Source organism: Microbacterium sp. 10L49 (assembly GCF_056395125.1).
Genome location: NZ_JBFTIW010000004.1, coordinates 505,101 through 618,785 on the forward strand (window position 1 = coordinate 505,101; position 113,685 = coordinate 618,785).

Genomic DNA, 113,685 nt, shown 5'->3' on the forward strand with positions numbered 1-113,685 from the left:
GTCGAGAAGCCCGAGGCGCTCGCCCGCGTCGAGGTCAACCCGCTCGAGGGCATCACGCTCGACAAGGCCCTCGAGATCGCCAAGGCCGGGAACTTCGAGCCGGGCCTGGCCGAGAAGGTCGCCGACGTCTTCGTGAAGCTGTTCGAGGTCTACAAGGGCGAGGACGCGACCCTGGTCGAGGTCAACCCCCTTGTGCAGACCGAGGAGGGCGACATCATCGCCCTGGACGGCAAGGTCACCCTCGACGACAACGCCAGCGAGGTGCGCCACCCCGAGCACGAGGAGCTCGCCGACAAGGCGACCGAGAACCCGCTCGAGGCCAAGGCCAAGGAGTCGGGCCTGAACTACGTCAAGCTCGACGGTCAGGTCGGCATCATCGGCAACGGCGCGGGTCTGGTCATGTCGACCCTCGACGTGGTCGCCTACGCCGGCGAGAACCACGGTGGCGTGAAGCCCGCGAACTTCCTGGACATCGGCGGCGGCGCGAACGCGCAGGTCATGGCCAGCGGTCTGGACGTCATCCTGAACGACGAGCAGGTCAAGAGCGTGTTCGTGAACGTCTTCGGCGGCATCACCAGCTGCGTGGCCGTGGCAGAGGGCATCGTCAAGGCGCTCGAGATCCTCGGCGACGCGGCCACCAAGCCGCTCGTCGTGCGTCTCGACGGCAACCAGGTCGAAGAGGGCCGTGCGATCCTCGCCGCCGCCAACCACCCGCTCGTCACGCTCGCCGCCACCATGGACGAGGGCGCGGACAAGGCCGCCGAGCTGGCGAACGCCTGATCCGGCTTCCGAGACAAGGACAACGAACATGTCGATCTACCTCAACAAGGACTCCAAGGTCATCGTCCAGGGCATCACGGGCGGCGAGGGCACCAAGCACACCGCCCTCATGCTGAAGGCGGGCACGAACGTCGTCGGCGGCGTGAACGCGCGCAAGGCCGGAACCACGGTCTCGCACACCGACAAGGACGGCAACGCCGTGGAGCTGCCGGTGTTCGCCTCCGTCGCCGAGGCCATCGAGAAGACGGGCGCCAACGTGTCGGTCGCCTTCGTGCCGCCGGCGTTCACGAAGGACGCGATGGTCGAGGCCATCGACAGCGAGATCCCGCTGCTCGTGGTCATCACCGAGGGCGTGCCGGTCGGCGACTCCGCCGAGGCGTGGGCGTACGCGACCGAGAAGGGCAACAAGACCCGCATCATCGGTCCGAACTGCCCCGGCATCATCACTCCGGGCGAGGCGCTCGCGGGCATCACCCCGGCGAACATCACGGGCAAGGGCCCGATCGGTCTCGTCTCGAAGTCGGGCACGCTGACCTACCAGATGATGTTCGAGCTGCGCGACCTGGGCTTCTCCACCGCGATCGGCATCGGCGGCGACCCGGTCATCGGCACCACGCACATCGACGCGCTCGCCGCGTTCGAGGCCGACCCCGAGACCAAGGCGATCGTGATGATCGGCGAGATCGGCGGCGACGCCGAGGAGCGCGCGGCCGACTTCATCAAGGCCAACGTCACCAAGCCCGTCGTCGGCTACGTCGCAGGCTTCACCGCGCCCGAGGGCAAGACCATGGGCCACGCCGGCGCCATCGTCTCCGGCTCGGCGGGCACGGCGCAGGCGAAGAAGGAGGCTCTCGAGGCCGCCGGAGTCAAGGTCGGCAAGACGCCGTCCGAGACCGCCGCGCTGCTCCGCGAGGTCTACGCCGCGCTGTAAGCATCACGACGAGGGGCTCCGGGCGATCTGCCCGGGGCCCCTCGTCGATTCCCGTCGCTCCGCCGGGTTCAGACCGGATCCGCGAACGCGCGCCGGTGCGCGCCCGGGGTGGTGCCGAAGCGCGCCCGGAAGTGATGGCGCAGGGTCACCGCACCGCCGAAGCCCGTGCGCGTCGCGACGGCCTCGATCGGCAGACCGGACGTCTCGAGCAGTCGCCGCGCCTCGTCCAGGCGGCGCTGCAGCAGCCAGTCGCCGGGGCTGGTGCCCGTGCGGTCGCGGAAGCGCCGGGTGAACGTGCGCCGGGAGAGGTGCACGGAGCCGGCCCAGGCGTCGATAGGCGGGGGTTCGGCGATCCGTCCCAGAGCCCAGGTGATGGCCCGGTCGATCTCGTCCCCCTCGGGGTCGGCGGCGAGAGGGCGGGACAGGAACTGGGCCTGCGAACCCTCCCGGTGCGGGGCCATCACGAGTGAGCGTGCGAGGTCGGCGGCGACGGCGCTGCCGAGCTCGGTGCGGACGATGTGCAGGCAGCAGTCCAGCGCCGCCGCCACCCCGGCCGAGGTGACCACGTCGCCGAGGTCGGTCCACAGCGCCTCGCAGCGCACGGTGAGCTCGGGATGCCGGGCGGCGAGCTGAGGCCCCGCCGACCAGTGCGTGGACACCTCCCTGCCGTCGGCGATGCCGCTCGCGGCGACGACGAACGTCCCGAGGCACAGGCCCAGGATCCGCGCGCCGCGGGCGTGCGCTTTGCGGACGGCGTCGAGCAGCGCGGCACTGGGCGCGACCTCCGGATCCCAGCTCGGAATCACGACGAGGTCGGCGGACGCGAACGCCTCGAGCCCCTCCGTCACGACGAGGTCCAGCCCCGCAGCGGTGCGCACCGGACCGGGCGTCTCCGCGACGGTCACCGTGCGATAGGCGGCCTCGACCGAACGCACTCCGACGCCGCCGAAGACCATCAGCGGCACGGACAGATGGAACGGGCTGATCCCGGGGAAGGCGAGGACGGCGGCGCGGCGCATGGCCCGATCTTATCGAAGAGTGTCGTCAGGGCCACTCCCGCGGCCGAACGGACGTCGCCACGATGGATCCATGACCGAGAACTCCGTGACCCTGACCCTGGTCGGTGGGCCGACCGCGATCATCGAATACGCCGGCTTGCGCCTGCTGACCGATCCGACTTTCGACGCACCGCGCAGCTACGACGGCGGCATCGCCCTGCACAAGCTGAGCGGGCCCGCGCTCGGGGCTGATGCGGTGGGCGCGATCGATGCCGTGCTGCTCTCGCACGATCAGCACCCCGACAACCTCGACGAGGCCGGGCGGACCTTCCTGCCGCGCGCGGGCGCCGTGCTGTCCACCCCGGAGGCGGCCGGCCGCATCGACGGCGTGACGGGGCTCTCCGCGTGGCAGACTCATCGCTTCGGCGATGTCGAGGTGACCGCGGTGCCGGCGCTGCATGGACCGGAGGGCGCCGAGGCGCTGTCCGGCACCGTGACCGGTTTCGTGCTGCGTGCGCCGGAGCGACCGGTCGTCTACGTTTCGGGCGACAACGCCTCGGTCGAACTCGTCGCAGACATCGCGGCGAGGATCGGACGGATCGACATCGCCGTGCTCTTCGCCGGAGCGGCCAACGTCGGGCGGTTCGGCGACGCCGACCTCACCCTCAACGCGCGCACCGCGGTCGCCGCCGCGCGCGAGCTGGGCGACGCCGTCATCGTGCCCGTGCACGCCGAGGGCTGGCACCACTTCTCCGAGACCCGCGAGCGCCTGGTGCGCGAGTTCGGCTACGCAGGGCTGGCCTATCGCCTGCGCGTGCCGGAGGCCGGGGTGCCGCTCGTGCTCTGACGGCGTGGCGGTGTTCCGACGGCGCGGCGGCGCGAGACCGTCCAACCACATCGAGACCCCCTCTCAGGATCGAGGCCCCCTCCCCGGAGCGTTCCCGGAAGGGGGCCTCGACGCCGCGAGGGGGCCTCGAGCGGATCTGCGGATCTGGCGGATCCGGCGGGTCCAGAGGGTCCGGTCAGGCGCCGAGCAGCGCCTCGATCGGCCCGCGGGCGAAGAACAGCACGAATCCGACACCGACCACCCACAGCAGCGGGTGGATCGTCTTGATCCGGCCGGTGAGCGCGTTGACGACGATCCAGCTGACGAAACCGGCGCCGATGCCGTTGGCGATCGAGTAGGTCATCGGCATGACCGTGACCGTGAGGAACACCGGCAGCAGCACGCGGAAGTCGCCGAGGTCGATGTTCTTGATCTGTGAGAGCATCATGGCGCCGACGAGCACGAGCGCGGCCGCGGCGACAGCGCTGGGCACGAGGGCGGTGAGCGGCGTGAAGAACATCGCGAGCAGGAACAGCGCGCCCGTGATCGTCGTCGCAAGGCCTGTGCGCGCACCTTCGCCGATGCCCGCGCCGGATTCGACGAACACCGTCGCGGACGAGGACGACGTGCCGCCGCCGACGATCGCGCCGACGCCCTCGACCACCAGGGCCGCCTTGATGCGGGGGAAGTCGCCCTTCTCGTCGGCCAGGTCGGCCTCCTTCGCGAGGCCGGTCATCGTGCCCATCGCATCGAAGAAGTTCGAGAACAGCAGGGTGAAGACGAACATGACCAGGGCGACGCCGCCGACCTTGGCGAGGTCGAAGCCGAAGTCGACCCGGCCGATCAGGCTCAGGTCGGGGATGCTCACGATGCTGCCCGTGAAGCCGAAGTCCTGGCCGAACGGCCAGATGAGGTTCACGATCGCGGCGAGCACGGTGCCGCCCACGAGCGCGATGAGGATGGCCCCCTTGACGCGCAGGGCGATGAGCGCCCCTCCGATCAGGAGGGTGAGGACGAACAGCAGCGTGGGGATCGAGGCCACGGATCCGCCGACGCCGAGGTCGACCGGGGGAGAGGCCTGCTTCGTCGAGGTCACGAAGCCGGCGTTCACGAACCCGATGAAGGCGATGAAGAGGCCGATGCCGACCGTGATGGCGAGCTTGAGCTGCACGGGCACGGCGTCGAAGATCAGCTTGCGCAGGCCGGTCGCGGCGAGCAGGACGATGATGACGCCGTTGATCATGACGAGGGCCATGGCCTCGGGCCAGGTGATCGATTTGACCACCGTGAACGCGAGGAAGGCGTTGATGCCGAGCCCGGCCGCGAATGCGAACGGCAGGCGGGCGATCAGTCCGAACAGGATCGTCATGACGCCGGCGGTCAGCGCCGTGGCGGCCGCGACGGCTGCGCCGGGCAGCGTATGGCCCGCGACATCGGCGGTGGACAGGATGATCGGATTGAGGATCACGATGTAGGCCATCGTCACGAACGTGACGATGCCTCCGCGGATCTCGGTGCCGAGGGTGGATCCGCGCTTGGTGATCTCGAAGAAGCGGTCGACGGCGTTCTTCGGCTCGGTTGCGGTCGGGTCGGACACGGGCGGGGGGACTGTTGTCATGAGAGACCTCCGCGGAAGACCGTATCGCGTCGCGGATGCGGTCCGTGCGCCGCGCGGACGATCTCGGCCGCGGCGGCCGTTCACGGCAGGCGTTCGACGCTCCGTTTCCGCGCGCCCGTCAGGGCCGCCGAGGCGGAGCACGTAGGCTCGAAACCGTCATGCAACGCCTCCTCATCGTGCTCCTGGCGGCGGTCGATGCGATCGTCGCCGCGGCCATCGGCCTCGCCGTGCTGCTCGCTCCGCTCACGGTGATCTGGGCGATCGCATTCGGTGCGAGCGCCGACTGGGGAGCGCTCTGGCCGAGTGCCGCGACGCTCTGGCAGTTCGGGCACGGCGTGCCCCTCGCGGTCGCACTGCCTGATGCGCTGGTGCGGGCGGTCGGGCTGGATCCGTCCGCGGCGTCCTTCGCCCTCTCGGTGCCTCCGCTTCTCTTCCTCGGGTTCACCGCGATCTTCGCAGCGCGCTCGGGGCGCCGAGCAGCGCTCGCCGGATCCTGGCTCACCGGCGTGGCGAGCGGCACGGCGGTCTTCGCCGTGGTCTCTGCGTTCGCGGCGCTGACGGGCGGGCTCGGGGTGCTGAAGGCGCCGCTGTGGCTCGCGATCCTGTTCCCGCCGCTGGTGTTCCTGTGCGGCGCTCTCGCCGGGGCGGTCGCCACGGCGTGGGGCGAGGGCGACGGCGGCCTCGTCGACCGTCTGCAGGACGCGCTGGACCGCTGGCCCGACTGGGCGCACGTCCCCGGTGACATCGTGCGCGGCGCCGCGGCGGCCGTGGCCGGCGTGGTCGGTGCGGCGGGGCTCGCCGTCGCCGTCACGGCGCTGTTCCGCGGCGGTCAGATCGTGGCGCTGTTCGAATCACTGCGTGCCGACCCGCTCGGCGTGGTCGTGATCGGGCTCGCTCAGCTGGCCTACCTGCCGACGCTCGTGGCATGGGCCGTGGCATGGATCGCCGGCCCCGGCTTCGCGATCGGTGCCGGAACCGCGGTCTCACCCGCGGGCACCGTACTGGGCGTGGTGCCCGGTGTGCCCGTGCTGGGCCTCGTGCCCGACTCGTCCTCGCCGTGGCTCCTCATCGTCGTGCTCGTGCCGGTGGCCGCGGGTGCTTTCGCGGGGTGGCTGATCCGCTCGCGGCAGGTGTCGGCGGGGGCGGAGGCCGGGATCGGCTCCCGCCTGGCGACCGCGGTCGGGATCGCCGTGCTCGCGGGCGGCTTCGGCGCGCTGCTGGCGGCGCTGTCCTCCGGATCCCTCGGCCCCGGCCGGCTGGCGGTCGCGGGACCGGATCCGGGTCCGGTCGCGCTCGCCCTCGGGCTGGAGGTGCTGGTCGGTGCCGCGATCCTGCTGCTCGCACCCCGTCGGCACGGCGATGTCGACGCCGCGTGGATCGACGACGATCGGGTCTGAACGGCGGGTGCGTCTCGGGGACGGCGCCCTCTTGGCTCCCGGCTAGACTGTCTGGGTGCTGACGGTCGCCGTTCTCATCTCGGGCACCGGCTCGAATCTTCGTGCCCTCCTCGACGCGGCCGCCGACCCCGGATTTCCGGCTCGCATCATCGTGATCGGCGCCGATCGGGAGGCCGACGGTCTCGCCCACGCCGAGGCGTACGGGATCCCCTCCTTCGTCGTGCCCTGGGAGGCATTCGACAGCCGCGAAGCGTGGGGCGCCGAGCTCGATGCCCAGCTCAAGGTCTGGCGACCGGACCTCATCGTGCTCAGCGGGCTCATGCGGCTGCTGCCGCGCGACGTCGTCGCGGCCTGGTCTCCGAACATCATCAACACGCACCCGGCATTCCTGCCCGAGTTCCCCGGAGCGCACGGCGTGCGCGACGCGCTCGCGGCCGGGGTGAGCGAGAGCGGGGCCAGCGTGATCGTGGTCGACGACGGCGTCGACAGCGGGCCGATCCTGGCGCAGGAGCGCGTACCGGTGCACGAGGGCGACACCGAGTCCGCCCTGCATGAGCGCATCAAGCCCGTCGAGCGGCGCCTGCTGATCGACACCGTCCGCCGTATCGCCGAAGGATCCCTGGATCTCGGCGCCCGCCCCCACGATCTCGGATCCTCATCGGCCCAGGCCGCTGACGAGAACTGACGCCTACCCGGAAGGAACCCCGATGGCCGGTCCCGCCCACGACCCGTCCCTCTACCGCCCCCGTGACGCTGTGCGCATCCGTCGCGCACTGGTCTCGGTCAGCGACAAGACCGGCCTGGTGCCGCTCGCGCAGGCTCTCGCGGCAAGCGGTATCGAGATCGTCTCGACCGGATCCACGGCCCAGACCATTCGTGATGCGGGCCTGGAGGTCACCGACGTCGCGACCGTGACGGGCGTCGCCGAGATGCTCGACGGCCGTGTGAAGACGCTGCACCCGTCCATCCACGGCGCGGTGCTCGCGGATCTCCGCCTGGAGGACCACGAGCGCCAGCTGGCCGAACTGGGGATCAGCCCGTTCGAGCTCGTCGTGGTGAACCTGTACCCGTTCGTGCAGACCGTGGCCTCTGGCGCGGTCGGCGACGACGTGGTCGAGCAGATCGACATCGGCGGCCCCGCCATGGTGCGCGCCGCGGCGAAGAACCACGCCAACGTCGCCATCGTGGTCTCGCCCGAGTCCTACCCCTCGCTCATCCGCTCGATCGACGAGGGCGGCACGACGCTCGTGCAGCGCCGCGAGCTGGCTGCACGAGCGTTCGCGCACACGGCGGCCTACGACACCGCCGTCGCGCAGTGGTTCTCGGACGGCACGCTGTCGAGCGATGGCGAACTGCCCGAGCAGCTCACGATCTCGGCCTCCCGCCTCGCAACGCTGCGCTACGGCGAGAACTCGCACCAGCGCGCCGCGATCTACACGCGCGCCGGCGGGCACGGCATCGCCCAGGCGACGCAGCTGCAAGGCAAGGAGATGTCGTACAACAACTACGTCGACGCCGACGCCGCCCTGCGTGCGGCCTATGACATGGTGCACCCGGCGGTCGCGATCATCAAGCACGCCAACCCCTGCGGGATCGCGACGACGGCACCCAACGCTCTGGATCCGATCGCGAGCGCGCACCTGCGCGCCCACGAATGCGACCCCGTCTCGGCCTACGGCGGCGTGATCGCGGCCAACGGCACTGTGACGCTGAAGATGGCGGAGAACCTCAAGGACATCTTCACCGAGGTCATCGTCGCCCCGGCCTTCGAGCCGGCGGCGCTCGAGGTGTTCAAGGCGAAGAAGAACCTGCGTTTGCTGCAGCTGCCGGACGACTGGCAGCAGGAGCGCATGGACGTGCGCCTCGTCTCGGGCGGCCTGCTGCTGCAGGATGCAGACCGGTTCCCCGACGACATCCAGTCCGTCGCGAACGGCTGGGAGCTGGTCTCGGGCGAGCGCCCCGATGAGCTCGAGATGGAGAACCTCATCTTCGCGTGGAAGGCGTGCCGCGCCGTGAAGTCCAACGCTATCGTGCTGTCCAAGGGCAACGCCACGGTCGGCGTCGGCATGGGCCAGGTCAACCGCGTCGACTCGTGTCGTCTTGCGGTCGAGCGTGCGGGCGACCGTGCGGCCGGATCCGTCGCCGCCTCCGACGCGTTCTTCCCGTTCGCCGACGGCGCGCAGGTGCTCATCGACGCGGGCGTCACCGCGATCGTGCAGCCGGGCGGATCCGTGCGCGATGAGGAGGTCGTGGCCGCTGCCCGCAAGGCCGGCGTCGCGATGTTCTTCACGGGGGAGCGCCACTTCTTCCACTGAGCCCGGGCGGGTCCTGCGGGGCCGACAGGCTCCCACTGTCATGTCCGATTTCCGCGAGCCTGCGGGAATCGGACGTGTCAGAGTGGAGGCATGAGCTTCCTCGGTATGACCTTCGACGAGCGGTATCGCGCGATCGATGCGCGCGACACCCGCTTCGATGGGCAGTTCGTCACGGCCGTGCGCTCGACCGGTATCTATTGCCGTCCGAGCTGCCCGGCCCGCACGCCTAAACCCGAGAACGTCACGTTCTTCCCGACCAGCGCCGCCGCGCATGAGGCCGGCTACCGCGCCTGCAAGCGCTGCCTGCCGGAAGCCGCCCCTGGCTCACCCGAGTGGAACCTGCGCGGCGATGTCGCGGCCCGGGCCATGCGCCTCATCGCGGATGGGGTCGTCGAGCGGGAGGGCGTGCCGGGGCTCGCCGCGCGGCTCGGCTACTCCTCGCGCCACCTCACCCGGCTGCTCGCCGGGGAGCTCGGTGCGGGTCCGCTCGCCCTCGCCCGCGCCCACCGTGCGCACACCGCCCGGATGCTCCTGGTCGGCACCGACCTGCCGATCGCCGACGTCGCATTCTCCGCAGGGTTCGCGAGCGTGCGCCAGTTCAACGACACCGTGCGCGAAGTCTTCGGCCTGGCGCCGGGGGAGTTGCGCGCCCGGCGCCCTTCGACAGGCTCTGGGACCGGACGAGATGCGACGGCTGCGGCGACCGCGGTGCCCGGTGAGATCGACCTGCTGCTGCCGTACCGCAGGCCGTTCGACGCGGAGGGCCTGTTCGCGTGGATGCGTGCACGGGCACTCCCCGGGGTCGAGGAGGTGGGCGAGCGCCGTTTCTCCCGCCACCTGCGATTGGACGGCGGGCCGGGCTGGTTCGAGCTGAGTCTCGATGACGCCGACCGGCTGCACCTGCGCGCCCGGCTGGCGCAGCTCGCCGACCTCGCGCCCGTGGTCGCCCGCGCCCGTCGCCTCTTCGACTTGGACGCGGATCCGCTGGCGGTCGATGCCGCCCTGTCCGCGCATGAGCGGCTCGCCCCGTTGGTGGCGCGCGTCCCGGGCATCAGGGTGCCAGGGGCCGCGGATCCGCATGAGATGCTCATCCGCGCCATGATCGGGCAGCAGATCACGGTCGCCGCCGCGCGCACCGCGCTGACACTGCTCGCCCAGGAGCTGGGAGAGCGGGTCGGATCCGCCGATGACGCGCAGGGGGAGGGGATCCTGTTCCCCACCATGGCCGCGATCGCCGAGCACGGGCACGAGGTGCTGCGCGGACCCGCCGCGCGCATCAAGGCCGTCACGGGAGCCGCGGCGGCCCTCGCCGACGGCTCGCTGTGGCTGACGCTCGGCGATGACGGCGAGGCGCAGCGTGCCGCGCTGCTGGCGATGCCCGGGATCGGGCCGTGGACGGCCGACTACGTGCGGATGCGTGTACTCGGCGATCCCGACGTGTTCCTGCCCGGCGACGTCGCGGCCCGCGCGGGAGCGGGTGCAGCCGGCCTGCCCTCGGAGGCGGGGCCCCTGGACGCGTGGGCCGCTCGCACGGCGCCCTGGCGCAGCTACCTCACCGCGCACCTCTGGCGCGCGGTCCCGCCGAAGGCTGTCAAGAACGCCAGGAACGCCACGACGGCTGCGACCGGCGCCGGCGCATCGAGCGCCGTCGACGCCGTCCGCTCCGACACCACCAAGACCACTCAGACCATCTCGATTACGGAAGGCTCGAAATGACCGCCATCATCCAGACCATCGACACCCCCGACGGCCCGTTCACGATTCTCGCCGACGAGCAGGACCGCGTGCTCGCGTCCGGCTGGACCGCCGATCACGAGGCGATCCTGCACCGCCTCGCGGAGAGGAACCGCCCTGCGGAGATCACGGAGGGCGCCACCACGGCGGCCGTCGCCGTCGACGCCTACTACGCGGGCGATCTCGCGGCGATCGACGCCGTCGAGGTGCGCCAGTTCGGCACCGGCATGCAGAGCGCGGGCTGGGAGGCGCTGCGTCGGATCACCCCCGGCGAGCCCCTCACCTACACAGAGTTCGCGGTCGCCCTCGGGAAGCCAGGGGCCGTGCGCCCCGCTGCCTCGATCTGCGCGCGCAACGCGCCCGCCCTCTTCGTGCCCTGCCACCGCGTGCTGCGCACCGACGGCACCCTCGGCGGCTTCGCCTGGGGTGAGGACGTCAAGCGCCGGCTGCTGGACCGGGAGGCCGCGCACGCGATCGCGGCGTGAGCGGTCTGGCCGCCGGGACCATCCGGCGGCCTCGGACTCGTGCCGATCGACGAATCGAGACGCCGAGCCGCGCTCTAGCCTCGACGTGAGTCGACGTCGAGGAGGACCATGCCGCAGCTCGCCACCGTCCAGACCTGGATCGAGGAGCACATCCCCGCGTTGATGGCGCGGCATCGCGTGCCGGCCGTCTCGCTCGCGATCGGCGTCGGCGACGCGACGTTCGCCTACGCCGCGGGGGTCCTCCATCGCGGCACCGGCGTCGCGGCGGACACCGGATCCGTCTTCCAGATCGGATCCGTCACCAAGGTGCTCACCGCGACGCTGGTCATGCAGCTCGTCGAGGAGGGGCTGCTCGACTTGGACGCTCCGGTGCGGCGGGTGCTCCCCGGCTTCCGGGTCGCCGACGAGGAGGCCTCCGCCGCGATCGCGCCCCGGCACCTGCTCAGCCACGCCGCCGGCTTCGAGGGCGACGTCTTCGTCGACACCGGCGACGGGGACGACGCCCTGGAGCGGTACGTCGGGATCCTCGCCGGGACACCGCAGCTCTTCGCGCCCGGAGAGATGTTCTCCTACAACAACGCCGGGTTCTCGACCCTCGGCCGCATCGTCGAGGTGCTCCGCGGCGCCCCCTACGAGAGGGTGCTGCGGGATCGGCTGCTGACCCCGCTCGGACTGCGGCACGCGGCCGTGGACGCGGCGGAGGCGATCCTGCACCGGGCGGCCGTCGGCCACCTCCGGCAGGACGACGGCGAGGTCGTGCCGACGACCGTGTGGGCGATGGAGCGCGCGGGAGGGCCCGCGGGATCACGGCTGGCGATGAGCGCGGGCGATCTGCTCGCGTTCGGCCGGCTCGCCCTCGCCGGCGGTCTCGCCCCCGACGGCTCCCGCCTGATCTCCCGGGCGAGCGTCGAGGCGATGCGCACGGCGCAGGTCGCGCTGCCGGACATCGCCCAGGGCGCCGCCTGGGGCCTCGGCTGGGAGCTGTTCGCCCGCGAGGGGCGCACGATCCCCGGCCACGACGGCAACACGATCGGGCAATCCGCCCTCCTCCGGGTGTTGCCGGAGGAGGGCGTGGCCATCGCCGCTCTCGCGAACGGCGGAGAACCGCACCCGCTCTTCGCCGCGCTCGTCGACGCCGTGCTGGCGGAGTTCGCCGGGTTCGGTCCGGCGCCCGTCCCGGAGCCCACCGGCCCCGCGCCTGCGCAGTCCGACCGCTTCGTCGGCCGCTACGCGTCGAGCACGGCCCTGACCACGATCAGCCGGACCGCCGAGGGGCGGGTCTGGCTCGATCGGGTCCCGCACGGCGTCGTCGCCGACCTGGGCGATCTCCCGTACCGCACCGAGCTCGTCGGCTGGCGCGGGGACGTGCTGCTCCCGGTCGAGGCGGAGGGCGGGATCCGTCAGCCGGTCGCCTTCCTCGGCGACGACGGCGCGGGCAGGGCGCTGTTCCTGCACACCGGTCGTGCGGATCGGCGGGTGGCCTGATGACCGCGCCGCCCTTCGCGGGAGCCCTGCATCGCCGGGCCGTGGTCGCGGACGCCCACAACGACCTGCTCTGCGCGGTCGTGGCGCGCCCGCCTGAGCGCTGGGGGAGCTTCTTCCGGGAGCGGTGGCTGCCGCAGCTCGAGGCGGGCGGGGTGGACCTGCAGGTGCTTCCCGTGTTCATCGAGGATCCGTACCGCCCCGAGAGCGCCCTCCGGCGCACCCTGCGCATGATCGAGGCCGCGCACCGCCTCGCCGAGGAGAACGCCGGCCGCGTGGCGCTCTGCCGTTCCGGGGAGGACGTCGACCGGACGATCGCCGATGGGCGGATCGCCCTCGTTCTGGCGCTCGAGGGCATGCCCGGTCTCGACGCCGACGTCGAGCTGATCACCACGATGCACCGCCTCGGAGTGCGCGTCGGCTCGCTGACCCACATCGGCCGCGGCGCCTTCGCGGACGGATCCGGCGAGGACACCGCCCGCAGCCGGCTCACCGGCGCCGGCGTCGCGGCGGTGCGCGAGATGGAGCGGGTCGGCATGCTCCTCGACCTCAGCCACCTCGGCGCCGTGGGCGTCACGCACGTGCTGGAGATCGCGACCCGCCCCGTGATCGCGACGCACTCCTCGGCGCGGGCGCTGCGCGAGCACCATCGCAATCTCTCGGATGAGCACCTCGCCGCGATCGCCGCGGGCGGCGGCGTGATCTGCGCGAACTTCTTCGCGCCGTTTCTGGACGAGGAGCCGGCCACGATCGACCGGCTCGTGGATCATCTGGAGCACATCGCGGCGATCGCCGGGAGCGAGCATGTGGGTCTCGGGCCCGACTTCGTCCGGGAGGTCATCGCCGAGACCACGCCGCCGTGCTGCACGGTCGCCGAGGTGCAGGGCGTCCCCGCCGATGTGTATCTGCCGGGGCTCGAGGGGCCGGAGGGCCTGCCCCTGGTCACGGAGGCGCTGCTGCGCCGAGGGTGGGCCGAGGCCGATATCCTCGGCGTGCTCGGCGGGAACGTGCAGCGGCTGTTCCGACAGCAGCTCGGACGGCCCTCGCTCGGCTGAGACCGCCTCGGACGGGGCGAATCGTCCCTGAGGACGAACAGCGAGTGCTCCGTTCGATCGAGCGGACGAACCCGGCGGGACCCCGGTGTCGCAGGATCATGGAAGAACAGGGCCGGCCGCGTGGAGCGGCGGGCGCAAGGGAGCGCGCAATGCTGACGATTCGAGACCTCTCGGTCGAGATCCGCGCGGGAGAACGGACCGTGCGTCCGATCACCGGCGTGGATCTCGATCTCGCCCGCGGCGAGACGCTCGGCATCGTCGGCGAGACCGGATCCGGCAAGTCGATGACCGGTCTGTCGATCATGGGGATGCTGCCCGGTGGATCCACGATCACGAGCGGATCCATCCGGTTCGACGGCGAAGAACTGGTCGGGAGGGATCCGCACGCGTACCGGGCGCTGCGGGGACGGCGGATCTCGATGGTGTTCCAGGACTCTCTGACGGCGCTGAACCCGACCAGGCGCGTGGGCGATCAGGTCGCGGAGCCGCTGCTGCTGCACGGGCTGGCGCGCCGGGCCGAAGCGCTGCGCCGGGCCGAGGAGATGCTCGCGCTCGTCGGCATCCCGCGGCCGTCCGAGCGGATGCGGGACTATCCCCACCAGCTCTCCGGAGGCATGCGTCAGCGCGTGATGATCGCGATGGCCCTCATCGCCGAGCCCGATCTGCTCATCGCCGACGAGCCCACCACCGCCCTCGACGTGACGATCCAGGCGGAGATCCTGGAGCTGCTGGGGCGCCTCAAGGAGCAGCTCGGCATGGCGATGATCCTCGTCACCCACGACATGGGCGTGGTCGCCCGGCACGCCGACCGGGTGGGCGTCATGTACGCCGGACGCCTCGTGGAGACCGGACCGACCCGGTCCCTCTTCCGGCAGACGCGGCACCGCTACACCCGCGCGCTGCTCGACTCGATCCCGTCGCTCGAGCAGGACCGCGGCGTGGAGCTGTTCTCGATCCCCGGCTCCCCGCCGGATCCCGCCAAGACCGTCCCGGGGTGCCGGTTCGCGCCGCGCTGCGCGGCCGCCACGGATCGCTGCCGCACGGAGCGTCCGCTGCTCGAGGGCGAGGGCGGGCACGTGTTCGCGTGCTGGAACCCCGTCACGGAGGCGTCGTCCGTCGCTCCGGGCCGCGCGCTTCCCCTCTCGCCCGCCGCGGCGACGTCGGCGGAGCACCGGCTCGAGGTCGTCGACCTCGTGCGGGAGCATCCGGTCTCGGGCTGGACGCCGAAGGGCCGCCGACGCACGGTGAAGGCGGTCTCCGGGGTGAGCTTCGCGGTGCGGGCCGGGGAGACCCTGGGGCTCGTCGGAGAGTCCGGGTGCGGCAAGTCCTCGCTCGGACGCATGCTCGTCGCGATGGACCGGCCCACCGCGGGCGAGGTGCGACTAGAAGGGGCGAAGGTCTCCGGCGTGCGCCGGCGCGAATTCGGCGACCGCAGGGCGAAGCTGCAGATGATGTTCCAGGACTCCGGCGCCGCCCTCGACCCGAAGATGACGATCGGCACGATCTTGCGCGAGCCCCTGGCGATCCAGAGCGTCGGCACCGCCGCCGAGCGCACCGAGCGTGCGATCGCACTGCTCGACAGCGTGGGCCTCAGCCCGTCCATCATGGAACGCTACCCGCACGAGCTCTCCGGTGGGCAGCGCCAGCGCATCGGGCTCGCCAGGGCTCTCGCGCTGGATCCGGACGTCCTCGTCGCGGACGAGCCGGTGAGCGCCCTCGACGTCTCGATCCGCTCGCAGGTGCTCAACCTCATGCGCACGCAGCAGCGCGAGCGAGGGCTCAGCAGCGTCGTGATCTCGCACGACCTGTCCGTCATCCGCTACCTCTCCGACCGGGTCGGGGTCATGTACCTGGGCAAGATCGTCGAGCTCGGCGCGACCGACGACGTCTACGAGCGGCCCGCGCACCCGTACACGGCGGGCCTACTCGCGGCAGTGCCCGTCGCGGATCCGGACGCTCCGGCGCCGGAGGGCGTCGAGCGCGTGCGCGGAGAGCTGCCCAGCCCCCTGGATCCCCCCAGCGGGTGCCGGTTCCGCACGCGGTGCCCGCTCGCGACCGAGCTGTGCGCGACCGTGGAGCCGCTGCTGGAGGCGGTCGGCACCGGCCACGATGTGGCCTGTCACTTCCCCCTGCAGCCCAAGGTCGGCAAGGCAGCCGAAGCGCGGACCACGGACCGGACCGAGACGGAGGCGGCGGCATGATCTCGTACCTGATGCGGCGGATCCTGGTCTCGCTGCTCGTGCTGATCGGCATCTCGATCGTGATCTTCGTGATGCTCCATCTCATCTCCGACAGCCCGGGGCGCGTCGTTCTCGGGGCGCAGGCGTCGGCCGCCGCGGTCGAGGCGTTCAACCGCGAGCACGGCTTCGACCGCCCTCTGTTCGCGCAGTATGTCGACTACGTGGTGCAGCTGCTGCACGGCGACTTCGGGCGCTCCTACAAGCTGAACGAGGAGGTCTCGGTGCTGTTCGCGCAGAACGCGGGGCGCAGCGCCGTGCTCTCCCTGTCCGGCCTCGTGCTCGCGCTGCTCATCGCGATCCCGCTCGGGATCCTGCAGGCGGTCCGGCGGAACACCGTCGTCGACCGGGCCGCCACCGGCATCGCCTACCTGCTGTATGCGACGCCGTCGTTCCTCGTCGCACTGCTGCTGATCGCGCTGCTCAGCCAGCTCGTGCCGCTGTTCCCGGCGGAGGCGTCGCAGTCCACCTCGCCCTGGGTGGTGTTCACCGATCCGCGCGCGATGGCGCTGCCGCTGATCACCCTCGCCCTCACGAACGTCGTTGTCTTCTCGCAATACCAGCGCTCCGCGGCGCTCGAGCAGCTCGGCATGGACTACATCAAGGTCGCCCGTGCCAAGGGCGCGCCGGAGAGGATCGTGCTGATACGGCACCTGCTGCGCAACGCCTGCATCCCGCTGATCACCCTCGTCGGCGTCATGATCCCCACGCTGCTGGCGGGCAACCTCATCGTCGAGTCGGTGTTCAACTACCCCGGTCTCGGCCTCCTGTTCCTGAACAGCCTGCACCGGGAGGACTATCCGGTGCTGCTGGCCTACACGCTCATCGGTGGCGCCCTCACCGTGCTGGGCAACCTCCTCGCCGACCTCGTGGTCGCACGCGCGGACCGACGGATCGAGCTGAGCAGATGACCACCGCACACCCTGAGCTGTCCGAGAAGACCGACGTCATCGTCGCGGCCGCGACAGCGGCGCGCCCTCTCGCGGCGGGCGCCGTCCTGCGTGCGCTGCGGCGCAGCCCGATGGCCGTGGCGGGGGCGTCGATGCTCGCGCTGCTCGTGCTGTTCAGCTTCGTCGGACCGCTGCTGTACCCGACGAACCAGACCGATGTGAACCTGCTCGATGCCCTCCTGCCGCCGGGGGAGGGCTACCCGCTCGGCACCGATCCGAACGGCTTCGACGTGCTCGGCCGGCTCATGCTGGGCGGGCAGGTGTCGCTCGAGATCGGTCTGCTCGCCGCGGTCTTCGCGACGACGCTCGGCACGGTCTACGGCGCCGTCGCGGGGCTCGCCGGCGGCGTCGTGGACGGCATCATGATGCGGTTCGTCGACGTGCTGCTGGCGATCCCGTTCCTGTTCTTCGTGCTCATCATCGCGGCGCGCTTCACCGCGACGCCGCTCACGCTGAGCCTCGTGATCGGCGGCTTCTCCTGGCTCGTATCGGCGCGGCTCATCCGCGGCGAGGTGCTGTCCCTGCGGGTGCGGGAGTTCGTGCAGGCCGCGCGGCTCATGGGCGCGGGGGACCGCCGGATCATCTTCACGCACCTCATCCCGAACACCTTCGGCGTGATCATCGTGAACCTCACGTTCCAGGTCGCCGACGCGATCCTGGTGATCGCGGCGCTGGGATTCCTCGGCTTCGGGCTGAGCTATCCGGTCACCGACTGGGGCAGCCAGCTCTCGAGCGGGGTCGCCTACATCACCGCCGGCAACTGGTGGCTCATCTTCCCCGCGGGGCTGTGCATCGTGCTCGTGGTGCTCGGGCTGAACCTGCTCGGCGACGCGCTGCGCGACGTGATGGACCGGCGCCGATGACCCGGCGCCGAGGTGTGTCCGCCTCCACAGGCGCGCCGCCCCGAAACTGTCCGGATCTCTGAACGGGCGCCTTCCGGCGTCCTGCACTCTCGAAGCACCAGGATCCGCGTCGTGGCGGCCGTTCCGGATCCACACCACCCGACCCGGCCCGCCCGAAGAACCCGAAGAACCCGAAGAACCCGAAGAAGGAGCACAGCATGAACGCGCAGGTTCCCCGGAGGCGACGGCGCCTCCTGATCGCGCTCAGCGTCGCGGCCGCGCTGATCACGACCGGCTGCACCGCCGGCGCCAGCACCGTCGACCCGTCGCAGTACCGCCGCATCCCCGCGGCGAGCGGCAAGGCCGTCGACGGCGGGATCGTCACGATCGCGATGACGCCGGGCCTGGCGCCGAACTACATCTTCCCGTACCCGCCCGCCGCCGCGAACGGCGCCGTGATCGGCAACGACCTGATGTGGCGGACCCTCTACCGGGCCGACGCGGACGGCAAGAGCAACGCCGACACGAGTCTCGCCGCGCCGCCGTCCTACGCCGACGACGGCCGTACCGTCACGATCGCCATGAAGAAGAACAGCTGGTCCAACGGCAAGCCCGTCACCGCCGGCGACGTCGTCTTCTCACTCGACATCCTCAAGGCCGCCGTCGCCCAGAGCGCGGCCAACTGGGCGTTCTACACGCCGGGGCAGTTCCCCGACGGGGTGACCGCGTCCGCGGAGGGATCCGACACCGTCGTCCTCACGCTCGAGAAGGCGTACAACCCCGCGTACCTGGAATCGCTCCTGCAGCAGCTCGTCGTCATGCCGTCCGCGGACTGGAGCGTCGCCGCGACGGGAGGCCCCGTGCTCGACTACACGGATCCGGCGAACGCGAGCGCGATCTACACGTTCCTCACCGGGCAGTCCTCCGATCAGTCCACGTTCGCCACCAACCCGCTGTGGCAGGTCGTGAACGGACCCTACGCGCTGAAGAGCTTCGAACCGACCACCGGATCGTACTCACTCACGCCCAACAAGGCCTACACGGGCCCGGGGAAACTCACGCTCGAGCAGGTGGACTTCAAAGCCTTCACCTCGGCCGCGGCGATCTACAACCAGTACCAGGCGGGCACCATCACGGTCGGGCGTCTTGACTCCAGCTACTCCTCGAAGATCGAGGATCTGCGCAAGAAGGGCTACAACGTCTACGCGGCTCCCGCGCCGGCCCGGTCGGATCCGCTCGTGATCAACTTCACCGACACCACTGACGGATTCGACAAGATCATCGCGCAGCCCTATGTGCGTCAGGCGCTGCAGCATCTGATCGATCAGCCCGGCTACATCAAGAGCCGCGGCGTCTACAACGGCGCCGCGAGCGAGAACTACGCCACGGTCGGCCTCGGTTCGGCGTTCCCGCCCGACTTCGGCGACAAGGCCCCCTATCCCTTCGACCCGAAGACGGCCGAGAAGCTGCTCACCGATCACGGCTGGAAGGTGGACACGGCGGGCACGACCTGCGAGCGGGCGGGCACCGGATCAGACCAGTGCGGTGAGGGCATCGAGAAGGGGCAGAAGATCTCGTTCACCCTGGCCTCCGCGAGTTCTCCGAGCTACGTCGGGGCCCGCGACCTCGCGTTCTCCTCTGAGGCGAAGAAGGTCGGGATCGATGTGAAGGTCGTCTCGAAGTCGCTGAACTACATGTACGAGAACTACTCGAACCCGGGCGCACCGGCGAACACGAACGAGTGGGCCATGCAGGACAGCGGCCCGCTGGTCATGACCTCCTACCCGACCGCGAACGGCGCGTTCAACACCGACGGCAGTTTCAACCTCGGTAGCTACAGCAACGCGGAGGCCGACAAGGCGATCGAGGCGAGCGTGTTCGGATCGGATCCGAAGGCGCTGAGCGCAGAGACGACCCTGCTGTCCAAGGACCTGCCGGTGCTCTTCCTGCCCACCCCAGACAACCTCATCGTCTGGAAGAGCACCCTCTCCGGGCCACCGGACACCTTCGAGGGCCTGCTGAAGTTCATCTACTCCCCGGAGCAGTGGTACTTCACCGAGAAGCAGAAATAGCGGATCCGTGCACGGGGCCGGCCGGATGCGGCCGGTCCCCGTCGTGGTGAGAGGATCATCCCCGATGCGTGAGATCGACCGGACATACGCCCGCCCGCTGGCGGAACCCGGAGAGCCCTGGGACGCTGCGCTGGTGCGTGATCTGGTGGGAGACGCGCGCATCGTGCTGCTCGGCGAGGGCGCGCACGGGGTCGAGGACTTCGCCCGGCTGGCTGACGGGCTGTTCCGTACGCTCGCGACCGAGCTCGGCTTCACGGCGTTCGTGCGGGAGTCGGGCTTCGCGGAGGGGCTGGCCGTGGACGCCTGGGTACAGGGCGGCCCGGGCGAGGTCGCGGAGATCGCCCGCGCCGGCATCACCTACGGTTTCGGCGAGTCCGATGCCGCACGGCGCCAGCTGACCTGGATGCGCGCCGAGAACGTCCGCCGCCGGGGTCCGGATCCCGCTGCGGCGCGAGACGTCGCTGGAACGGAGCGGGCGCCCCTGCACTTCTGGGGCATGGATCTGCCCGGATCCGCGACCTCGCCGGGGCCCGCCGTGCGGGTGTGCCTCGCACGGATCCCCGCGCGCGCAGGCGACGATGAGCTTCTCCGGAGCACCGATCTCGGCGCGCGCACCGAGGCCGCGATCGCCTGGGACTGCCTGGACGGCGCGGCGCGGCGCCGGATCCTCGACGGCATCGCCGGTCTGCGCGCGAGGGTCGGGCGGGACGGCGATGATGTCGCTCGACGCAGCATGGCCACGCTCGACGCCTTCGTCGCGGAGCTCTCCTGGGATGGCGAGCCCGGCGCGTACCCCCGAGAGCAGCTCATGGCCGACACCGTCGGTTGGATCGCCGAGCGGGAGGAGCGGATCCTCGTCCTGGCGCACAACGCACACGTGCGCCGCGAGCCGCTGCACGGCAGGCCCGCCCTGGGCACGCTTCTTCAGGAGAGGTTCGGCGACGCGCTGCGGGTGATCGCCATGACGTACGGGCATGGTCCCGTCGTGTCGTTCGCGGAGCGCTCTGCGCGCCCCTTCGACTGGGAGACGACGCTCGCCGAGCGCGATCCCGCACCGAGTTCCCTCGAGCACGCGCTGGATCCGCTCGGCGACGTGCTCGTCGACCTGCGCACCGCGCCCTCGCACCTGTGGTCGAGTGTCGAGGGCACGCACGCCGGCGTCGGACTCGATCCGCTGGCCGACGCGGCGGTCGCATTCGACGCGATCGCGCACCGGCACCGGGTCGAGCTCGTGCCTGGCCATCTCGACCGGCTGCGGGTCGAGTTCGGCATCGGGCACCAGGGCTCTGGCGGAATCGACGCTGCCCCGTCGGATCCGGGCGATGGCGCGCGGTCCGTCGCGTCGTACGACAGGCAGGAGGGTCTCGAATGAGTGCCGCCCCGACCACCCGCACAGACGACACCGTCGAGCTCGTCGCCGGCATCGCGGTGCCGGATCCCTACCGCTGGCTCGAGGCCGACGCCTCGGTGCCGGGCGAGGTCGCCGACTGGCAGCGCGCGCAGGCTGCCCACGCCGAGGAGACCATCTGGGCCGGCCGAGACCCCGAAGCCGTTCGCGCCGTGATCGAGCGTAGCCACACGGGCGCCCGGCCGGAGCTTCCCCGCAGCGGTGGCGAGCGCTGGTTCCGCACCGAGGGGAGTCAGGTGCTGGTGGCTGACGAACCCTACGGCCCCGGTCGATCCCTCGTGGACCTCACCCGTTTCGACGGACCGGAGAGCACCGCGGTGCTGAGCTGGTTCGACCCGTCGCCCGACGGCACGGTGCTCGCGCTCGGCGTCTGCACCGACGGCAGCGAGCACAACCGGGTCGAACTGATCGACGTGCGCACGGGCATGCTGCGCGACGACGCGCCGCCGGAACTGCTGCACAGCTCTTGGGGCGGCGGGATCTCCTGGTTCCCCGACAGCACGGGCTTCGCCTTCCTCGGTCTCGGCGGCACCGCGCACGACTTCCGCCAGGTCGTGTACCGACGGACGCTCGGTGCGCATGGCCCGTCCGCGATCGAGGACGTGCCAGTGCCGGAGGGCTCCCGGGAGTACACCCGGATCCAGTACTCGTCGGACGGACGCTGGGCGATCGCGAGCCACCGGGTCGGCACTCCGTTCCCCGTCGCGGTGCGCGACCTCGCCGACCCCGATGCTCCCTGGCGTCCCTTCCTCGAGCCGGGAGCGGAGACGGTCGTGGGGCACATCGTGGGGGACCGGTACGTGGCAGTGACGGATCTGGACGCGCCGCGGCGCCGGCTGGTCGCGATCCCGCTGGATGCTGCGGATCCGACGGACGCCTCCGGCTGGACCGAGCTGGTGCCGGAAAGCGACGCAGTGCTGCGTTCGGTTCTGCCCGTGGGCGATGCGCTGTACCTCAGCGAGTTCCACCGCACCGCAGCGCGGGTGCGGATCCTCGATGCGGACGGCGTCGAACGGGGCGTCGTGCCGCTGCCGGGAGAGGGTGCGCTCGCCGCCCCGTTCTTCCCGCTCACGGGGCTCGCCACCGAGAGCCGGGACGGCTCCTTCCTCTTCGCGTTCTCGACGCTCACCTCCTCCTGGGGTGTGTACCGGCATCATCCCGAGCGCTCGCTCGTGGTGCTGCAGGAGCCCCGGATCGTGATCGATGGGACCGTGCAGATGCACGCGGCGACCGCGGCCGACGGCACCGCCATCCCGTACCACGTCGTGCGTCCGAGGGGCGGCGGGGGTCCGGCTCCCGTGCTGATCTCCGCGTACGGTGCGGCGGGCATCCCCACGCTTCCGCAGTATCAGCCGGATCTCGCCGCGGTCCTGGCGTGCGGCGGCACGGTCGTGCAGGCCTATCTGCGCGGGGGCGGGGAGTTCGGCAGTGCCTGGTTCCGGGCCGCGGATCGCGAACGACGCGGCACGCGGGACGGCGACCTGCTCGCGGTCGCCGAGCACGTGCTCGCCGAGGGCATCGCCGCGCCCGGCCGGCTCGCGCTCTCCGGCGGCTCCGACGGCGGGCTCATGTGCGGCAACGCGATCACCGCGCGCCCCGACCTGTGGTGCGCGGTGCTGCCGCGCGCACCGCTGCTCGACCTGGTCGGCGGCTTCCGCAACCCGTACCTGGAGTTCGTGATCCGCAAGGCGTGGGGTGACCCCGACGACCCGGCCGACGTGGCCCGCATGATCGCCCTGTCCCCGTACGAGCGGGTGCGTCCGGCGGAGTATCCGCTGCTCTATGTCGAGGCGGGCGCCAACGATCCGCGCTGCCCGCCGTGGCAGGCGCGCAAGTTCGTGGCGCGCATGCAGGCGGCCCAGCGCGGATCGGCGCCCATCCTGCTGCACGTGTACGAGAACGCCGGGCACGGATCCGGCACGGGTCACGATGTGATCGTCGCGCAGGACGCGGCGTGGCTCGCATGCCTTCTCGGCGCGCTCGTCCTGCCGGACCCCTCTCGGCCGGATCCGCGTCCGTGAGCGGGATCGACCGAGACGAACGCTGACCCGCGGTGCGGGTCAGCGTTCGGGGTTGATGGCCCGCAGCCGCAGCTGCATCATCGCGCCGAAACGGGCGTTCGGGTCGTCGAGGTCGATCCGGCCGACCTCCGCCACGCGTCGCAGGCGGTAGCGGAAGGTGTTGGGGTGGACGAAGCTCGCGGCGGCGGCGACTCCGACGTCTCCGAACGCGTCGAGCCAGGCCGCGAGCGTCTCGGTGAGGCTGCTGCCGTGCGTCTCGTCGTAGGCGAGCAGGCGTGCGAGCGGTCCGGAGGGGATGTCCCGCGCCGGACCGGCCAGCTCCAGCAACAGGGCCTCGGCGTGCACCTCGTCGAGGCGGGCCACCTGCCGGTCCACGATCCCGGCACGCAGCACACGCAGCGCGCGATCCGCGCTCGCACGCGAACGGGGGAGGAGGGCCGTCTCGGCGACCACGATCCCGACGCCGATGAGCGGCCGCAGCGCGGAGCGCATCCGGCCGAGGAACTCCGTCGCCACGCGCACCGCGCTGTCGCCCTCGTCGTCTGTGTCCGCCGCGGACGCGAGTGGCAGCACGCCGTAGGCGACATCGCCGACGAGCCCCGAAACCGAGCGCGGGTGCGCGAACGACAGGTGCACCGCGAACGCGTCCGCCACGCGCTTGCGCTCCGCGGCGAGACGTGCGTGCGGGAGCTGCTCGGCGGCAGGATCGTGCAGGGTCAACGCGAGCACGACGCAGGGTTCCTCGTGCAGACCGAGATTGTGCACGGCCTCGCCCGCGGAGGGACCGCCGCCGAGCGCGGTGCGCAGGAGCTCAGCGCGCAGCCGGCGCTCCACATCCGCGTCCGTGCGCTGCCACACCATGTGCATGGCGACGAGCTTCGCGGCGTCGTGCAGCGACGCGCTCCGCTCGGCGGTGAGCGAGCCCGCCGTCCAGATCGTGCCGAGCACCTCATCCCCTGCACGCACCGCGATCGCGGTGCGCATCTCGTCACCGGCAGAACCCGTGGCGACCTCGACGGGCCATTCGCTCCGGGCGATCTGCGCGAGAGCTCCGCTCTCCTCCAGCGCCCGCACGTCCTGCGGCGGCAGCGGACGTGCACGGATGCCCGGAGCGCGCTGCTGCTCCGGGCCGTTCGAGAAGGCCAGCAGCTGCGCGTTGCGGTCCTCGATCGTGACCGGCGATTCCAGGAGTGCGGCGATCGCATCCGCCACGGCGAACAGATCACCCGCGAGGATTCCCCCGAACGTGACCGGCCGCGCCTCGTCCGGATCACCCGGCGTCATCAGGGAGCGGAGCATGCCGGCCAGGTGCGCCCACGTGGTACCGGTATTCAATGCCAGCACCACGACGCCCGTGGCCTCCGCCTCGGCGCGCAGCGCGTCATCGGCGGTGAACGGCGCGCGCACCACGAGGGCGGTGACCCCGGCCTGCGCGAGCAGCGGGAGCAGATGCCGCACGAGCGCCGGGTCTTCCATACCGACGCCCATTACGAGCGAGTTGCGCGGGGCGTCGGGCTCGTCACGGGGATCGTGGATCACGATCGCCTCGATCGTGCGCTCCGGGGAGGCCATTCCGCAGACGACGGTGAGCAGGGTAGTGTCGAGCGCCTCGAGCACGCGCACCAGGGTGACCTGCGGGCGGTGGTTCATCGACGGCACCTTCGCGACGCTAGCATGCGCCGACGGGGGTCCCGACGGGCCCGGCGCCGGCCTCCGTTCGCTCCCGCACGGGTGCCGACGTCCGCTCCGCCGGTCATGATGCGAGCGGGATCCATGCGCGGGAGACGGTCACCTCGTCGAGCACGGCGGCGTCGGGCGTGACGCCGATGCCGGGTCCCGTGGGCACGGTCATGTGTCCGTCCTCGAGCCGGAACGGCGGCGTCAGATCCGTGGCGTAGTAGCGCTCGGAGGCAGAGGTGTCGCCCGGCAGCGTGAAGCCGGGAAGGGCGGCGAGCGCGAGGTTGGCGGCGCGGCCGATCCCGGTCTCGAGCATTCCGCCGCACCACACCGGCATGCCGTGCGCGGCGCACAGGTCGTGGATCCGGCGGGACTCCAGGTACCCGCCCACGCGACCGGGCTTGATGTTCACGATGCGGCAGGCGCCGAGCTCGATCGCCTGCGCGGCGTGGGCGGCGGACAGGATCGACTCGTCCAGGCAGATCGGCGTGCTGATCCGCTGGGCGAGCATCGCGTGCCCTGCGAGGTCGTCGGCGGCGAGAGGTTGCTCGAGCAGCGACAGGTCGAACGCGTCCAGGTTCGCGAGGTGCTCCAGGTCGGCCCGGCCATAGGCGGCGTTCGCGTCGACCTGCAGCAGGATGTCGCCGAAGCGCTCACGCACGGCGCGCACGGGTTCCAGATCCCAGCCGTGCTCGATCTTGAGTTTGATCCGCACGTACCCGTCGGCGAGGTACCCCTCGACGGCGTCCAGGAGCGCGGGGATGGTCGGAGTGATGCCCACGGAGACGCCGCACGCGACCCGGTCCTTCACCGCGCCGAGGTGATAGGCGAGGGGCACGTCGCGCGCCCGGAGGTCGGCGTCCAGAATCGCCGTCTCGAGTGCGGCCTTGGCCTGACGGTGGCCCTTGAAAGGCGACAGGAGCCCGGCGACGCGATGCGGATCCACGTCGCCGTGCCCGTCGAATGCAGGTGCGAGCACGTCGGACAGCACCGCGGCGGCCGCCTGCGTGTACTCCGAGCTGTACAGCGGCAGCGCGCTCGCGCCGCACTCGCCCCAGCCCTCGGCGTCCGTGCCGACTGCTCGCACGAGCACCGCTTCGCGTACGGTCTCGGTGCCGAACGAGGTGCGGAACGGCGATACCAGCGGCATCCGAACCGTCCGGATCTCCACGCCGTCGAGCTTCATGACCTCTCCTGTCTGTCGATGATGTACCAGCCGGCCCGGTCGAAGCCGCGCACGGTGGCCCCGTCCGCGAGCAGCGCGCCCATGACGTCGCGCACCGCGAGGCGCCAGTCGGCGGCGCACCGCGGATCCGTCTCCCGCATGCCCTCGATGTCGGCTGGGATGCCGACCAGCACCGTGTCGGCCCCGAGTGCGCCGAGGCGAGGGGCGTTCGCGTGATCCGGCTGCACCGCGACGACGGCGCCGGCAGCGCGGGCCGCGGCGGCATCGACCAGGAGCGGGCGGTGCTCCGCCGCAGCGACGACCTGTGGGGAGCGCAGTTCCCAGCGCACCAGGATCCGATCGGTCTCGTCGTCGCGGTTGATGCTGTCGTCCAGGGCGCCGTAGAGGCGCGGCAGATAGGTGCCGACTGACGCGGCGAGCTTGCCGAGGTTGAAATGCGCGTTGCGGCGGATGAGGGGATCGTAGGTCCAAGTGATCGTGTCGACGTCGCGATGCAGGGCCCAGGCGCGCTGGTGCAGCTTCAGGGCGAAACCGAGATGCCGTCCCCGCACATGCGGGAGCGTGCCGGCGATATGGCTGTGCAGGGTGCGCGCGCCGGGCGGGCCGAAGAAGCCGAAGCAGGCGCCGACGAGCTCCGGTCTGTCACTGTGGTCGTCGAATGCGCCGGAGACGTAGTTGCCGGCCTGCACGAGGGCGCGCAGCAGGTCCGCGGTGACCGGAGGGTTGGTCGCGCCCGTGCGCCAGATGCCCTCGTACAGGGCGCGCACGGACGCGAGGTCGCGGACGTCGTCGAGCATCCGGATCCTCACGTCGGCCGAGGCCTCGGCGGCCGTGGCAGCGCGGTCGGCGCTCTCCGTGAGGGTGTCCCGTGCGGCGGTGGCGACGGCGATGGCGTCGTTCATCGGGCGCGAGCGACGATCGGGGCCGCCGCAGACGCGGCGGGGACGGGCCGGCCCGGCGGAGTCATGCGGATGTCGTCGATGAGCCCCGCCAGCAGCCGGACGCGGGGCTCCAGCTCGGCGATCAGCACGTGCTCGTGAGCGGCGTGCGCACCGCCGCCGACCGCGCCGAGGCCATCGAGCGTCGGCGTGCCCACGCCCGCGGTGAAGTTCCCGTCCGACGCCCCGCCGACGCTGATCCCGACGAGCGACGGCAGGGCGAGTCGGTCTGCGACACGCTGCGCCCGCCGGAACAGCTCGGCGGAGGATTCCGCGGCGAGGGGGGAGCGGTTGATTCCGCCATCGATCACGACGCGGGCGCCCTCGATCCGGGGAGCGAGGGCGAGCATCCCGGCGTGCACGCGCTCCTGCTCATCGGCCGAGAGCGCGCGGACGTCCACGGAGAACGACGCCCGTGCCGGCACCGTGTTCGTCGTCGTGCCGGAACTCGTCCGCGTCGGGGTGACGGTGGTCCCGGCGTCGCCATCGCCGAGCAGGGCCACCGCCTGCACCTGATGAGCGAGCTCAAGCGTCGCGTTCACGCCGAGCTCGGGATCGAGTCCGGCGTGCGAGGCTCGTCCCTGCACGGTGACCTCGTAGCGGGAGACCCCTTTGCGCGCGATCTTGAGCGCACCTCCGGGGCCGGCGGCCTCGAGCACGAGGGCCGCGGTCGAGGTGCGCGCCTCCTCCTCGATGAGCGCCCGGGACGTCGCCGATCCCGGTTCCTCGTCCCCCGTCACCAGCAGGGTGATCCCGGCCAGGTCGCCCAGCCGGCCGAGTGCGTGGAACGCGATCACGAGCCCCGCCTTCATGTCGAAGGATCCGGGTCCCGCCAGCGTCTCCTCGTCGGCCTCGGCCGGAAACTCGTCCAGGGAGCCGACGGGCCAGACGGTGTCGTGGTGGCCGAGCACGAGGATCCTCGGCTCGCCGGGGAAGCGCCAGCGCAGGTGGGCACGGCCGTCGATCATGATGCGCTCCGGCGCCGTACCGAGGCGGGTCGTACCCAGTTCGGCCACGGCGTCGGCGCTGCGGGCGACGGCGGCGAGGTCGTCGGACGGCGACTCGCAGCGGACGAGGCGCAGGATCTCCGCGACCATCGTCTCGACGGTTTCCGGCATGGCGGCTCCTTCGGAATCGGATCGTGCTCCCATCCTGCTGAGGCCCGCCGCCCGCCCGACTGTCCGCTCGACCGAAACCCGATGCCCCGGTTGATCCGATCCGACGATCGCTCCCCGGTCGTCCGGCGTACCGGCGCACCGATCGGGCCTCGCCGTGCCGACGGGGGCCAGCCGGATCCGGCGGATCGGGAATGGATGCGGCACTCGGGATGCTGCCCTCAGTACCGGAGAGCCGTGCGAGGGCGACGGCCCGGAATGGGTCCACGGTGACTGTGAGATCGGTTTCGGGAAAACGCTTGCGTTCAGGCGGTTCACAAACATAGGCTGGACGGCTGTCGCGTCAACCGACCGGCGGCCGTCGAACCGAGGAGGACACCATGCCCACGATCACCACTGCATCGTCGATCAGCGCTGTCGCCGGTTCGCCCCTCGCCCCGGCCGAGGACTGACTCGGATCCACCCGCTCACCGCGGTAACTCTGCGTCTTCTCGGACGTCTCGCGGCTCAGAGCCGCTGAAGCGCTCCGACCTCTCCGGCCCACCAGCCGCTCATCGCACGGATGTCTCGCATCCGCTCCTTCTCGTCCCCTGCCGTCCCTCCTGTCACGTAACTGCTGAGAATCATGTCTGAAGAATCCACGTCGTCCTCATCCGCCTCCACACTCTCCACGCCCCGCGCGCTCGCGCGCCTGGCGCCCTTCGTGAAGCCCGTCGCCTGGCGCCTCATCGGCGGTGGGGCCTCCGCCCTGGCCGCCGCCGTGATCGCGCTGTGCGTGCCGCTGCTGCTGCAGGTCGTGCTCGAGGGCCCCATCGCCACCGGCGAGATCAGCGCCATCATCTGGGGTGCGGTCGCCGTCACGGTGCTCGCCCTCGGCGAGGCGCTCATGGTGTGGCTGCGCCGCCAGTTCGTGCTGAACCCCGCCACCCAGGTGGAGTACCGCATGCGCACGCAGCTGTACTCGAATCTGCAGCGCCTGCCTGTCGCATTCCACGACCGCTGGCAGTCGGGCCAGCTGCTCAGCCGGATGATGCAGGACATCGGCCTGATCCGCCGCTGGCTCGCGTTCGGACTGGTGCTTCTCGTCGTCAACCTGCTCACCATCGTGATCGGCGCGGCGCTGCTGTTCCGCTGGCACTGGCTGCTCGGCACGATCTTCCTGATCACCGCCGTGCCGCTGTGGATCTCGGGCTTCCTGTTCGAGAAGCGCTACGGCGTGCTCACGCGGCGCAGCCAGGACCAGGCCGGCGACCTCGCCACCAGCGTCGAGGAGAGCGTGCACGGCATCCGCGTGCTCAAGGCTTTCGGACGCGGCAAGCACGCGCTCGTCAAGTTCGCGCGCCAGGCCGAGTCGCTGCGCGAGACCGAGCTGAGCAAGGCCCGCTCCGTGGGCTGGATCTGGTTCTGGCTCGTGCTCATGCCCGAGATCGCGTTCGCGCTCAACCTCGTGGCCGGCATCTGGCTGATCGCCCAGGGCGCCCTGAACGCGCCGGAGCTGTTCGCCTACTTCGCGATGGCGACCGTCCTGCGCTGGCCGATCGAGTCGATCGGCTTCCTGTTCTCGTTCATGCTCGACGCACGCACGGCCACCGATCGCGTGTTCGAGATCTACGACGAGCAGAACAACATCACGGATCCGGAGAGCCCGGTGAGCATCGCGGAGCCCCGGGGCGAACTCGCGTTCGAGGGGGCCCGCTTCCGCTACCAGGACGCCCGCCCGCACGAGCGCGATCTGCTCGACGGCATCGACCTGGTGCTGCGCCCCGGTGAGACCATGGCCCTGGTCGGCATCACCGGATCCGGCAAGACGACGCTCACGACCCTCCCGACGCGCCTGTACGACGTGACCGGCGGGCGCGTGACGCTCGACGGCGTGGACGTGCGCGACCTCACCCTGGCCGAGCTGCGCACGCACATCGCGATGGCGTTCGAGGACGCGACGCTGTTCTCGGCGACCGTGCGCGAGAACGTGCTGCTCGGCCGGGCGGACCTCGACATCCACAGCCCCGAGGCCGAGCAGGTGCTCCGGGAGGCGCTCGACGTCGCCCAGGCAGGATTCGTCGACACGCTCCCCGAGGGCGTGGAGACGATGATCGGCGAGGAGGGGCTGAGTCTGTCCGGCGGACAGCGTCAGCGCCTCGCGCTCGCCCGTGCCGTCGCGGCCAAGCCCAAGGTGCTCGTGCTGGACGATCCGCTCTCCGCGCTCGACGTCGACACCGAGGCGCTCGTCGAGGAGGCGCTGCGTCACGTGCTCGCCGAGACGACGGCCCTCATCGTCGCGCACCGCCCCTCCACGGTGGCCCTCGCCGATCGCGTCGCGCTGCTGCAGAACGGCAGGGTCACCGCCGTGGGCGCGCACTCGGAGCTGCTGCGAACGAGTGCGCACTACCGGCACGTGATCTCGAGCCTCGAGGCCGAGGAGGCTGCGCGCACGGGGACGATCCCCGTGATCCGGGAAGCAGCCCCGGGGGCTGCGTCCGCGGCCGAGGCGCTCGACGAGATCGCCCCCGATACCCACGCCCAGAACGAGGAGGTGCAGGCATGAGCGTCATCGGAACCCAGGACGAGGACCGCTCCGACCTCACGCATGAGGAGAGCCGCGCGATCCGCCGCCGCTCCCTGCGGCTGTTCGGATCCCTGATCGCGCCGCTCAAGGTGCAGATCACGCTCACCGCGCTGGTGCTGGTGGTCTCGACGGCGGCGCAGGTCGCGGGCCCCGCGCTGATCGCGTACGGGCTCAACACGGCGCTTCCGGCGGTGCTGAAGCATGCGGACTGGATGCCGACCATCGTGGTCGGCATCGCCTTCCTCGTGATCGGCGCGCTCGGATCCGCCCTGATCGGCTGGTACGCGGTGCTCACCGCCCGCATCACGCAGGCGGTGCTGCTGGATCTGCGCAAGCGCATGTTCCTGCACACGCAGCGGCTGAGCCTCGAGTTCCACGAGAGCTACACGTCGGGCCGGATCATCTCGCGCCAGACGAGCGACCTGGACTCCATCCGGGAACTGCTCGACGGCGGCCTCAACCAGCTCGTGTCGGGGCTGCTCTACGGCCTCTTCACGTTCATCGCGCTCGTGCTCGTGGACTGGGAGTCCGGCGTGGTCCTGGTGCTCGCCGGCATCCCGCTGGTGTACCTGATGCGCTGGTTCTACCAGCGCTCGCAGCTGGTGTACCGCGAGTCGCGGGTGATCAGCGCGAAGGTCATCGTGCAGTTCGTCGAGACCATGACCGGCATCCGCGCCGTGAAGGCGTTCCGCAAGGAGCCCCGCAACGACGTGTCCTTCCAGGAGGTCGCCGGTGACTACCGCGATGTGAACCGCCGCTCGATGCTGCTGTTCGGCACGTTCGAGCCGGGACTCATGGCGGTCGCGGCGCTCACCCTCGGCGTGGTCGTGGTGTGGGGCGGCGTCCGGATGGCGACCGGCGAGATCCAGGTCGGCATCCTGCTGGCCGCGGTGCTGTACGTGCGCAACTTCTTCGCGCCCATGCAGGAGATCGCGATGTTCCTGAACTCCTTCCAGTCCGCCACGGCGGCGCTGGAGAAGGTGTCGGGAGTGCTCGACGAGGTGCCCACGGTTCCGGATCCGCTCAAGGCGGTCGACCTCTGGGAGTCGAAGGGGCATGTGCGCTTCGATGATGTCGAGTTCGGGTACGCCCAGGACCGGGTGATCCTTCCCGACTTCTCCCTGGACATCCCGGCCGGGCAGACGATCGCGCTGGTCGGCACGACCGGTGCGGGAAAGTCGACCCTGGCGAAGCTCGTGTCGCGCTTCTACGACCCGACCGCCGGCGCGGTGACCCTCGACGGTGTGGATCTGCGCGATCTGCATCCGAAGGACCTGCGCCGCGCGATCGTCATGGTGACGCAGGAGGCCTACCTGTTCAGCGGCACGGTCGCCGACAACATCGCGCTCGGCAAGCCCGACGCGACGATGGAGGAGATCCGGGCCGCCGCGCGGGCCGTGGGCGCCGATGCGTTCATCGACTCGCTTCCGGACGGGTACGAGACCGACGTGAACAAGCGCGGCGGACGCGTCTCGGCCGGGCAGCGTCAGCTGATCTCGTTCGCGCGGGCCTTCCTCGCAGACCCCGCCGTGCTGATCCTCGATGAGGCGACCGCTTCGCTGGACATCCCGTCGGAGCGGCTGATCCAGGACGCGCTGCAGACGCTGCTCGCCGACCGCACCGCGATCATCATCGCGCACCGCCTGTCGACGGTCGCGATCGCCGATCGAGTGCTGGTCATGGAGCACGGCCGCATCATCGAGGACGACGCTCCCGACGTCCTCATCGCCGGCACGGGCAAGTTCGCGCAGCTGCATGCCGCGTGGCAGCAGACGCTGGTGTAGTCGCTCGAGCGCCGCGACTCTGCAGGACGTCTGCGTCTCTGCAGGACGGATCCGGATGGATTCTCCTGCAGAGACGCAGTCGTCCTTCTTCGTTGTCTGCTGATCGGAGTGCATGGTCGGAGCAATTCGATTCACGCGTGGAACGGGGCGAGATGCGCGCCGCGGGTGATCGCTGCAACGAGGATCCGCTCGACGTTGTGCCAGTCGTACAAGATCTGCGCGTAGGAGAAGCGGAGCACGGTGTAGCCGCGCAGGCGCAGCTCGGCGTCGTGCGCGATGTCGCGTGTGCGGTCCGCCGATGACGAGTGGTACGCCCAGCCATCGACCTGGACCACGAGGTGCGTCCCGATGACGAAGTCCACATCGTGGCCGGCGAGGTGTACTTGGAAGCGCAGGCGTACGCCCCAACCGCTCAGCCGCACGTGGAAGATCGTCTCGAGCGAAGACCCTGTGTCCCCGCGAACGTGCTCGAGGACGCGACGCGCGGCTGAGCTGCGCCAGCCCACCTGTCTCAGCGATTCCAGCGTCATGGCCTCCCTGCGGATCGCCGACTCCCAGATGGCCGTCGCGTGGTCGAGGTCGAAGCACGCCGCGGCGTGGGCGAGTGCGTCTTCGAAGGACGCTTCCAATGATCGAGGCCGGCGGGGGCCGAGTGGCTTCGTCCAGTGGGCCCGCAACCCGACATCCCGGATCGATTCATGTGCGGGAAGGTGCAGATGCAGCATCTCCTCGGTGTCGGGCGGCACCCACCATCCCCGTCGTCGTGCAAGGGACACGCACGTGACCGCGCCTCCGGCCTCGGCCGCTCGCACCAGATCCACCGGAGCCGAGGGGATGGCGATCCACCGGGCGCGGATGCGCTGCACTCCGCCCCGCGGATGGCGGCTCGCACGCGGGGAGGGGCGAATCCCGCGGCCGCGGCATCGTCACGGTGCCCGATGCCATCACGATGAGAGAGCCAGGTGAGCAGGTCCATGCCGACAGCCTGCAATGCGGCTTCAGTGCGGGAGAGCCGGTCTGCGGAACCGGGGTGGAGATCGCGTCCGCACGCAGTTGTGGAGGACGAGCTCCCACTCTGCAGACGGAACGAGATCCGCCACACGTTTTGCAGGACGCCCGCAACTCTGCAGGATGGATCCGGAGGATCTGACCTGTGGAAATGCAAATGCCCTGCGGAGTTGCGAACGCCGCGTTCCCGAGCGGAGAGCTCGGGGCGGCCGGATCCGTGGGCGATGTGCGCGTATCGCGGATCTGTAGGCTCGAGGCGTGGATCCGTTCTGGGCCTTCGCCGCGGAGTTCTGGTGGACCGCACCGGTCGTCGCCGGGGCGGGGGCGGTGAGCGTGCTCGGTGCACGCCGCGGGGCCGCCAGGGGACGCCGGCTGGGCTACGACGCCGCGCGCCTCGACCTGCAGGCCGCGCAGCGGGTCGCGACGGAAGCGCGCCTCCGGGTGCGGGTCGCGCGGGCCGAGCTCGCGGGCCTCGTCGCGGGGCGGGCGGCGGGATCCGCGCACGCGGCCGAGGTGGCCGATGCCCGGCGCGCCCTGCGCGAGGCCGAGACGGGCGCCAGAGCCGCGGCGGCCTCGGTGCGGGCGCGACGAGCGCAGGCCGAGGCGGCGCGGGCGGACCTGGCGCTGAACGCGGATCCGCGGCGTCGTCCGCTGCCGCGCGCGATGGCGGCGCATGACGCGGTCGTGGCGCGCTGGATGGCCTACGAGACGGATCCGGCGAAGCTCATCGCATACCCCACCATCGGCGACGCCCGCGATCCGTCCACCGCCGCGTTCCTGCTCGCGATGGACGAGGCGCGGCAGGCGCGCCCGGATCCTGCCCGCCGCGTCGCCCCGGCCGAGTTCGGCGCCTACCGCGACGCGGTGGCCCGCCTCGAGCGCGCGTTCGACCTCGCCGAGCGCGACGCGCATGCCCGTGCCGAGGGCAGGGACCCGGAGCGCGAGCGCGTATCGCGCGGGACCGGATGGCAGGACACCGCCCAGCACGTGATCGCGCTGTCGGCCGAGGCTCTGGATCGGGCGGCCGATGCGGCGGCCTCGGCGATCGCCGCGTGGAACGCACGCGAGCGCGGACCGAAGCCGCGCAACCAGAACGACTGAGCGCGCGCGAAGCGATGCGTTCGGAGTGCGTTCCCGCTTCCGCAGGATGTGTCGGTCGGATCCGTCCGTCAGAGTCGCGGATGCCCTGCGGAGTCGACGATGACAGGCGATGACAGGCAACGGTCCACAGGGCGGCGACGTCCGGTTCGCCTGCTCATCGGGGAGAGAAGACGACGGGGCTTCGATGGGGGAGGGGATTCGAAACCCCGCCGCCGATCACAGCGTACGCGTGTCGCGGGCGCGCCGGGGTGCAGAACCGGGCGCGCCGGGGTCAGAAGCGGATCTCTGCGATGACTTCGGCGTATTCGGTCTGGCCGACCGGCGTGAAACCGACGCGTTCGAAGAACGCCTCGGGGCCTCCCGTGCCCGCCTCGTAGATCACGTTCAGGTGCTGGAAGCCGCGTGCACGGGCCTCGGCAATGAGGCTCTCCACGGCGAACCGGCCGACGCCGCGCCCCTGGTCGTCGGCGTCCACGTTGATGCGCCACAGCACGGAGCGGAAGTGCTCCTCCGGGGCATCGGGATCGAAGTTGGCGCTGACGAAGCCGACGACCTCGTCGCCGTCCAGCACGACCCGCTGCCAGCTCGTCTGCGGATTCATGACGGTCGCTGCGATCCCGTACGAGACGGGCGCGAGGTACTGCTCCTGCCCGGGCTTGAGGGAGAGGTTGTTGACGGCGACGATCGTCGCCGCGGACAGTTCGACCAGTCGCAGTTCCGTCATGGACAACAGGCTAAACCCTGGATGGGCCTCGTGACGGTCCGAGCCGAAACGTGGGGATAAGTTCATCTGCGCGGCACCGGGCGTGCGGATGGGGCCGGGCGCACGCGCGTGCAGGAACCGACGAACCTCGCTCGGGAACCGACCGAGGGCAGGTATCTTGGTATCGAGACAAATCCGCGCGATACCCCGCGCGCGCATCGCGCGAGGCCGCTGTCTGAAACCCTTCCTGCGTGAAACGGAGACCCCGGTGACCGACGACGCCATCATCTACACCTACACGGACGAGGCGCCGGCACTGGCCACCGCCTCACTGCTGCCGATCGTCCAGGCCTACGCCCACCAGGCGGGCGTCGACATCGAGACCCGCGACATCTCGCTCGCAGGTCGGATCCTCGCGACGTTCCCGGAGCGCCTGAGCGCCGGCCAGGCCGTGGGCGACGCGCTCGCCGAACTCGGCGGGCTCGCTACGACGCCCGAGGCGAACATCATCAAGCTCCCGAACATCTCGGCCTCCATCCCGCAGCTCAAGGCGGCGATCGCCGAGCTGCAGAAGCAGGGCTTCGACGTCCCGGACTACCCGGACGACGCGACGACGGTCGAGGAGAAGGACATCCGCGCCCGGTACGACCGCATCAAGGGCTCCGCCGTGAACCCGGTGCTGCGCGAGGGCAACAGCGACCGCCGCGCCCCGCTCGCGGTGAAGAACTACGCGAAGAAGCACCCGCACCGCAACAAGGCCTTCGCCGCCGGATCCAAGACGCATGTCGCGACGCTCGGACACGACGACTTCAAGGCGAACGAGCGCAGCTGGGTCTCCCCGGGCGATGACGTGCTCACCATCCAGCACGTCTCCGCCGACGGGCAGGTCACCGTCCTCAAGGAGAACCTCAAGGTCCTCCCGGGCGAGATCGTCGATGCGACCTTCCTGAACGCCGCGGCCCTCGACGCCTTCCTCGCCGAGACCCTCGCCGAGGCGAAGGCGGAAGACGTGCTCTACTCGGTGCACCTCAAGGCGACGATGATGAAGGTCTCGGATCCGATCATCTTCGGCCACGTCGTGCGCGCCTACTTCGCGGACGTCTTCGCCCAGTACGGCGACAAGCTCGCCGCGGCGGGCCTGACCGCCAACGACGGGCTCGGTTCCATCCTCGCCGGACTCGCCGGCATCGAGGGCGGCGAGGAGATCGCGGCGGCATTCGCGGCGGCGATGGAGAACGGCCCGCGCCTGAGCTACGTCAACTCGGACAAGGGCATCACCAACCTGCACGTCCCGAGCGACGTGATCGTCGACGCCTCGATGCCCGCCCTCGTCCGCAACGGGGGCAAGCTCTGGGGCAAGGATGGCGGAGAGGACGACACCCTCGCCGTCATCCCGGACTCGTCGTACGCCGGCGTCTACCAGGCCACGATCGAGGATGTCATCGCGAACGGCCCGCTGGACCCGGCGACGATCGGGACCGTGCCGAACGTCGGCCTCATGGCCCAGGCGGCCGAGGAGTACGGCAGCCACGACAAGACCTTCGAGATCGCCGCCGACGGGCGCGTCCAGGTCCTCACCTCGGCGGGCGATGTCGTGCTGGAGCACGAGGTGCACGCGGGCGACATCTGGCGCGCCACGCAGACCAAGGACGTCCCCGTGCGCGACTGGGTCAAGCTCGCCGTCAGCCGAGCCCGCGCCACCGGAGCGCCCGCCGTCTTCTGGCTGAACCCGGAGCGCTCGCACGACGCCGCGCTCATCGCCAAGGTGACCGAGTACCTCAAGGACTACGACACCGACGGCCTGACGATCGAGATCCTCACCCCGGAGGAGGCGACGCGCTATTCGCTCGCCCGGATGCGCAAGGGCGAGGACACCATCTCGGTCACGGGCAACGTGCTGCGCGACTACCTCACCGACCTGTTCCCGATCCTCGAGGTCGGCACCAGCGCGAAGATGCTGAGCATCGTCCCGCTGCTCGCCGGCGGCGGGCTGTTCGAGACCGGTGCGGGTGGATCCGCCCCGAAGCACGTGCAGCAGCTCGTCGAGGAGAACTACCTGCGGTGGGACTCGCTGGGTGAGTTCTTCGCGCTCGCCGCGTCGTTCGAGCACTTCGCCGACCGCACGGGCAACGCCAAGGCCGCGATCCTGGCGAAGACGCTCGACGCCGCGACGGGCACGTTCCTCGAGAACGACCGTTCGCCGGGCCGCGCTCTCGGCACGATCGACAACCGCGGCAGCCACTTCTACCTCGCCCTGTACTGGGCGCAGGAGCTGGCGAAGCAGACCGAGGACGCCGAGCTCGCGGCCGCGTTCGCGCCGGTCGCCGCCGCGCTCGCCGCGGATGAGGAGCGCATCGTCTCCGAGCTCACCGCGGTGCAGGGCAAGCCTGCCGAGATCGGCGGCTACTACCGCCCCGACGGCGCCCTCGTGGCGAAGATCATGCGTCCGTCGGCGACGCTGAACGCGGTCATCGACGGCCTGAGCTGACAGCACGACGAAGGGGGCGGATGCTGCGGCATCCGCCCCCTTCGTCATTCCGTCCGGCGAGCCGTCGCATCGCGTCGCGCCGGGCACGAGAAGGGGCCCGCCGCGCGATGCGACGAGCCCCGTCCGGACGAGAGATCCGGATCCGGATCAGTAGTGCACGTTGACCTCGGTGCCCTGCGGGCTCCAGTCGAACAGCCACTCGGCGCGCCACTCCGGCATGCCGACGCAGCCGTGGCTCATCGGGCTGCCCCAGTTGTCGTGCCAGTACACGCCGTGCAGGGCCTCGTCACCGTTGAAGTACATGATCCACTTGACGTCGGGCTGGTAGTAGTACGGCGCCTTGGTGAGGTCGGTGTTGCCCATGTTCTGGGTCTCGAGCTTCCAGTTCACCGCGAACGACCCGGTGTGCGTCGCGAAGCCCTCGCGGCCCGAGGAGACCAACCAGGAGTCGACCACGTTGCCGTTCTCGGTGACCGTCACGGTCTCGGTGCTGAGGTTGACGTCGATCTTGCGCAGCAGCGTCGTGGAGCTGAAGGGCGTGTCTGTGACCGGGAGAGTGAGGGTGCCGTTGCCCTTCGCGATCTGCGCGGCGAACGTCGCCGCCGCCCCCGACATGTCACCGAGCTGGCGGCCGGTCACACCGGGGGTGATGTCGGCGAGCACCTCGCCCGAGGAGTTCACGACCGTGGTGGCGTTGACAGGCGCGCGGTTGACCGTCGCCGCGAGCGTGTCGATGCTCTTCTGGATGGCGGTACGATCCGCGGTGATCGCGAGCTTGCCGTCGTCGGGCGTGAGGGTGAGCCAGCTGGCGGCTGTGGCCGGGTCCACGGGGACCGTGCGCTCCGTGCCGACGTAGAAGCCGATCGTGGAGAGCAGGGTGTTGAGCTCGGTGACCGTGGCGGCGGCGGTCTTATCGCTGATGGCGGGGGCGACCGGCGCCGCGTTCGCCTCGAACGTGAGCGAGCTGCGCCCCTTCTCGGCGGCTGACGAGATCGCCGCCGTGAGGGCCTTGAGGTCGATGCCGGAACCGTCCTTCGCGGGAGTCGCCGCGTAGCCGGTGCCGTGGAAGGCGACCGTGGCATCGGTGGCGTCCCGATAGACCGTGGGGACCTGCGCGCGCAGCGCGTGTTCGGCGGCGCGCTCGTCGAGGGTGATGGTGCCGGGGATCGGGGCGGACATCCAGCTCGTGATGTTCCACATCGGGCGCTCGGCGAAGGCCTTGTCGGCGAGCTTGGTCGCGTCGACATGCGCGCCCAGGTCGGATCCGCTGACGTGCTTGCCGTCGCCCTCGCCGGTCAGTGTCACCTGCATGGCGCCGATGTGGTTGCTGACGGCCTCTGCCGCGGCGCCGGGCGTCATTCCGCCGACCTGCACACCGGCGATCGCGGTGCCGGGGGCGATGAGGATCGTCGACGCGGCGCCCAGGCCCAGGACGAGCACGCCGAGGCCGATGCCGACCCAGCGGCCGACGTGGCGCTTCTTGCGCGGAGGCTCATCGGCGGGCGCCCACTCCACAGGGCGATCGCCCGCGCCGTCTCCGGCGGCGGCCTCTGCGGTCGCATCCGTGCCGTCGACGATCGTGTTCTCCTCGGTCGGAGCCCCCGCTGCCGTCACCAGATCCGTCACGTGCACACCCCCCTTGCCCTTCAGCGTTGTCAGTCTTTCAAGGATACGGGATGCCATATCACAAAACGGCAACGGAAGCACATGGACGGACGGAGGTGCGCGGGATCAGCGGCCCCGGGGCCTCGTCGTACAGCGCCGCGCGCGGGAAAACTTGGGGTGAACGAGCCAGGATCCGGTAACGTTCGAGGAGACCCGGTTCGCGACGCGCGCGACCGGGCTTGATTTTCACCCGTTCGTAAGGTGTACTAACAAACATGGCCCCACGGATGAGCAGCGTCGCCCGATGAACGCGGAGAGCGGGTCCAGCCCGCATCGCTTCGGGTCCGCGCGCAAGCTGCGCACGAGCACCAAGGTGCTCCCCGAGCACGCGCGCGGACACAATCGCGCCCTGGTGCTGCAGACGCTGTATCACTCCGGCGCCATGAGCCGCGCCGACCTCTCCCGGGAGACCGGCCTCACCCGCGTGACGATCTCCGACCTGGTCGGCGAGTTCATCCACGACGGCATCGTCGTGGAGAAGGGCATCCGCGAGACCACCGGCCCGGGTAAGCCGCCCATCCTCATCGACATCGATCGCGACGGTCATCGCATCGTCGGCCTCGACCTCTCCGGTCCGGGCGCCTTCGAGGGTGCGCTGATGAGCCTGGACGGCGTGGTGCTCGAGCGACGCGAGGTGCCCCGCCCGAACGGCGGCGCGGCCGCGTACGAGGCGGTCCGCTCCCTCGCTGCGGAGTTGGTCGAGCTGTCCACCGTGCCGGTGCTCGGCATCGGCGTCGGTGCTCCGGGAATCGTCCGGCCCGATGGGGTCGTGCTGAACTCGCCCAATCTGGACTGGAGCGATTTCCCGCTCGAGCGGCTGCTCAGCGCGGCCCTGGACCTGCCGGTGCTGGTGCGCAACGACGCGAACGCCGCGGTGCTCGCCGAGTACACCTTCGGCCAGGCTCGTCCGGACATGCTGCTGATCAAGATCGGCCGCGGCGTCGGGGCAGGCCTGATCTCGGACAGCCAGCCCCTCGTGGGCAGCCGCTACGCGGCGGGCGAGATCGGCCACGTCGTCGTCGGCACCGACGGCGGGCCGCGCTGCGCGTGCGGCAAGGAGGGATGCCTGGAGGCCTGGCTGAGCGCATCCCAACTGCGCGCGCGCATCGCCGAGGACCCTGCAGCCGAGGAGCAGGTGCTGCGTGAGGCCGGAACACGGCTCGGCGTCGCCATCGCGCCCATCGTCGCCGCGCTCGACCTCTCCGAGATCGTGCTGTCGGGACCTGCGGATCTGCTCGCCGGCACGCTCATCGACGCAGCCACGCGCACGCTGACCGAGCGCACGCTGGAGGGCGTCTTCGACGACGTCGCGATCCGGCTCACCGCGCAGGACGACATCGTGCTGCGCGGAGCCGCCGTCATGGTCCTGTCGGGCCAGCTGGGCGTCTCGTGAGCGCGATCCGCGTCGGCCTCGACGTCGGCGGAACCAAGATCGACGCGCTCGCTCTCGCCGCCGACGGCGCGATCCTCGCGCGCACCCGCATCCCCACGGGATGGGGCGATCACGCCGTCGTCACCGCCGTGCACGACGCCGTCGACGCGCTCGCCGGCGAGGGCGGCTTCCCGGTTTCGGACGTGGCATCGGTCGGCATCGGCATCCCCGGTCTCATCGATGCCGATGCGGGCCGCGTGCTGCACGCGGTGAACCTCGGCGTGACCGACCTGAATCTCGCCGAGGCCGTGCGCATCCGCCTGCCCGTCCCCGTCTCCGTGGAGAACGACGTGAAGGCGGCGGCCCTCGGCGCCGGGTCACTGCGCGGCGACGCCCACTCGATGGCCTACCTGAACCTGGGCACCGGGGTCGCCGCGGGGATCGTCATCGACGGGGCTCTCTGGCGCGGCGCGCACGGTACGGCCGGGGAGGTCGGGCATCTCTCCGTGGATCCCCGCGGGCGGGTGTGCGGCTGCGGGCAGCGCGGCTGCATCGAGACCTTCTGCGGCGGAGGCGCCGTGACCAAGGCCTGGGCGCGCGGCGGCGATCTTCCGCTCCGCGACATCTTCGACCTTGCGGAGGACGGCGACGCGTTCGCCCTGGAGCTGCGCGAGGGCATCGCGTTCGGCGCGGCCTCCGCGGTCCGCAGCCTCGTGCTCAGCGCCGACGTCGAGACCGTCGTGATCGGCGGCGGGGTCACCGCCCTCGGCGACCGCCTGCTGGACGACCTCGTGCGCCGGCTGCGCCAGGAGGGTGCGGAATCGCCGTTCATCGGCTCGCTGCGGTTGGACCGGAGAGTCGAACTGCTGCCGCTCGGATCCCCTGCGGCAGCGCTCGGGGCCGCGCTCGTCGGGGCCGCCCGCCTGCCCGCCGAACTCGTCTGATCACCGCACCGCCTCGAACCCGCACATCCGAATCCACGCCACCGACACCTAGAGGGAGCACCCCATGGCCGAAGTCGTCATCGTCGAGAACTCCACCGCCGCCGGCGAACTGGTCGCCGCCGAGATCGCCCGACTCATCGCGCGCCGCTCCGATGCGGTGCTCGGACTCGCGACCGGATCCACCCCACTGCCGGTCTACTCGGCACTGCGCACGCGACTCGCCGGCCTCGACGTGTCGCGCGTTCGCGGCTTCGCGCTGGACGAGTATGTGGGCATCGACCCCTCGCACCCGGAGAGCTACCGTTCCGTGATCACGCGCGAGGTCGTTCAGCCGCTCGGCCTGACGCCGGCGCTCGTGCACGTGCCGGACGGATCCGAGGACGGCATCGAGCACGCCGGGGCCGAGTACGACGCCAAGATCCGGGCGGCGGGCGGGGTCGACCTGCAGCTGCTCGGCATCGGCACCGACGGCCACATCGGGTTCAACGAGCCCGGCAGCTCGTTCGCGTCGCGCACCAGGGTGAAGACCCTCACCGAGCAGACCCGGGAGGACAACGCGCGCTTCTTCGACTCCCCGGACGACGTCCCGATGCACTGCATCACCCAGGGGCTCGGCACGATCCTGGAGGCGCGCCACCTCGTGCTGCTCGCTTATGGCGAGGGCAAGGCGCAGGCCATCGCCGACGCCGTCGAAGGGCCGCTGTCGGCCTTGGTGCCGGCCACGGCGATCCAGCTGCACCCGCACGCCACGGTGGTCGTGGACGAGGCCGCGGCGTCGAAGCTCACGCTCGCGGACTACTACCGCTACACCTTCGCGAACAAGCCGGCCTGGCAGGGCATCTGACCGGCGGGCGCGAGTTCAGCGGGCGAGATCCGGCCATGCCAGGGGGAGCAGGTGCTCCTCGCTGAGCGGGGCGAGCGGCAGCGACTCCGCATCGGCCGGGGTGATCCACCGCAACTCGGCGAGCTCGGCCTGCACCTGCACGTCGCCGGGCTCGGCGGTCGTGGCGAATGCGGTCGCGACCACGCGATGACCGGGCTCGTTCGCAGCCGCGGAGACGAACACGCCGAGCGGGCGCAGCGCGTCCTCGTCGATGCGCAGCCCCAGTTCCTCGTGCAGCTCGCGTGCGAGGGTCTGCGCGGCAGTCTCGCCGGCCTCGGGCTTGCCGCCCGGCTGCATGAACCGCTCGGTGCCCTGCTTGCGCACGACCAGCACGCGCCCCGCGGCGTCGGTGATGATCGCGGCCGAGACGTGGATGTCAGGCATGGGGATCCTCCATGTCATGCTGCACCGCGTCGTTCGGCGCTGCGGTGTCGGGCTCGGTGGTGCGGGGCGCGTAGACCCTGCCAGGGGCGAGTATTCCTGTCGGATCGAACGCCCGCACGATCTCGCGCTGCAGCTCCCACTGGTCCTCTCCGAGCTCCTCGGCGAGCCAGCGGCTCTTCAGTATTCCGATGCCGTGTTCGCCGGTGAGCGTGCCGCCCAGGCGCATGGCAGCACGGAACAGGTCGTCGGCGGCCTGCCAGATCCGCTCAGGGATCTCCGGGCTCTGCACGATGAAGTTCGGATGCAGGTTGCCGTCGCCGGCGTGCGCGACCGTGGGGATCTCGATCCCGTACTCCTGCTCGATGCGCGCGATCTCGTCGAACATCGCCGGCAGCGCGCTGCGCGGCACGGAGACGTCTTCGATGAGGGTGGTGCCCAGGGCCGCCATGGCGGCGTGCATCGATCGACGGACCCGCAGCAGCTCCTCGCCCTCGACGGGGTCGTCGGTCACCGTCACGGTGCCGCCGGCCCCGCGCAGCACCGCGGCGATCTGCTCCGCCTCGACCGCGGCCGAGCGTCCGTCGGTCTGGATCGTCAGTTGCGCCACGCCCTCGAGCGGCGGCTCCAGCCCGAGCAGCGCGTGCACGGCGGCGAGGGAGCGCGCGTCCATGAGCTCCATGATCGCGGGCTCGGCGCCCGAGGCGGTGACGGCCGCGGATCCGCGGGCCGCGTCGCGGACGGCGGGGAAGGTCGCGACGATCGTGCACGGGGTGCCGGGCACGACGCGGCGCAGCTTCAGGGTGGCGCCGACGATCACGCCGAGCCGGCCCTCGGACCCGATCACGAGCGACGTGAGGTCGAGGCCCGTCACGCCCTTCACGCTGCGGTGTCCGAGGTGCAGCAGGCGACCGTCGGCGAGCACGAGGTCGAGCGCCAGCACGGCATCGCGCACGACGCCGTACTTCGCGCACAGCAGCCCGCCCGCGCCTGTGGCGATGTTGCCGCCGATCGTGGAGATGTCGCGGCTGGCGGGGTCGGGCGGCCACCACAGGCCGTGTTCGGCGAGGAGCGCATCGAGCTCGGCGTTGAGGATCCCGGGTTCCACCACGGCGAGGAGATCGTCGGGGCGGATCTCGAGCACACGGCGCATGCGCAGAGTGGACAGCACGATCTCGCCGGCGCCGGCGATCGCGGCGCCTGCGAGCCCGGTGCCCGCCCCGCGCACCACGACAGGCGTGCGGGTCTCCTGCGCGATGCGAAGCGTCGCCTGCACGTCGGACGTCGATTCGGCGTGCACCACGGCGAGAGGAACGGACGGCGAGGCATGCCCGGATCGATCGGCGCGGGCGGCGTCGAGCGCGGCATCCGTCGTGTCGACGCGGTCGCCCAGCGCGATGCGGAGCCGGTCCAGGACGGTGACGGGCACCGGCGGCCTCAGGACAGGGCGCGGCGGCCGGCCATGAGTCCCGTGGCGACCGCGACGACGGCGAAGCCGAGTCCGATCCAGGCCTGTCCCATCGTCCACCAGGCGACGGTCACAGCGGCGTAGAGGAGGAGTTCGACGGCGGCGCGCACGAACGGGTGCACGACCAGCACCGGGCGCGGCGAGAGGAACAGCGCCCACAGCAGCAGCGTGATCACCGGCGCGCCGATCGCGGCGACGAGGTTCCACGGCAGGGTCCACGCGGCGAGGCCCCACAGCACGAGCGACGCGAGCGCGGCGACCAGGACGATCACGCGCACGACGTCGAGCGCGGTCGCGCGGGGGAGTACACCCTGCTGCAGGGGAAGCGGGGTGGCCGTTCCGGAGGTCTGGGTGGGGGTGTCGGCGGACATGCCGACAAGTCTACGCGCCGGGCGTAGGGACGACCGCGGCGGGGACGACCGGCTCGGCCGGGGTCGGTGACGTCGGCGACGTCGTGGCCAGTGTTGTCGGAGAAGGCCCTGGCTCGGGGGCTGCTGGCTCTGTCAGTGCCGGACTGATCGAGTCCGCCGTCACGGCGGTCGCTGGCTCAGTCGGCGCGGTCGCGAGATCGGACGGCTCCGAAGCCGGTGCGGTCACCGGCAGGGCATCCCCCGGCGTCGCTGTCGGTGTCTCGACGCCGGACGTCAGGCTCCCCGCTGGGGCGGTCGCGTCCTTGGCGCCGAGAAGGCACTGCGCCCAGCCTTCCAAGTTGTACCGGTCGAACTCGAACGAGGTGGATCCGCCGACTTGAGCACCGAGGACGTACGCGAAGGTGACGGTCTTGCCGCTCACGACCTGGCTGAAAGTCGGGTGCAGCACGACGACGCCATCGCCATTGACGTCGAGGACGGTGGAGTCGATCGGCGACTCGGCGTTGTCGAACGTCGCCTGTACGGTCGCGCCGGGGACACCCTGGACGGGAACCGTGACCGAAATGTCCTTCAAGTACACCAACTGGAACTCGCAGGCAACGGTGGCGTCGCCGAGCACGGGCTTGGAGGCCGGCGGAGTCGAGGGGCCGGGATCCGTTCCGGGGTCGGTGCCCGGATCGGTACCGGGATCCGTTCCGGGGTCGGTGCCCGGATCGGTACCGGGATCCGTTCCGGGGTCGGTGCCCGGGTCCGTTCCGGGGCCGGTTCCAGGTCCTGTGCCCGGATCGGTCCCGGGGTCCGTGCCATCGCTCGGCGGAGTGGGTTCCACGGGGGGAACGACGGGGGCGACGTCGCTGGCGGGCTCGGTCGGAGGAACCTCGACCGGGACGTTCACGACGGTCTTCGGCTTCTCCGGTCGCGGCGCCGGATCCGGAGCCGGGTCTACCGGGGCGGGCGGCGTGACAGGTGCGCTGGACGGCGGGGACACCTGCGCGACGATGCCCGATTGGCCCTGATCGGAGGCGGACGGCGCCGAGGTGGAGGCGGGGTGCGCGGTGAGCCCGGGTACCACGGCCGCAGCGACGATCGCGCCGGCGATCACCAGGGCCGCCGAGCCCGCGCCGACCAGCACGCCGAAGCCCGCGACGGCGCCGCCGGACGAGCCGGATCCGCCGCCCGAGGCCGCCGAGGCCCCGCCTGCCGCGGCCCCTGCGCCGTGCGCGGCCGCGCCGACACCGGCAGACCCGGCGAGGACGGCGCCCTGCACGACGCTCGAGGGCATCGCGGCAAGGGCGACGACCGGAGCGGATCCGCTCTGCAGCGTCGCGAGGTAGGCGCCGGACCCGCCGATGCCGAGCACCAGCGGCAGCAGCACGAACGCGAGGCGGTGCGAGACCTCCTTGGCCTCGGCGGCGACGATCAGGCAGCGTGCGCACTCGCCGAGATGATTCTCCAGCTTGCCGCGGTCGCGTGCCCCGAGATTGCCGCGCGAATAGGCGCCGAGGCGCTCGATGGTCCACTCGCAGACGGAACCGGCCTCGGCGGTGCTCAGATGGGCCTGGATCCATGCCTCGCGCAGACCCTCACGCGCCCGGAAGGCGAGCTGCGCGGTCGCTCCGGCCGTCATGCCGATCAGCGGCGCGATCTCGGCCGGCTTCATCTGCTCGATCTCGGAGTACCAGAGCACCTCCTGCCAGCGCGAAGGGAGGCTGCGGAAGGCCTTGGCGGAGAGGCTGTGGTCGAGGGCGTCGTTCGCGGCCTGCTCGGTCGAGGAGGGATCCGCGACGGTGTCGAGCTCATCGATCGGAGCCTCGCGCCGTGCGCGGCCCCAGCCGGCCGCGGTGTTGCGGATGCTGGTGAACAGATAGGCGCGGAAGGACCCGACGGGGCCTCCGCCCTTCTGGATGGCCTGATAGATCCGGGCGAAGGCCTCCTGCACGAGGTCGTCCGCGTCGAACGTGCTCGTGATGGACCGTGCCACCGAGATGCCCGATGCGTAGTGCCGACGCCACAGCTCGGCGTAGGCGCCGGCATCGCCCGAGCGGCTGCGCAGCACGAGGTCGGCATCGCTGCGCGCCGATTCGGGCGCGGCATCGTTCGGTGAAACGGTGTGGTCGGTCATCTCTCGGTTCTCAGGTCGGAAGCGTTCTCATCAGAAGAGACGCAGACCCCAGGTTCTCATCACGCGGAATATCCATTCTTCACCCTGAAGGGCGAACACGCCAGGGTGCGAACGAAATAGCCGGTCCTCGTCAGGGGCCTCGCGCGTCGGACTCGGTGCCGAGGCGCGTGAGACAGCGTGTCAGAACTTTTCTGAAGAAATCTTGCGAAGTCGCGTAATGGATCCGCGCTATCCCCATCTCTCCAGTCAGAGACAGTCTGAGTGGGCCACCGGGGGGCGGCGAGCACAGGCTCCGGCGGATGGGGATCCGTCGGCGGGGTCGGCCCGGCACCTCGGGGGAGGAGTTCCGGGCCGACCCGCTCTGACACGGGGACCTCTGATCGGGTAACAGAGGATCTGGGGAACACGGGAGGGGGCTGCCGCTGGGGAGCGGCGGCCCCGCCCTGATCGACGGCCTCGCGGTCAGCGCCGCAGCGGCGCGCCGGTCCACACGGTCGCCACGTCGAGTCCGGCGGTCAGCAGCACCGCGTCCGCGAGCAGTCCGGGCTCGAGCTCGCCCAGCTCGTCTGCGACGCCGATGGCACGCGCGGGCGTGCGGGTCAGTGCGAGCACGGTGTCGGCGAGCGGCACGCCGGCCTCCACGGCGCGGCGCAGCGCCACGTCCTGCGTGAGCGTGGAGCCGGCGATCGAGCCGCTGTCCACCCTCGCCACGCCGTCGAGCACGGTGACGTGCAGCGAGCCCAGCATGTAGTCGCCGTCCGCGGATCCGGCTGCCGCCATCGCATCCGTGACCAGTGCGACCCGTTCCGGCGCCTCGTCGAACACGAGCTTGATGACGTGCGGGTGCAGGTGGATGTTGTCGGCGATCGCCTCCAGCGTGACGCGCTCGTCGCGCGCGGCGGTGAGCACCGGCCCGGGATTGCGGTGGTGCACCGGACGCATGGCGTTGAACGCATGGGTGAGGATCGTCGCGCCGGCATCGAATGCGGCGCGCATCGTGTCGTCGTCGGCGTCGGTGTGACCGACCGCGGCCGCGACGCCCGCGGCGACGACGAGGCGGATCGCCTCCAGGCCGCCCTCGAGCTCGGGAGCCAGAGTGACCTGGCGGACCGTGCCGCGGCCGGCGTCGAGCAGACGCTGCACGTCGGCCGCGGCAGGAGCACGCAGCAGCGCCGGATCGTGGGCGCCCATGTGCCCGGGGTCGAGGAACGGACCCTCCAGATGCGAACCGAGCAGATCGTGGTCGGTCTGCATGAGGTCGGCGACCATGCCGACACGGGCGCCCAGCTCGTCCAGGGTCGCGGTGATCAGCGAGACGACGGCGCGCGTCGTGCCATGCGTGCGGTGCATCGCGCGGGCGGTGCGGATCGCGTCCACGCCGTCGTCGAAGGCCGCGTTCGCGCCGCCGTGCCCGTGGATGTCGACGAAGCCGGGGGTGAGGATCGCGCCGTGGCCCGCCGTCTCGCGTGCGTCCACGACGATGTCCGCCGGCACCCAGTCGGATCCGGTGCCGCGCGCTGCGACGGACCCGTCCTCGAACCGCACCCAGCCGTCCTCGACGATCGATCCGCCGGAGACGATACGGGCGGAGTGGATGACGAGGGATCCCCGTACGGAACTCTCGGTGCGGGCGGTCATGCGGTCTCCTCGAAGCTCGGGGCGAATGCGGCGGTGACGGGCTGCGGGATGCCGTCCGGCTCCGGAGTGGTCTCGTCGTCCAGCGCGGTGCGGTCGACGGCGATGCCCGAAGACTCCCACACGGGGATCAGCCGCGCGAGCCTGGCCCGGAACGAGGGCCAGGATCGCTCCGGTCCATTCTGCGCCGACCATCCGATCTCCGCCTGCGCGGCGATGCGCGGGAAGGCGAGGCGGTCGGCATCGGCGAGGCTCGACACGGTCTCGGTCCACAGCGGCGCCTCGACGCCGAGGATCGCATCGGCGGGCACATCGTCGAGGACCGCGGTCGGCTCCCAGTCGTAGGCGGTGCGCAGCGGCACCACACCGGCCCAGGCAAGGCCGAGCGGGAAGCCGGCGTGCGGCTTCATGTCGAGGTACGCCCGGTCGGAGGGGGACAGGATCAGGGCGCCACCGCGCTGGGCGAAGTGCGCGGCATGCTCTCCGTGCGCGCCCTCGGGGACGGCGCCCGCCCAGTACTGCCCGAGCATGCCCTCGGCGAGGTCGTCGACGGCGCCGGCCTCGTGCCAGGCGATGGGGGTCTTGCCCGTGGCCGCGGCGATCCGGCTGACCCGCTCGAAGAACAGCGCGAAGTCCTCGGATGAGGTTCCGAGGCACTCATCGCCGCCGATGTGCAGGTACGGTCCGGGCGTGAGGGCGGCGACTTCGGTGAGCACGTCGGTGATGAAGGCATACGTGCTCTCGTCGTGGATCTGCACCGAGGAATGCCCGACGGCCCAGCCGGTGTACGGCTCGCCGTGCACCGGGAGGGACTGGTTCAGCGCGGTCGATTCGGTGATCGTCTTGTCGCTGAGGGAGGGCAGCGCTACCAGCTCCGGATAGGCGACCCCGACCGCATGGGTGTGCCCCGGCAGGTCGATCTCCGGCACCACGATCATGTGGCGCGCCGCGGCGTAGGCGACGATCTCGCGGTACTGGTGCTGGGTGTAGAACCCGCCGGCGCCTCCGCCGACCTCGCGGGCTCCGCCGCGCTCGGCGAGCAGCGGCCAGGACTCGATCTCGATGCGCCAGCCCTGGTCGTCGGTGAGGTGCAGGTGGAGGTGGTTGTACTTGAGCGAGGCCGCGCGGTCGATCCAGCGCTCGACATCGGCGACCGAGAAGAAGTGGCGCGCGACGTCGAGCATGACGCCGCGGTAACGGAAGCGCGGAGCGTCCTCGATGCGGATCTCCGGCACGGACCAGCCGGCGCGCTCTTCGCGGCGCAGCAGCTGCAGGAGGGTGCGGGTGCCGTAGAAGAGACCGGCGGCGTCGTGCCCCGTGACGCGGATCCCGTCGGCGCCGGCATCGAGCGTGTAACCCTCCGCGGAGCCTTGGGCGGGGTCGATCCCGAGCGTGATCCGCATGCCGCCGCTGTCGTCCACCGCATCGGCGCCGAGGAGCGCGCCGAGTTCGGCACGCAGAAGCGCGACCGCTTCGGGGTCGCCGTCGAGGCGCACGGATCCGAGCGGGACGGATCCTTCGCCGAGTCGCACGGAGGAGGGGAACGGGATGAGCGACGGTGCATCATGCAGGACCATGAACAAAACTTACCGTGCGCACGGCGTGCCGCACGGACGGGCGTCGTCATCGCCCTCCGGATCCCCATCCCGATCCGGTAGGCTCGTCGATGTCGCGACTGGCGTCTGGGTGGGTCACCACCGGGGAGCGACCGTCATGGATTCGACCGCGCGCCTGGGCCGATGAGCACCCCTCTCTTCGCAACCGTCAAAGGAGCATGCCATGACCGACCGTTTCTTCAATGCGCCTCTTTCCGAGGTGGACCCCGAGATCGCCCAGGTCCTCGACCGTGAGCTGAAGCGTCAGCAGACCTTCCTCGAGATGATCGCCTCGGAGAACTTCGTCCCCGTCTCCGTCCTGCAGTCGCAGGGATCCGTCCTCACCAACAAGTACGCCGAGGGCTACCCGGGCCGCCGCTACTACGGCGGCTGCGAGGAGGTCGACGTCGCCGAGGAGCTCGCGATCGCCCGTGCGAAGGAGCTGTTCGGCGCCGAGTTCGCCAACGTCCAGCCGCACTCCGGTGCGACCGCGAACGCCGCCGTGCTGCACGCGATCGCCCGCCCCGGCGACACCCTGCTCGGCCTGTCCCTGGACCAGGGCGGCCACCTCACGCACGGCATGAAGATCAACTTCTCCGGGCGTCTCTACGACATCGTCGCCTACGGCGTGAACCCCGAGACCTCGACCATCGACATGGACGAGGTGCGCCGTCTCGCCATCGAGCACAAGCCCAAGGTCATCATCGCGGGCTGGTCGGCCTACCCGCGCACCCTCGACTTCGCCGCATTCCGCGAGATCGCCGACGAGGTGGGCGCGCTGCTCTGGGTGGACATGGCGCACTTCGCCGGACTCGTCGCTGCGGGCCTGCACCCGAACCCGGTGCCGCACGCGCACGTCGTCTCCTCGACGGTGCACAAGACCATCGGCGGCCCCCGCTCGGGCTTCATCCTCACGAACGACGCCGACATCGCCAAGAAGATCAACTCCGCTGTCTTCCCGGGCCAGCAGGGCGGCCCGCTCATGCACGTGATCGCCGCGAAGGCGACCGCGTTCAAGATCGCCGGCACCCCGGAGTTCAAGGAGCGCCAGGAGCGCGTGCTGCGGGGCGCGGCGATCATCGCCGACCGCCTCTCGCAGCAGGATGTGAAGGACGCGGGCATCGCTGTCCGCTCCGGCGGAACCGACGTGCACCTCGTGCTGGTCGACCTGCGCGACGCCGAGATCGACGGCAAGCAGGCCGAGGATCTGCTGCACGACATCCACATCACGGTGAACCGCAACGCCGTCCCGAACGACCCGCGTCCGCCGATGGTCACCTCGGGCCTGCGCATCGGCACGCCCGCGCTCGCGACCCGCGGCTTCGGCGACGCCGAGTTCACCGAGGTCGCCGACGTGATCGCGCTCGCGCTGCAGCCGGGCGCCGACGTCGAGTCGCTGCGCGCCCGCGTGGACGCGCTCGCCGGCGCCTTCCCGCTCTACCCGGACCTCGTGCAGTGACGGCTCGGATCCTCGACGGCAAGGCGGCCTCGGCCGAGATCAAGGCGGAGCTGGCCGAGCGGGTCGCCGCGCTCGCGGAGCGCGGCATCGTTCCCGGCATCGGCACGGTGCTGGTCGGGGCCGACCCGGCCTCGCAGCTGTACGTGGGGATGAAGCACAAGCAGTCCGAGGCGATCGGGATGAACTCGATCCAGCGCGAGCTGCCCGCCGACGCCACGCAGGCCGAGGTCGAGGCCGTCATCGATGAGCTCAACGCGGATCCGTCCTGCCACGGCTACATCGTGCAGCTGCCCCTGCCGAAGCACCTCGACACCGACGCGATCCTGGAGCGGATCGACCCGGCCAAGGACGCCGACGGGCTGCACCCGACGAACCTCGGCCGGCTCGTGCTCAACGTGAACGCGCCCATCCGCACGCCACTGCCGTGCACGCCGCGCGGCGTGATCGAGCTGCTGCTGCGCAACGACTACGACCTCAAGGGCAAGCATGTGGTGGTCGTCGGCCGTGGCGTCACGATCGGGCGTCCGATGGGGCTGCTGCTCACGCGTCGCGACATCAACGCCACCGTCACCCAGGTGCACACGGGCACGCCGGACATGTCGCCGTACCTGCGCGAGGCGGACGTGATCGTCGCGGGCGCCGGAGTCAAGCACCTCATCCGGGCGGAAGACGTCAAGCCGGGCGCCGCGGTGCTCGACGTGGGCGTGACGCGCGAGACGGATCCGGAGACCGGCAAGAACAAGGTCTACGGAGACGTGGAGCCCGCGGTCGCCGAGGTGGCCGGCTGGATCTCGCCGAACCCCGGCGGGGTCGGCCCGATGACGGTCGCCCTGCTCATGACGAACGTGGTCGAGGCGGCGGAGCGCGCCGCGGGCTGAGCGCCCCGGCGCACGCGCACCGACGACGAACGGGCGGATCCGACGACAGGTCGGATCCGCCCGTTCCGTCTGCGGGTCGCGGGCTCAGCCGAGCTCGTCGAGCATGCGGCGCTGCTCGGGCGTGAGGCCGTCCTGGAGCTCCTCGCGTGCCGCCGCGGTCGCCTGGGAGGACGCGGCGGAGGGAGCCGAAGCCGTCTCGGACGCGGATGCGGAGCGGGATCCGGCGATCTTCGCCCCGGCGGCGTCATACAGCTCGCCGGTCTTGCGTGTCAGTGCATCGTCGACCTGGTCGTAGACCACCCAGCCGACCAGAAGGATCAGCGGCGGCAGGATCCAGCCCCAGACGTTGCCTGCGCGCACGCCGCTGAGCCAGACGGTGAGCAGCCAGATGACGAACTCGACCACGAATACGGCCAGGTACTGCACGACCTTGGTGCCGCCGGCGGACATCGACGACGCGACCCTCTGCAGCAGCGGCTTGAGGAAGAGTGCCGCCAGGGTCAGGATCACCGATGCCCAGAGCGCATGCAGGCCGACTCTGGCGGGTGTCAGCCACCCGATGACGAGCAGCACGACCACGTTGAAGACGTAGAGCGATGCGAACCGCACGATCAGATTCCTCATGCGTCCAGACTGTCACGGAATCGGGTCCGGGGCCCGCTGCCCTGGTCGGATGGGCAGGGGTGGGGCGGATGCCCGGCTCTGCTCAGCCGGTTTCGGGCGGCCCGGCCCGGCCGGCTCGGCGCGAGTGCGTCAGCGCCCCGGGTGCACCGCGGCGATCGTGTCGAGCACGGACGCGTAGACGGCGTCGGCGTCGATCCACGGCGGTGCGACGCCGGCCAGTTCGAGACTGACCGCACCGTGCACCTGCGCCCATACCGCGAGAGTGCTGCGCAGATCGACCCCCTCATCGACACGGCCGACCCCCGTGAGCGTGCGTGCGAGGGGAAGGAGGGCGTCCAGCTCCGGATCCGGGTCCGGACCGCTGCCGCCGTCCGTCGCGCCGTGGGCGGCCCCGGCGATCGCGCCGCTGAACATGAGCCGGTAGCGATCGGGGTGCTGCAGCGCCCAGGCCCGATACGCCTCGCCGAGGGCTCGCAGGCCGCCGGCCTCTGCTTCGTGCTGCGCCTGCGCGAACGACGCGAACGAGTCCGCGATCACGGCGGTGATCAGGTCCGCCTTGCTGCCGAACAGGGTGTAGACGGCGGAGGTCGAGGTCTCTGCGCTGAGCGCCGCCTCGCGCACGGAGAAGCGCTCAGGCCCGTCGCGGTCGATCATCGCCGAGGCGACCTCGATGAGCCGGGAACGCAGGTTCGCATCGTGGGTGATGGGTCTTGCCATGGACGCGACTCTACCGTAACGTCGTTCTGTAACGACGTTCTATAACAACGTTCGAAAGGAGCGATGATGGGTCGGCAGGTCTTTCCCGGCCGGTACACGGCCGTCGTGGATCGCAGTGACATCACGGTCTTCGTGATCGGGATGCGTGCGAACAAGTGGTGGCAGCTGGGCCGCGTGCAGCGCGTGGCGCGGCAGATGCCGAAGATGCTCCGCCATCTCGCGCAGCATCCGGAGACAGGCATGCTCGGCTGCGAGAGCTGGCTGGGCCGCACGACGATCCTGCTCTCGTACTGGGAGAGCCCGGAGCACCTGCAGTGCTTCGCCGCGGATCGCGACGCGCCGCACCTGCAGCCCTGGCGCGACTTCATGCGCACGCTGCTCGGATCCGGCAGTGTCGGCGTCTGGCACGAGACCTACCAGGTGCCGGCGGGGGAGATGGAGGCGATCTATGCCGACATGCCGCTCTTCGGGCTCGCCGCAGCCACGGCCCACGGGCCCGTCGGTGCGGGGAGGAACACAGCGCGTCAGCGGCTCGGCCGCTGACGGCGTCGCCCTCGGCGGCTCAGGGGGTTCCCGGCAGGCCGAGGACCCGCATCGCGAACCAGAGCAGGCCGAACAGGAGCACCACGGCGGTGACGGCGATGCCCAGCACGGTCGCCGTGCGGGGCATGCGGCGGCGCAGCAGCAGGAGCGGCGGGAAGACCACGAGGATGACGGCCAGCTGCACCGCCTCGATGCCCAGGTTGAACACGAGCAGCGACCACAGCAGCGTCCAGGACCACGGCTCGTCGATCTTCAGCGCGGTCGCGAAGCCGAGCCCGTGCACGAGGCCGAAACCGAACACGATCCCGAGTCGCACGAGCGAGGCCGAGCGGGACGGCGGCGGCGTCGGCTCGCCTCGTCGTCGCGCCGCGCGTCGGAGCCGCTCCTCCCAGAGATGCCAGCCCGCGACGGCGGCGATCGACAGCGCGATGGCGGGCTCGACCAGATTCGCACCGATGTGCACGAGCCCGAGCGCGGCGAGCAGCAACGTGATCGAGTGCGCGAGGGTGAAGCAGGTCGCGGCGAGGACCACGTCGCGCAGCCGGCGCGAGCTGATGATGAGCGCGATGAGGAACAGGATGTGGTCGATCCCGGTCAGCAGGTGCTCGGCGCCGAGCAGGAAGAACTCGGCGAAGCGCGCGGTCCAGGGCTGCGCCGTCGAGAACTGCGGGTGCGCGGCGTCGAGGGCGGCGCTGCCGCTGCGGCCGTCGATCGCGTACGTCACGATCGTCTTGGTGTCCCTGACCATGCCCTCGGCGTCGGGGAACAGCGTGCTGTGCACGACCAACGCGCCGCCGTGGCCGGCCGCGCACGCATAGCGGATCCCGAAACGGGCGTAATCGGTCGCGTCCCTGGTGTGGAACACCGCGGGGCCGTCAGGATGCGGTGCACAGACCGAGCCGCCGTCGACCGCAACGGTGAATCGTTTCGTGGTGTACGCGAGGATGGCGGCGGCGTGGTCGGCGAGCACCTGGTTCTCCGCGCCCGGCCGAGGGTGCTCGATGGCAGTGGCGAAGAGCGCGGGGTCGTCCTGCGCCTTGGCGGCGGACGCGCTGAGCAGCTCGTACTGGAGGTCGAACTCGACTCGGACATCGCTCGGGCCGGTCGCGGTGAGGTCGGCATACGCGACCGTGGTCACATGCGCCCAGGCCGGGCCGGCGGACAGCAGCAGCGCGGCGACGGCGACGGCGAGGGCCACCGCGACGCGCGAGGCCGAACGCATCTCCGGGTGCTTCGCAGCGCCCGGATCAGGCCTGCGGGGCCTGCCCGAGCTGCGACTCGATGCCCGCGATCCGGGCGTACTCGTCGAAGCGGAACGTGGCGCTGCCGCTCGCATCGCTGACGACCGCCGCCGAGTACGCCTCATCGGCCCACTGCATGTTCCAGCCGGCGAGCCGGGCCAGATCCCACACGGAGGAGCGCGCGTCGGAGAGCGTCAGCTCGGACAGGATCCGAGGCAGGGCGACGACGGCGTCGGCGACCGTGAGCGGCGGAAGGGCTGCGTCCAGCAGGAACACGGCGCGCGTGCCGCTGCCGACCGGGGCGGAGTAGTACGGCGAGCGTCCGGTGATCTCCTCGGCGATCGCGCCGACCTGATGCGCGACGCCGGCGATCCAGCCGTCCAGGTCCGCGTCGATCTCGGCCGGGAACGGCAGCTCCGGATTGGACAGCGCATCGATCGAATAGGTCGTGCCGTAGTCGCGGAGGCCGGCGACGGACGGATCGGATCCGCCCTGCGGGTGCGCCCAGGCCCACATCAGCGAACGGGGTCCCGGGGCGATCGTGGCGACGAGCGATGCCCGCGCGACGAGCTGGCGGCTCGGATCGGTCTCCGACGTGAAGGTGAGGGTGCCCGCTGCAAGGTCGACGTCCCAGCGGTGCTCGCCCAGGGCGGCGGTCGCGGTGACCAGCTGGTCCTGGCGGAGGGCGGCGAACAGCGCGGCGCGGTCGGCGAGGGGCGCGAGGGCGGGGAACGTCATGCCCTCATCCTGCCGCGCAGGCCTATGAATGCGCCAGTCGCGCCGTCACGGAGGCGGCATCGGTGCATCACCGTCGTCACGACCCCCTAGGGTGGAGGGGTCCGCGGGAGCCCAGAGGGGCTGAGAGGGCCACGTGCCGACCGCTGAACCTGATACGGGTCATACCGTCGTAGGAAAGGGCACAGCCATGCGCATCATCGTCGTCGGCGCCGGGATCATCGGCCTCGCCAGCGCTTCCGAACTGCTTCGACGCGGGCACGAGGTGACCGTGTTCGACCCTGCCCCGGCGGCGGGGGCGAGCCGCGCCGCCGCCGGGATGCTCGCTCCGACCACCGAGCTCGCCTGGGGTCAGGACGCCCTGCATCCGCTGCTGGCAGAGGCGGCGGCGCGGTACCCGGCCTTCGTCGCCGCCCTCGAGGAGCGCACCGGGCTCGGCACAGGCCACCGCCGCACCGCCACACTGGCGGTCGGCGTCGACGCCGCTGACCGGGCGACGCTCGCCGAACTCGCCACGCTGCGCGGAGGCGCCGTGCGGAGGATCACCGGATCGGAGGCGCGGGAGCTCGAGCCCGCGTTCGCCCCCGCCGTGTCCGGGGGACTGCTCGTCTCCGAGGATCATCAGGTCGACCCGCGCCTGGTCACTGCCGCGCTGCTCGCCGAGCTCGGCTCGCGGGTGCGCCTGGACGCGGTGGCCGCCGTCGAACGCGAGCCCGGCTCCGGACGTGCGACCGGGATCCGGTCGGCATCCGGCGAACGCGCGGTTGCCGACGAGGTGCTCGTGGCCGCCGGCCTGGGTGCGACGCTGATCGACGGAGTGCCGCGGCTGCCGCTGCGGCCCGTATGGGGTGACATCCTGCGCCTGCGGGTGCCGGATGCGATCCGCCCGCTGCTCACGCACACGGTCCGCGGACTGGTCCGGGGCTCCGCCGTGTACCTCGTGCCGCGCGAGGACGGCGAGCTCGTGCTCGGCGCCACCGTGCGCGAGGGCGGCGTCGAGGGCGTGCAGGCCGGTGGAGTGCTCGCGCTGCTGCGCGACGCGGAGCGGATCCTGCCCGGCATCGCGGAGTGCGAGGTCGTCGAGGTGCTCGCCCGGGCTCGCCCCGGCAGCCCCGACGCCGTGCCGCTGCTCGGCCGTGTCGCGCCCGGGCTGGTCGTCGCCACCGGGTTCGACCGGCATGGCGTGCTGCTGACGCCGTTGGCCGCTGAGCTCGGTGCGGACCTGGTCGAAGGGCGAGATGTCGCCCCGGCCTTCTCGGCGGCGCTGGATCCGTTCCGCTTCGGCGGCACCGGCGTGGCGGATGCCACCGTCGCCTCTGCTCTCAGCGTCGCCTGAACACCTCGTCCGTCGTGCGCCCGGACCTCGCCGTGCACTCGGCGCCCCGCGCCGGTGCCGGCGTCGCCGGTGCCTCTGCAGGTCCCCTCCCGCGTATCCCGCATCCTCCGAAGAAAGGCCGATGATGACCGACACCTCCATTGCCCCCACGATCCGGCTGAACGGCGCCCCGCGTGCCGTCGCGGCCGGATCGTCTCTGCTCGACCTGGTGGCGCAGGTCACCGGGCGCGAGCTCCGCGCCGACGGCACGCGCGCCGACGGCGGACGCCTCGGCGTCGCCGCGGCGATCGCCGGCTCCGTCGTGCCGCGCACCGGCTGGTCCGTGCGCACTCTCGCCGATGGCGACGAGGTCGAGGTCGTCACCGCGGTGCAGGGCGGCTGACCGTCATGACCGCGATCGACACCACCCGCGCGCGTCCCGACCTCGCTGCGGACCTGCCCGCGGAGACGGATCCGTTCCTCGTCGCGGGGGAGCGGTTCTCCTCCCGTCTCATCATGGGGACGGGAGGCGCGACCAGCCTCGCACTGCTGGAGCAGGCGCTCCTGGCCTCGGGCACCGAGATCACCACCGTCGCGATCCGCCGGTTCTCCCCGGAGGGACGCGACTCCGTGTTCGCGCTGCTGGAGCGGCTGGGCGTGCGCGCCCTGCCGAACACCGCCGGCTGCTACACCGCCCGCGACGCCGTGCTGACCGCGCAGCTGGCCCGCGACGCGCTCGAGACCGATTGGGTCAAGCTCGAGGTGATCGCCGACGAGGAGACGCTGCTGCCGGATCCGGTGGAGCTGTTCCGGGCCGCGGAGGAGCTCACCGCCGATGGTTTCCGCGTGTTCGCCTACACGAACGACGACCCCGCACTGGCTCGCCGTCTGGAGGACGTGGGCGTCGCCGCGGTGATGCCCGCCGGGTCGCCGATCGGCAGCGGTCTGGGCATCCTGAATCCGCACAACATCGCGACGATCGTGGACCGCGCGGGGGTGCCGATCGTGCTCGACGCCGGGGTCGGCACCGCGTCGGACGCCGCGCTGGCCATGGAGCTCGGCGTGGACGCGGTGCTGCTCGCGAGCGCCGTCACCCGCGCGCACGACCCCGCGGCGATGGCGAGGGCGATGCGCGCCGCCGTCGAGGCGGGGCGGCTGGCGCGCGCGGCGGGGCGGATCCCGAAGCGACCGCTCGCCCTCGCCTCGTCGGGCGGCGAGGGGCTCATCGCACGCCGCCCGTCGGAGGCGGACCTGTGACGCCGGCCGCCGTCGGCGCCGCCGTCGCGGACGATGTGGTCGGGTCGGCTGATGCGGTTGGGCCGGCTGCGCTGCCACCCCTGGTGGAGCCAGGCCCCGAATTGCCTCCGGCGCGGGCCGCGCGGTTCGCCCGGCACCTCGCCCTCCCGGGGGTCGGCGTGGAAGGGCAGCGCCGCATCGCCGCCGCCCGCGTGCTGGTGATCGGCGCCGGCGGATTGGGCGCCCCCGCGATCCAGTACCTCGCCGCGGCCGGCATCGGCCGGATCACCGTGGTCGACGACGACCGGGTGGAGCGCACGAACCTGCAGCGACAGGTGCTGCACACCGAGAGCGATGTCGGTCGTCCCAAGGCCGAATCGGTGCGGGAAGCCGTGGCGGCTCGGGACGCCGTGGTGCAGGTGGTCGCACGGGTCGAACGGCTCGGTCCGGACAATGTGCTCGCGCTCTTCGCGGCGCACGATCTCGTGCTCGACGGCAGCGACAACTTCGCCACCCGGTACCTCTGCAACGACGCGGCGGAGTTCACCGGCACCCCCGTGGTGTGGGCCGGGATCCTGCGCTTCGCCGGCCAGATGAGCGTGTTCTGGCCCGGTCGCGGGCCGATGCTCCGGGATCTGTTCCCCGAGCTTCCCGATGACGAGTCCCTCGACTGCGCGACCGGAGGCGTGTTCGGCGCGCTCTGCGGCGTGGTCGGATCGGCGATGGCCGTGGAGGCCCTCAAGCTCGTCTGCGGGATCGGCGAGCCGCTCGTCGGACGGCTCGCCCGGTACGACGCGCTCACTGCGAGATGGGACGAGCTGCGTTTCGCGGCGGATCCGGACCGCCCGCGGGTGACCGGGCTCGAGGCGGTCGCAGATGCGTGTCGCGCGGCGGCGGCGCTGCCGGAGGATCGCCTCGAGGACATCTCCGCGGGCGAGGTGGGCGTGCGCCTGCGCGCCGGGGCGGGCGGTCTCGTCGTGGTCGACGTGCGCACGTCCACGGAGCGGGCGGCGGCGTCGATCCCGGGATCCGTGCACGTGCCGCTCGACCGTATCCTCGCCGACGGCTGGCCTGCGCTCGCCGCGGGGCTGGGCGAGGCCGCCGCGGACGGACGCGACATCGTCGTCACCTGTCAGTCCGGGATCCGCTCGGCCCGTGCGATCGATGCGCTGCGAGCGACCGCCCCAGAGGACACCCCGCTGCGCAACCTCGCCGGCGGCATGGCGGCCTGGGGCGTGCAGACGGCCGGACCGGGGGAGGAGCCGTGGCCCGCTCAGTCCGCGGCGCCCTGAGCGGGCCCCAGCCTGGCAGGTTCCCCTTCCCGTTTCAAAGCGCGCAAATGGTTCCACATCGGGCTCGGATGGAGCCATTTGCGCGCTTTGAAACGGATCGGGTCAGTAGCTGGCGGCGGGGCCCGCCTCCGGGGCCGGGAGGAAGCGGGTCGCGAGGGCCTCGGAGGCGCGGGCGAGCAGAGCCACGTCCGCCCCGACGGCGACGAACGCGGCACCCGCGGCGATGTACGCATCGGCGGCGACCGGGTCGAACGCGTTCACCCCGACCGGCTTTCCGGCTGCGGCCACCGCACGGAACACGTGCTCGACCGCGGCGACGACGTCGGGGTGCGTCTGCTGTCCGAGCAGCCCCATCGACGCCGCCAGATCCGAGGGGCCGACGAACACGGCGTCCACGCCGTCGACGGCGGCGATCTCGGCGGCCGCGTCCACGCCCGCCGTGGTCTCGATCTGCACGGTCAGGGACACGTGCTGCGCTGCGTCGCCGAGGTAGCCCGCGACGCGGTTCCAGCGGGCGCTGCGGGCCAGGGCGGATCCGACGCCGCGGACGCCCGCGGGCGGGTACCTGGTGGCCGCGACCGCGGCGCGGGCCTCATCGGCGGAGGAGACCATGGGGACGATGATGTTCTGCGCGCCCAGGTCGAGCACCTGCTTGATGATCACCGGGTCGTTCCACGGCACGCGCACGAGAGGCGTGATCGGGTAGGCGGCAGCAGCCTGCAGCTGCGTCTGGAGCGAGTCGAGCGTGTTGGCCGAGTGCTCGCCGTCGATCAGCAGCCAGTCCAGTCCGGATCCGGCGGCGATCTCGGTGACGAGAGGACTGCCGGTGCACGCCCAGATGCCGATCAGCGCGCGGTCCGATGAGGCCAGGTGCTCGCGGAAGGTCGGATTCAGACGAAGCGGCATTCGATCGTTCCCATCGGTCCGTAGTCGCACAGCACCTCGTCGCCGCGCGCCACCCACATCGGGCGCGTGAACGATCCTGCCAGGATGATCTCTCCTGCCTCCAGACGCGCGCCGTGCTGGTGGAACTTGTTCGCCAGCCAGGCGACGCCGGTGGCGGGGTGGCCCAGGACTCCGGCGGCGACGCCGGTCTCCTCGATCTCGCCGTTGCGCGAGAGCACGCCGGGCACCCAGCGCAGGTCGATCTCGTCGGGGCGCTTGTGCACGGTTCCGAGCACCATGGCGCCGTAGGCGGCGTTGTCGCTGATCGTGTCGACGATCGTGCGTCCTTCGAGCTCGATGTGCGAGTTCAGCACCTCGAGCGCGGGCACGGCGTAGTCGATCGCGGCGAGGGCGTCCTCGAGTGTGCAGTCGGGGCCGGACAGCGGCTCCTTGAGCACGAAGGCCAGCTCGACCTCGATGCGCACATTCGAGAAGTGATCGACGGGGATCTCGGATCCGGACGGGTACACGGTGTCGTCGAACATGACGCCGTAGTCGGGCTCCGTGATGCCGGTGGCCTGCTGCATGGCCTTCGAGGTGAGGCCGATCTTGCGCCCCACGAGCCTGCGACCCGCGGCCACCTGCGCGTCGCGCCAGACGCCCTGGATCGCATACGAGTCCTCGACGGTCGCCTCGGGATGGCGTGCCGTGATGCGCGGGATCACGCCGTGCGTGCGGTCGGCCTCGGCGAGCTCTGCAGCGAGCGCGGCGATGGTGGATTCGGGCAGGCTCATAGCTGATGGCCGAGCTTGTATTCGCCCTGCTTCCACTCCGGCATGGCCTCCTCGTCGGCGGGACGGGTGTAGCTGAACCCGTCGGCGCCGATCGTGACGGCCATCTCGCTGGAGTCGGTGCGGGCGACGACCGGCTGCGGGTTGCCGTCCAGGTCGAGCACGAGCGATGCGTCGGTGTACCAGGACGGCACGACGGGATTGCCCCACCAGTCGCGGCGCTGGTTGTCGTGCACGTCCCACGTGATGACCGGGTTGTCCGGGTCGCCCGTGTAGTAGTCCTGCGTGTAGACCTCGACGCGGTGGCCGTCGGGGTCGCGCAGGTACAGGTAGAACGCGTTCGACACGCCGTGACGGCCGGGACCGCGCTCGATCGCGTCGGAGCGGCGCAGCGCCCCGAGCTTGTCGCAGATCGCGAGGATGTTGTGCTTCTCGTGCGTCGCGAAGCACACGTGGTGCATCCGCGGGCCGTCACCGCCGGTCATGGCGGTGTCGTGCACGGTGGGCTTGCGGCGCATCCACGCGGCGTAGACCGTGCCCGCGTCGTCCTGGATGTCCTCCGTGACGCGGAAGCCGAGGTCCTGCATGTACTTCACGGCGCGCGGCACGTCGGGCGTGACCTGATTGAAGTGGTCCAGGCGCACGAGCTCGCCGGGGATGTGCAGGTCGTAGCGCCAGCTCATCCGCTCGACGTGGTCGGTCTGGTAAAAGAACTCGTACGGGAAGCCCAGCGGATCCACGACCCGCACCGAGTCGCCGATGCCCTTCACGAAGCCGTCCGGGTTGCGGCGCACGTCGCAGCCGAGCTCGGTGTAGAACGCGACGGCGAGGTCGAGGTCCTCGGGCGTCCGCACACGGTAGGAGAAGGCGGCGACCGCCGCGACCGGGCCCTTGCGCAGCACGAGGTTGTGGTGGATGAACTCCTCCGTGGAGCGGAGGTAGATCGCCTCGTCGTCCTCTTCGGTCACGTACAGCCCGAGCACGTCGACGTAGAACACCCGCGACGCGGCCATGTCGGTGACGACGAGTTCCATGTACGCGCAGCGGAGCACGTCCGGCGGCGGGGAGGAGGGGGTGGCGACCGGGTTGTCGGTCGTGATGGGCGCCTCCTGGCTGGTGAAGAAGCCCGAGGAGGTGAGCGTCATGTCTGCACGATTGGTCATGTCAGCGTCCTTGCGGGATGAGAGGTTCGGGATCCGGTCAGCGGGGATCCGGGTCGTCGAGATCCTGCTCGGCGGGCGTCCCTGAGCCCATCGAAGGGTCCTGCTTGCCGAACACCGGGTTGTGCGGGGCGCCGAGCGTGATGTGCACGCTCTGCTGGTCGGTGTAGAAGTCGATCGAGCGGTAGCCGCCTTCGTGCCCGAGGCCCGACGCCTTCACACCGCCGAACGGCGTGCGCAGGTCGCGCACGTTGTTCGAGTTCAGCCAGACCATGCCGGCCTCGACGGCACCCGCGAAGTTGTGCGCGCGCTTGAGATCGTTGGTCCAGATGTACGCGGCGAGGCCGTAGCGCGTGTTGTTCGCGAGCGCGAGCGCCTCCTCGTCGGTGTCGAAGGGGGTGATCGCGACGACCGGGCCGAAGATCTCCTCCTGGAAGATCCGGGCGTCCGGAGACACATCGGCGAACACGGTCGGGGCGACGTAGTTGCCCGTCGGGAAGCCCTCGGGGCGTCCGCCACCGGCGACGAGACGACCCTCGCCCTTGCCGATCTCGACGTAGCTCATGACCTTCTCGTAGTGCTCCGGGTGCACCAGAGCGCCCACCTCGGTGGTCGGGTCGTGCGGCAGGCCGACCTTGACGCGCTTCGCCTGGGCGGCGTAGCGCTCGACGAACTCGTCGTAGATGTCGCGCTGCACGATGATGCGGGACCCGGCCGTGCACCGCTCGCCGTTCAGCGAGAACACGCCGAAGATGCAGGCGTCGATCGCGGTGTCGAGGTCGGCATCGGCAAACACGACGGCGGGACTCTTGCCGCCGAGCTCCATGGACAGGCCCTTCAGGAACGGCGCGGCGTTGCCGAAGATGAGCTGCCCGGTGCGGCTCTCGCCGGTGAAGGAGATGAGCGGCACGTCAGGGTGCTTGACGAGCGCGTCGCCCGCATCCTCGCCGAGACCGTTGACGAGGTTGAAGACGCCCTGGGGGAGCCCCGCCTCCTCGAAGATGCCCGCCCACAGGGAGGCGGACAGCGGCGTGAACTCGGCCGGCTTCAGCACGACCGTGTTGCCGGTCGCGAGCGCGGGGCCGAGCTTCCACGACTCGAGCATGAACGGGGTGTTCCACGGCGTGATGAGGCCCGCGACGCCGATCGGCTTGCGGTTGACGTAGTTCATCTGCTTGCCGGGCACCTTGAACGCGTCGTCGGCCTGGGCGACGATCAGGTCGGCGAAGAAGCGGAAGTTCTCGGCGGCACGGCGGGCCTGGCCCAGCGCCTGGGTGATCGGAAGGCCCGAGTCGAAGGACTCCAGCTCGGCGAGGCGCGCGTCGCGGGACTCGACGATGTCGGCGATCCGGTGCAGCACCCGCGAGCGCTCGCGGGGGAGCATGCGCGGCCAGGGGCCTTCGTCGAAGGCGCGCTTGGCAGCGGCGACGGCGCGCTCGATGTCGGCCTTCTTGCCGGCGGCGGCGTGCACGTAGGTCTCGTTGGTGACGGGGTTGAGCACCTCGAAGGTGTCGCCGTCGAGGGAGTCGACGAACTCGCCGTCGATGTAGTGCTGGATCTTCTCCGGCAGATCTGCCGGGGTGTAGGCGTCGGTCATCATCGTCCTTCCGGGTGGTTCGGGTGGCTTCGGTGGTGCGGTCAGAGGATCTCGGGGTGCAGCGCCGCGAGGAACGCGTCGCGCGTGCGCCAGCGGTGGTTGCGGGCGGCGAGCTCGATCTCGAGCGGATCCGCTCCGGTGCGGATCAGCTCCACGATCTGGGTGTGCTCCTCGACGGAGTGCTCGGCGCGTCCTGGCACGAAGGCGAACGTCGATTCGCGGATGCCGCTCAGGCGGGCCCAGCCGCGCTGCACGAGGTCGAGGATGTGCGGGTTCGGGCACGGCTCGTAGAGCACCGAGTGGAACTGGCGGTTCAGCTCGGTGAACCGGTGCGCGTCGAAGTTGTCGAGCAGGCGCGTCATGCGGTCGTTGACCTCGAGCGCCCGGTCCAGCGCCGTCGCGTCCAGGAGCGGGGCGGACAGCGACGTCGCCGCGCCCTCCACCAGCCCCAGGGTCTGCATGGTGTGCGCGTACTCGCTCTCGTCGACGAGGGTGACCCTGGCGCCGACGTTGCGCTCGAACGTGACGAGACCTTCGGCCTCGAGCCGGCGGATCGCCTCGCGCACCGGGACCACGCTCATACCGAGCTCGTCCGCAATCGTGCCGAGCACGAGCCGGAAGCCGGGACCGTACGCGTGGGAGGCGATGCGCGCACGGATCCAGGCGTAGGCCTGCTCCGACTTGCTGCCGGCGAGGACGTCGGCCATCAGACGCCGGTCCCGGTCCCTGAGCCCGTCGAAGGGTCGGCCCGGTGGGCGGCATCGTACTTCGCGCGCCAGGCGGCGTTCATCGGGAAGAGCCCGTCGACCGGATGCCCGGCCTCGACCTGCTCGGCGATCCAGGCGTCCTCGTCCTCCTGGGCGAGGGTCGCATCCACGACCTCCTCGACGAGGGAGGGCGGGATCACGATCACGCCGTCGCTGTCGCCGACGATGATGTCACCCGGCTGCACCGTGGCACCGCCGCAGGCGATCGTCACGTCGACGTCCCACGGCACGTGCTTGCGGCCGAGCACGGAGGGGTGCGCGCCTTGCGAGAACACGGGTAGGCCGATCTCTGCGACCGCCGCGAAGTCGCGCACGCCGCCGTCGGTGACCACACCGGCGGCGCGGCGGGCCCTGGCGCGCAGGGCGAGGATGTCGCCGAGCGTGCCCGTGGTGGCGTCGCCGCGGGCCTCGATGACGATGATCTCGCCCTCCTCCACGGCGTCGAAGCAGCGCTTCTGCGCGTTGTAGCCCCCGCCGTGACTGGTGAAGAGGTCCTCACGGGCGGGGACGAAGCGCAGCGTCTTCGCGGTGCCCACGATCTTGGCGCCGGGCAGGTTGGCTGAGACGCCGTCGATGAAGCAGGCGTGCAGGCCGCGCTTGCGCAGCTGGGCGCTGAGCCCTGCGGTCGGGGCGACGAGGAGCTTCTCGCGCAGCGCGGGATCGAGCGCGGGCTTCGCGGGCGCCGGTGCCGCGGGCGCCTCCTCTGCCGGCAGCCCTGCAGCCTCGCGCGACCCCCAGGCCTCGGCGCGCTGCAGGTCGTCCACGGCGGGGAGAGATCCGAGCGCGCCGTCGAAGGCGACGGTGCCCTGGGTGACCGTGGTGCGCAGCCCGCCGGAGGTGAGCGTCTTGGAGGAGTGCGGAGCGTCGACCTCGACGACGACCACGTCGCCGGGGACGATCACGCTGGATCCGGCAGGGGTGCCGGTGAGGATGACGTCGCCGGGCTCGAGCGTGAAGTGCTGGGAGAGATCGGCGATCAGCTGCGGGAGCGGGAACAGCAGTCCGCTGGTCTCGTCGTCCTGGCGCAGGTCGCCGTTCACCCAGGCGCGCACGCGCAGCTCGGCGGGGTCGACCTCGGACGCGGGGATGAGGTCGGGGCCGATCGGGGTGTACCCGTCGCCCCCCTTGGAGCGGACGTTCGAGCCCTTGTCGTTGGCGCGCAGGTCGTACAGGCCGAGGTCGTTCGACGCGGTCACCCAGGCCACGTGCGACCACGCGTCCTGCACGCTCACCCGGTGAGCGGCGGTGCCGATGATGAGCGCGATCTCGCCCTCGAAGGCGAGCAGCTCGGTGCCGGCGGGACGCTCCACGACGCCGCCCGTGCCGGCGACGGAGGAGGACGGCTTGAAGAAGTAGGAGGGGGTCGCGGGGGTGCGGCCGCGCTGGTCGGCACGGGAGCGGTAGTTGAGGTGGATCGCGATGATCTTGCCGGGCCGGTCGATCGGTGCGGACATGGGCGCCTCCTCGCGCGGTGGGTGCCAGGGGGACCCTTGGCGTCGTATTCGAAATCGTATATCATCGTGTCGAGCCCGGCAAGCATGGGATCCGGATCCGTCCGCAGGATCCTGGATCCCGCGTCGGGCACGACGACGATGTCGGCCAAGACGACGACGTCCCACGCAAAGGAGACAGCATGTCCGCAGAATCCTCCCCGGGTTTCACGCCCACCGGCACGATCGCCTCATCCGCAGACCGGCGCAGGGTGGTCTTCGCCACCGTCATCGGCACCACGGTCGAGTGGTACGACTTCTTCATCTACGCCACCGCGGTGGGGCTCGTGTTCGGCCAGCTCTTCTTCAAGGACCTCGGCGCCAACAGCGCCCTGATCGGGTTCGCGACGGTCGGCGTGAGCTTCCTGTTCCGACCCCTCGGCGCCTTCCTGGCCGGCCACTTCGGCGACAAGTTCGGCCGCAAGGCGGTGCTGATGTGGACCCTGATCCTGATGGGCGCGGCGACGGCGCTGATCGGCGTGCTGCCCGACGCGAACGCGATCGGCGTCGCGGCTCCGATCCTGCTGGTGCTCCTGCGCATCCTGCAGGGGATCTCGGCCGGTGGTGAATGGGGCGGTGCGGTGCTGATGGCCGTCGAGCACGCGCCCAAGGCCAAGCGCGGCATCTTCGGCGCCGCGCCGCAGATCGGCGTGCCGCTGGGGCTGCTGATCGCCTCCGGTGTGATGGCGATCATGGCGCTGGTCGCGCCGGGCGACCAGTTCCTGTCCTGGGGCTGGCGGATTCCGTTCCTGCTCAGCGTCGTGCTGATCGTGGTCGGCTACTACGTGCGCCGCCGGGTCGAGGAGAGCCCCGTGTTCACTGAGCTCGCCGAGCGCAAGGAGGCCGCGAGCATGCCGATCGTGCAGCTGTTCCGCAAGCATCTGCTGCTCGTGATCATCGCCGCGCTCGTCTTCGCCGGCAACAACGCGGTCGGCTACATGACCACCGGCGGATACATCCAGGGGTATGCGACCAACCCGGAGGGTGCGCTCAAGCTCGATCGCGGGCCCGTGCTCTGGGCGGTGGCCGGATCCGCCGTCACCTGGCTGCTGTCGACCCTGGTCGCCGGATGGATCTCGGATCGGATCGGGCGCCGGACCACCTACATCGTCGGATGGATCCTGCAGCTCATCGGTGTGTTCACGCTGTTCCCGCTGGTGAACACGGGTCAGATCGGGCTGCTGTTCGCGGCGCTCGCCATCCTCACGATCGGTCTCGGCTTCACATACGGCCCGCAGGCGGCGCTCTACACCGAGCTGTTCCCGGCATCGATCCGGTTCTCGGGCGTCTCCATCTCGTACGCGATCGGGGCCATCGCCGGGGGCGCCTTCGCGCCGACCATCGCGACCGCGATCGTGCAGGCGACCGGCTCGACGCAGGCGGTCACCTGGTACCTCGCCGGGATGACCGTGATCGGCCTCATCGCGACGCTGCTGCTGCGCGACCGCAGCGGCATCCCGCTCGGGCCCGATCACGAGGCCGAGCAGTCGGTGAGCCCGATCTACGGGCTGTCCAAGGCCTGAGGCCGGCCGCGACTCCACAGGATGATTGCAGCTCTGGAGGACGATTCCGTCGGGAACGTCCTCCAGAAGTGCATCCGTCCTGAGGTGATGCGGTGCAGGGGAGTTCAGGCGCCGCGTCGCGGTCAGGCCCCGAGCGCCTCGCGGATCGTCGTCGCCGAGTGCTGCAGGCGTGCCGCGATCTCGGCGTCGGTGCGGTCCGTGGCGACGTGCACCACGGCGATCGCCGCCGGGCGCTGCCCGCGCAGGGCCAGCGGCACGGCCACGGACTGCACGGTCGGGATCACCTCGTCGTGGCTCGTCGCGAAGCCCGCGGTGCGCACGCCCGCAGCCTCCGAGCGCAGCGCCGAAGAAGCGTCCGAGGGCCATTCCGCCTCCGCCAGCTGCGCGAGGATCGCCTTGCCCGGAGCGCCGACCTTCACCGAGTGCCGCGCCCCGGGACGCTGGGCGACACTGGCCACGGCATGCCGCGGTTCGACGCTCACCAGCGTGATGCACTCCTCGCCGTCGAGCACTGCGAGGAAGCAGGTCATGCCGAGTTCGTTGGCCACGGCGGTGAGCTCGGGGAGGGCCTCCGCCTGCAGATCGTTCGCGACGCCGGCGGCGAGAGCGGCCATGCGCGCGCCGAGGGACACGAGCCCCGAGGCGTCTCGGGAGACGAGTCCGTGATCCTCGAGCGTGCGCAGCAGCCGGTAGGCGATCGAGCGGTGCACGCCGAGTGCGCCGGCGATCTCGTCGATCGAGAGCGCTCCGCGCGCATCGGCGAGGACCTCCAGGATCCGGATGCCGCGGCTGAGGGTCTGCGAAGCGGGTGCGTCGGCCACGAATACTCCTCGCCGTCTTGATCGCTGACGCGACCTCGGATAGCCTGTGTTCAATAGTAGAACTTCGTGTTCGAATATAGAACATGGCGTCGCGAAGCGCAAGAGCCTCGCAGTCACGCAGTACCGAGCCCGACGGCGCCGTCAGGAAGGAATCGACGACGATGCAGTTCCACCACCACGGATATGTGTCCCACGACCCGCGGGTGCTCCCCGCCGCCGGCACGGGCATCGACCGCCCCGAGGATCTCCCCGACGAGATCGACGTGCTCATCGTCGGATCCGGCCCTGCGGGCATGCTCCTCGCAGCGCAGATGTCGCAGTATCCGGACGTCACGACGCGCATCATCGAGCGCCGCGACGGACGGCTCGTGCTGGGCCAGGCGGACGGGATCCAGCCGCGCAGCGTCGAGACCTTCCAGGCGTTCGGATTCGCCGAGCGCATCATCGCCGAGGCCTACAACATCGGCTGGATGAACTTCTGGGGCCCTGACCCGGAGAACCGGCAGAACATCGTCCGCACCGCGCGCACCGCCGACTACGGGTTGGACATCTGCGAGTTCCCGCACCTCATCGTCAACCAGGCCCGTGTGCTGGACTACTTCGCCGAGGCCGCCGCCGACGGCCCCGGCCGGATCATGCCGGACTACGGCGTGCAGTTCCTCGGCCTCACCGTCCACGAGGAGGGCGAGTACCCGGTCGAGGTGCAGGTGCGATACGTCGCCGGGGCGCGCGAGGGCGAAGAGCGCACGATCCGGGCGAAGTACGTGGCAGGCTGCGACGGCGCGCGCAGCGGAGTGCGCGAGGCCATCGGACGCACGCACGTGGGGGCGATGGCCGCGCATGCCTGGGGCGTCATGGACGTGCTCGTGAACACCGATTTCCCGGACTGGCGCACCAAGTGCGCGATCAACGCCGAGGCCGGCAACATCCTGCACATCCCGCGCGAGGGCGGCTACCTGAGCCGGATGTACATCGACCTCGGCGAGGTCGCGGCCGATGACAATCACGCCGTGCGCGCGACCCCCATCGAGGCGATCATCGGCAAGGCGAACGAGATCCTGCACCCCTACTCGATCGACGTGAAGCAGGTCGCCTGGCACAGCGTCTACGAGGTCGGCCATCGCATCACCGACGGCTTCGACGACGTGGATCCGGGCTCCGCCGCCACGCCGCGCGTCTTCCTCACCGGCGACGCGTGCCACACCCACAGCGCCAAGGCCGGGCAGGGGATGAACGTGTCGATGCAGGACGGCTTCAACCTCGGCTGGAAGCTCGGCTCGGTGCTCACCGGCCGCGCGCCGGCGGCGCTGCTGTCGACCTACGGCGCCGAGCGCAAGCCGGTGGCGCAGCAGCTCATCGACTTCGACCGCGAGTGGTCCTCGCTCATGGCGCGCAAGCCCGAGGAGATCTCGGATCCGCAGGAGCTGGCGACGTTCTACCTGGGAACGGCCGAGTTCCCGTCCGGCTTCATGACGCAGTACGGCTCGTCGATGATCATCGGATCCGACGCGCACCAGGCTCTCGCCGCCGGGTTCCCGCTCGGAAAGCGGTTCAAGAGCGCGGAGATCGTACGGGTCTCCGACGGCAACGTCGTGCACCTCGGCCACCACGCCAAGGCGGACGGCCGCTGGCGCGTGTACGCGTTCGGCGACGCGACCGGGTCCGGGCTCGATGCCTGGGCCGAGGCGGTGGCACCGGTGCTGGCGCGGTTCACGCCGGCCGCGGGAGATGTGGACGCGGTCTTCGACGTGAAGGCGATCTACCAGCAGTCGTACGAGGACCTCGACGTCACGACCGCGCCCGCGCTCTTCCAGCCGAAGACCGGCCCGCTCGGCCTCACCGACTGGGAGAAGCTCTACGCCGCTGCGCCTTCACACTGGTCGAAGGGCGACATCTTCGTCGAGCGGGAGCTGTCACGCGACGGCGTCGTGATCGTGGTGCGGCCCGACCAGTACGTCGCCGCGATCCTGCCGCTCGGCGGCGTGGACGAACTCGCGTCGTTCCTGGAGGGCGCCTTCCTGGAGGCGTGATGATCACCAACGGCAGGGATCCGGATCCCGAGAAGATACGGATCCCTGTCGCCTCTGGCGTCGCCCGGCACCCGCCGGTAACGTCGGCTCTGCGCGCGCCGCAGCGCTGTGGAGAGGTCGTGACGATGACGGACAACCCTGTGCCCGAGGTGCTGCCGGGTTCGATGATGCTGGAGCTGGTCCTCGTGCCGGTGACGGACATCGACCGGGCCAAGGCCTTCTACGCCGAGCAGCTCGGCTTCGCCGCGGACGTGGACGTCCGCCCGCAGGAGGGCGTCCGCATCGTGCAGCTGACGCCGCCCGGTTCCTACTGCTCGATCACGCTGACCGAAGGCCTGCCGGATCAGCGGATGGACCCGGGCTCGCTGCGCGGTCTGCACCTCGTGGTGGCGGACATCGAGGCTGCGCGTGCCGAGCTGATCGGCCGCGGCGTCGATGTCGCTCCGGTCGTGGACCTGGGCGGCGTGCTCTACGCGGGATTCGAGGATCCCGACGGCAACACCTGGACGCTGCAGCACATGCCCTGGCGTCGCTGAGCAGGGCCGGGCGCCCTCCGCTCAGGAGTTCACGCGGATGATCTCCTCCTGGTACGGCGCGATCACGTCGCCCGAGATGCGCAGGTCGAGCACGAGGAACGGGCGCGTGGCCGGATCCTCGGCGCCCCAGGTGGCGAGCCGGTCGAGGTCGGCGAGAGTGTGCACGGCGACGCCCTCCGCGCCCACGGCCGCGGCGAACGCGGCGAAGTCGACCTGGGGGATGAGCATGGGCTCGCGCGCCAGACCCTTGAGCCCGTACAGGTTGACCTCGGCGCCGTAGGCCGCGTCGTTCCAGATCACGGCCACGCCGCGGCCGCCGGCCGAGCGCACGGCCGACTCCAGATCGGCGATCGCCATGAGCCCGCCGCCGTCACCCGAGGTGAGCACCACGGTCGACTCGGGGCGCGCCCGGGTCGCGCCGACGACGCTGGGCCAGCCCTGTCCGATCGCCTGGAACGCGGTGCCGATCATCATCATCCGGTCGGGTGATGCCACCGGCCAGTACATGTTGGCCCATCCGATGAAGTGCCCGCCGTCCGAGACGACCACGCGATCCTCGGGCAGCAGCTCGGCGATGCGGCGGGCGGCGGAGCGTGGGTCGAGCCGGCCGTCGGGCGCGGCCTCGTCACCGGGCTCGTACGCGCGGGCGGTGGCCACGTCGACGCTCTCGCGCCAGTCTGAGCCCGTCGCGCCCTGCAGCCGGGCGACGAGCGCCTCGGCGGCGAGCCGCGCGTCCGCGCGGACGAAGCCGCCCACGTGCGCGTGGGTCGCGGCCGGGGCCACGTCGATCTGGAACACCTGCGTGCCGGGTGCGAACAGCGCGCCGAACCGCATCGTGAACTGATTCAGCGACGCCCCGAACACCACGGCGACGTCGGCGGTGCGGACGAGCTCCATCGCGCCCTCGGCGCCGAATCCGCCGGTCACGCCCAGGTCGTAGCGCTGGTCGCCGAAGACTCCGCGGCCGAGCGCGGACGAGGCGGTCAGCGCGCCCGTCGCGTCGGCGAGCGCGGTCAGGGCCTCGCCGGCGCCGGCCAGCCAGGCACCGCGCCCGGCGAGCAGGAACGGACGCTTCGCGGAGCGCAACGCCTCGGCGATCCGGTCGAGCATGCCCTCGGCGAACTCCCCCTTGGGAGCGAGCGGCGCGGGCACACGCGGAGCCGGAGCGGCGGGCACCTCGCCCGCCTCGAGCGCGGCGACGTCGTAGGGGATGGCCAGCACGACGGGCACCCGGTAGGTGAGGGCGTGCTCGATGGCGATGACCGTGGTGGCGGCGGCGTCGGCCCGGCCCACGGTGTAGGTGCGGGCGCCGACGCCCGAGGCGAGGGCGATCTGGTCGACGTCCCAGGGGCGCGGTCCACTCGTGGGCTCGTCGCCGACGACGAGCACGAGGGGGATGTGCGCCTGCACCGATTCAGCGAGGGCCGTGAGCGTGTTCGTGAAGCCGGCGCCGTAGGTGCTGGTCGCGGCGGCGATGCGGCCGGAGGCGCGGAAGTGCGCGTCGGCGGCGACCACGGCGCCCTGCTCATGACGGACGGCCGTGAACGAGGCGTCGGTCTGCTTCTCGATCGCGTCGAGGAAGTAGGCATTGCCGTTGCCCATGACACCGAAGACGGCATCGATGTGCTGGGCGAGGGTGAGGGCGACGTGCGCGGAGACGGTGGGCATGCTGAAGGCCTTTCGAGACGACAACGGAACGAGGATCCGTATGTGTCTCGCCGGAGCGCGTCGTCGCACTGCGGGCTTCGTGCCCCTTTTTCGAGCACCGGCGCGGCAGCGGTTCGCGCATGCGCCGGACCCTCCCAGTGTAGCCATCGGCGGCAGCTGCCGCGGAGCGCCTACTCCCGAAGCAGGGCGCGGAGTGTCTGGATCGTGTCCGCGTCGGCCGCGGTCTTGTCGGGGCGGTAATGCTTGACCCGGGCGAAGCGCAGCGCGATCCCGCCGGGATAGCGCGGCGAATGCTGCACGCCGTCAATCGCGATCTCGACGACGATCTCGGGGCGGACGAACACGGTGGATGCCGTGCGCCGCGTCTCGTAGCCGGGGAACGTCTCCGTCTGCCAGCGCAGCAACTCGTCGGTGAGGCCCTTGAACGTCTTGCCGACCATGACGAAGCCGCCGGGCTCGCCGAAATCGCCGTCCGGATCCCTGGCCCCGAGGTGCAGGTTCGAGAGCCAGCCGCGGCGGCGGCCGGATCCCCATTCCGCACCGAGCACGACGAGGTCGTAGGTGAGCACGGGTTTGACCTTCACCCAGGACTTGCCGCGGCGCCCTGCGGAGTAGGCGGATCCGATGGCCTTGACGACCACGCCCTCGTGCCCGGCTGCCAGCGCCTCCCGGGACAGGCGCTCGGCCTCCTCGGGATCGGCGGTGACGATGCCCGGCATGCGCCAGGCGCCGGCGACGCGCTCGAGCTCTTCGAGGCGCACCGTGAGCGGCTCGTCGAGGAGGTCGCGGCCGTCGACGCGCAGCACGTCGAAGAACCACGGCCGCAGCACGAGCTCGCGTGCGACGTCGGCGCCGAAGCGGGACATGGTCTGCTGGAACGGGCGCGGGCCGCCGTCCTCGTCGAGCGACAGGGTCTCGCCGTCGAGGATGACGTCGTGGGCGGGTAGCGCGCGCACGATCTCGACGATCTCGGGGAGGCGGTGCGTCACGTCGGCGAGGCTGCGCGTGAAGATGCGGACGTCGTCACCGTGGCGGTGCACCTGGATCCGCGCGCCGTCGAGCTTGTACTCGACGGATGCTTCGCCGGTGATCTCCAGCGCCGCGCTCGGCGTCGCAGCGCTCGCGGCGAGCATGGGCAGCACGGGGCGGCCCACGGCCAGACCCACCGCATCCAGGTCTTCCGCCGTGCCGGTCAGGGCGAGGTGCGCGGTCGCGCCGAGGTCGCCGGAGAGCATCGCGGCTCGTCGCACCGCTGCGGCAGGGCGGTCGGAGGCGCGGGCGATCGCGTCGAGCACGACGCCCGCGAGCGCGCCGGTGCGCAGCTCGCCGAGCATCGCCCGGGCGAGGAAGTCCCATTCCGCGGCCGTGGCGCGTCCCGCGAGCCCCTCGAGCGCGGCGGAGCGAACAGCGGCGGATCCCGATCCCGTGACGGCGGCGAGTTCGTCGAGCGCGCGGTCGACGTCGTCGATCGTGAGCGCCGATTCGGCGGCGTGCGGCACGTCGATGGCGGTGATACCGCGCCAGCCGACACCGAGCCGGCCCTGCCGGGGCGAGGCCAGCAGCAGGCCGACGACGGGTGCGAGCTCCCCGGGCTCAGCGCTGCGCAGCAGCCGCGCCAGCACATCGATCTTGGCCAGGCGCGATGAGGTGGCGGCGGTCTGGCCGGCCGCGGCGACGAGCTCGCTGAGCTTCATGACGGCATTGTCGCACCGGGGTCGGACATCGGGTCGGGCGTCCGGCCCGACCTGCGCGGCATCAACGCGAGCGCTGGATGAGCGCGAGCAGCGCCTGCCCGTACGCCTCGGACGGATCGGGATGCTCGAAGAGCAGCGGCTGCCCGGCGATCTCGATCTCGACCTGGAACGCGTCGTCGAGCCGCACCAGGCGGCGGAATGTGCCGCGCAGCAGATCCCGTAGCTGATCCTCACGCGGCAGCCAGACCGCTTCGGTGACCGTCACCGCGTCGAGCGCCCATTCGGTGGTGCCGTTGAATGCGAGGATCGTGCCGGTCGGGGTGCGCCGGGCCTCGATGGTCATGATGCTGACGGTGAAGACGTCGGCCTCGATCTCCAGCTCCACCTCATCCGGCAGAACGAGCTGGAAGCGGTCGCCCTCCGCGGGGTGCCACGCCAGGCCGGCGTCGCGCAGCGCGAGCGCGAGGTCCCGCGTGATCACGAAGCGGTCCTCGGGGCGATCGCGGCGCAGGGACCGGTCATTGGTCGCGCCGGTGTGCTCATCTTCTGAGCGTAGCCGCGCGCGGGGGAGGGCGGGCGAGCGCATGTCGGAGGAGTGCGGCAGGCTGGAGGCATGACGCAGCACGGCGCTTCACCCGAGACGCACGCGGCCGCCCTCACCGCCTTGCGGGCCCTCGTCGGCCGACCCGACGCCGAGTTCCACGATGGGCAGTACGAGGCGATCGAGGCGCTGGTCGCTGACCGGCGGCGGGCGCTGGTGGTGCAGCGGACCGGGTGGGGCAAGTCGGCCGTCTACTTCGTCGCGACCCTGCTGCTGCGGCACGAGGGCGCGGGCCCCACCGTGCTGGTCTCGCCGCTGCTGGCGCTCATGCGCGACCAGATCGCCGCCGCGGAGCGCGCGGGCGTGCGCGCGGTCGCGATCAACTCGACGAACGCGCATGAGTGGGCCGACGTGCTCGCGCAGCTGGACCGCGACGAGGTCGACGTGCTCCTGGTCTCGCCCGAGCGGCTCAACAACCCCTCGTTCCGCGAGCAGCAGCTGCCCGCCCTCGTACGCCGGATCGGCATGCTCGTGGTCGACGAGGCGCACTGCATCAGCGACTGGGGGCACGACTTCCGCCCGGACTACCGGCGGCTGCGCGAGCTCATCGCGCAGATGCCCGCCGACGTGCCCGTGCTCGCCACGACCGCGACCGCGAACAGCCGGGTGGTGGCCGATGTCGCCGAGCAGCTCGGCGCTGCGGAGGCTGGAGGCGGATCCGAGGTGCTCACGATCCGGGGTCCGCTCGCCCGCTCCTCTCTGCGGCTCGGCGTGCTGCGCCTGCCCGATGCGCCCAGCCGGCTGGCCTGGCTGCTCAGCCATCTGGACGAGCTGCCCGGATCCGGCATCATCTACACGCTGACGGTCGCCGCAGCCGTCGACACGGCGCGTCTGCTGCGCGATCGCGGACACGAGGTGCGCGCCTACACGGGCCAGACGGATCCGGACGAGCGTGCCGAGTCGGAGGCGATGCTCAAGCGCAACGAGGTGAAGGCGCTGGTCGCGACGAGCGCGCTGGGGATGGGATTCGACAAGCCCGATCTCGGGTTCGTGCTGCATCTGGGCGCCCCGTCGTCACCGGTCGCGTACTACCAGCAGGTGGGCCGCGCGGGGCGCGCAAGCGAGAGCGCCGACGTGCTGCTGCTGCCGGGGGTCGAGGACCGCGACATCTGGCACTACTTCGCGACGGCCTCGATGCCGGACCGGGAGCGGGCCGAGCGGGTGATCGCCGCGCTGGGGGACGTGCCGGTGTCGACCCCCGTGCTCGAGGCGATGGTCGACATCCGGCGCACACCGCTCGAGCTGCTGCTCAAGGTGCTCGACGTCGACGGCGCGGTGCGCCGCGTGCAGGGCGGCTGGATCGCCACGGGCGAGCCCTGGGTCTACGACGCCGAGCGGTACGACCGGATCGCCGCCGAGCGCCGCGCGGAGCAGCAGCACATGGTGGAGTACGAGCAGGGTTCCGGCTGCCGCATGGAGTTCCTGCAGCGCACCCTCGATGACGACACGGCCGAGCCGTGCGGGCGATGCGACAACTGCGCCGGCGTCTGGTTTCCGACCGGGATCGGCACCGAGGCCAGCGTCGCGGCCACGGCGTCGCTGGACCGGGTGGGCGTGCCGATCGAGCCGCGCCGGGCCTGGCCGACGGGCGCCGACCGGCTCGGGGTCCCCGTGAAGGGGCGCATCGCCGTGGAGGAGCAGGCGGGGGAGGGGCGCGCGCTCGCGCGTCTCACGGACCTCGGCTGGGGCGGTGCGCTGCGCGAGCTCTTCGCCGCCGGCGCCGCCGACGGCCCGGTTCCCGATCGGCTCCGCGACGCCTGCGTGCGGGTGCTCGCCGGCTGGGGGTGGGCCGAGCGTCCGGTCGCGGTGGTCTCGATGCCGTCGCGGTCCCGGCCGCTTCTGGTCGGGTCGCTCGCGCGGAGCCTCGCCGAGATCGGCCGACTGCCGTATCTGGGCGAGCTCGACATGGTCGGAGCAGGCCCGACCGGCGGGCCAGGGGGCAACAGCGCGTTCCGTCTCGCGGGGGTCTGGGACCGCTTCTCGACCGATGCTCTCGCCATGCCCGCGGGCCCCGTGCTGCTCGTGGACGATCAGGCTGACAGCCGATGGACGCTCACCGTCGCCGCCCGCCTGCTCCGTCGGGCGGGCGCGACCGACGTCCTGCCGTTCGTGCTCGCGCTGCGGGGGTGATCCGCGGGGTCAGCGCACCCGGCCGAAGGCGCGCGCCGGGTGCTCCAGCAGCTCCATCACCCGGCGCAGGAACGAGGCGGCGTAACCGCCGTCGCACACGCGGTGGTCGAACACCAGCGAGAGCTGCGCGATGCGCCGCGCAACGATTGCGCCGTCGACGACCCACGGGCGCTCGATCATCCGGCCGATGCCGAGGATCGCGACATCGGGGTGGTTGATGATCGCCGCGGATCCGTCCACGCCAAGGCCGCCGTAATTGTTCAGCGTGAAGGTCGATCCGCGCAGGCGCTCGGGCGGCATGGATCCGGCTCGTGCGGTCGTGGCGAGCTCGCGCAGCGCCGCGTCGAGCTCGTCGACGTTGAGCTCGTGCGCACGCGGGATCACCGGCACCATGAGGCCACGGTCGGTGTCGGCGGCGACCCCGAGGTTCACGCCGTCGAACGAGAGGATCTCGCTCGCGTCGTCGCTGAGCCGCGATGCCAGCAGCGGATGCTCGGCGAGGGCGATCAGCACGAACCGTGCCACGAGGGCCGTGAGCGACGGGGCCTTGCCGCCTTCCGGCGCCATGGCGGCGCGGAGCGTCCAGAGCTCGGTGACGTCGACGTCCACCCAGACCGTGGCCTCGGGGATTTCGGACCGGCTGCGGGTGAGCTTCGCGCTCACCGCCTTGCGCAGCGGCGACATGCGCTCGCGGGAGGCGACGGCGAGCCCGTCGACGGTCTCCCCGCTCTGTGGTCGCACATTGCGGTCATTCGCATCCGGTGACCGCAATTCGGGACCAGCGAGCGAGGGGGAGGCGGCGCTCGACGGGCCGGTGCCGGCCGAGGCGCCGAGCGCGTGCAGGGAGATCCCGTCCACGGCCTGGTCCACGGCGGCGCGCAGCACGTCGGCTCGGGTGACGGCGCCGTCGGATCCAGTCGGAGTGACCCGGCGCACGTCGAGACCGAGGTCGCGCGCGAGGCGGCGGACGAGGGGCGAGCGCACGGCGACCGGGCCGACGGACTCAGCCGTATCGTCAGCGCGCGGCGTCTCGTCTCTGCGTTTCGACTCGCTTTCGGCTCGCTCAACGAACACCGGCTCCGCCGGTGCTCGCTCAACGTCCAAAGGCACGCTCGGACGCCCCGCGGGGGAGCCGTCTCCGCGCACGGGCCCCGCCGTGCGGCGCGCGCGGCGTCGTCCCGACCCCGCGCGTTCGGTCGTGCCGTAACCGATCAGCACATTGCCGGATCCGGATCCGGCGCGCTCCTCGGACCGATACGTCTCCTTCTCGACATCGCCCGCGGCGGCCGGAACCGCGGCGGACGGCGCCGCAGACGCATCGGGATCGGCGACCTCGAGCACCGGAGCGCCGACGTCGATCGTCTCGCCCGGTTCGCCGTGCAGCGCGACGACCACGCCGGCATAGGGCGAGGGCAGCTCGACCACGCTCTTCGCGGTCTCGACCTCGGCGATGGGCTGGTCGGTGCGGATCGTGTCGCCGACCTGCACCAGCCACTGCACCAGGCCGGCCTCGGTGAGGCCTTCGCCCAGGTCGGGGAGGCGGAAGACCTTCGTCGTCGCGGTGGTCATGCTTCTTCTCCGTGCTCGTCGAGCCAGTGCAGGGTGTCGATCGCATCGAGCACCCGGTCGGCGTCGGGCAGGTACCAGTGCTCGAACTTCGGCGGGGCGAACGGGGTGTCGAACCCGGTGACCTTGCGCACGGGCGCCTCGAGGAACTCGAAGCAGCGCTCGAACACCCGGGACTGGATCTCGCTGGCCACGCTCGCGTAACCCGGCGCCTCGGCGACGACCACGGCGCGGCCGGTCGAGCGCACCGCGGCGGTGATCGTGGCGTCGTCGATCGGCGTCAGCGTGCACACGTCGATGACCTGCACGCTGCGGCCTTCCGCGGCGGCGATCTCGGCGGCCTCGAGGCACGTCGCGACCGAGGAGCCGTAGGAGATGAGGGTCACGTCCGTGCCCTCGCGAGCGACCCGGGCGGATCCGATCTCCCCGACGATCGAGGTGTCGACCTCGCCCTTCGTCCAGTACAGCTTCTTCGGTTCGAGGAAGACCACCGGATCCGGCGACGCGATCGCCGCGCGCAGCAGGGAGTACGCGTCCTGCGGGGTCGACGGGCACACCACCGTGAGCCCCGGAGTGTGCGCGTAGTAGGCCTCGGACGAATCGCAGTGGTGCTCGACGCCGCCGATGCCGCCGCCGGTGGGGATCCGGATCACCATCGGCATGGGCAGCGCGCCACGGGTGCGGTTGGCCATCTTCGCGACGTGGCTGACGACCTGCTCGAACGCGGGCAGCGCGAAGGCGTCGAACTGCATCTCGACGACCGGTCGCATGCCGTTCATGGCCATGCCCACTGCGGTGCCGATGATGCCCGACTCCGCGAGCGGCGTGTCGAAGCAGCGGTCCTCGCCGTAGCGCTCGGTGAGTCCGTCGGTGATCCGGAAGACTCCTCCGAGCGCGCCCACGTCCTCGCCGAAGAGGACGACGTCGGGGTCGGCCTCGATGGCGTCGGCGAGGGCGCGGTTGAGCGCCGCCGCCATCGTCATCGTCTGGACGGTCGGAACCGTCTGGTTCTCGGGGGTGGCGGCGTCCACGCGGACGCCCTCGTGCGCGATGGTCATAGGGTGCCTCCTTCGGCGGATCCGGAGCGCTCCAGCTCGTCGCGCAGCTGATGCCACTGCTCCTGCAGCTGTGGCGAACGGGTGCTGCGGACGAAGCGGAACAGGTCCTCGGGGTCGAGCTCGGGGTCGGCGTTCAGTGCATCGCGGAGGGCCGCCGCGATGGTCTCGGCGCCCTCGGCGAGCTCCTGCTCGCGGGCCTCGTCGAGCAGGCCGCGTGCGCTGAGGTGCGCGCGCAGGCGGGTCAGCGGATCCTTCGCGACCCAGGCCTGCACCTCGGCGCGCTCGCGGTAGCGGGTGTCGTCGTCGGCGTTCGTGTGCGCCTGCATCCGGTAGGTGTGGGCCTCGACGAGGGTCGGTCCACCGCCGGCACGGGCGCGATCCACGGCCTCGCCGAGCACGGCGATGAGGGCCGCCACGTCGTTGCCGTCCACGCGCTGCCCGGGCATGCCGTAGCCGACCGCCTTGTGCGCGAGCGAGGGGGCGGCGGTCTGCCGGCTCAGCGGCACGGAGATCGCGAACTCGTTGTTCTGCACGAAGAAGACGACGGGCACATGGAACACGGCGGCGAAGTTCAGCGCCTCGTGGAAGTCGCCCTCGCTCGTGGACCCGTCACCGCACATCGCGAGCACCACCGTGTCCTCGCCGCGGTGCTTCGCGGCCTGCGCGAAGCCGACCGCGTGCAGCAGTTGCGTCGCCAGGGGCGTGGTCTGCGGGGCCACGTGGTGCTCGTGCGGGTCGTAGCCGGAGTGCCAGTCGCCCTTCAGCAGCACCATGGCGTCGGCAGGGGACACGCCCCGCGCGATCACCGCGACCGAGTCGCGATAGGTCGGGAACAGCCAGTCCTGCGCGCCGAGCACGAGCGAGGCCGCGATCTGGCAGGCCTCCTGGCCGTGCGAGGAGGGGTAGACCGCGAGGCGCCCCTGGCGGACCAGCGCGTTCGCCTGATCGTTGATGCGGCGCCCCTCGATGAGGCCGCGGTATGCCCTGTCCAGCACCTCGTCCGCGGGCATCGGATAGCCGTCGTCGACGCGCGAGGATCCGGTCTCGTCGATCAGCTGCACCGGTTCATCGCGGGGGAGCAGATCGCGGGGATCCGTGTCGTGCGCGTGGCTCGTGGCAGGCATGGTGTGCTGCATCGGGTCCGCCTTCCTTGCCGAACGTGATGTCTCCAGTGTGCGTCGGCAGATGCAGTCGTCCAACAGGATCATGCTGAATCTGGACGATTGCAGATCAGAGGTACCAGAATGTTGCAGAGTGTCAGCGAAGAGAGCAGGGAAGGCGCGCGCATGGCGGAGCTGGATGACATCGACCGGGCGATCCTCGATGAGTTGCGTCGCGATGCGCGCGTGTCCATGACGGCGATCGCCGAGTCCGTGCACATCTCGCGAGCGGGCGCGCATGCGCGCATCAAGCGGCTGACCGACGCCGGGGTGATCACCGGATACACCGTGCGCACGGATCCGGTGCTGCTCGGCCACCACGCCTCGGCCTACGTCATGCTCGCGCTCGAGCAGCCGGCCTGGCAGGAGGTGCAGGAGCAGCTGCAGCGGATCCCCGAGGTCGAGCACATGGCGCTCGTGGGCGGCGACTTCGACGTGATCCTGCTCGTGCGGGCGAGCGACGCACGCGATCTCCGCCGGATCGTGCTCGAGGACATCCAGGCGATCTCCGCGGTCCGCTCCACGCGCACGACCCTCATCTTCGAGGACTTCGGGCAGAGCTGACCGCATCCGCGTTCCCGGGAGGCGCATCCGCACGGCAGAATGTATCCATGACGGATGCGGTGATCGAGCGCGAAGTGCTCACCTGGGACGGTTTCGGCGAGGCGACGCGGGATCTGGCTCGCCGGATCCTCGAGTCGGGGTTCGAGACCGAGGTGGTCGTCGCGATCGCACGTGGCGGGCTGCTGCCGGCCGGGGCCATCGCGTACGGCCTCGGCGCGAAGAACTGCGGCGCGATCAACGTCGAGTTCTACACCGGCATCGGCACGGTGCTGGACGCCCCTGAGGTGCTGCCGCCGGCGCTCGACATGGAGTACCTGAACGGTCGCCGTGTGCTGCTGGTCGACGACGTCGCCGACTCCGGGCGCACGCTCGCCCTGGCCGTCGAGCTGCTCAAGAGCAAGGGCGCGGCCGTGCGCTCGGTCACGATCTACACCAAGCCCACCACGATCATCCAGCCCGACTACGCGTGGAAGGACACCGATCGCTGGATCGACTTCCCGTGGTCGGCCAAGGGCACGGTCCGCGAGGAGGACCTGGGCCTGGCGCCCACGGCCTGATCCGCGGAGCCCCTCTCCTCCAAACCGGGGGAACCGGTCAGTCGTCGGCGGGCGCGATGCGCGGGGGCCAGGCCGTGGCGCCGAGCTCGCGGGAGATGTTGCGGGCCGTGTCGCGCAGCGCGTGCAGCACCGCGTCGGGTGCAGGGCCATCTGCCGTGGGGTACACCACGGCCACGGCCGCGACGATGTCGCCTCGGGAGTCGGCGACGGGGGAGGCGAGCGACGACTCGCCCAGCACGGCCTCGTCGACCTCGGTTGCGAAGCCGTGCTCGGCGATCGCGGGAAGGCCGGCCGCGAGCACCGCGGGATGCGTGACGGTGTCGCCGGTCAGGCTCCGCAGCGGGCCTGAGAACACGGCCCGCTGGAATCCGAGGTCGTGCGCGAGCAGCACCTTGCCCATGGCCGAGGCGTGCGCCGGCAGCGCCGCACCGGTCTCCAGCATCTGGGGGCTGTCATCGGGGCGAAGCACGTGGTGGATCACGAGCACCTCGGCGAAGTGCGGGGCGCCGAGCCGCACGGCCATGCCGGTGCGCCGCGCGAGCTCCTGGGTCCAGCGCATCGAACGCGCCCGCACATCGAGGGAGTCGAGGTAGACGCTGCTGAGCTTCAGCAGGGTCGGGCCCAGCATGTACCGCTGGCCGCCGCGCTCCTTGGCGACGAGCCCGTGCTCGCGCAGCGACGACACGATGCCGTGCACGGTCGACGGCGGCAGCTGCAAGGCAGTCGCGAGATCCGTGATGCCGAGGTGGCGGGAGCCCTGCAGCAGCTCGAGCACCTTCGCGGCGCGATCGATCGCCTGGATCATCGGTGCGGTTCCCTCCTCGACGGCAGCGGCGACGACGGTGCGGATCCGGATCTCTTGACAATCCGACATCCTCAACGCATATTCGACATTAACGAAAAGTATTCCGATTCTGGAGTGCAGTCGCCCGTGACGCAAGAGGTTCCGACCTCGGGTCTCGGCACGCCCCCGGATGCGGATCCGTCGGGATCCCGACCGTCGCGGAATGCTGGTCGGATCGCAATGGTGCTGGTGGAACTGCAACGAGGAGGTCGCAGGATGAAGAAGCTCATCAACGCCCCGGAGGACGTGCTCGCGGAGTCGCTGCGCGGGCTCGCGCTCGCGCATCCGGAGCTCGAGGTCGACCTGGCGAACCGCGTGATCCTGCGCGCGACACGCAAGGACGAGGGCAAGGTCGCGCTGCTGAGCGGCGGTGGATCCGGACACGAGCCGCTGCACGGCGGATTCGTCGGGACCGGCATGCTCGACGCCGCCTGCGCCGGAGAGGTCTTCACCTCGCCCACGCCCGATCAGATGCAGGTCGCCACGAAGGCGATCGACCGCGGCGCGGGCGTGCTGCACATCGTGAAGAACTACACCGGCGACGTGATGAACTTCGAGATGGGCGCCGAGCTCGCCGCCATGGACGGCATCGACGTGCGCTCGGTCGTGGTGGACGACGACGTCGCCGTGCAGGACTCGCTCTACACGGCGGGCCGCCGCGGTGTCGGCCTCACGGTGCTGCTCGAGAAGATCGTGGGCGCCGCGGCCGAGGAGGGGCAGGATCTCGCCGCCGTGGCCGATCTCGCCGCGCGGGTGAACGGCCAGGGGCGGTCCATGGGCATGGCGCTGACGAGCTGCACCGTGCCGGCCGCGGGCAAGCCCACGTTCGACCTGCCCGACGATCAGATGGAGATCGGCATCGGCATCCACGGCGAGCCCGGCCGCCACCGCGTTCCGCTCGCGCCCGCCAAGGACATCGCGGCGCAGTTGGTCGAGCCGATCCTCGCCGATCTGGATTTCACCGGATCCCCGGCGATCGTGATGCTCAACGGCATGGGGGCGTCGCCGCTCATCGAGCTGTACCTGATGTACGGCGAGGTCGCGACGCTGCTGGAGAAGGCCGGCGTGACGGTCGCCCGCAACCTCGTCGGCAACTACATCACGTCGCTGGACATGGCCGGGTGCTCGGTCACCCTGCTCAAGGCCGACGACGAGCTCATCCGGCTGTGGGACGCGCCCGTCGTCACCCCCGGCCTGCGCTGGGGCGCCTGAACCTCTCGAAGGAGAACATCTGCATGTCGAACACCATCCCGCTCGCCGCTCTCGTCGACTGGCTGCACCGCTTCCGTGACGCCGTCGTCGCGCAGCGCGACTGGCTCACCGAACTCGACTCCGCGATCGGCGACGCCGACCACGGCGCGAACATGGCCCGCGGCATGAACGCGGTGGTCGAGAAGGTCGACCAGGCCGCGCCCGCGGCGGCGGACGAACTGTTCAAGACCGTCGGCATGACGCTGGTGTCGACCGTGGGCGGGGCGAGCGGGCCGCTGTACGGCACGTTCTTCCTGCGGATCGGAGCGACGCTGGGCGCGGTGACGGACGTGGAGCCGTCGGCGCTGGCCGCGGGTCTGCGTGCGGGCCTGGAGGGCATCGTCGCGCGGGGCAAAGCGGAGGCGGGCGACAAGACGCTCTTCGACGCGGTGGCTCCGGCGATCGACGCGATGGACGCGGCACTCGTCGACGGGAAGTCCGCGGGAGAGGCGGCGGCGACGGCGGCCGTCGCCGCCGCGGCCGGGCGCGATGCCACGATCGACCTCGTCGCGCGCAAGGGCAGGGCCAGCTATCTGGGGGAGCGCAGCGCCGGGCACATGGATCCTGGATCCGCGTCGGCGACGCTGCTGTTCGAGACGCTCGCCGCGGCCGTCGCGGACTGACGGATCGATCTCATGCGTGCTGACGCTCGCGGGGTACGGGGGCCGGATCGATGAGCACCACCGGGATCGTCGCCGTCTCGCACAGCATGCGCCTCGCCGAGGCCGCCCGGGAACTCGCGGCGCAGATGGTGCCCGGTGGCGCTGTGCCGATCGCGCTCGCCGCGGGGGCCGGGACGGATGCGGACGGCGTGCCGATTCTCGGCACGGATGCGACGCGGGTCGCGGCGGCGATCGACGAGCTCGCGAGCTCGTGCGACGGCGTGCTGGTGCTGATGGATCTCGGATCCGCGGTGATGAGCGCCGAGTTCGCCCTCGAGCTGCGCGCGAGCGAGGTTCCGGTGCGGCTCGCGTCGGCGCCGTTCGTGGAGGGGTTGCTCGCGGCCGCGGTGGCGGCGGCGCAGGGGGCGTCGTTGGGCGAGGTCGCGGCGGAGGCGAACGGCGCGCTGATCGCGAAGTCGGCGCAGCTTTCGGACGAGCCGCAGGCTCCGGTCGGGTCGGGGGGCCCTGTGCTCGATGAGAGCGTGCTCGATGAGAGCGTGCCGGGACCTGCGGTCTCGCGGCCGGGGGAGAGGGCGCGCACGGTCGTCGTGCGCAACCCCGCAGGGGTGCATGCGCGTCCCGCCGCGATGATCGCGCAGGCGGCCGCCGGGGCGGAGTTGCGACTGCGGCGCCTGCCGGGCGGAGACCCGGTTCCCGCATCGAGCATGATGCGGCTGCTCGCCTTCGGTGCTCGCCCTGGCGACGAGGTGCAGTTGGAGGGGGATCCTGTCGCCGTGGAGCGCGTGGCGGCGCTGTTCGAGGACGGCTTCGGCGAGCTGGAAGGGGTGCCGGCATCGACCGCGGCCGGGGTGCCGGCGACCCCGCACCCGGAGCCGGGGTCGCCCCCGGAGCCGGGCTCGACGCTGCACGGCCTCGGGGTGAGCCCGGGGCGCGCGATCGCCCCGGTCGCCCGACTGGGCACGGTGATCGCCGAGCCTGCCGCCGCCGAGGCGGTGCCCGCCGCCGATCGCGACGCCGAAGCCGAGCGGGTCGCACCCGCTGCGGCGGAGGTCGTCGCCGCGCTCCGCCAGAGCGCGACCCTTGCCGATGGCGAGGTCGCCCAGATCCTCGAGGCGACCGCCCTGCTGGCCGCCGACCCCGATTTCGCCGCGGGAGCGGCCGCCCGAGTGCGCGCGGACGGGGTGACGGCCGCCCGTGCGGTCTGGGACGAGGCGGCAGACCAGGAACAGCTGCTGCAGGGCCTGGGCGGGCGGATGGCGGAGCGTGCGGTCGATGTGCGCAGCGTCCGCGACCGCATCGTGGCCCGGCTGACCGGACAGGAGCTCCCGGGGATCCCGGACCGGGCGGACCCGTTCGTGCTCGTCGCCCGGGACCTCGCGCCGGCCGAGACGGCGACGCTGGGCCGCAGCGCGTGCGTCGGGCTCGTCACCGAGGAGGGCGGGCCGACCTCGCACACGGCGATCCTCGCCCGTGCGCTCGGCATCCCCGCGGTCGTCGGGGTCGCTGATGCGACCGGCATCACGGCGGGGACCGTCGTGCTCGTGGACGGCGGAGCGGGGACCGTGCAGCTCGACCCGCCCGCGGATGAGCAGAGCACCGCAGCCGAGGAGATCCCCGCGTTCGACGGCGCCGGGGTGCTCGCCGACGGCACGGCGATCCCGCTGCTGGCCAATGTCGGCGGTGCGGCCGACGCCGCCGCCGCGGCCGACGCCGGCGCGCAGGGCATCGGCCTGTTCCGCACGGAGTTCTGCTTCCTCGACCGCCCCGAAGAGCCGACGGTCGCCGAGCAGGTCACCGCCTACCGCGGCGTGCTCGCACCGTTCGCGGGGCGCACGGTCGTCGTGCGCACGCTCGACGCCGGATCCGACAAGCCGCTGCCGTTCGCGATCACCGCCGACGAGGAGAACCCGGCTCTGGGCGTGCGCGGATTGCGCGTCGCTCGTGCGCATCCGGCGCTGCTCGCCCACCAGCTCGCGGCGATCGCGGAGGCGGGAGCTGCCGAGAGCGCGGAGCTGGAGGTGATGGCGCCGATGGTCGCGACGGTCGACGAGGCCCGCGACTTCGCGACGGCCTGCCGGGCCGCGGGCATCGCGCGGGCGGGCATCATGATCGAGACCCCCGCCGCCGCGCTCCTGGCGGCGGAGCTGCTCGCCGTGGTCGACTTCGTGAGCCTGGGCACCAACGACCTCACCCAGTACACGATGGCCGCGGATCGGCTGTCGGCGACGCTCGGCGCGCTCAATGACCCGTGGCAGCCGGCGGTCCTGCGGCTCATCGGCATGGTTGGCGCGGCCGGGCACGCGGTCGGCAAGCCGGTGGGGGTGTGCGGCGAGGCCGCAGGGGATCCCGCCCTCGCCCTGGTGCTCGTCGGCCTCGGCGTCACCAGCCTGTCGATGACGCCGCGATCCCTCACCCGGGTGTCCGCGCGACTGAGGACGGTGACGGCGGAGGACTGCCGCCGTGCGGCCGCCGCGGCGCTCGGATCCGCGACCGCCGTCGAGGCGCGCGCCGCCGTGGCCGCGGTGCTGGGCTGAGGCCGCGTGAGCGTTTCAAAGCGCTCAAATGGCGGCAGATCGGGGCGAGATGGAGCCACTTGCGCGCTTTGAAACAGGGCGCGGTGGCCAGTCGTCAGTCGACCGTGAGCGCGAACCCGTCGCCGTCCGCGGACACCGTCACGTGCGTCAGGTCGGCGACGACCGCGTCCGGGGCGTGCACCGCGGATCCCGCGCCGACGCCGATCACGCGCATCCCCGCCGCCTGAGCGGCCTGGATTCCGGCCTCGGAATCCTCGAAGACGATGCAGTCCGCGGGATCCACCCCGAGCCGGGCCGCGCCGAGCAGGAAGCCCTCCGGATCCGGCTTCGACGCACTCACGTGCTCGGCGGTGACCAGGCCAGCCGGCACGTCGAGCTCGGCGGCACCCATGCGGGCGCGCATGAGCCGGTCGTCGGCCGAGGTGACGATCGCGTGCGGGAAGGGTGCGAGGGCGTTCAGGAATGCGGCGGCGCCCGGCACCTCGATCACTCCGTCCACGTCGCCGCTCTCGCGCTCGAGCATCTCCTGGTTCTCGGCGAGGTTCGCCTCGTGCGGACGGTCCGGCAGCATGATCGCCATGCTCTGGTGCCCCTGGCGTCCGTGCACCACGCTGAGCACGAAGTCGGGGTCGAGTCCGTGCGGCTCCGCCCAGGCCAGCCACAGCCGCTCCACGACCGCCGTCGAGTCGACGAGTGTGCCGTCCATGTCGAGCAGGGCGGCGCGGGCGTGGAAGGTCTGGGTCATGCTCCCAGGGTAGTGGCGGGCTCCGCGCCGGCGACCCGCGGGCGCCTGCTCCGCCCGACCGCGAGCACGGGGCAGCTCGGCCATAGGGTGGACGTGACAAGGGAGGGCGGCGCGATGCGAGCCGAGTGGGACCGACTGATCACCTGGATACGCGACGCGCGCGCTTTGGCGACGCTGCGCCAGATGCGCGAGACCGACGCGCTGCTGACAGGGGCGATCGCCTTCGTGCTGGGGTTCCTCGTGGCGTTCGCGATCTTCTGGAACCGCACCCTGTCGATCACCGGCCCCTGGTCCGTCGGCGCGGTCGCTGCGATCGGCGGCGCTGCCGTGGCTGTACTGAGCTTCACCGCCGGCCGCATCGGGCTGCGCATGGAAGCGGTCGAAGCGCCCGAGAAGCAGGATCCGAGCGCCGCGAACGACGGCTTCGCGATCCCCGGGCAGAAGCTGCGCTGGTACGAGCTCGTCGCGATATCCCTCGCACATGGTGCGGTCGCGCTGCTCGCGTTGTTCGGACTCGCCGCGCTGCTCGAGGCGAGCTTCCGCGACGCCCCGGTCTTCCCCTTCCCCGGTGCCATTCTCGTCGCGGTCGCGCTCGCCCTCACCGCCTATGTCTGCTACCTCAGCGCGGCTGCGCTCAGCCCCACCTCGATCTCGCTGATCCTCGCGATCTTCCTTGTGATCGGCGCTCTCACCGCCATGCTCGAGGCGACGGATCCGCACTGGTGGCGTGACAACCTCTCCGCTCTGGGCATGTCGAGCAACGCCTCCTCGCCCGCGTTCAACAGCACCCTCATCGTGGCGGGCGTGATGGTCACCACGATCGCCCGCTATGCCACGGCGGCGCTGCCCGTGCCGGAGCCGAGGGATGAGCGCGGGCGCACGATCGTGCGGGTCGCCCTGATCCTGATCGGGCTCTTCCTCGCCTGTGTGGGGATCTTCCCTGTGGATCGCTTCTTCCTCCTGCACAACACGGTCGCGACGGGCATGGCGGTCTGCTTCGCCGCGGTCGTGATCGCGCTTCCCTGGCTGCTGCGACGGATCTCGCGAGTGTTCGTGGTGCTGGGCTGGGTGTTCGTGCTGGTGATCGCGCTGCTCGGAGTGTTCTTCGCGACCGGCTACTACAACCTCACCGCGGTCGAGCTCGTCGCCGCCGTGCTGATCTTCAGCTGGATCATCGTGTTCCTGCGTACCGCGGGCGCCGACCACGGACCGTGGGATGCCGAGCGCGTCGTCCGCGCCCAGGCCGCCGCCCGGAGCTGAGCAACATTCGCGACAGGGAAGGTGCGAACCGAACGGGCTCGGGGGCGTCCCCTTCGCGCGATGAGTGTCACCCTAAGGACGCGCCATCGTGGATGCTCTAAGCGTTGCGCCGGGCGATTTTGGAGCGGCGCCGCGAGCACGCGAGCTCCGCCCTGATCAGAAGGGTGGTGGGTCGTTCGTGCGGAATCCTGTCGGGGTGATGACTTGGACGGTCCTGTTCTCGCGGTTCCGGTAGATCATCCGGGTGCGATGTCGTCGGACGTGGTCGGCGGGGCATAGCGGTCGCAGGTTGCTCGTGTTGGTGGGTCCGCCTCGGGTCCACGGGTGGTCGTGGTCGAGGTCGGCGTCGAGGGCGAGCCGATCGCAGCCGTCTCTCGCGCAGGTCCCGTGCTGCAGGACCAGCCAGTCCCGCTGCGCCTTCGTGGGCCGATACGTGCGCCGATCCAAGTCCAAGACGATGCCGCGGACCGGATCCGTGATCACCCGCCGGAACCCGGTCGCGTCCAGGAACGCCTGCCGTGCGGTGACGGGGTCGATCGGACCGTGCCCGACCAGCTGCGCCTCCGTGCCCGAGGCGACCGGGTTGCCCAGGAACGCTGTCGACGGCACTGCCGTCACGGTCTCACCGGTGACGAGTCCGATCGGTACGGTCACGAACACCGTCGTCTTCACCGCCTGCTCGGAACCGACACCCATCAGCCAGTCGCAGAGCAGGTCGGCGCGGACCTGATCCCTGGTGCGGCCCTCGCGGCGGTCTTTCTGCAGATGCTTCGCGGTCGAGGTGAGGCGTCGCTTGATCGCAACCGCCTTCACCGTCGGGATCAGGACTGTCAACCAGGACATACCGTCACCGGCGTCTTCCACGACCACCCGCCGGTCCACCATCCCGCGGGCGTGTTTGCGCTCAGACGGGGTGGGGTCGAGCCGGTCGGTGAGGATCGTCACCCGGCGCCGGAAGGTGCTGATGGGCAGGTGCAACGCCCACCTCGCCGCGGTCTCATCGATCAACGCGATCGCATCCGCCGCGTACTGCCGGACAGTCGGGTCGGCCCCGATCGGAGCCTGCAACCGCAACACCGCCGAGACGGCGGCCTCCACGAACCGCAACGACACGAACCCGTCCCGGGCGTGCTCCCACAACGGCAGGCACTCCGCCGCGGTCGACGCGGTGCATTCCAGCGAGCGGGCCTCGTTCTCCGAGATCTGCAACCGCACCGCCACATCGAAGAACACCGACCGGCGGGCATGATCCGCATCCTGAGCGCCGTCGCCGATGGTGTAGATCTCCGGGTGCCGGCGAGCAAGGTCCACGACCTCCACGATGCGCTCCGCGCGCCGCACCGCCCGCTGATTCAGCTCGACATCATCCTCCTGCAACCCATCCAGGATCCGCGCGGCGATGAACGTCTCGTCCACCACGACCACCGGAGGAGCATCGGCAACAGCCGGCTCCTCGAACAGTGCAGCGGTGGAGTGTTCCATTCCCCAAGTCTAGCAATTATGTTCGAAATACGGAAGAGCTAATCCGCCAGTTCCCCCGGGAAATCGCGGCCTGAGACGCTGCGCCGAGCCCGTTCGAGAGGCGACGGGTCCGGCATCGTCGGGGCGCGGAGCATGACGAATGCTTGCAGTGGGACGGTATTGACGCTTTGTGCGGGAACGGGCGCGTGGAGATCCCTTCGCGGCTGGACGAGCGCCGTGCACTGCATGACAAGTCGCGGCGAGCCACCCCGTCGACAATGGGAGCATCGACCGTCGTCCGCACACTCGAAGGAGAGACCGATGACCGACACGTCCGCTGTGTCCGCGCTGCTCGACCGCATTCAGGCGCCCGAGGGGGCCGGCCGCGACATCCCCGATGCCGCCACGCGTGAGATCATCGGCCGCGCTCCCGTGCAGACCGCCGCCGACCTCGATGACGCCATCGCCCGCGCCAAGGCCGCGCAGCCCGCCTGGGAGGCACTCGGCCATGCGAAGCGGAGCGAACTGCTGCTCGCCGCGGCCGATGCGATCGACGCGAATGCGGAGGCGCTCGCGCAGCTGCTCTCCCGTGAGCAGGGCAAGCCGCTGAACGGCCCGAACGCCCGGTTCGAAGTGGGGGCGTGCACGGCGTGGCTGCGCACCAACGCGACGACGGTGCTGGAGCCCGAAGTGCTCGTCGACGACGAGAATCTGCACGCCGAGCTGGTCTACAAGCCCGCCGGCGTCGTGGGTGCGATCGGGCCGTGGAACTGGCCGTTGATGATCACCATCTGGCAGATCGGCCCGTCGCTGCGGATGGGGAACACCGTGGTCGCCAAGCCCAGCGAGTACACGCCGCTGAGCGTGCTGGCTCTGCTGTCGGTCATGAACGAGGTGCTGCCGGCCGACGTGCTGATCGGCATCTCCGGCGACCGCGAGGTCGGCGCGGGGATCGCGTCGCACCCCGACATCGACAAGATCATGTTCACCGGATCCACGGCCACCGGCCGCAAGATCATCGAGAGTTCCGCCGGCAACCTCGCGCGGCTCACGCTCGAGCTCGGCGGCAACGACGCGGGCATCGTGCTTCCCGGCACGGATCCGGCCGTGATCGCCGAGGACCTGTTCTGGGGTGCGTTCATCAACACGGGCCAGACCTGCGCGGCCATGAAGCGCCTCTACGTGCACGACTCGCTGTACGACCAGGTCGTCGACGCGCTCGCGGGTATCGCAGCGTCCGTGCCGATCGGCAACGGCCTGGACGAGAACAACGTGCTGGGCCCGCTGCAGAACAAGCAGCAGTTCGACATCGTCTCACGCCTCGTCGAGGACGCGAAGGCGCGCGGCGCCCGCATCGTGACGGGCGGCGAGGCGGCTCCCGAGCTCGGCGAGCTGTTCTACCGGCCCACGATCGTGGCCGACATTCCGAACGATGCGGCGCTCGTGCAGGAGGAGCAGTTCGGGCCGGCGCTGCCGATCATCCGCTACTCCGACGTCGACGAGGCGTTCGCGCTCGCCAACGCGGTCGATGTGGGCCTCGGCGCCTCGGTGTGGTCGAGCGACCCTGAGGCGGCCCGCGAAGCCGCGACCCGGATGCAGTCCGGCACGGTGTGGATCAACTCGCACGGCGGGCTGCACCCGATGGTGCCGTTCGGCGGGGTGAAGAGCTCCGGCTACGGCCTCGAGTTCGGTGTCGCCGGGCTCAAGTCGGTGGCCGTTCCGCAGGTCGTCTCCGGCCCCGGCCGGAAGGCCTAGGCCATGGCCCGCTCCGCGATCGTCGTCGGAGCCGGCACCTCGGGGAGCATCGTCACCCGGCGTCTCGTGGACGCCGGGTACGACGTGACGCTCATCGAGGCCGGCGGGTACGACACCAACCCGGCGATCCACGACCCGTCCCGTGCGGGCGAGCTCTGGCACGCCGCCGAGGACTGGGACTACTTCACCGTCCCTCAGGAGCACGCGGCCGGGCGCCGGCTGCACCTGCCGCGGGGCAAGGTCACCGGCGGATCCCACGCCCTGAACGCCATGATCTGGGTGCGCTGCGCGGCGAGCGACTTCGATGGCTGGGAGCGCTCCGGCGCCACCGGCTGGGGCTGGTCCGACGTGCTGCCCGTGTACGAGGCGATCGAGAACGACCTGCTGCCGGTGACGGACGACTACCCGCTCGTGTCGATCCAGCAGTCGATCATCGACGCCGCCGTCGAGGAGGGGCTGGAGCGCAACCCCGACTACAACGGCGGCACGCTCGACGGCGTCTCGCAGGAGCAGGTCACGATGCGCGACGGCCAGCGCGTCAACACGTGGATGGCGTATGTGCGTCCCGTCGAGGACGCCCCGAACCTGCGCATCGTCACCGACGCCGAGGTCGCGACCGTGATCGTCGAGGACGGCGTTGCCGCGGGCGTGCGGCTGAGCGACGGATCCGAGCTTCGTGCAGATGAGGTGATCCTCGCCGCCGGCGCACTGGGCAGCCCCGCGATCCTGCTGCGCAGCGGCATCGGACCGCGCGCGGACCTCGAAGCCCTCGGCATCGAGGTGCTCCGCGACGTGCCGGCGGTCGGCGCGAACCTGCACGACCACCTGCTGTCCCCGGTGATCTTCACGACGGCGAGGCCCGTGGGCGCGCCCGAGCCCGGGGTCTCGGTGACGCAGACGCACCTGTTCTGGCGCTCGCGCGAGGATCTCGCCGAACCCGACACCCAGCCCATCCACTTCTCCGTCCCGATGTGGGGTGAGCTCGAGCCGCGTCCCGGCGCGCACGGACCCGGCGACGGGTTCTCGCTCCTGGCAGGTCTCGTGACGCCGCACAGCCGTGGCTCGCTGCGCCTGTCCGGCGCCGGGGTGCAGGATCCGCTTCTCATCGACCTCGCGGCCCTGGAAGACGACCGCGACGTGGCCGCGCTCGCCGCGTCCGTGCGCCAGGCGCGCCGGATCGGCGCCCGCCCGGCGCTCGCCGGGGAGTGGGGCGCGATCGAGGCCTATCCGGGGCCGGAGGTCTCGGACGCCGACGTCGAGGACTGGGTGCGCCGCACCGCGATCACCTATCACCACCAGGTCGGCACCTGCCGGATGGGGTCGGATCCGGACGCGGTCGTGGATCCGCGCCTGCGCGTGAACGGGATCGCGGGGCTCCGGGTGATCGACGCCTCGGTGATGCCGACGATCACCACGGGGAACACGAACGCCCCCGCCGCCGTGATCGGCGAGCGCGGCGTGCGGTTCCTGCTCGAAGACGCGGACTAGGAACGTGTGCGGCCGGGCTCGTCAGCGGGCCTGGCCGCGCAGCTCCGCGAGCAGGGCCTGCAGCCCCGCCTCGATGCGCTCGTCTCCGGCGACCTCGGGCAGCAGCACCGACACCATCTGCCAGCCGGCGTTGCGCGAGGCGACCTCGCCGACCGCCGTGTCGATGTCGACGTGGTCGGCGAGCTCGCCGTCCTCGCGCGCCTCGACGAGGAAGCGGCGGAACTGGTCCCGCCAGCGCTGGTTGTTCTCGCGGTGGATCTGGGTGACCCTCGTGTCCTGCGAGGCGTGGTCCCAGAAGGCGATGACGACGCGGGCGTACTTGGGACCGAGGTCTCCGAAGGGGAGGATCTCGCGGCACATCTGCTCGAGGGCGTCCAGGCCGCGCTTGCCCGCGACCTCGGTGAGGATCCGGCCGTTGGCCTGCACATGGAGGCGGACGAAGGACGCCGTGAGCAGACTCTCCTTGGTGGGGAAGTAGCGGGCGATCGCGCCGTGGGTGTAGCCGGCCTCGGCAGCGATCTGGCGCATCGTGAGCCGTTCGAAGCCCTCCCTGGCGATCACCTTGGTGGCCGCATCCGCGATGTGGTCCCGCCGTTCGTCGTGGTCAACGATCTTGGGCACGTCAGTCCTCCTCCGATGCTGATGATCCTAGGGGGAGCGGAGACGGAGAGCCGCCCCATCTTTCGCGGCCGCTTGGACACGTAAGATTCCGAAACATCTTGACAACACTATCTCCTTGCTGGATATTTAAGTGACCAAGTGGTGATTAAAGACGATGAAGTCGCACCGCAGCGACGCCTCCGCTCCGAGATCCCATCCCTCGTTCTGACAGGAAGCACACATGCACATCACGCGCGCACTCCGTGTCGCCGCCGCGGTCGTCGCCGTCGGCGCGGCCGCCGCCCTCGCCGGCTGCTCGTCCTCTTCCGGAAGCACCGAACCGGGGAAGAAGGGCGATCTCACCACGGTCAAGGTCGCCACGATCGGCCTCACCTCCGATGGCAGCCTGCTGACCGGGATGGCGAAGGGGTTCTTCGCCGACGAGGGCCTCAAGGTCGAGACCTCGATCGTCGCGAACCCGCCCGCCGGTCTCGCCGCTGCGCAGAGCGGTCAGGTCGACATCGCCTACTCGCCCAGCATCCCACTGCTCAATGCACTCAGCCAGGGCGTGAAGATGAAGGTCGTCGCACCCGCCGACGGCTACCCGGACGCGGCGACCAGCGCCTCGGACCCCGCGGCGTTCGACGACACCGGCCTGTTCGCGAGCGCGACCAGCGGCATCACGTCCGTGAAGGAGCTGGCCGGCAAGACGATCGCGATCCCGGCCCGCAAGGCTCAGCTCGAGGTGGTCATCGCCGAGCAGCTCAAGAAGAACGGCATCGACCCCGCGACGGGCGTGAAGTGGGTCGTGCTCGACTTCACCTCGGCCGTCGCCGCACTGAAGAGCGGCAACGTCGACGCGGCGGGACTGGTCAGCCCCTTCACCGCGCAAGCGCTCTCCGCGGGGAACCCCCAGCTCGCCGCGCCGTCGATCGGCTTCTTCGAGACCGGTGCGACGGGCCTGTGGACGACGGGCGATGCGACCGCGACCTCGAAGAAGGACGTCGTCAGCGCCTTCCAGCGCGCGATCGCGAAGTCCAACGAGTACGCCACCGCGCATCCCGAGGAGGCGATCAAGGCCGGCCTCGCCTACACGAAGTCGACGCTCTCGGTCGATCAGGTCAAGGTCCCGGTCTGGCCGGCGACCGTCACGGACGAGGACCTGCAGCGTCCCGACGACAAGATGGTGGGTCTCGGGTTCCTGAAGAAGCCGGTCGACCTCACGGGCGTCATCCTCACGAAGTGACGGCCATGACCCGCTCCCGCATCCTCCCCGCGCTGCTCGGCGCCGCCGGTGCGCTGACCGCACTCGTGGTGTGGCAGCTCGGGGCGACGGTCGGCCCGCTCGCCGGCGCGCCGCTGCCCTCCGCCCTCGAGGCGCTGGGCGCGGCGGGCCGGCTCCTGGGCACGCCGCAGCTCTGGCAGGCGACGGCGGACACCCTGGTCATGGCCCTCAGCGGCCTCATCGCCGCCGCCCTCGTCGGCGTGCTGCTGGGCATTGCGATCGGATCTTCTCCGCTCGCGATGCACGCGACCAGGGTGCCGCTGGAGTTCCTCAAGCCGATCCCGCCCATCGTGATCCTCCCGGTCGTGGTGCTCGTGCTCGGCCCCACCTCGGGGATGGGGACCTTCCTCGTCTTCTTCGGCTCGTTCATCGCGATCGCGGTGCAGTCCTCCGCCGGGGTCTTCGACACCGACCCCGTGGCCCGCGCGACGGGCGCCTCCTACGGGATGAGTCGCGCGGAGATCCTCACCCGGATCGTGATCCCGAGCGCGCTGCCCTACATCGGCACCGCGCTGCGCGTCGCGGCCCCCACCTCGCTCGTCATCGCCGTCGTCGCCGGCCTCCTCGGGGGAGGCCCGGGACTCGGCCAGAGCCTGCTCATGTCGCAGATCTCCGGCAACCAGCCCGAACTGTTCGGCTACGTGCTGATCCTCGGCGTGCTCGGCCTGCTCATCCAGGGGCTCAGCCAGTGGGGCGAGCGGCGTCTGCTGCACTGGCACCCGCAGTACCGGAAGGCGGAACACGCATGACCCTCACCACGTCCGTGCAGACGAGTGCCCGACTCCTCCGCGGCCGCCGGCTGAGTTCCTCTCCGCGCTGGCTGCTGATCCTCGTCGAGATCGCGGTCCCGATCGTCCTCATCGCGCTGTGGTGGATCGCCTCGGCCGGATCCACGAACACGTTCTTCCCGCCGCTGTCCGCGATCCTCGCGCGCCTGGGCGAGCTGATCGGAACGCCCGCGTTCCTCGGCGACATCGGCATCTCCGTGCTGAATCTGGCCGTGTCCTTCCTCATCGCCACGGTCATCGGCGTGCTGCTGGGGTGCGCGCTCGGGCTCATCGCCCCGCTCAGCTGGTTCGTCGAGCCGACGATCCACTTCTTCCGGGCGATCCCGCCGGTCGCACTCGTGCCGATCTTCGTGTCGCTCATCGGCTTCGGCAACGGCACGCGCATCCTCTCGATCTCGCTCGCCGCGCTCTTCCCGATCCTCATCTCGACGATCGACGGCGTGCGCGCGGGGGAGCCCACCCTGCTGATGGTGGGACGGGTCTACCGGCTCACCCGCGCGGAGCGGCTGTTCCAGGTGACGCTGCCGGCCGCGAGTCCTCGGATCCTGTCCGGCATGCAGGTGAGCCTCATCACCGCGTTCGTCGTGATGATCGCGAGCGAGATGCTCGGATCCTCGGCGGGCCTGGGGGCCGCGACGCTGCTCGCGCAGCAGTCCTTCGCGATCGCCGACATGTGGGCCGGCATCATCGTCCTCGGCGTGCTCGGCTACCTCTCCACCGCCCTGTTCGTCCTGTTCCGCCGCGCGGTCCTGCGCTGGTACATCGCCTCACAACAACTGGAGAAGAGCGAATGAGCATCACCACCAGCCCCCGGCTCAGCGTCCAGGGCCTCGCCAAGACCTATCGCACCAAGGGCGGCGACGTCCCGGTCATCGCGGATCTCACGTTCGACGTGCAGGCGGGCGAGGTGGCCTGCATCGTCGGGCCGTCCGGCATCGGCAAGACCACGCTGCTGAAGTGCCTCACCGGCCTGCAGCCGATCACGTCCGGATCCGCCCGCATCGACGGCGTCGAGATCGACGGGCCGCCCGAGGAGATGGCGCTCGTCTTCCAGGAGTACACGCGCTCGCTCATGCCGTGGCTCACGGTCGAGAAGAACGTGCGGCTGCCGCTCCGGCACCTCCGGCTGAGCACCGCGGAGCGGGAGGAGCGCATCGTGTCGGCGCTCGCCGCGGTCGGGCTCGCCGGCGCAGGCGCGAAGTATCCGTGGCAGCTCTCCGGCGGCATGCAGCAGCGCGTCGCGATCGCCCGCGCGATCGCCTACCGTCCCGAGGTGCTCGTGATGGACGAGCCGTTCGCCTCCGTCGACGCGCAGACCCGGTTCGAGCTCGAGGATCTGTGCCTGCGGATCCGCGAGCAGTTCGGCATGACGATCCTGGTCGTGACGCACGACATCGACGAGGCCGTGTACCTCTCGGATCGCGTCATCGTGCTCGGCGAGCGGCCCGCGCGCGTGACCGAGACCATCGAGATCGACTTCGGCGGCCCCCGCGACCAGCTGGAGACGCGGGCCACGGCGGAGTTCGCCGAGCTCCGCACCCGCATCTTCGGTCTCATCCGGAAGGCGGGCTGAATGGACCCCGCGGCACGCGGCTACGAGGGCTTCGCCGGGCGCGTCGGAGAGTTCACGTCCGAGTCGGATCCCGCGTGGCGCCCCCGGCCGACCGCCGCGGAAGGGGCGCCCAACATCGTCGTCATGCTCGTCGACGACCTCGGGTTCAGCGACCTCGGCCCGTTCGGCGGCGAGATCCGGACGCCGTTCATCGACGGCCTCGCGGCCGACGGCTGGCTGTTCACGAACTACCGCACGGCGCCGATGTGCTCGCCGGCCCGTGCCGCGCTGCTCACCGGGCTGAACCCGCACCGGGCGGGGTTCGGGTTCGTGGCGCACATCGATCCGGGCTACCCCGGCTTCGCCTGCGAGCTGCCCGCCGCCGCCCCCACGCTCGCGGAATCGCTGCGGGCCGGCGGGTACGCGACGTTCATGGTCGGCAAGTGGCATCTCACCCTCGAGTCGCGGCTGCACGATGGTGCGGATCGGTCGTCGTGGCCGCTGCAGCGCGGTTTCGATCGCTACTTCGGATCGATGGACGGGTTCACCTCGCTGCACCACCCGCACCGGCTCGTGCAGGACAACTCCGTCGTGGACGTGCCGGAGTTCCCCGACGGGTTCTTCCTCACCGACGAGCTTACCGACCGGGCGATCGCCATGGTCGACGAGCTCCGCGCGAACGATCGTCGTAAGCCCTTCTTCCTCTACTACGCGCACACCTCGGTGCATGGGCCGATCCAGGCCAAGGAGGAGGACATCGAGCGCTATCGCGGCCGGTACGAGCGCGGCTGGAACGCCGTGCGCGAGGAGCGGTTCGCGCGCCAGCGCGCCCGCGGCATCGTGCCCGCGCACGCCGAGCTGCCGGGGGATCCGCTCGCGGACGGAGACCGGATCCCGCACTGGGACGACCTCGGCCCCGAGGAGCGGGCGCTGTTCGCCCGCCACATGGAGGTCTACGCCGCCGCTGTCGACGAGATCGATCAGAGCGTCGGGCGCCTGCTCGCCCGGCTCGATGAACTCGGCGAGCGCGAGAACACGATCATCGTGATCGCGAGTGACAACGGCGGCACCGCCGAGGGAGGACCGACCGGAACGCGCAGCTACTTCGCGCAGTTCGGCCTGCACGGCGCGGTGCCCGACGGGTGGGTGAACGACGTTCCCCGCGATCTCTCGGAGATCGGCGGACCGCGGTTGTACGGCCAGTACCCGACCGGCTGGGCGCGAGTGTCGAACACGCCGTTCCGGTCATTCAAGTCGAGCACCTACGAAGGCGGGGTGCATGCGCCGCTCGTGATCTCCTGGCCCGCCGGTGCGGCGTCGCCGGGGCTCAGGGACCAGTTCGTCTTCGTGTCCGATCTCGCCCCGACCCTGCTCGAACTGGCCGGCGTCGCGCGTCCGGAGCAGTGGAACGGGACGTCCGCGCTCGAGGTCGACGGCGACAGCATCGCCGGGATACTCGCGGATCCGGCGGCTCCAGGACGCGAGCAGCAGTACTTCGAGTGCGTCGGCCGGCGCGCGTTCGTCGACGGCGAGTGGAAGGCGGTCTCGCCGATCCCGCCGACGCGCGCGCAGGGCGCCACCGGGGGCACGTGGGAGCTCTACCACCTGCCGAGCGATCCGACCGAGACGCGGGATCGTGCCGAGCATGAGCCCGAGCGGGTGCAGGAGCTCGCGGAGCGCTGGCGCGAGGAGGCCTGGCGCAACACCGTGTTCCCGCTGGACGACGACGGCACGCTGCACTCGGTGCGACCCGGAACCGAGGCCCCGCTCTCGGAGCCGGTCGAGCTCGTGCCGTTCCGACCGCCGCTCGAGCGGTTCCGCTCGGCGCGCCTCACGGTGCTGCGCTCCTTCGAGGTGCACGCCGAGCTCGAACTGGAGCACGGCGCGGAGGGCGTGGTCCTCGCGCACGGCGATCAGGGCGGGGGGTACCTGCTCGCGTTGGACGGCGCCGAGCTGCTGCTCTCCTACAACGGGTACGGCGCGATGCGCCGCGTGCGCGCGAGCGCCCCTGAACCCGGCCACCACCGCATCGACCTGCGGGTGCGGGCCGATCTCGGGCTGCGCTGGAGTCTCGCCGTCGATGTCGACGGCGCCGAGCGGCTCCGCCTCGACGACATGCCGATGCTCGTCGGCATGGCGCCCTTCACCGGTATCAGCGTCGGCTACGACTACGGCGGCCCCGTGGACTGGGATCTCCACGAACGGCACCGCTCCTACCCGTTCCGCGGCGGCCGGATCCGGTCCTTGCGCTACGTGCCGGGCGAGGCCTCGCCCGAAGACGCGACCGTGCTGCGCGCGATCGAGCAGGAGATGCGCGACCTCGTCGACTGAAAGGCGCTCTCAGCCCGCCACAGCCGCAGCGGACTCCGGGGTCGGGATGTTCACGCTGTACGGGACGTGCAGGGCCTGCGCGAAGCGCTCGAAGAGAGCCGGATCCCCCTGGAGCTGTACGGCCTCCGTGGCGAGCGCGTCGTGCGGGCTCAGCGTGCCCGCGAGCAGGTCGCGGATCGCCGGGCCCGCCATGATCTCCAGGTCCGCGTCCTCGAGCAGGCCCGGTTCGGCGACGACCCGGCCGTCGCGCATGACGACGTGCACCTCGATGTCGCCGACGCGCACGTTGTAGGTCGTGTCCCAGACGGCGGGTACGACGCCGTCGCCCGCGGCCACGCGGAGCGCCGCGGTGATCGACGACGTCGTCACGATCTCGCCCTCGCGGGGCGTGCGCATGCCACCCGCGCCCCATCGCGACAGCGCGTCCAGCGCGGGTCCGAGCTCCTGGCCGCGCGGCGTGAGGCCGTAGACGACCGAGCGCTCGCCGCCGGCGGGCGCCGCCCTCTCGACGATGCCCTCGTCCTCGAGCTCCTTCAACCGCGTCGCCAGCGTGTTCGTGGGGATGCCGGGCAGTCCGGCGACGAGTTCCGAATAGCGCCGCGGTCCCACGCTGAGATCGCGCAGGATCAGCAGGGTCCAGCGCTGTCCTACGATCTCCGCCGCGCGGGCGAGACCGCAGAACTGGCCGTAGTGCTGGTTCGTCATGAAGATCACGATACCACTTGACTTCATTATTTGCAGTGTGCTTTATTTTTTGCAGTAACCCGGATTCGGGCACATCGCGAGAAGGAGAAGGACATGACCGCCACCATCGCCCCGGCCGAGATCGACGCCTCGCCGGAATCGGACGCCGGAGTTGCCGCGCGCAACCGCACCGCGCTGAGGCTGCTGCTCGCCGCGGTCTTCGTCGTGTTCCTGAACGAGACGATGATGGCCGTGGCGCTGCCGCGGATCCAGGAGTCCCTGCACATCGACGCGACCCGTGGGCAGTGGCTGACTACGGCCTTCGCGCTCACCATGGCGGTCGTCATCCCGACCACCGGCTGGCTCATGCAGCGCCTGCGCACCCGCACGGTCTTCACCGTCGCGCTGTCGAGCTTCGTCGCCGGCACGGTCATCGCCGCGCTGTCCCCGGTCTTCGAGATGCTCGTGGTGGGCCGCGTCGTACAGGCCATGGGCACCGCCGTGATGATGCCGCTCATGATGACGACCGTGATGACGGTCGTGCCCGCTGAGGAGCGCGGCAGGGTCATGGGGCGCGTGTCGATCGTCATGTCCGTGGCGCCTGCCGTCGGCCCCATCGTCTCGGGCGCCCTGATCCAGGTGCTGCCGTGGCAGGGGCTCTTCTGGGTGATGCTTCCCATCGCACTCACGATGCTCGCCATCGGGATCCGCCGCATCCCGAACGTCTCGGAGACGCGTGCCGTTCCGCTCGATGCGCTGTCGGTGGTCCTCGCCGCCCTGGCGTTCTCCGCACTGGTGTTCGGTCTCAGCCAGATCGGCGCGACCGCTGTCGGCGAGGCGGCGGTGCAGCCCTGGATCCCGATCGTGCTCGGCCTGGCCGGGCTCGGGCTCTTCGTCTGGCGTCAGCTCGTGCTGCAGCGCACCGACTCGGCGCTGCTCGATCTGCGCACGTTCCTCTCGCGGGACTTCGCCGTCGCCGTCGCCATGATGACCGCGGGCATGGTTTCGCTGTTCGGCGCCTTCATCGTGCTGCCGCAGTTCGCGCGCTACACGCTCGGCCTCGACCCGCTCTGGGTGGGCGCCATCCTGCTCCCCGGCGGCCTGCTGATGGGGCTCGCCGGACCCACGGTCGGGCGGCTGTACGACCGCTTCGGTCCGCGCCCGCTGGTCATCCCGGGATCCATCGGTCTCGCGGCCTCGCTCTGGACCCTCGCGTTCGGACTGGGGGAGCACTCCTCCTGGGTGGTGCTGCTGGGGGCGCACATCGTGCTGATGCTGTCGCTCGCCTTCCTGTTCACGCCGGCGTTCAGCGCATCGCTCGGTTCGCTGGCCCCGCAGCTGTACTCGCACGGCAGCGCCACGATCGCGACGCTGCAGCAGGTGGCCGGCGCCGCGGGCACGGCGATCTTCGTCGCCCTGTACGCGACCGGGGTGACGGCGACCGGATCCGCGGATCCGGACCTCCCCTCGCCGGCAGCCGCGGCGGCGGGCTCGCACCTCGCGTTCCTCGCAGGCGCGATCCTCTCGCTCGTCGTCATCGCCCTCGCCCTGTGCGTGCGCCGTCCGGCGGCAGTGGCGGCGACGACGGTGGAGGAGCAGGCAGTGGTAGCGGCCTCGGAGGCGGAGGCCTGAACCGCCGACGCCCCCTCTGAGAATCGGGGCCCCCTCGCAGTGACGTTCCTGCGAGGGGCCCCCGATGCTGCAAGGGGGTGCCGGCGTCGGGGGCGCTCAGTCGTCCAGCAGCGCCGCGGCGAACATCGGGCGAGCGGCGTCCGCGCTCGGCGGGTGGAAGAGTCCCGCCGTGGCATCGCGGTACAGACGGCTCAGTTCGTGGCCGTTGTCGAAACCGGATCCGCCGGTGCACATGAGGGCGGCCTCGGCGGCGCGGCGGGCGGCCGTCGAGGCGTTCAGCCGTGCACTCACGAGGAGCAGCGGCCACCGTGCGCCGTGGTCGAGCAGTTCGTCGAAGTCGCGGCAGTACGCCTCGAGCTGCGCCGGCACGGCGAGATAGTCGAGGTGCGCATCGGCGAGCCGGGTGCGGGACTCGGGAACCTCGGCGTAGGTCGCGTCAGCTTTCGCGGAGCGTCGCTTCTTCAGACCTGCTGCGCCCAGGTCGAGCGCACGACGGGCGACGCCGGCGTAGACGGATCCGATGAGCAGCTGGAAGTTGCTCGTGATCGCGAACGTGAGCAGATCCGGCACCCGCCCCACGGCGATGCGGCGGTTCACGCGCTCCGGCGCCATGCGCACGCTCTTCAGGATCGTGGCGCGGCTCTGCGACGCCCGCATCCCCATCACGTCCCACTGGTCCGACACGGTGATGCCCTCCGTGCCGCGTTCGAGCAAGCCGTAGACGAGCATCGGGTTCTCCGGATCCGTGTCGTCGCGGCCGTGCGTGATCAGTCGGGTCCAGACGGGGGAGAGAGACGTGAAGATCTTGACGCCGCTGAGGAGGTAGCCGCCGTCGGCCTGCGGAACGGCGGCCGTCTTCGAGTCCTGCATGACCCAGTCGTTCGAGGGCTCGCTGATCCCGAAGGCGAAGATCTCGCCGGCCATCGCCTCGGCGAATACGTCGTCGAGCGAGTGGTCGCCGCGGTCGGCGAGGGCTTTCGCGACGCCGGTGCACATGAGGTGCATGTTCACAGCCAGCGCCGTCGCGGGAGCCGCGGTCGCGAGCCGCTGCTGCAGATGCGAGACCTCATCGAGGCTCAGGCCGGGGCCGTCGTGCGCCTCCGGCACGAACAGCAGCAGGTACCCGCGCTCGGTGAGTTCGGCGAGGTCCTCGTCGAAGAACCGGTTCTCCAGGTCGTACACGGCGGCGCGTTCGCGGAACCGCTCGAGCAGCTCATCCGGCAGATAGTGCTCGGCGAGCTCGGCGTGGCGGGTGAGACGGTCGGTCATCGTGCCTCCTGTGCGTGGTCGGAGAGGTCGGGGGACTCGAGCACGATGGCGCCGTTGTGGCCGCCGAACCCGAAAGAGGGGGAGAGGACGCGGCGGATCCGCCCGGCCGCTCGGGCCATGCCGCGCACGATGTCCCAGTCCGCGAACTCGGGGTCGTCGAGGTTGATCGTGGGGGGGATCAGGCCGGTGCGCAGCGTCTGGATCGCGAGGATGGCCTCGACGGCTCCGGACGCGCCGAGCAGGTGTCCCGTGCTCGACTTCGTCGCCGTGATCGGGATCTGCCGGGCGTGCGCGCCGAACACGTTCTCGAGTGCCGCGAGCTCGGCCGCGTCGCCGGCCGCCGTGCCTGTACCGTGCGCGTTGACGTGGTCTATGCCGTCGGCGGCATGCGGATCCAGCCCGGCGTCGGCGAGCGCCGCGGCGACGGCCTGCGCGGCGCCGAGTCCCTGCGGATGCGGGGCCGTGGGATGGTGCGCGTCGCTGGACTCGCCGAACCCGGCCAGCACGGCGAGCGGTGCGGCGCCGCGGGCGCGCGCGACGTCCTCGGCCTCGAGCAGCAGAGCCGCGGCGCCCTGGGCCATCACGAAGCCACGGCGTCCGCGGTCGAACGGACGGCTGGCCGCGGACGGATCCGACTCGTACCCGCTGGCGAGCGCGCGCAGGTTCGCGTTCGCCGCAAGGTTGACAGGGTTCAGGCAGTCCTCCATGCCGACGACGAGCACGGCGTCGGCGTACCCGTGCCGGATGCGACGCAGCCCGTCGCCGAGCGCGATCGCGCTGGACGCGCACGTCGCCGTGACCCCGTGCGCGGTGCCGCGGGCGCCGTACCGCTCACTGAGCAGCGCCGCCGCGGCATCCGGCGCGCCGTGCACGACGACGCTCAGCGGCACGCCGCGGGGACCACGGGCGTCGAGGGCGCGGGTGGCGGCCTGCATCGCGTCCACCGGGCCGGATCCGGTCGCGGCGAGGACGGCGGCGCGGGTCGGATCCCAGGGGAGCGCTGCTCCGGTGCGCAGCGCGCCGGGATCGACGCCGGCGTCGGCTAGGGCCTGATCCGCGGCGGCGATCGCCCAGAGCTGCAGGGGGCTGAGGCGGCGGCTCAGCGGCGGATCAACGACCCCTGTCGCGTCGAAGCCCTGGATTCTGCCGCCGATCCGCACGGCCAGTTCTCGGAAGTCCGGTTCGTCGAGGGCGGTGATGGCGCTGCGGCCCGCGACGACCGCGTCCCAGAGGGAGGGGACGTCGAGGCCGCTCGGCGTGATCGCGCCGAGCCCGGTGACGACGACGCGCCGCGCCGCCGGGCTCACAGCCGGATCCCTTCGCCCTGCTCGATGAGCGCGGTGGTCGCCGGGCGCCGGATCTTGCCGCCGGCCGTGCGCGGGATCCGCTCGAGGACGTACCAGCGCCGTGGCACGAACTGCGGCGCCAGCCGCTCGCGCGCCCAGGCCTGGAGGGTGGCCTTGGTGATCTGCGCGGGGGAACCCGCCTCGACCACGAGCGCCACAACGCTGCCGAGTCGCGGATCCGGCAGGGCCACGGCGCACACCGGACCGAGCCCGGGCATCGCGTCGAACGCGCGCTCCACCTCGGGCAGTGAGACCTTGTGCCCGCCCGTCGTGACGATGTCGCCGGCTCGTCCGGCCAGCTGCAGTCGCCCGTCCACCAGGCGGCCCATGTCGTGCACGGTCGCCCAGCCGTCGGGCCCTCGCAGCACGGCGTCGGTCGTCGCAGCGAGGTAGCCGTCCGAGCAGGCGGCGGCGCGGATCCACAGCGTGCCGAGCTCGCCGTCGGGCAGGACGCTGCCCTCGTCGTCGCGGATCTCGGCGCCGATGCCGTCGTAGACGTCGAGCAGGGTGCCGTCGCCGCCGCGACTGTCGCCGATGAATCCGATCTCCGCGGCGCCGTAGTAGCTGATCAGCCGCACGCGCGGCAGTGCCGTGGCGAGGCCACCGCGCAGCGCCGCGGGCAGGTTCGCACCGCCGGTGACGACGAGGTCCAGCCCGGCGAAGGCGTCGGGAGCGCGCCGGGCGGCATCGATGAGCACCTGCACCACGGCCGGCACGGCGACGATCCGAGTGATCCTCTCCGCCGCGACGCGCTGCGCCAGGTGGGCGGCATCGAAGGCATCGGCGAGGTGTGCGCCGCCGCCGGTGGCGAGGCATTCGATGAGCGCGTACAGCGTGAGGCTGTACGACAGCGGTCCCGGGGCCAGGGTCTGCACACCGGGACGTGGTTCGAGGTGCGCGCTCGAGACGGTGACGTTCTCGCGGTACTGCCGTCGCGTCTTCAGGAAGGCCTTCGGATCGCTCGTGGTGCCGGAGGAGAACAGCAGCAGGAACGCCTCGTCGGCATCGCGCACCGTGGGCGGATCCGCGAAAGCCGTCGTCGCCTCCCGCGCGCGGAACTCCGCGAGGGAGAGCACGGTGCCGGTCCATCCGGCGGCGCGGAGTGCGGGTGCGAGCGCGGGGTCGTCGCCGATGACGAGCCCGATCCCCGCCGCCACCACGACGTGCACGCGGTGCGCGAGCGGCCACTGCGGGTCGATGGTGGCGGACACCGCGCGATAGCCGGCGAGGCCGGCGACGATGCGCGCGGCGTGGAAGGCGCTGGCGATGCTGACCGCGGTGATCGGGATCCCGCGGGTCTCCGGCGCGGGTGGCGGGGGAGCAGCCTGTGCGCGATGTGCGGCGTCGACGACGGCGAACACGCGACGGGAGTCCTCGACGAGCCCGGCGTAGTCCAGGGCGCCATCGGGCCCGACGATGGCCGGCTGAGCGGGATCGTGCGCGGCGGTGGAGAGCACGGTCCTGGTGATCGGCATGCCCCGCCCTTCCCGTGACGCGTGCGCGCCGGGCGCGGCCCGGCTTCGCCGATCCAGTCTATGACCGGGCGCGGTCACGGGACCGGTCGGGCCGCTGGTCACTCGTCCTGTGAGCGAGGCGACCGCGCCGATCGGGTGCACAGGCAACGGTGCTACTGTCGAAGGAGTCGGCATTCCTGCCGACGACCAGGGAAGACTTCTTGTCGACCGACGGGCTTCGGCCTTCCGCTTTGCGTCGCCTCCTCTGCGAGACCTGTAGGAGACCGATGCACGCTCTTGTCGCTGTTGATTCTGCCGAGCCGCGTTCCGCGGACCTGACCGATCCGACTCCTGCCCTTCCCCCGGGCTCCACAGCGGTGATCTACTGCGAAGGCCAGTTCGGCGAGCAGGACGGCAAGACCGCGAACGGTCTCATCCGCCACTCCGAGAAGTACGAGATCCTGAGCGTCCTCGACAGCCGCCATGCCGGAGCCGATGCGGGAATGCTGCTGGATGGCCATGCCAATGGCATTCCGGTGCTCGCCAGTCTTGCTGAGGCGATCGCTCATGCGGGCACAGCGCCCGACTACCTGATCTGCGGAGTCGCGCCGGCGGACGGCCTGCTCTCCACGGAACAGCGGGTGGTGCTCCTGGACGGCATCGCCCACGGGATGCACATCATCAACGGCTTGCACGAGTTCCTCAACGACGACGCCGAGTTCGTGGCGGCGTCCCTCCTGGCGCGCGTTTCCCTCACGGACATCCGACGCCCGCGCGAGATGCAGGATCTGCATCTCTTCTCCGGACGGATCTTCGACGTCACCTGCCCGCGGATCGCCGTCCTCGGCACGGACGGCGCGATCGGCAAACGCACCACCGCGACTCTGCTGGTCCGGGCGTTGAACGAGCGCGGCATCCGCGCCGTGATGGTCGGCACCGGGCAGACGACGATCATCCAGGGCGGCAAATACGGTATCGCTCTCGACGCTCTGGTTCCCCAGTACTGTTCCGGCGAGGTCGAAGACCAGGTGGTCGCCGCGTTCGAAGGGGAGGATCCGGACGTCATCGTCGTCGAAGGGCAGGGCGCGCTCAGCCACCCCGCCTATCTGACGTCGGCGCACATCCTTCGCGGCAGCCGTCCGGCGGGCGTTCTGGTGCAGCATGCTCCCAAACGCCGCACGCTGGGGGACTTCCCGATGGTGCCGATGCCCACCCTGGCCAGCGAAGTGGCACTGATCGAGGCCTTCGCCGACACGAAGGTCATCGGGGTGACGGTGAACCACGAAGGCATGACCGACGCGGAGATCGGCATAGCCATCGAGAGCATCGAGCTCGAGCTCGGCCTTCCCGCCACCGATCCGCTCACCCGCCCGCTCGATGCCCTCGTCGAGATCGTGCTCCACGCGTTCCCGGAGCTCACCCCGACGGTCGAGCGTCTGGCGTCCGCGCGGTCGCTCTGAAGACCGCCCTGCCGGGCTTCGTCTTGATCTCTCTTGCCATGCAAGCTAGCTTGTGATGCATGACACCGGACGCCGGGGCGCAGATGCGAAAGGGCGTTATCGAGTACTGCGTGCTCGGCCTGCTCGCGCGCGGCCCGATGTACGGCTGGGAGCTCGCCGAGCGGCTCACGGCCGAGGGGCTCATCGCGAGCATCGGCACGCTCTATCCTCTGCTGTCGCGGCTGCGCCAGAGCGGCTGGGTGCGTACGTTCGAGCGCCCGTCGGAGTCCGGCCCGGTGCGCCGCTACTACGAGCTCGCCGACAGCGGAGTGCGGCAACTGGCGCAGTTCCGCACATCGTGGACGCCGTTCGCGCGCAGCGTGGCCGGTCTGATCGCAGAGGCCCCGCCGACGGCGCGGGTGACCGCAGAGGGGGAAGCATGACCGAGGCCGAGGCGCAGAGCCTGCGCGACGACTACCTGGGACGGCTCGACGCCGCCATCGCGGATCTGCCGTGGCGTGTCGCGAACGAACTGCGCAGCGGCATCGAGGAGGAGCTCGACGGGCTCGATGCTGCGGAACTGCAGTCGCGGATCGTGCAGCTCGGGGATCCGGTGCGGATCGCCGCGGCCGCGAAGGAGGAGACCGGGTCCGCGCCACCCGCGCCCGTGGTCGTCGTGACTCCGGCACCTGTTCCGTCGGCGAAGCCTGCGACGGTCGACACGAAGTGGTTCGCGATCGTCGGCGCACTCGTGCTCGGCATCGGCAGCTTCCTGTTCCCGATCGGCGGATGGGTCATCGGGGTGGCCCTGGTCACATCGAGCAGGTTCTGGCGGCGGTGGGAGAAGGCGGTGGCGATCCTGCTGCCATTCGCGGGGTGGGGGTTGCTCTACGCCGCCGCCCTGGTGTCGAAGCTGATCTGGGTCGAAGCGCCCGTCGATGGTGGCGCCAGCAACCCGCTGTTGCCCGCGGCCTACGACCTGGCGCACTCATCGCTGATCGTGGCGATCTTCTTCGTCCCCGTCGGCGCAGCATGGCTGCTCTGGCGCCTGCGCGGACGCGAGACGCCGCGTCGCTGACGAATGCCGCGGACCCGGATCCGATCAGGCTCCCGGTGTGCCGTGGTAGCGCATCAGCGCGGGCACGCTGAGCGCCATCACGGCCAGGAACAGCATCAGCAGGCTCGCGCTGATCACCGTTGTGGCGGCGATCCCGATGCTCTGCGCGGCGGCGCCGATGGCCAGCGCCGCGATGGGCTGTGCCCCGATCGCCAGCTCCTGCAGGCCCATGGCCCGCCCCTGCAGCGCCGGCGGCGTGGTGGACAGCATGAGCGTGTTCTGCAGCACTCCGAACACCGACGAGACGAGCCCCGCGAGGATGAATGCGCCGGTCGCGATGAGCGTCGTGGGCGCCAGGGCAAACAGGATCCAGCACACTGACATCCCCGCGATCCCGCACACGAACACGGCGCCCTTCCACGGGAAGTCGCCGAGGGCGGCGATCACGAGCGAGCCGACGATTCCGCCCACGCCGAACGCGGTCAGCAGCAGGCCGAGTCCGGCCGCGTCCAGCCGCATGCTCTGCGCGAACACCGGCATGAAGCCCTGGTGGATCGACCAGATGAGGAAGTTCACGGCGACCGTGATCAGCAGCACTGCCAGCACCACGCGCAGGCGCGCGATCGCGAGGAAACCCTCGCCCAGCATGCGCCAGATCGACCCGTGCGGCACCTCGGGCAGCCTGTAGCCGCCAGTCACGCCACGAAGCGCGATCAGCGAGAGCACGAACCAGAGGGAGCCGATCCACAGCGCCGTCGCCGTGCCGAACGCGCTCACCAGCAGCCCGCCGACCGCAGGCCCGAGCATGAGCGTCGTGTTCATCGCCAGGGCGTTCAGCGCGTTCGCGTTGCTGAGCTGTTCCGCCGGCACCTTACCCGCGACCAGCGCGGCCCGCGCGGGCTGGGAGGGGGAGTGCGCCAGCCCCAGCGCCAGCCCGCCGGCGGTGAGCACGCCGAACGAGCCGAGCCCGGCCGTGGTGAGGGCGGCGAGGCCGACGGCTGCGACGATCGCGACGCCGCACGCGATCATGAGCAGGCGCCTGCGGTCCATCCGGTCCGAGATCGCGCCGGAGAGCGGGCCGAGCAGCAGGGGAAGCAGCCGCACCGTGGTGAACGCGGCGACGAGGATCTCGGATCCGGTCTGCGCGAACACCATCCAGCCGAGGATGAACGTGAGCGTCCACATCCCCCCGAAGAAGGCGATGTTCGAGAGCAGCAGGGCCGAGAACTCGCGATTGCCGTGCAGGGAGGAGAACGGGCGGAGCAGAGCGGCGGAGAACCGATTCGGGCGGGCGTCGGGGCGCTCCTCGATGGCCATCCGGTCTCCTGATCGTGCGCGGGCGGGCGCGATCCGGGGCACGGTGCGCGATTGGTATACCATTCTACGCCCGTGGCGGGGCCACGCAGAACGCCTCCGCGCCGCCGGCAACGAGCACGGCGGCGCGGACGGATGCGCGACTGCTCAGTCGGCCGTGTACACCTCACGCCCGGCGAACCAGGTCGAGAGCACGCGCGCGTCGATGATGGCGTCGGCGGGGCCCGCGATCGCGTCACGGTCCAGCACAACGAAATCGGCGGACTTGCCGACCTCCAGGGATCCGGTCTCGGATCCGAGGCCCATCGCGACGGCGGCGTTGCGGGTGAAGACCTGCAGGGCCTCCTCGGCGGTGATCGCCTGCTCCGGCCAGAGCGTCCCTGGCGCGCGGCGCAGGGGATCCGCCCGGGTCACCAGTCCCTGGATGCCCTCGAGCGGGTTCGGCGACTCGCTCACCGGCCAGTCGGATCCGCCGGCGACGAGAGCCCCGGCGTCGATGAGAGCTCGATTCGGCTGCGAGTGCTCGGCACGCTCGCCGAGCACCTCGGTGAGCATCTGCGGGATGACACCGGGGAACCAGATGAAGGGCGAGATGTCCGCCACGACGTCGAGCGCGGCAAGTCGCGGGATGTCGGAGTCGGCGAGGAACTGGCCGTGCGCGATCTGGATCGGGGTCGTGAAGCCCTCGGCGCGCAGCTGCTCCGCGACATCGAGCACGAGGCGGGCGGATCCGTCGCCGGTGCAGTGCACCTTGGCGCCGAGGCCGCGCTCTGCGACCTGCCGCAGCCAGCCGTACAGTTCGTCGAACGTCATCGTGGTCTCACCGTGGAAGTGCGCCCCGTGCGCCGCGTCGGGGACGTACGGCTCCAGGAACGAGGCGGTGCGTGCCGGCGGCACTCCGTCGAGGAAGATCTTCACGAAGTCGGGTCGGTGGTGCCCGGTGCGGAACTCCTCGCCGCGCGCGATGAGGGCGGATCCGATCGGATCGAATCCGAAGATCTCGTCGTTGACGAGCAGGGAGGACACGACCCAGGCATTCAGCTCTCCATCCGTGTCGAGGGCCCGGAGTGCGCCGAGGATGTCGATGGAGACGCCGGCATCCTGGAACGCGGTGATGCCGTAGCTGTTCGCGAGGTGCACGCCGTGCGCCGACGCCGCGCGGTGCTGTGCGGCGTTCAGGCCGCCGGATCGGTCGTACGCCTCCTGCACGGGGATCCCTGCGGCTTCGAGCAGCACGCCCGTCGGGGTGCCATCCTCGGGGTCGAGGATCGTGACACCGCCTGCCGGGATCAACCCGGGACCGATGCCGGCGAGCTCGAGGGCGCGCGAGTTCGCCCAGCGATTGTGCCGGGAGTCCTCCGCGATGACCACCGGGCGCCCGCCCGAGGCCTCGTCCAGCCGGAGCCGGACGGCCGTGCTCTGCAGCGACGGGAGCATGGTCGAGGCGACCACGCCGCCGATGATCCACGCGTCGTCCGGCAGCGTCGCGGCCTTCTCCCGCACCCGGTCGAGGATCTCGTCCAGAGTGAGCGAGGGCGGCAGGGTGAGCTCGAAGAGCTCCGTGCGCCCGGCCAGAGCGTGGTGATTGTGCACGTCTGCGAAGCCGGGGTAGACCGCGGCCCCGCCGAGCTCGAGCACCCGGGTGCCGTCGCCGCGCAGCGCGTCGACCTCGGCGCGCGTGCCGATCGCGGCGATGCGGCCGTCGCGCACGGCGAACGCCTGGGCGTCCGGCCGAGCGGGATCCACGGTGCGGATGACGTCGGCGGCGACGATGAGCTCGGCGGGGGCGGTCGTCATGTCAGGCCGTCGCCTTCTCGCCGGTGCCCTGCGCGCCGAAGTCCGCCGGCTCGAGCTCGGGCGCGTGGTGCGTCACCGAGATGAGGCGGCCCCAGGCGCCGAACGTGAAGTGCGTGGGCACCTCGCCGGTCTCGTCCAGTCCGAACAGCACGCCGTGCGAGCGGATCTTGTTGATGTCGCGGTGGTCGGCGACGGTGATCGACGCGCACGGGATGACCTTCTCGCGCCAGGCGAACATGTAGATCCCAGGCCGGATCTCCCACACGCTGTTCTCATCGGTGTCGGCGAGCCCGCGCTCCGGGCCGGCCAGGCACTGCCAGGTGTACCAGCGCTCGGAGAGGTACACGTGCTCGTACGCGTGGATCTCGCTGTACACCCACTCGAC

Annotated in this window: 94 protein-coding genes and 2 riboswitches (2 of these 96 running past the window's edge); of the genes, 51 read left to right on the forward strand and 43 right to left on the reverse strand. The window is 71.2% G+C overall.

Annotation, left to right across the window (positions count from 1 at the left end; all coding sequences use genetic code 11):
- Window positions 1–780: the 3' portion of an ADP-forming succinate--CoA ligase subunit beta gene (gene sucC / locus AC1DCT_RS15385; RefSeq protein ID WP_440733515.1), read on the forward strand. 387 nt of this gene lie to the left of the window's left edge; only the last 780 of its 1,167 coding nucleotides appear in the window; its start codon lies off the left edge, out of view; its stop codon occupies window positions 778–780.
- A 28-nt stretch (window positions 781–808) separates the two neighbouring features.
- Complete coding sequence (gene sucD, locus AC1DCT_RS15390) at window positions 809–1,711, forward strand: succinate--CoA ligase subunit alpha (protein ID WP_477430189.1); 903 nt, start codon at window positions 809–811, stop codon at window positions 1,709–1,711.
- Between the two features lie 68 nt (window positions 1,712–1,779).
- On the opposite strand, the gene AC1DCT_RS15395 is transcribed toward sucD, so the two are convergent.
- Entirely contained in the window at window positions 1,780–2,730 is a 951-nt protein-coding gene (locus AC1DCT_RS15395) for a GlxA family transcriptional regulator (protein WP_440733513.1), read from the reverse strand.
- Between the two features lie 70 nt (window positions 2,731–2,800).
- On the opposite strand from AC1DCT_RS15395, the gene AC1DCT_RS15400 reads away from it, so the two are divergent.
- On the forward strand, window positions 2,801–3,556 hold the full coding sequence (locus AC1DCT_RS15400; protein WP_477430191.1) for an MBL fold metallo-hydrolase: 756 nt from the start codon (window positions 2,801–2,803) through the stop codon (window positions 3,554–3,556).
- 175 nt (window positions 3,557–3,731) lie between these two features.
- On the opposite strand, the gene AC1DCT_RS15405 is transcribed toward AC1DCT_RS15400, so the two are convergent.
- Window positions 3,732–5,153 carry an NCS2 family permease gene (locus AC1DCT_RS15405; RefSeq protein WP_441977193.1) on the reverse strand — a complete coding sequence of 474 codons (1,422 nt, stop codon included), beginning with the start codon at window positions 5,151–5,153 and terminating at the stop codon, window positions 3,732–3,734.
- A gap of 158 nt (window positions 5,154–5,311) precedes the next feature.
- Between AC1DCT_RS15405 and AC1DCT_RS15410 the strand changes: the two genes are divergently transcribed.
- From AC1DCT_RS15410 to AC1DCT_RS15470, 13 genes are all read left to right on the forward strand, one after another.
- The gene (locus AC1DCT_RS15410) at window positions 5,312–6,550 is read left to right on the forward strand and encodes a cell division protein PerM (RefSeq protein WP_477231001.1); all 1,239 of its coding nucleotides are present in this window, start codon (window positions 5,312–5,314) and stop codon (window positions 6,548–6,550) included.
- A gap of 55 nt (window positions 6,551–6,605) precedes the next feature.
- A complete protein-coding gene (purN, locus tag AC1DCT_RS15415) occupies window positions 6,606–7,235 on the forward strand; it encodes a phosphoribosylglycinamide formyltransferase (protein ID WP_441977195.1) in 630 nt (209 codons plus the stop codon).
- A gap of 22 nt (window positions 7,236–7,257) precedes the next feature.
- Window positions 7,258–8,865, forward strand: a complete 1,608-nt coding sequence (purH, locus tag AC1DCT_RS15420) for a bifunctional phosphoribosylaminoimidazolecarboxamide formyltransferase/IMP cyclohydrolase (RefSeq protein WP_441977196.1) — start codon at window positions 7,258–7,260, stop codon at window positions 8,863–8,865.
- A 90-nt stretch (window positions 8,866–8,955) separates the two neighbouring features.
- The gene (locus AC1DCT_RS15425) at window positions 8,956–10,581 is read left to right on the forward strand and encodes a DNA-3-methyladenine glycosylase 2 family protein (protein ID WP_477430193.1); all 1,626 of its coding nucleotides are present in this window, start codon (window positions 8,956–8,958) and stop codon (window positions 10,579–10,581) included.
- Window positions 10,578–11,084: a methylated-DNA--[protein]-cysteine S-methyltransferase gene (locus tag AC1DCT_RS15430; protein ID WP_477430195.1), complete on the forward strand. Its 507-nt coding sequence runs from the start codon at window positions 10,578–10,580 to the stop codon at window positions 11,082–11,084. The genes AC1DCT_RS15425 and AC1DCT_RS15430 overlap by 4 nt, the downstream gene beginning before the upstream one ends.
- A gap of 108 nt (window positions 11,085–11,192) precedes the next feature.
- Entirely contained in the window at window positions 11,193–12,569 is a 1,377-nt protein-coding gene (locus tag AC1DCT_RS15435) for a serine hydrolase domain-containing protein (protein ID WP_477430197.1), read from the forward strand.
- A complete protein-coding gene (locus AC1DCT_RS15440) occupies window positions 12,569–13,621 on the forward strand; it encodes a dipeptidase (protein WP_477430199.1) in 1,053 nt (350 codons plus the stop codon). Before AC1DCT_RS15435 ends, AC1DCT_RS15440 begins: the two co-directional genes overlap by 1 nt.
- A 149-nt stretch (window positions 13,622–13,770) precedes the next feature.
- Window positions 13,771–15,822 carry a dipeptide ABC transporter ATP-binding protein gene (locus tag AC1DCT_RS15445; protein WP_477430201.1) on the forward strand — a complete coding sequence of 684 codons (2,052 nt, stop codon included), beginning with the start codon at window positions 13,771–13,773 and terminating at the stop codon, window positions 15,820–15,822.
- Window positions 15,819–16,769 carry an ABC transporter permease gene (locus AC1DCT_RS15450; RefSeq protein ID WP_477430203.1) on the forward strand — a complete coding sequence of 317 codons (951 nt, stop codon included), beginning with the start codon at window positions 15,819–15,821 and terminating at the stop codon, window positions 16,767–16,769. Before AC1DCT_RS15445 ends, AC1DCT_RS15450 begins: the two co-directional genes overlap by 4 nt.
- Window positions 16,766–17,671, forward strand: a complete 906-nt coding sequence (locus tag AC1DCT_RS15455; RefSeq protein WP_477430205.1) for an ABC transporter permease — start codon at window positions 16,766–16,768, stop codon at window positions 17,669–17,671. The genes AC1DCT_RS15450 and AC1DCT_RS15455 overlap by 4 nt, the downstream gene beginning before the upstream one ends.
- A gap of 197 nt (window positions 17,672–17,868) precedes the next feature.
- Window positions 17,869–19,722: an ABC transporter substrate-binding protein gene (locus tag AC1DCT_RS15460; RefSeq protein WP_477430207.1), complete on the forward strand. Its 1,854-nt coding sequence runs from the start codon at window positions 17,869–17,871 to the stop codon at window positions 19,720–19,722.
- Between the two features lie 64 nt (window positions 19,723–19,786).
- Window positions 19,787–21,094: an erythromycin esterase family protein gene (locus tag AC1DCT_RS15465; RefSeq protein ID WP_477430209.1), complete on the forward strand. Its 1,308-nt coding sequence runs from the start codon at window positions 19,787–19,789 to the stop codon at window positions 21,092–21,094.
- Complete coding sequence (locus AC1DCT_RS15470; protein ID WP_477230991.1) at window positions 21,091–23,151, forward strand: prolyl oligopeptidase family serine peptidase; 2,061 nt, start codon at window positions 21,091–21,093, stop codon at window positions 23,149–23,151. The genes AC1DCT_RS15465 and AC1DCT_RS15470 overlap by 4 nt, the downstream gene beginning before the upstream one ends.
- Before the next feature lie 39 nt (window positions 23,152–23,190).
- Here the strand turns inward: AC1DCT_RS15470 and AC1DCT_RS15475 are convergent, their stop codons facing one another.
- The 4 genes from AC1DCT_RS15475 to AC1DCT_RS15490 form a co-directional block, all read right to left on the reverse strand.
- A complete protein-coding gene (locus AC1DCT_RS15475; RefSeq protein ID WP_477430211.1) occupies window positions 23,191–24,801 on the reverse strand; it encodes a PucR family transcriptional regulator in 1,611 nt (536 codons plus the stop codon).
- Window positions 24,802–24,904: 103 nt separating this feature from the next.
- Window positions 24,905–26,014, reverse strand: coding sequence for an o-succinylbenzoate synthase (gene menC, locus AC1DCT_RS15480; RefSeq protein WP_477430213.1), 1,110 nt, complete (start codon window positions 26,012–26,014; stop codon window positions 24,905–24,907).
- The gene (locus AC1DCT_RS15485) at window positions 26,011–26,916 is read right to left on the reverse strand and encodes a GNAT family N-acetyltransferase (protein ID WP_477430215.1); all 906 of its coding nucleotides are present in this window, start codon (window positions 26,914–26,916) and stop codon (window positions 26,011–26,013) included. Before AC1DCT_RS15485 ends, menC begins: the two co-directional genes overlap by 4 nt.
- A complete protein-coding gene (locus tag AC1DCT_RS15490) occupies window positions 26,913–28,070 on the reverse strand; it encodes a M20 family metallopeptidase (RefSeq protein WP_477430217.1) in 1,158 nt (385 codons plus the stop codon). Before AC1DCT_RS15490 ends, AC1DCT_RS15485 begins: the two co-directional genes overlap by 4 nt.
- 622 nt (window positions 28,071–28,692) lie before the next feature.
- On the opposite strand from AC1DCT_RS15490, the gene AC1DCT_RS15495 reads away from it, so the two are divergent.
- Both AC1DCT_RS15495 and AC1DCT_RS15500 read left to right on the forward strand, forming a co-directional pair.
- On the forward strand, window positions 28,693–30,612 hold the full coding sequence (locus tag AC1DCT_RS15495) for an ABC transporter ATP-binding protein (RefSeq protein ID WP_477430219.1): 1,920 nt from the start codon (window positions 28,693–28,695) through the stop codon (window positions 30,610–30,612).
- Window positions 30,609–32,417 (forward strand): ABC transporter ATP-binding protein, encoded by a 1,809-nt coding sequence (locus AC1DCT_RS15500; RefSeq protein WP_477430221.1) that lies wholly within the window; start codon window positions 30,609–30,611, stop codon window positions 32,415–32,417. The genes AC1DCT_RS15495 and AC1DCT_RS15500 overlap by 4 nt, the downstream gene beginning before the upstream one ends.
- Window positions 32,418–32,548: 131 nt before the next feature.
- Here AC1DCT_RS15500 and AC1DCT_RS15505 read toward each other — a convergent pair whose 3' ends face one another.
- Window positions 32,549–33,046, reverse strand: a complete 498-nt coding sequence (locus tag AC1DCT_RS15505) for an endonuclease domain-containing protein (protein ID WP_477430223.1) — start codon at window positions 33,044–33,046, stop codon at window positions 32,549–32,551.
- A 637-nt stretch (window positions 33,047–33,683) separates the two neighbouring features.
- Here AC1DCT_RS15505 and AC1DCT_RS15510 point away from each other — a divergent pair.
- Window positions 33,684–34,526 carry a hypothetical protein gene (locus AC1DCT_RS15510; RefSeq protein WP_477430225.1) on the forward strand — a complete coding sequence of 281 codons (843 nt, stop codon included), beginning with the start codon at window positions 33,684–33,686 and terminating at the stop codon, window positions 34,524–34,526.
- 271 nt (window positions 34,527–34,797) lie between these two features.
- On the opposite strand, the gene AC1DCT_RS15515 is transcribed toward AC1DCT_RS15510, so the two are convergent.
- Window positions 34,798–35,250, reverse strand: coding sequence for a GNAT family N-acetyltransferase (locus tag AC1DCT_RS15515; protein WP_440733501.1), 453 nt, complete (start codon window positions 35,248–35,250; stop codon window positions 34,798–34,800).
- A gap of 247 nt (window positions 35,251–35,497) precedes the next feature.
- Between AC1DCT_RS15515 and AC1DCT_RS15520 the strand changes: the two genes are divergently transcribed.
- Window positions 35,498–37,717: an NADP-dependent isocitrate dehydrogenase gene (locus AC1DCT_RS15520; protein WP_477430227.1), complete on the forward strand. Its 2,220-nt coding sequence runs from the start codon at window positions 35,498–35,500 to the stop codon at window positions 37,715–37,717.
- A gap of 147 nt (window positions 37,718–37,864) precedes the next feature.
- On the opposite strand, the gene AC1DCT_RS15525 is transcribed toward AC1DCT_RS15520, so the two are convergent.
- On the reverse strand, window positions 37,865–39,343 hold the full coding sequence (locus AC1DCT_RS15525; RefSeq protein ID WP_441978274.1) for a L,D-transpeptidase family protein: 1,479 nt from the start codon (window positions 39,341–39,343) through the stop codon (window positions 37,865–37,867).
- Window positions 39,344–39,626: 283 nt separating this feature from the next.
- On the opposite strand from AC1DCT_RS15525, the gene AC1DCT_RS15530 reads away from it, so the two are divergent.
- From AC1DCT_RS15530 to AC1DCT_RS15540, 3 genes are all read left to right on the forward strand, one after another.
- The gene (locus tag AC1DCT_RS15530; RefSeq protein ID WP_440733498.1) at window positions 39,627–40,775 is read left to right on the forward strand and encodes an ROK family transcriptional regulator; all 1,149 of its coding nucleotides are present in this window, start codon (window positions 39,627–39,629) and stop codon (window positions 40,773–40,775) included.
- Window positions 40,772–41,698, forward strand: a complete 927-nt coding sequence (locus tag AC1DCT_RS15535) for an ROK family protein (RefSeq protein WP_477430229.1) — start codon at window positions 40,772–40,774, stop codon at window positions 41,696–41,698. The genes AC1DCT_RS15530 and AC1DCT_RS15535 overlap by 4 nt, the downstream gene beginning before the upstream one ends.
- 64 nt (window positions 41,699–41,762) lie before the next feature.
- Window positions 41,763–42,542: a glucosamine-6-phosphate deaminase gene (locus AC1DCT_RS15540; protein WP_440733496.1), complete on the forward strand. Its 780-nt coding sequence runs from the start codon at window positions 41,763–41,765 to the stop codon at window positions 42,540–42,542.
- A gap of 15 nt (window positions 42,543–42,557) precedes the next feature.
- On the opposite strand, the gene AC1DCT_RS15545 is transcribed toward AC1DCT_RS15540, so the two are convergent.
- From AC1DCT_RS15545 to AC1DCT_RS15570, 6 genes are all read right to left on the reverse strand, one after another.
- Complete coding sequence (locus AC1DCT_RS15545) at window positions 42,558–42,965, reverse strand: NUDIX hydrolase (RefSeq protein ID WP_477430231.1); 408 nt, start codon at window positions 42,963–42,965, stop codon at window positions 42,558–42,560.
- Complete coding sequence (locus tag AC1DCT_RS15550; RefSeq protein WP_477430233.1) at window positions 42,958–44,391, reverse strand: FAD-binding oxidoreductase; 1,434 nt, start codon at window positions 44,389–44,391, stop codon at window positions 42,958–42,960. The genes AC1DCT_RS15545 and AC1DCT_RS15550 overlap by 8 nt, the downstream gene beginning before the upstream one ends.
- Window positions 44,392–44,399: 8 nt before the next feature.
- Window positions 44,400–44,801: a YrdB family protein gene (locus tag AC1DCT_RS15555; protein WP_477230977.1), complete on the reverse strand. Its 402-nt coding sequence runs from the start codon at window positions 44,799–44,801 to the stop codon at window positions 44,400–44,402.
- Window positions 44,802–44,811: 10 nt separating this feature from the next.
- Window positions 44,812–46,923, reverse strand: a complete 2,112-nt coding sequence (locus AC1DCT_RS15560) for a sigma-70 family RNA polymerase sigma factor (protein WP_477430235.1) — start codon at window positions 46,921–46,923, stop codon at window positions 44,812–44,814.
- Window positions 46,924–47,385: 462 nt separating this feature from the next.
- Window positions 47,386–48,561 (reverse strand): N-acetylglucosamine-6-phosphate deacetylase, encoded by a 1,176-nt coding sequence (gene nagA / locus AC1DCT_RS15565; RefSeq protein WP_477430237.1) that lies wholly within the window; start codon window positions 48,559–48,561, stop codon window positions 47,386–47,388.
- Entirely contained in the window at window positions 48,558–50,135 is a 1,578-nt protein-coding gene (locus AC1DCT_RS15570; RefSeq protein ID WP_477430239.1) for a beta-N-acetylhexosaminidase, read from the reverse strand. The genes nagA and AC1DCT_RS15570 overlap by 4 nt, the downstream gene beginning before the upstream one ends.
- Before the next feature lie 84 nt (window positions 50,136–50,219).
- Window positions 50,220–50,302, forward strand: a riboswitch (ZMP/ZTP riboswitch).
- A gap of 35 nt (window positions 50,303–50,337) precedes the next feature.
- Here AC1DCT_RS15570 and glyA point away from each other — a divergent pair.
- Together glyA and AC1DCT_RS15580 are read left to right on the forward strand one after the other, a co-directional pair.
- Complete coding sequence (glyA, locus tag AC1DCT_RS15575) at window positions 50,338–51,612, forward strand: serine hydroxymethyltransferase (protein WP_440733489.1); 1,275 nt, start codon at window positions 50,338–50,340, stop codon at window positions 51,610–51,612.
- Entirely contained in the window at window positions 51,609–52,490 is an 882-nt protein-coding gene (locus AC1DCT_RS15580) for a bifunctional methylenetetrahydrofolate dehydrogenase/methenyltetrahydrofolate cyclohydrolase (RefSeq protein ID WP_477430241.1), read from the forward strand. The genes glyA and AC1DCT_RS15580 overlap by 4 nt, the downstream gene beginning before the upstream one ends.
- Window positions 52,491–52,574: 84 nt before the next feature.
- On the opposite strand, the gene AC1DCT_RS15585 is transcribed toward AC1DCT_RS15580, so the two are convergent.
- Window positions 52,575–53,114 carry a hypothetical protein gene (locus tag AC1DCT_RS15585; protein WP_477430243.1) on the reverse strand — a complete coding sequence of 180 codons (540 nt, stop codon included), beginning with the start codon at window positions 53,112–53,114 and terminating at the stop codon, window positions 52,575–52,577.
- A 129-nt stretch (window positions 53,115–53,243) separates the two neighbouring features.
- Window positions 53,244–53,831 carry a TetR/AcrR family transcriptional regulator gene (locus tag AC1DCT_RS15590; RefSeq protein WP_440733486.1) on the reverse strand — a complete coding sequence of 196 codons (588 nt, stop codon included), beginning with the start codon at window positions 53,829–53,831 and terminating at the stop codon, window positions 53,244–53,246.
- Window positions 53,832–53,894: 63 nt separating this feature from the next.
- Between AC1DCT_RS15590 and AC1DCT_RS15595 the strand changes: the two genes are divergently transcribed.
- Window positions 53,895–54,374 (forward strand): DUF4188 domain-containing protein, encoded by a 480-nt coding sequence (locus tag AC1DCT_RS15595; RefSeq protein ID WP_477430245.1) that lies wholly within the window; start codon window positions 53,895–53,897, stop codon window positions 54,372–54,374.
- Window positions 54,375–54,393: 19 nt separating this feature from the next.
- Here the strand turns inward: AC1DCT_RS15595 and AC1DCT_RS15600 are convergent, their stop codons facing one another.
- Both AC1DCT_RS15600 and AC1DCT_RS15605 read right to left on the reverse strand, forming a co-directional pair.
- Window positions 54,394–55,596: a HupE/UreJ family protein gene (locus AC1DCT_RS15600; protein WP_477430247.1), complete on the reverse strand. Its 1,203-nt coding sequence runs from the start codon at window positions 55,594–55,596 to the stop codon at window positions 54,394–54,396.
- A 25-nt stretch (window positions 55,597–55,621) separates the two neighbouring features.
- Window positions 55,622–56,353 carry a DUF6882 domain-containing protein gene (locus tag AC1DCT_RS15605; protein WP_477430249.1) on the reverse strand — a complete coding sequence of 244 codons (732 nt, stop codon included), beginning with the start codon at window positions 56,351–56,353 and terminating at the stop codon, window positions 55,622–55,624.
- Between the two features lie 93 nt (window positions 56,354–56,446).
- A riboswitch (TPP riboswitch) is annotated at window positions 56,447–56,547 on the forward strand.
- Here AC1DCT_RS15605 and thiO point away from each other — a divergent pair.
- The 4 genes from thiO (at window position 56,541) to AC1DCT_RS15625 (ending at window position 60,193) form a co-directional block, all read left to right on the forward strand.
- Window positions 56,541–57,686: a glycine oxidase ThiO gene (gene thiO / locus AC1DCT_RS15610; protein WP_477230970.1), complete on the forward strand. Its 1,146-nt coding sequence runs from the start codon at window positions 56,541–56,543 to the stop codon at window positions 57,684–57,686. It overlaps the preceding riboswitch by 7 nt.
- Window positions 57,687–57,807: 121 nt before the next feature.
- On the forward strand, window positions 57,808–58,068 hold the full coding sequence (gene thiS, locus AC1DCT_RS15615; RefSeq protein ID WP_441978289.1) for a sulfur carrier protein ThiS: 261 nt from the start codon (window positions 57,808–57,810) through the stop codon (window positions 58,066–58,068).
- A gap of 113 nt (window positions 58,069–58,181) precedes the next feature.
- Window positions 58,182–58,922, forward strand: a complete 741-nt coding sequence (locus tag AC1DCT_RS15620; RefSeq protein ID WP_477430507.1) for a thiazole synthase — start codon at window positions 58,182–58,184, stop codon at window positions 58,920–58,922.
- Window positions 58,919–60,193: a ThiF family adenylyltransferase gene (locus tag AC1DCT_RS15625; protein ID WP_477430251.1), complete on the forward strand. Its 1,275-nt coding sequence runs from the start codon at window positions 58,919–58,921 to the stop codon at window positions 60,191–60,193. The genes AC1DCT_RS15620 and AC1DCT_RS15625 overlap by 4 nt, the downstream gene beginning before the upstream one ends.
- 102 nt (window positions 60,194–60,295) lie before the next feature.
- Here the strand turns inward: AC1DCT_RS15625 and AC1DCT_RS15630 are convergent, their stop codons facing one another.
- Genes AC1DCT_RS15630 through AC1DCT_RS15655 form a run of 6 tightly spaced genes read right to left on the reverse strand, consistent with a single transcriptional unit; the run spans window position 60,296 to window position 66,847 of the window.
- Window positions 60,296–61,099, reverse strand: coding sequence for an HpcH/HpaI aldolase family protein (locus AC1DCT_RS15630; RefSeq protein WP_440733479.1), 804 nt, complete (start codon window positions 61,097–61,099; stop codon window positions 60,296–60,298).
- A complete protein-coding gene (locus tag AC1DCT_RS15635; protein WP_477230966.1) occupies window positions 61,084–61,872 on the reverse strand; it encodes a 2-keto-4-pentenoate hydratase in 789 nt (262 codons plus the stop codon). Before AC1DCT_RS15635 ends, AC1DCT_RS15630 begins: the two co-directional genes overlap by 16 nt.
- Window positions 61,869–63,032: a 3,4-dihydroxyphenylacetate 2,3-dioxygenase gene (hpaD, locus tag AC1DCT_RS15640; RefSeq protein ID WP_477430253.1), complete on the reverse strand. Its 1,164-nt coding sequence runs from the start codon at window positions 63,030–63,032 to the stop codon at window positions 61,869–61,871. The genes AC1DCT_RS15635 and hpaD overlap by 4 nt, the downstream gene beginning before the upstream one ends.
- Before the next feature lie 37 nt (window positions 63,033–63,069).
- A complete protein-coding gene (gene hpaE / locus AC1DCT_RS15645; protein WP_477430255.1) occupies window positions 63,070–64,626 on the reverse strand; it encodes a 5-carboxymethyl-2-hydroxymuconate semialdehyde dehydrogenase in 1,557 nt (518 codons plus the stop codon).
- 41 nt (window positions 64,627–64,667) lie between these two features.
- On the reverse strand, window positions 64,668–65,333 hold the full coding sequence (locus AC1DCT_RS15650; RefSeq protein ID WP_440733475.1) for a GntR family transcriptional regulator: 666 nt from the start codon (window positions 65,331–65,333) through the stop codon (window positions 64,668–64,670).
- Window positions 65,333–66,847 (reverse strand): fumarylacetoacetate hydrolase family protein, encoded by a 1,515-nt coding sequence (locus tag AC1DCT_RS15655; protein WP_477230963.1) that lies wholly within the window; start codon window positions 66,845–66,847, stop codon window positions 65,333–65,335. The genes AC1DCT_RS15650 and AC1DCT_RS15655 overlap by 1 nt, the downstream gene beginning before the upstream one ends.
- Window positions 66,848–67,026: 179 nt before the next feature.
- On the opposite strand from AC1DCT_RS15655, the gene AC1DCT_RS15660 reads away from it, so the two are divergent.
- A complete protein-coding gene (locus tag AC1DCT_RS15660) occupies window positions 67,027–68,406 on the forward strand; it encodes an MFS transporter (protein ID WP_441978297.1) in 1,380 nt (459 codons plus the stop codon).
- A gap of 122 nt (window positions 68,407–68,528) precedes the next feature.
- Here the strand turns inward: AC1DCT_RS15660 and AC1DCT_RS15665 are convergent, their stop codons facing one another.
- Entirely contained in the window at window positions 68,529–69,227 is a 699-nt protein-coding gene (locus tag AC1DCT_RS15665; protein ID WP_477430257.1) for an IclR family transcriptional regulator, read from the reverse strand.
- Window positions 69,228–69,388: 161 nt separating this feature from the next.
- Between AC1DCT_RS15665 and AC1DCT_RS15670 the strand changes: the two genes are divergently transcribed.
- Together AC1DCT_RS15670 and AC1DCT_RS15675 are read left to right on the forward strand one after the other, a co-directional pair.
- Window positions 69,389–71,257 (forward strand): FAD-dependent monooxygenase, encoded by a 1,869-nt coding sequence (locus AC1DCT_RS15670; protein WP_477430259.1) that lies wholly within the window; start codon window positions 69,389–69,391, stop codon window positions 71,255–71,257.
- 125 nt (window positions 71,258–71,382) lie between these two features.
- Entirely contained in the window at window positions 71,383–71,793 is a 411-nt protein-coding gene (locus AC1DCT_RS15675) for a VOC family protein (RefSeq protein WP_477430261.1), read from the forward strand.
- A gap of 21 nt (window positions 71,794–71,814) precedes the next feature.
- Here the strand turns inward: AC1DCT_RS15675 and AC1DCT_RS15680 are convergent, their stop codons facing one another.
- The 3 genes from AC1DCT_RS15680 to AC1DCT_RS15690 form a co-directional block, all read right to left on the reverse strand.
- Window positions 71,815–73,461 (reverse strand): thiamine pyrophosphate-binding protein, encoded by a 1,647-nt coding sequence (locus AC1DCT_RS15680; RefSeq protein ID WP_477430263.1) that lies wholly within the window; start codon window positions 73,459–73,461, stop codon window positions 71,815–71,817.
- Between the two features lie 170 nt (window positions 73,462–73,631).
- Window positions 73,632–75,155, reverse strand: coding sequence for an ATP-dependent DNA ligase (locus tag AC1DCT_RS15685; protein ID WP_477430265.1), 1,524 nt, complete (start codon window positions 75,153–75,155; stop codon window positions 73,632–73,634).
- Window positions 75,156–75,216: 61 nt separating this feature from the next.
- On the reverse strand, window positions 75,217–75,636 hold the full coding sequence (locus AC1DCT_RS15690) for a pilus assembly protein CpaE (RefSeq protein WP_440733457.1): 420 nt from the start codon (window positions 75,634–75,636) through the stop codon (window positions 75,217–75,219).
- Window positions 75,637–75,768: 132 nt separating this feature from the next.
- On the opposite strand from AC1DCT_RS15690, the gene AC1DCT_RS15695 reads away from it, so the two are divergent.
- Window positions 75,769–77,886, forward strand: coding sequence for a RecQ family ATP-dependent DNA helicase (locus AC1DCT_RS15695; protein ID WP_477430267.1), 2,118 nt, complete (start codon window positions 75,769–75,771; stop codon window positions 77,884–77,886).
- 9 nt (window positions 77,887–77,895) lie between these two features.
- Here the strand turns inward: AC1DCT_RS15695 and AC1DCT_RS15700 are convergent, their stop codons facing one another.
- Genes AC1DCT_RS15700 through pdhA form a run of 3 tightly spaced genes read right to left on the reverse strand, consistent with a single transcriptional unit; the run spans window position 77,896 to window position 81,646 of the window.
- Entirely contained in the window at window positions 77,896–79,455 is a 1,560-nt protein-coding gene (locus AC1DCT_RS15700) for a dihydrolipoamide acetyltransferase family protein (protein WP_477430269.1), read from the reverse strand.
- Window positions 79,452–80,510 (reverse strand): alpha-ketoacid dehydrogenase subunit beta, encoded by a 1,059-nt coding sequence (locus tag AC1DCT_RS15705; protein WP_477430271.1) that lies wholly within the window; start codon window positions 80,508–80,510, stop codon window positions 79,452–79,454. The genes AC1DCT_RS15700 and AC1DCT_RS15705 overlap by 4 nt, the downstream gene beginning before the upstream one ends.
- Window positions 80,507–81,646: a pyruvate dehydrogenase (acetyl-transferring) E1 component subunit alpha gene (gene pdhA, locus AC1DCT_RS15710; protein WP_477430273.1), complete on the reverse strand. Its 1,140-nt coding sequence runs from the start codon at window positions 81,644–81,646 to the stop codon at window positions 80,507–80,509. Before pdhA ends, AC1DCT_RS15705 begins: the two co-directional genes overlap by 4 nt.
- A gap of 150 nt (window positions 81,647–81,796) precedes the next feature.
- On the opposite strand from pdhA, the gene AC1DCT_RS15715 reads away from it, so the two are divergent.
- Window positions 81,797–82,234: an Lrp/AsnC family transcriptional regulator gene (locus AC1DCT_RS15715; RefSeq protein WP_440733452.1), complete on the forward strand. Its 438-nt coding sequence runs from the start codon at window positions 81,797–81,799 to the stop codon at window positions 82,232–82,234.
- Between the two features lie 47 nt (window positions 82,235–82,281).
- On the forward strand, window positions 82,282–82,791 hold the full coding sequence (locus AC1DCT_RS15720) for a phosphoribosyltransferase (protein WP_440733451.1): 510 nt from the start codon (window positions 82,282–82,284) through the stop codon (window positions 82,789–82,791).
- 37 nt (window positions 82,792–82,828) lie between these two features.
- Here AC1DCT_RS15720 and AC1DCT_RS15725 read toward each other — a convergent pair whose 3' ends face one another.
- Window positions 82,829–83,665, reverse strand: a complete 837-nt coding sequence (locus tag AC1DCT_RS15725) for an IclR family transcriptional regulator (protein ID WP_477230952.1) — start codon at window positions 83,663–83,665, stop codon at window positions 82,829–82,831.
- A gap of 186 nt (window positions 83,666–83,851) precedes the next feature.
- Between AC1DCT_RS15725 and dhaK the strand changes: the two genes are divergently transcribed.
- Genes dhaK through ptsP form a run of 3 tightly spaced genes read left to right on the forward strand, consistent with a single transcriptional unit; the run spans window position 83,852 to window position 88,043 of the window.
- A complete protein-coding gene (dhaK, locus tag AC1DCT_RS15730) occupies window positions 83,852–84,847 on the forward strand; it encodes a dihydroxyacetone kinase subunit DhaK (protein WP_477430275.1) in 996 nt (331 codons plus the stop codon).
- Window positions 84,848–84,870: 23 nt separating this feature from the next.
- The gene (dhaL, locus tag AC1DCT_RS15735; protein ID WP_477430277.1) at window positions 84,871–85,509 is read left to right on the forward strand and encodes a dihydroxyacetone kinase subunit DhaL; all 639 of its coding nucleotides are present in this window, start codon (window positions 84,871–84,873) and stop codon (window positions 85,507–85,509) included.
- Between the two features lie 50 nt (window positions 85,510–85,559).
- Window positions 85,560–88,043, forward strand: coding sequence for a phosphoenolpyruvate--protein phosphotransferase (ptsP, locus tag AC1DCT_RS15740; protein WP_477430279.1), 2,484 nt, complete (start codon window positions 85,560–85,562; stop codon window positions 88,041–88,043).
- A 94-nt stretch (window positions 88,044–88,137) separates the two neighbouring features.
- Here ptsP and AC1DCT_RS15745 read toward each other — a convergent pair whose 3' ends face one another.
- Window positions 88,138–88,788 (reverse strand): HAD-IA family hydrolase, encoded by a 651-nt coding sequence (locus tag AC1DCT_RS15745; protein WP_477230949.1) that lies wholly within the window; start codon window positions 88,786–88,788, stop codon window positions 88,138–88,140.
- A gap of 183 nt (window positions 88,789–88,971) precedes the next feature.
- Here AC1DCT_RS15745 and AC1DCT_RS15750 point away from each other — a divergent pair, with 183 nt between their 5' ends.
- Entirely contained in the window at window positions 88,972–90,048 is a 1,077-nt protein-coding gene (locus AC1DCT_RS15750) for a DUF998 domain-containing protein (protein ID WP_440733442.1), read from the forward strand.
- A gap of 156 nt (window positions 90,049–90,204) precedes the next feature.
- Here AC1DCT_RS15750 and AC1DCT_RS15755 read toward each other — a convergent pair whose 3' ends face one another.
- Window positions 90,205–91,530, reverse strand: a complete 1,326-nt coding sequence (locus AC1DCT_RS15755; RefSeq protein WP_477430281.1) for an HNH endonuclease signature motif containing protein — start codon at window positions 91,528–91,530, stop codon at window positions 90,205–90,207.
- 300 nt (window positions 91,531–91,830) lie between these two features.
- Here AC1DCT_RS15755 and AC1DCT_RS15760 point away from each other — a divergent pair, with 300 nt between their 5' ends.
- Entirely contained in the window at window positions 91,831–93,264 is a 1,434-nt protein-coding gene (locus AC1DCT_RS15760; protein ID WP_477430283.1) for an aldehyde dehydrogenase family protein, read from the forward strand.
- Between the two features lie 3 nt (window positions 93,265–93,267).
- Complete coding sequence (locus AC1DCT_RS15765; RefSeq protein WP_477430285.1) at window positions 93,268–94,752, forward strand: GMC family oxidoreductase; 1,485 nt, start codon at window positions 93,268–93,270, stop codon at window positions 94,750–94,752.
- Window positions 94,753–94,773: 21 nt separating this feature from the next.
- Here the strand turns inward: AC1DCT_RS15765 and AC1DCT_RS15770 are convergent, their stop codons facing one another.
- Window positions 94,774–95,373, reverse strand: coding sequence for a TetR/AcrR family transcriptional regulator (locus tag AC1DCT_RS15770; RefSeq protein WP_378804186.1), 600 nt, complete (start codon window positions 95,371–95,373; stop codon window positions 94,774–94,776).
- 220 nt (window positions 95,374–95,593) lie between these two features.
- Here AC1DCT_RS15770 and AC1DCT_RS15775 point away from each other — a divergent pair, with 220 nt between their 5' ends.
- The 5 genes from AC1DCT_RS15775 to AC1DCT_RS15795 are packed head-to-tail and all read left to right on the forward strand — an operon-like array spanning window position 95,594 to window position 101,308.
- Window positions 95,594–96,598, forward strand: coding sequence for an ABC transporter substrate-binding protein (locus AC1DCT_RS15775; RefSeq protein ID WP_233312546.1), 1,005 nt, complete (start codon window positions 95,594–95,596; stop codon window positions 96,596–96,598).
- A gap of 5 nt (window positions 96,599–96,603) precedes the next feature.
- Entirely contained in the window at window positions 96,604–97,386 is a 783-nt protein-coding gene (locus AC1DCT_RS15780; protein WP_477430508.1) for an ABC transporter permease, read from the forward strand.
- A complete protein-coding gene (locus AC1DCT_RS15785; protein ID WP_477430287.1) occupies window positions 97,383–98,219 on the forward strand; it encodes an ABC transporter permease in 837 nt (278 codons plus the stop codon). The genes AC1DCT_RS15780 and AC1DCT_RS15785 overlap by 4 nt, the downstream gene beginning before the upstream one ends.
- Complete coding sequence (locus AC1DCT_RS15790) at window positions 98,216–98,998, forward strand: ABC transporter ATP-binding protein (protein ID WP_477230942.1); 783 nt, start codon at window positions 98,216–98,218, stop codon at window positions 98,996–98,998. Before AC1DCT_RS15785 ends, AC1DCT_RS15790 begins: the two co-directional genes overlap by 4 nt.
- On the forward strand, window positions 98,999–101,308 hold the full coding sequence (locus AC1DCT_RS15795) for an arylsulfatase (protein WP_477430289.1): 2,310 nt from the start codon (window positions 98,999–99,001) through the stop codon (window positions 101,306–101,308).
- 9 nt (window positions 101,309–101,317) lie between these two features.
- Here the strand turns inward: AC1DCT_RS15795 and AC1DCT_RS15800 are convergent, their stop codons facing one another.
- Window positions 101,318–102,013 (reverse strand): winged helix-turn-helix transcriptional regulator, encoded by a 696-nt coding sequence (locus AC1DCT_RS15800; protein ID WP_477230940.1) that lies wholly within the window; start codon window positions 102,011–102,013, stop codon window positions 101,318–101,320.
- Window positions 102,014–102,106: 93 nt separating this feature from the next.
- Between AC1DCT_RS15800 and AC1DCT_RS15805 the strand changes: the two genes are divergently transcribed.
- Window positions 102,107–103,624, forward strand: coding sequence for a DHA2 family efflux MFS transporter permease subunit (locus AC1DCT_RS15805; protein ID WP_477430291.1), 1,518 nt, complete (start codon window positions 102,107–102,109; stop codon window positions 103,622–103,624).
- Between the two features lie 96 nt (window positions 103,625–103,720).
- Here the strand turns inward: AC1DCT_RS15805 and AC1DCT_RS15810 are convergent, their stop codons facing one another.
- From AC1DCT_RS15810 to AC1DCT_RS15820, 3 genes are read right to left on the reverse strand one after another with little or no spacing between them, the layout of a single operon-like run.
- Window positions 103,721–104,893: an acyl-CoA dehydrogenase family protein gene (locus tag AC1DCT_RS15810; protein ID WP_477430293.1), complete on the reverse strand. Its 1,173-nt coding sequence runs from the start codon at window positions 104,891–104,893 to the stop codon at window positions 103,721–103,723.
- The gene (locus tag AC1DCT_RS15815) at window positions 104,890–106,200 is read right to left on the reverse strand and encodes a beta-ketoacyl-[acyl-carrier-protein] synthase family protein (protein ID WP_477430295.1); all 1,311 of its coding nucleotides are present in this window, start codon (window positions 106,198–106,200) and stop codon (window positions 104,890–104,892) included. The genes AC1DCT_RS15810 and AC1DCT_RS15815 overlap by 4 nt, the downstream gene beginning before the upstream one ends.
- Window positions 106,197–107,714: a class I adenylate-forming enzyme family protein gene (locus AC1DCT_RS15820; protein WP_441977307.1), complete on the reverse strand. Its 1,518-nt coding sequence runs from the start codon at window positions 107,712–107,714 to the stop codon at window positions 106,197–106,199. The genes AC1DCT_RS15815 and AC1DCT_RS15820 overlap by 4 nt, the downstream gene beginning before the upstream one ends.
- Before the next feature lie 200 nt (window positions 107,715–107,914).
- On the opposite strand from AC1DCT_RS15820, the gene AC1DCT_RS15825 reads away from it, so the two are divergent.
- The 3 genes from AC1DCT_RS15825 to AC1DCT_RS15835 are packed head-to-tail and all read left to right on the forward strand — an operon-like array spanning window position 107,915 to window position 110,210.
- On the forward strand, window positions 107,915–109,153 hold the full coding sequence (locus AC1DCT_RS15825; protein WP_477430297.1) for an N-acetyltransferase DgcN family protein: 1,239 nt from the start codon (window positions 107,915–107,917) through the stop codon (window positions 109,151–109,153).
- Window positions 109,154–109,212: 59 nt separating this feature from the next.
- On the forward strand, window positions 109,213–109,575 hold the full coding sequence (locus tag AC1DCT_RS15830; RefSeq protein ID WP_477430299.1) for a PadR family transcriptional regulator: 363 nt from the start codon (window positions 109,213–109,215) through the stop codon (window positions 109,573–109,575).
- Window positions 109,572–110,210, forward strand: a complete 639-nt coding sequence (locus AC1DCT_RS15835) for a hypothetical protein (protein WP_477430301.1) — start codon at window positions 109,572–109,574, stop codon at window positions 110,208–110,210. Before AC1DCT_RS15830 ends, AC1DCT_RS15835 begins: the two co-directional genes overlap by 4 nt.
- Before the next feature lie 24 nt (window positions 110,211–110,234).
- On the opposite strand, the gene AC1DCT_RS15840 is transcribed toward AC1DCT_RS15835, so the two are convergent.
- From AC1DCT_RS15840 to AC1DCT_RS15850, 3 genes are all read right to left on the reverse strand, one after another.
- On the reverse strand, window positions 110,235–111,506 hold the full coding sequence (locus AC1DCT_RS15840; RefSeq protein ID WP_477430303.1) for an MFS transporter: 1,272 nt from the start codon (window positions 111,504–111,506) through the stop codon (window positions 110,235–110,237).
- 144 nt (window positions 111,507–111,650) lie between these two features.
- Entirely contained in the window at window positions 111,651–113,300 is a 1,650-nt protein-coding gene (locus AC1DCT_RS15845; protein WP_477430304.1) for an amidohydrolase, read from the reverse strand.
- 1 nt (window position 113,301) lies between these two features.
- Window positions 113,302–113,685: the end of a molybdenum cofactor biosynthesis F family protein gene (locus AC1DCT_RS15850; RefSeq protein ID WP_441977301.1), read on the reverse strand. The gene runs 480 nt beyond the window's last position; 384 of the gene's 864 nt are visible here — the last part of the coding sequence; its start codon lies off the right edge, out of view; it ends in the stop codon at window positions 113,302–113,304.

Bases quoted from the DNA above. Each gene is read 5' to 3' on its own strand.
- AC1DCT_RS15785 (WP_477430287.1), top strand. From the start codon at position 97,383: ATGACCCTCACCACGTCCGTGCAGACGAGTGCCCGACTCCTCCGCGGC.
- pdhA (WP_477430273.1), bottom strand. From the start codon at position 81,646: ATGCAGCACACCATGCCTGCCACGAGCCACGCGCACGACACGGATCCC.
- AC1DCT_RS15845 (WP_477430304.1), bottom strand. From the start codon at position 113,300: ATGACGACCGCCCCCGCCGAGCTCATCGTCGCCGCCGACGTCATCCGC.
- AC1DCT_RS15755 (WP_477430281.1), bottom strand. From the start codon at position 91,530: ATGGAACACTCCACCGCTGCACTGTTCGAGGAGCCGGCTGTTGCCGAT.
- AC1DCT_RS15715 (WP_440733452.1), top strand. From the start codon at position 81,797: ATGGCGGAGCTGGATGACATCGACCGGGCGATCCTCGATGAGTTGCGT.
- AC1DCT_RS15395 (WP_440733513.1), bottom strand. From the start codon at position 2,730: ATGCGCCGCGCCGCCGTCCTCGCCTTCCCCGGGATCAGCCCGTTCCAT.
- AC1DCT_RS15720 (WP_440733451.1), top strand. From the start codon at position 82,282: ATGACGGATGCGGTGATCGAGCGCGAAGTGCTCACCTGGGACGGTTTC.
- AC1DCT_RS15500 (WP_477430221.1), top strand. From the start codon at position 30,609: ATGAGCGTCATCGGAACCCAGGACGAGGACCGCTCCGACCTCACGCAT.
- AC1DCT_RS15530 (WP_440733498.1), top strand. From the start codon at position 39,627: ATGAACGCGGAGAGCGGGTCCAGCCCGCATCGCTTCGGGTCCGCGCGC.
- AC1DCT_RS15485 (WP_477430215.1), bottom strand. From the start codon at position 26,916: ATGAACGACGCCATCGCCGTCGCCACCGCCGCACGGGACACCCTCACG.
- AC1DCT_RS15460 (WP_477430207.1), top strand. From the start codon at position 17,869: ATGAACGCGCAGGTTCCCCGGAGGCGACGGCGCCTCCTGATCGCGCTC.
- AC1DCT_RS15650 (WP_440733475.1), bottom strand. From the start codon at position 65,333: ATGGCCGACGTCCTCGCCGGCAGCAAGTCGGAGCAGGCCTACGCCTGG.
- AC1DCT_RS15675 (WP_477430261.1), top strand. From the start codon at position 71,383: ATGACGGACAACCCTGTGCCCGAGGTGCTGCCGGGTTCGATGATGCTG.
- AC1DCT_RS15595 (WP_477430245.1), top strand. From the start codon at position 53,895: ATGATGGGTCGGCAGGTCTTTCCCGGCCGGTACACGGCCGTCGTGGAT.
- AC1DCT_RS15590 (WP_440733486.1), bottom strand. From the start codon at position 53,831: ATGGCAAGACCCATCACCCACGATGCGAACCTGCGTTCCCGGCTCATC.
- AC1DCT_RS15760 (WP_477430283.1), top strand. From the start codon at position 91,831: ATGACCGACACGTCCGCTGTGTCCGCGCTGCTCGACCGCATTCAGGCG.
- AC1DCT_RS15775 (WP_233312546.1), top strand. From the start codon at position 95,594: ATGCACATCACGCGCGCACTCCGTGTCGCCGCCGCGGTCGTCGCCGTC.
- AC1DCT_RS15440 (WP_477430199.1), top strand. From the start codon at position 12,569: ATGACCGCGCCGCCCTTCGCGGGAGCCCTGCATCGCCGGGCCGTGGTC.
- AC1DCT_RS15680 (WP_477430263.1), bottom strand. From the start codon at position 73,461: ATGCCCACCGTCTCCGCGCACGTCGCCCTCACCCTCGCCCAGCACATC.
- glyA (WP_440733489.1), top strand. From the start codon at position 50,338: ATGACCGACCGTTTCTTCAATGCGCCTCTTTCCGAGGTGGACCCCGAG.
- AC1DCT_RS15695 (WP_477430267.1), top strand. From the start codon at position 75,769: ATGACGCAGCACGGCGCTTCACCCGAGACGCACGCGGCCGCCCTCACC.
- AC1DCT_RS15490 (WP_477430217.1), bottom strand. From the start codon at position 28,070: ATGCCGGAAACCGTCGAGACGATGGTCGCGGAGATCCTGCGCCTCGTC.
- AC1DCT_RS15805 (WP_477430291.1), top strand. From the start codon at position 102,107: ATGACCGCCACCATCGCCCCGGCCGAGATCGACGCCTCGCCGGAATCG.
- AC1DCT_RS15810 (WP_477430293.1), bottom strand. From the start codon at position 104,893: ATGACCGACCGTCTCACCCGCCACGCCGAGCTCGCCGAGCACTATCTG.
- AC1DCT_RS15835 (WP_477430301.1), top strand. From the start codon at position 109,572: ATGACCGAGGCCGAGGCGCAGAGCCTGCGCGACGACTACCTGGGACGG.
- AC1DCT_RS15660 (WP_441978297.1), top strand. From the start codon at position 67,027: ATGTCCGCAGAATCCTCCCCGGGTTTCACGCCCACCGGCACGATCGCC.
- AC1DCT_RS15545 (WP_477430231.1), bottom strand. From the start codon at position 42,965: ATGCCTGACATCCACGTCTCGGCCGCGATCATCACCGACGCCGCGGGG.
- AC1DCT_RS15630 (WP_440733479.1), bottom strand. From the start codon at position 61,099: ATGCCGCTTCGTCTGAATCCGACCTTCCGCGAGCACCTGGCCTCATCG.
- AC1DCT_RS15790 (WP_477230942.1), top strand. From the start codon at position 98,216: ATGAGCATCACCACCAGCCCCCGGCTCAGCGTCCAGGGCCTCGCCAAG.
- AC1DCT_RS15765 (WP_477430285.1), top strand. From the start codon at position 93,268: ATGGCCCGCTCCGCGATCGTCGTCGGAGCCGGCACCTCGGGGAGCATC.
- AC1DCT_RS15620 (WP_477430507.1), top strand. From the start codon at position 58,182: ATGGGGACGGGAGGCGCGACCAGCCTCGCACTGCTGGAGCAGGCGCTC.
- AC1DCT_RS15465 (WP_477430209.1), top strand. From the start codon at position 19,787: ATGCGTGAGATCGACCGGACATACGCCCGCCCGCTGGCGGAACCCGGA.
- dhaL (WP_477430277.1), top strand. From the start codon at position 84,871: ATGTCGAACACCATCCCGCTCGCCGCTCTCGTCGACTGGCTGCACCGC.
- thiS (WP_441978289.1), top strand. From the start codon at position 57,808: ATGATGACCGACACCTCCATTGCCCCCACGATCCGGCTGAACGGCGCC.
- AC1DCT_RS15745 (WP_477230949.1), bottom strand. From the start codon at position 88,788: ATGACCCAGACCTTCCACGCCCGCGCCGCCCTGCTCGACATGGACGGC.
- AC1DCT_RS15655 (WP_477230963.1), bottom strand. From the start codon at position 66,847: ATGTCCGCACCGATCGACCGGCCCGGCAAGATCATCGCGATCCACCTC.
- nagA (WP_477430237.1), bottom strand. From the start codon at position 48,561: ATGACCGCCCGCACCGAGAGTTCCGTACGGGGATCCCTCGTCATCCAC.
- AC1DCT_RS15725 (WP_477230952.1), bottom strand. From the start codon at position 83,665: ATGTCGGATTGTCAAGAGATCCGGATCCGCACCGTCGTCGCCGCTGCC.
- AC1DCT_RS15455 (WP_477430205.1), top strand. From the start codon at position 16,766: ATGACCACCGCACACCCTGAGCTGTCCGAGAAGACCGACGTCATCGTC.
- AC1DCT_RS15570 (WP_477430239.1), bottom strand. From the start codon at position 50,135: ATGGTCCTGCATGATGCACCGTCGCTCATCCCGTTCCCCTCCTCCGTG.
- AC1DCT_RS15820 (WP_441977307.1), bottom strand. From the start codon at position 107,714: ATGCCGATCACCAGGACCGTGCTCTCCACCGCCGCGCACGATCCCGCT.
- hpaE (WP_477430255.1), bottom strand. From the start codon at position 64,626: ATGACCGACGCCTACACCCCGGCAGATCTGCCGGAGAAGATCCAGCAC.
- AC1DCT_RS15800 (WP_477230940.1), bottom strand. From the start codon at position 102,013: ATGACGAACCAGCACTACGGCCAGTTCTGCGGTCTCGCCCGCGCGGCG.
- AC1DCT_RS15685 (WP_477430265.1), bottom strand. From the start codon at position 75,155: ATGAAGCTCAGCGAGCTCGTCGCCGCGGCCGGCCAGACCGCCGCCACC.
- AC1DCT_RS15605 (WP_477430249.1), bottom strand. From the start codon at position 56,353: ATGACGTTCCCCGCCCTCGCGCCCCTCGCCGACCGCGCCGCGCTGTTC.
- AC1DCT_RS15700 (WP_477430269.1), bottom strand. From the start codon at position 79,455: ATGACCACCGCGACGACGAAGGTCTTCCGCCTCCCCGACCTGGGCGAA.
- sucD (WP_477430189.1), top strand. From the start codon at position 809: ATGTCGATCTACCTCAACAAGGACTCCAAGGTCATCGTCCAGGGCATC.
- AC1DCT_RS15840 (WP_477430303.1), bottom strand. From the start codon at position 111,506: ATGGCCATCGAGGAGCGCCCCGACGCCCGCCCGAATCGGTTCTCCGCC.
- AC1DCT_RS15405 (WP_441977193.1), bottom strand. From the start codon at position 5,153: ATGACAACAGTCCCCCCGCCCGTGTCCGACCCGACCGCAACCGAGCCG.
- AC1DCT_RS15555 (WP_477230977.1), bottom strand. From the start codon at position 44,801: ATGTCCGCCGACACCCCCACCCAGACCTCCGGAACGGCCACCCCGCTT.
- AC1DCT_RS15750 (WP_440733442.1), top strand. From the start codon at position 88,972: ATGCGCGAGACCGACGCGCTGCTGACAGGGGCGATCGCCTTCGTGCTG.
- AC1DCT_RS15400 (WP_477430191.1), top strand. From the start codon at position 2,801: ATGACCGAGAACTCCGTGACCCTGACCCTGGTCGGTGGGCCGACCGCG.
- AC1DCT_RS15495 (WP_477430219.1), top strand. From the start codon at position 28,693: ATGTCTGAAGAATCCACGTCGTCCTCATCCGCCTCCACACTCTCCACG.
- AC1DCT_RS15435 (WP_477430197.1), top strand. From the start codon at position 11,193: ATGCCGCAGCTCGCCACCGTCCAGACCTGGATCGAGGAGCACATCCCC.
- AC1DCT_RS15445 (WP_477430201.1), top strand. From the start codon at position 13,771: ATGCTGACGATTCGAGACCTCTCGGTCGAGATCCGCGCGGGAGAACGG.
- AC1DCT_RS15600 (WP_477430247.1), bottom strand. From the start codon at position 55,596: ATGCGTTCGGCCTCGCGCGTCGCGGTGGCCCTCGCCGTCGCCGTCGCC.
- thiO (WP_477230970.1), top strand. From the start codon at position 56,541: ATGCGCATCATCGTCGTCGGCGCCGGGATCATCGGCCTCGCCAGCGCT.
- AC1DCT_RS15425 (WP_477430193.1), top strand. From the start codon at position 8,956: ATGAGCTTCCTCGGTATGACCTTCGACGAGCGGTATCGCGCGATCGAT.
- AC1DCT_RS15410 (WP_477231001.1), top strand. From the start codon at position 5,312: ATGCAACGCCTCCTCATCGTGCTCCTGGCGGCGGTCGATGCGATCGTC.
- hpaD (WP_477430253.1), bottom strand. From the start codon at position 63,032: ATGACCAATCGTGCAGACATGACGCTCACCTCCTCGGGCTTCTTCACC.
- AC1DCT_RS15670 (WP_477430259.1), top strand. From the start codon at position 69,389: ATGCAGTTCCACCACCACGGATATGTGTCCCACGACCCGCGGGTGCTC.
- AC1DCT_RS15780 (WP_477430508.1), top strand. From the start codon at position 96,604: ATGACCCGCTCCCGCATCCTCCCCGCGCTGCTCGGCGCCGCCGGTGCG.
- AC1DCT_RS15560 (WP_477430235.1), bottom strand. From the start codon at position 46,923: ATGACCGACCACACCGTTTCACCGAACGATGCCGCGCCCGAATCGGCG.
- AC1DCT_RS15830 (WP_477430299.1), top strand. From the start codon at position 109,213: ATGACACCGGACGCCGGGGCGCAGATGCGAAAGGGCGTTATCGAGTAC.
- AC1DCT_RS15540 (WP_440733496.1), top strand. From the start codon at position 41,763: ATGGCCGAAGTCGTCATCGTCGAGAACTCCACCGCCGCCGGCGAACTG.
- AC1DCT_RS15450 (WP_477430203.1), top strand. From the start codon at position 15,819: ATGATCTCGTACCTGATGCGGCGGATCCTGGTCTCGCTGCTCGTGCTG.
- AC1DCT_RS15430 (WP_477430195.1), top strand. From the start codon at position 10,578: ATGACCGCCATCATCCAGACCATCGACACCCCCGACGGCCCGTTCACG.
- AC1DCT_RS15635 (WP_477230966.1), bottom strand. From the start codon at position 61,872: ATGAGCCTGCCCGAATCCACCATCGCCGCGCTCGCTGCAGAGCTCGCC.
- purH (WP_441977196.1), top strand. From the start codon at position 7,258: ATGGCCGGTCCCGCCCACGACCCGTCCCTCTACCGCCCCCGTGACGCT.
- menC (WP_477430213.1), bottom strand. From the start codon at position 26,014: ATGAAGCTCGACGGCGTGGAGATCCGGACGGTTCGGATGCCGCTGGTA.
- AC1DCT_RS15585 (WP_477430243.1), bottom strand. From the start codon at position 53,114: ATGAGGAATCTGATCGTGCGGTTCGCATCGCTCTACGTCTTCAACGTG.
- dhaK (WP_477430275.1), top strand. From the start codon at position 83,852: ATGAAGAAGCTCATCAACGCCCCGGAGGACGTGCTCGCGGAGTCGCTG.
- AC1DCT_RS15705 (WP_477430271.1), bottom strand. From the start codon at position 80,510: ATGACCATCGCGCACGAGGGCGTCCGCGTGGACGCCGCCACCCCCGAG.
- AC1DCT_RS15515 (WP_440733501.1), bottom strand. From the start codon at position 35,250: ATGACGGAACTGCGACTGGTCGAACTGTCCGCGGCGACGATCGTCGCC.
- ptsP (WP_477430279.1), top strand. From the start codon at position 85,560: ATGAGCACCACCGGGATCGTCGCCGTCTCGCACAGCATGCGCCTCGCC.
- AC1DCT_RS15475 (WP_477430211.1), bottom strand. From the start codon at position 24,801: ATGAACCACCGCCCGCAGGTCACCCTGGTGCGCGTGCTCGAGGCGCTC.
- AC1DCT_RS15795 (WP_477430289.1), top strand. From the start codon at position 98,999: ATGGACCCCGCGGCACGCGGCTACGAGGGCTTCGCCGGGCGCGTCGGA.
- AC1DCT_RS15470 (WP_477230991.1), top strand. From the start codon at position 21,091: ATGAGTGCCGCCCCGACCACCCGCACAGACGACACCGTCGAGCTCGTC.